The sequence below is a fragment of the Planctomycetia bacterium genome (assembly GCA_021413845.1).
GTDB lineage: Bacteria > Planctomycetota > Planctomycetia > Pirellulales > PNKZ01 > PNKZ01.
In genome coordinates this window covers 1-98613 of the sequence record JAIOPP010000029.1, presented here as the reverse complement: position 1 = coordinate 98613, position 98613 = coordinate 1, and the positions used below count along the sequence as shown (strand labels likewise).

General features: G+C 60.3%; 88 protein-coding genes, 1 tRNA gene and 1 pseudogene. 60 read left to right on the top strand and 30 right to left on the bottom strand.

Features of this window, described 5'->3' with window-relative positions; all coding sequences use genetic code 11:
- From K8U03_06905 to K8U03_06890, 4 genes are all read left to right on the top strand, one after another.
- A partial coding sequence (locus K8U03_06905) for a hypothetical protein (GenBank protein MCE9604620.1) occupies positions 1-484 on the top strand: 484 nt, incomplete at its 5' end.
- Positions 481-1857, top strand: a complete 1377-nt coding sequence (dnaB, locus tag K8U03_06900; GenBank protein ID MCE9604619.1) for a replicative DNA helicase — start codon at positions 481-483, stop codon at positions 1855-1857. The genes K8U03_06905 and dnaB, both read left to right, overlap by 4 nt.
- A 29-nt stretch (positions 1858-1886) precedes the next feature.
- Entirely contained in the window at positions 1887-2441 is a 555-nt protein-coding gene (locus K8U03_06895) for a hypothetical protein (GenBank protein MCE9604618.1), read from the top strand.
- Positions 2442-2496: 55 nt separating this feature from the next.
- Positions 2497-4476 (top strand): hypothetical protein, encoded by a 1980-nt coding sequence (locus K8U03_06890; GenBank protein ID MCE9604617.1) that lies wholly within the window; start codon positions 2497-2499, stop codon positions 4474-4476.
- Positions 4477-4485: 9 nt separating this feature from the next.
- Here the strand turns inward: K8U03_06890 and K8U03_06885 are convergent, their stop codons facing one another.
- The 7 genes from K8U03_06885 to K8U03_06855 form a co-directional block, all read right to left on the bottom strand.
- Entirely contained in the window at positions 4486-4896 is a 411-nt protein-coding gene (locus tag K8U03_06885; GenBank protein MCE9604616.1) for a hypothetical protein, read from the bottom strand.
- Positions 4897-5000: 104 nt separating this feature from the next.
- Complete coding sequence (locus K8U03_06880) at positions 5001-6881, bottom strand: tyrosine-type recombinase/integrase (GenBank protein MCE9604615.1); 1881 nt, start codon at positions 6879-6881, stop codon at positions 5001-5003.
- A gap of 55 nt (positions 6882-6936) precedes the next feature.
- On the bottom strand, positions 6937-7371 hold the full coding sequence (locus K8U03_06875; GenBank protein MCE9604614.1) for a site-specific integrase: 435 nt from the start codon (positions 7369-7371) through the stop codon (positions 6937-6939).
- A gap of 37 nt (positions 7372-7408) precedes the next feature.
- The gene (locus K8U03_06870; protein MCE9604613.1) at positions 7409-7702 is read right to left on the bottom strand and encodes a hypothetical protein; all 294 of its coding nucleotides are present in this window, start codon (positions 7700-7702) and stop codon (positions 7409-7411) included.
- A 32-nt stretch (positions 7703-7734) separates the two neighbouring features.
- Positions 7735-8055 (bottom strand): hypothetical protein, encoded by a 321-nt coding sequence (locus K8U03_06865; GenBank protein ID MCE9604612.1) that lies wholly within the window; start codon positions 8053-8055, stop codon positions 7735-7737.
- Between the two features lie 180 nt (positions 8056-8235).
- Complete coding sequence (locus K8U03_06860) at positions 8236-9492, bottom strand: site-specific integrase (protein MCE9604611.1); 1257 nt, start codon at positions 9490-9492, stop codon at positions 8236-8238.
- Between the two features lie 121 nt (positions 9493-9613).
- Positions 9614-9685 (bottom strand) — tRNA-Gly (locus K8U03_06855).
- Between the two features lie 336 nt (positions 9686-10021).
- Here K8U03_06855 and K8U03_06850 point away from each other — a divergent pair.
- The 5 genes from K8U03_06850 to K8U03_06830 all read left to right on the top strand — a co-directional run bounded on the left by K8U03_06850 (position 10022) and on the right by K8U03_06830 (position 17439).
- On the top strand, positions 10022-12820 hold the full coding sequence (locus K8U03_06850; GenBank protein ID MCE9604610.1) for a PQQ-dependent sugar dehydrogenase: 2799 nt from the start codon (positions 10022-10024) through the stop codon (positions 12818-12820).
- Positions 12821-13016: 196 nt separating this feature from the next.
- Entirely contained in the window at positions 13017-14036 is a 1020-nt protein-coding gene (locus K8U03_06845) for an NAD(P)-dependent alcohol dehydrogenase (protein ID MCE9604609.1), read from the top strand.
- A gap of 155 nt (positions 14037-14191) precedes the next feature.
- Entirely contained in the window at positions 14192-15055 is an 864-nt protein-coding gene (locus K8U03_06840; GenBank protein ID MCE9604608.1) for an alpha/beta hydrolase, read from the top strand.
- A gap of 59 nt (positions 15056-15114) precedes the next feature.
- Positions 15115-16014, top strand: coding sequence for a hypothetical protein (locus K8U03_06835; protein ID MCE9604607.1), 900 nt, complete (start codon positions 15115-15117; stop codon positions 16012-16014).
- 72 nt (positions 16015-16086) lie between these two features.
- Entirely contained in the window at positions 16087-17439 is a 1353-nt protein-coding gene (locus K8U03_06830) for a Gfo/Idh/MocA family oxidoreductase (GenBank protein ID MCE9604606.1), read from the top strand.
- Between the two features lie 125 nt (positions 17440-17564).
- Here K8U03_06830 and K8U03_06825 read toward each other — a convergent pair whose 3' ends face one another.
- Together K8U03_06825 and K8U03_06820 are read right to left on the bottom strand one after the other, a co-directional pair.
- Positions 17565-17771: a helix-turn-helix domain-containing protein gene (locus K8U03_06825; GenBank protein ID MCE9604605.1), complete on the bottom strand. Its 207-nt coding sequence runs from the start codon at positions 17769-17771 to the stop codon at positions 17565-17567.
- Positions 17772-17932: 161 nt separating this feature from the next.
- Positions 17933-18163 carry a BrnT family toxin gene (locus tag K8U03_06820; GenBank protein ID MCE9604604.1) on the bottom strand — a complete coding sequence of 77 codons (231 nt, stop codon included), beginning with the start codon at positions 18161-18163 and terminating at the stop codon, positions 17933-17935.
- A 362-nt stretch (positions 18164-18525) separates the two neighbouring features.
- On the opposite strand from K8U03_06820, the gene K8U03_06815 reads away from it, so the two are divergent.
- Positions 18526-19974, top strand: a complete 1449-nt coding sequence (locus K8U03_06815; protein MCE9604603.1) for a DUF1501 domain-containing protein — start codon at positions 18526-18528, stop codon at positions 19972-19974.
- 33 nt (positions 19975-20007) lie between these two features.
- Here K8U03_06815 and K8U03_06810 read toward each other — a convergent pair whose 3' ends face one another.
- Positions 20008-21003 (bottom strand): glycoside hydrolase, encoded by a 996-nt coding sequence (locus tag K8U03_06810; protein MCE9604602.1) that lies wholly within the window; start codon positions 21001-21003, stop codon positions 20008-20010.
- Between the two features lie 217 nt (positions 21004-21220).
- On the opposite strand from K8U03_06810, the gene K8U03_06805 reads away from it, so the two are divergent.
- Positions 21221-22063 (top strand): hypothetical protein, encoded by an 843-nt coding sequence (locus tag K8U03_06805; GenBank protein MCE9604601.1) that lies wholly within the window; start codon positions 21221-21223, stop codon positions 22061-22063.
- Here K8U03_06805 and K8U03_06800 read toward each other — a convergent pair.
- From K8U03_06800 to K8U03_06780, 5 genes are all read right to left on the bottom strand, one after another.
- Complete coding sequence (locus K8U03_06800) at positions 22053-22904, bottom strand: metallophosphoesterase (protein ID MCE9604600.1); 852 nt, start codon at positions 22902-22904, stop codon at positions 22053-22055. The genes K8U03_06805 and K8U03_06800 overlap by 11 nt on opposite strands.
- Before the next feature lies 1 nt (position 22905).
- On the bottom strand, positions 22906-23826 hold the full coding sequence (locus tag K8U03_06795) for a diacylglycerol kinase family lipid kinase (GenBank protein ID MCE9604599.1): 921 nt from the start codon (positions 23824-23826) through the stop codon (positions 22906-22908).
- Positions 23823-24416, bottom strand: coding sequence for a DUF1990 domain-containing protein (locus K8U03_06790; GenBank protein MCE9604598.1), 594 nt, complete (start codon positions 24414-24416; stop codon positions 23823-23825). The genes K8U03_06795 and K8U03_06790 overlap by 4 nt, the downstream gene beginning before the upstream one ends.
- 67 nt (positions 24417-24483) lie before the next feature.
- Complete coding sequence (locus K8U03_06785) at positions 24484-24939, bottom strand: alpha/beta hydrolase (protein MCE9604597.1); 456 nt, start codon at positions 24937-24939, stop codon at positions 24484-24486.
- Positions 24936-25418 carry a hypothetical protein gene (locus K8U03_06780; protein MCE9604596.1) on the bottom strand — a complete coding sequence of 161 codons (483 nt, stop codon included), beginning with the start codon at positions 25416-25418 and terminating at the stop codon, positions 24936-24938. Before K8U03_06780 ends, K8U03_06785 begins: the two co-directional genes overlap by 4 nt.
- A gap of 170 nt (positions 25419-25588) precedes the next feature.
- Here K8U03_06780 and K8U03_06775 point away from each other — a divergent pair, with 170 nt between their 5' ends.
- The 4 genes from K8U03_06775 (at position 25589) to K8U03_06760 (ending at position 30714) form a co-directional block, all read left to right on the top strand.
- Positions 25589-26827, top strand: coding sequence for a tetratricopeptide repeat protein (locus K8U03_06775; GenBank protein MCE9604595.1), 1239 nt, complete (start codon positions 25589-25591; stop codon positions 26825-26827).
- 239 nt (positions 26828-27066) lie between these two features.
- Positions 27067-28446, top strand: coding sequence for a hypothetical protein (locus K8U03_06770; GenBank protein MCE9604594.1), 1380 nt, complete (start codon positions 27067-27069; stop codon positions 28444-28446).
- 148 nt (positions 28447-28594) lie between these two features.
- Positions 28595-29605, top strand: a complete 1011-nt coding sequence (locus tag K8U03_06765; protein ID MCE9604593.1) for an acyltransferase — start codon at positions 28595-28597, stop codon at positions 29603-29605.
- Positions 29606-30018: 413 nt separating this feature from the next.
- On the top strand, positions 30019-30714 hold the full coding sequence (locus tag K8U03_06760) for a hypothetical protein (protein ID MCE9604592.1): 696 nt from the start codon (positions 30019-30021) through the stop codon (positions 30712-30714).
- A 61-nt stretch (positions 30715-30775) separates the two neighbouring features.
- Here the strand turns inward: K8U03_06760 and K8U03_06755 are convergent, their stop codons facing one another.
- On the bottom strand, positions 30776-31063 hold the full coding sequence (locus K8U03_06755; protein MCE9604591.1) for a hypothetical protein: 288 nt from the start codon (positions 31061-31063) through the stop codon (positions 30776-30778).
- Between the two features lie 268 nt (positions 31064-31331).
- Positions 31332-32558: a HEAT repeat domain-containing protein gene (locus K8U03_06750; GenBank protein ID MCE9604590.1), complete on the bottom strand. Its 1227-nt coding sequence runs from the start codon at positions 32556-32558 to the stop codon at positions 31332-31334.
- Between the two features lie 205 nt (positions 32559-32763).
- On the opposite strand from K8U03_06750, the gene K8U03_06745 reads away from it, so the two are divergent.
- From K8U03_06745 to K8U03_06615, 27 genes are all read left to right on the top strand, one after another.
- Entirely contained in the window at positions 32764-33273 is a 510-nt protein-coding gene (locus K8U03_06745; GenBank protein ID MCE9604589.1) for a MogA/MoaB family molybdenum cofactor biosynthesis protein, read from the top strand.
- 197 nt (positions 33274-33470) lie between these two features.
- Positions 33471-34436: an endonuclease/exonuclease/phosphatase family protein gene (locus tag K8U03_06740; GenBank protein MCE9604588.1), complete on the top strand. Its 966-nt coding sequence runs from the start codon at positions 33471-33473 to the stop codon at positions 34434-34436.
- Positions 34437-34690: 254 nt separating this feature from the next.
- Positions 34691-34951, top strand: a complete 261-nt coding sequence (locus K8U03_06735) for a hypothetical protein (GenBank protein ID MCE9604587.1) — start codon at positions 34691-34693, stop codon at positions 34949-34951.
- A 59-nt stretch (positions 34952-35010) separates the two neighbouring features.
- Positions 35011-35400, top strand: a complete 390-nt coding sequence (locus K8U03_06730) for a hypothetical protein (protein MCE9604586.1) — start codon at positions 35011-35013, stop codon at positions 35398-35400.
- The gene (locus K8U03_06725) at positions 35397-36464 is read left to right on the top strand and encodes a S8 family peptidase (protein ID MCE9604585.1); all 1068 of its coding nucleotides are present in this window, start codon (positions 35397-35399) and stop codon (positions 36462-36464) included. Before K8U03_06730 ends, K8U03_06725 begins: the two co-directional genes overlap by 4 nt.
- A gap of 72 nt (positions 36465-36536) precedes the next feature.
- Positions 36537-37934, top strand: a complete 1398-nt coding sequence (locus tag K8U03_06720; GenBank protein MCE9604584.1) for a hypothetical protein — start codon at positions 36537-36539, stop codon at positions 37932-37934.
- Positions 37935-37984: 50 nt separating this feature from the next.
- Positions 37985-38503, top strand: coding sequence for a hypothetical protein (locus K8U03_06715; protein MCE9604583.1), 519 nt, complete (start codon positions 37985-37987; stop codon positions 38501-38503).
- A 50-nt stretch (positions 38504-38553) separates the two neighbouring features.
- The gene (locus tag K8U03_06710) at positions 38554-38889 is read left to right on the top strand and encodes a hypothetical protein (protein ID MCE9604582.1); all 336 of its coding nucleotides are present in this window, start codon (positions 38554-38556) and stop codon (positions 38887-38889) included.
- Between the two features lie 103 nt (positions 38890-38992).
- The gene (locus tag K8U03_06705; protein ID MCE9604581.1) at positions 38993-39583 is read left to right on the top strand and encodes a hypothetical protein; all 591 of its coding nucleotides are present in this window, start codon (positions 38993-38995) and stop codon (positions 39581-39583) included.
- Between the two features lie 57 nt (positions 39584-39640).
- Positions 39641-40771: an ABC transporter ATP-binding protein gene (locus tag K8U03_06700; protein MCE9604580.1), complete on the top strand. Its 1131-nt coding sequence runs from the start codon at positions 39641-39643 to the stop codon at positions 40769-40771.
- 155 nt (positions 40772-40926) lie between these two features.
- Entirely contained in the window at positions 40927-41277 is a 351-nt protein-coding gene (locus K8U03_06695) for a hypothetical protein (protein MCE9604579.1), read from the top strand.
- Entirely contained in the window at positions 41274-42884 is a 1611-nt protein-coding gene (locus K8U03_06690; GenBank protein MCE9604578.1) for a hypothetical protein, read from the top strand. Before K8U03_06695 ends, K8U03_06690 begins: the two co-directional genes overlap by 4 nt.
- A gap of 81 nt (positions 42885-42965) precedes the next feature.
- Entirely contained in the window at positions 42966-44378 is a 1413-nt protein-coding gene (locus tag K8U03_06685) for a phage portal protein (protein MCE9604577.1), read from the top strand.
- 69 nt (positions 44379-44447) lie between these two features.
- A complete protein-coding gene (locus tag K8U03_06680) occupies positions 44448-44630 on the top strand; it encodes a hypothetical protein (GenBank protein MCE9604576.1) in 183 nt (60 codons plus the stop codon).
- Between the two features lie 172 nt (positions 44631-44802).
- Positions 44803-45588 (top strand): hypothetical protein, encoded by a 786-nt coding sequence (locus K8U03_06675; protein MCE9604575.1) that lies wholly within the window; start codon positions 44803-44805, stop codon positions 45586-45588.
- A gap of 69 nt (positions 45589-45657) precedes the next feature.
- Positions 45658-46137: a hypothetical protein gene (locus K8U03_06670; GenBank protein ID MCE9604574.1), complete on the top strand. Its 480-nt coding sequence runs from the start codon at positions 45658-45660 to the stop codon at positions 46135-46137.
- A 57-nt stretch (positions 46138-46194) separates the two neighbouring features.
- Positions 46195-47349, top strand: coding sequence for a hypothetical protein (locus K8U03_06665; protein MCE9604573.1), 1155 nt, complete (start codon positions 46195-46197; stop codon positions 47347-47349).
- Between the two features lie 139 nt (positions 47350-47488).
- A complete protein-coding gene (locus K8U03_06660) occupies positions 47489-47704 on the top strand; it encodes a hypothetical protein (protein MCE9604572.1) in 216 nt (71 codons plus the stop codon).
- Positions 47705-47706: 2 nt separating this feature from the next.
- Positions 47707-48345, top strand: coding sequence for a head-tail adaptor protein (locus tag K8U03_06655; protein MCE9604571.1), 639 nt, complete (start codon positions 47707-47709; stop codon positions 48343-48345).
- A complete protein-coding gene (locus tag K8U03_06650; GenBank protein MCE9604570.1) occupies positions 48342-48734 on the top strand; it encodes a DUF3168 domain-containing protein in 393 nt (130 codons plus the stop codon). The genes K8U03_06655 and K8U03_06650 overlap by 4 nt, the downstream gene beginning before the upstream one ends.
- A gap of 10 nt (positions 48735-48744) precedes the next feature.
- Positions 48745-49260 carry a hypothetical protein gene (locus K8U03_06645; GenBank protein ID MCE9604569.1) on the top strand — a complete coding sequence of 172 codons (516 nt, stop codon included), beginning with the start codon at positions 48745-48747 and terminating at the stop codon, positions 49258-49260.
- Between the two features lie 56 nt (positions 49261-49316).
- Entirely contained in the window at positions 49317-49703 is a 387-nt protein-coding gene (locus K8U03_06640) for a hypothetical protein (protein ID MCE9604568.1), read from the top strand.
- Positions 49704-49788: 85 nt separating this feature from the next.
- A complete protein-coding gene (locus K8U03_06635) occupies positions 49789-50337 on the top strand; it encodes a hypothetical protein (protein ID MCE9604567.1) in 549 nt (182 codons plus the stop codon).
- 490 nt (positions 50338-50827) lie between these two features.
- A complete protein-coding gene (locus K8U03_06630) occupies positions 50828-51688 on the top strand; it encodes a hypothetical protein (protein MCE9604566.1) in 861 nt (286 codons plus the stop codon).
- A 3-nt stretch (positions 51689-51691) separates the two neighbouring features.
- The gene (locus tag K8U03_06625; protein MCE9604565.1) at positions 51692-52315 is read left to right on the top strand and encodes a hypothetical protein; all 624 of its coding nucleotides are present in this window, start codon (positions 51692-51694) and stop codon (positions 52313-52315) included.
- A 153-nt stretch (positions 52316-52468) separates the two neighbouring features.
- Positions 52469-53215 carry a hypothetical protein gene (locus K8U03_06620; GenBank protein ID MCE9604564.1) on the top strand — a complete coding sequence of 249 codons (747 nt, stop codon included), beginning with the start codon at positions 52469-52471 and terminating at the stop codon, positions 53213-53215.
- The gene (locus tag K8U03_06615) at positions 53212-53565 is read left to right on the top strand and encodes a hypothetical protein (protein MCE9604563.1); all 354 of its coding nucleotides are present in this window, start codon (positions 53212-53214) and stop codon (positions 53563-53565) included. Before K8U03_06620 ends, K8U03_06615 begins: the two co-directional genes overlap by 4 nt.
- Here the strand turns inward: K8U03_06615 and K8U03_06610 are convergent.
- From K8U03_06610 to K8U03_06600, 3 genes are all read right to left on the bottom strand, one after another.
- Complete coding sequence (locus K8U03_06610) at positions 53543-54079, bottom strand: helix-turn-helix domain-containing protein (protein ID MCE9604562.1); 537 nt, start codon at positions 54077-54079, stop codon at positions 53543-53545. The two genes, K8U03_06615 and K8U03_06610, sit on opposite strands and share 23 nt — an antisense overlap.
- Before the next feature lie 112 nt (positions 54080-54191).
- Entirely contained in the window at positions 54192-55013 is an 822-nt protein-coding gene (locus K8U03_06605) for a 3'-5' exonuclease (protein ID MCE9604561.1), read from the bottom strand.
- A 62-nt stretch (positions 55014-55075) separates the two neighbouring features.
- Positions 55076-55735, bottom strand: a complete 660-nt coding sequence (locus K8U03_06600; protein ID MCE9604560.1) for a TetR/AcrR family transcriptional regulator — start codon at positions 55733-55735, stop codon at positions 55076-55078.
- Between the two features lie 293 nt (positions 55736-56028).
- Here K8U03_06600 and K8U03_06595 point away from each other — a divergent pair, with 293 nt between their 5' ends.
- The 3 genes and pseudogenes from K8U03_06595 (at position 56029) to K8U03_06585 (ending at position 63977) form a co-directional block, all read left to right on the top strand.
- Positions 56029-57249: an efflux RND transporter periplasmic adaptor subunit gene (locus K8U03_06595; GenBank protein MCE9604559.1), complete on the top strand. Its 1221-nt coding sequence runs from the start codon at positions 56029-56031 to the stop codon at positions 57247-57249.
- A 51-nt stretch (positions 57250-57300) separates the two neighbouring features.
- Positions 57301-60545 (top strand): annotated as a pseudogene (locus K8U03_06590) (efflux RND transporter permease subunit).
- Positions 60546-60557: 12 nt separating this feature from the next.
- Positions 60558-63977 carry a multidrug efflux RND transporter permease subunit gene (locus tag K8U03_06585; GenBank protein ID MCE9604558.1) on the top strand — a complete coding sequence of 1140 codons (3420 nt, stop codon included), beginning with the start codon at positions 60558-60560 and terminating at the stop codon, positions 63975-63977.
- A 106-nt stretch (positions 63978-64083) separates the two neighbouring features.
- Here K8U03_06585 and K8U03_06580 read toward each other — a convergent pair whose 3' ends face one another.
- A complete protein-coding gene (locus tag K8U03_06580; protein MCE9604557.1) occupies positions 64084-65823 on the bottom strand; it encodes an SMP-30/gluconolactonase/LRE family protein in 1740 nt (579 codons plus the stop codon).
- 154 nt (positions 65824-65977) lie between these two features.
- Here K8U03_06580 and K8U03_06575 point away from each other — a divergent pair, with 154 nt between their 5' ends.
- Together K8U03_06575 and tadA are read left to right on the top strand one after the other, a co-directional pair.
- Positions 65978-67195, top strand: a complete 1218-nt coding sequence (locus tag K8U03_06575; protein ID MCE9604556.1) for a hypothetical protein — start codon at positions 65978-65980, stop codon at positions 67193-67195.
- Between the two features lie 51 nt (positions 67196-67246).
- The gene (gene tadA / locus K8U03_06570; protein ID MCE9604555.1) at positions 67247-67726 is read left to right on the top strand and encodes a tRNA adenosine(34) deaminase TadA; all 480 of its coding nucleotides are present in this window, start codon (positions 67247-67249) and stop codon (positions 67724-67726) included.
- 12 nt (positions 67727-67738) lie between these two features.
- On the opposite strand, the gene K8U03_06565 is transcribed toward tadA, so the two are convergent.
- Together K8U03_06565 and K8U03_06560 are read right to left on the bottom strand one after the other, a co-directional pair.
- Positions 67739-68590 (bottom strand): ThuA domain-containing protein, encoded by an 852-nt coding sequence (locus K8U03_06565; GenBank protein ID MCE9604554.1) that lies wholly within the window; start codon positions 68588-68590, stop codon positions 67739-67741.
- A 43-nt stretch (positions 68591-68633) separates the two neighbouring features.
- On the bottom strand, positions 68634-69140 hold the full coding sequence (locus K8U03_06560; GenBank protein MCE9604553.1) for a hypothetical protein: 507 nt from the start codon (positions 69138-69140) through the stop codon (positions 68634-68636).
- Positions 69141-69368: 228 nt separating this feature from the next.
- Here K8U03_06560 and K8U03_06555 point away from each other — a divergent pair, with 228 nt between their 5' ends.
- On the top strand, positions 69369-69962 hold the full coding sequence (locus K8U03_06555) for an HAD-IA family hydrolase (protein MCE9604552.1): 594 nt from the start codon (positions 69369-69371) through the stop codon (positions 69960-69962).
- Positions 69963-70139: 177 nt separating this feature from the next.
- On the top strand, positions 70140-72833 hold the full coding sequence (gene glnD / locus K8U03_06550) for a [protein-PII] uridylyltransferase (protein ID MCE9604551.1): 2694 nt from the start codon (positions 70140-70142) through the stop codon (positions 72831-72833).
- 24 nt (positions 72834-72857) lie between these two features.
- On the opposite strand, the gene K8U03_06545 is transcribed toward glnD, so the two are convergent.
- The 3 genes from K8U03_06545 to K8U03_06535 form a co-directional block, all read right to left on the bottom strand.
- Entirely contained in the window at positions 72858-74114 is a 1257-nt protein-coding gene (locus K8U03_06545) for a hypothetical protein (protein ID MCE9604550.1), read from the bottom strand.
- 58 nt (positions 74115-74172) lie between these two features.
- Positions 74173-74562 (bottom strand): PilZ domain-containing protein, encoded by a 390-nt coding sequence (locus tag K8U03_06540; protein MCE9604549.1) that lies wholly within the window; start codon positions 74560-74562, stop codon positions 74173-74175.
- 116 nt (positions 74563-74678) lie between these two features.
- A complete protein-coding gene (locus tag K8U03_06535) occupies positions 74679-76091 on the bottom strand; it encodes a hypothetical protein (GenBank protein MCE9604548.1) in 1413 nt (470 codons plus the stop codon).
- Positions 76092-76213: 122 nt separating this feature from the next.
- Here K8U03_06535 and K8U03_06530 point away from each other — a divergent pair, with 122 nt between their 5' ends.
- Complete coding sequence (locus tag K8U03_06530) at positions 76214-78613, top strand: hypothetical protein (protein MCE9604547.1); 2400 nt, start codon at positions 76214-76216, stop codon at positions 78611-78613.
- A gap of 131 nt (positions 78614-78744) precedes the next feature.
- Here K8U03_06530 and K8U03_06525 read toward each other — a convergent pair whose 3' ends face one another.
- Entirely contained in the window at positions 78745-79164 is a 420-nt protein-coding gene (locus K8U03_06525; protein MCE9604546.1) for a very short patch repair endonuclease, read from the bottom strand.
- 8 nt (positions 79165-79172) lie between these two features.
- Entirely contained in the window at positions 79173-80159 is a 987-nt protein-coding gene (locus K8U03_06520; protein MCE9604545.1) for a HEAT repeat domain-containing protein, read from the bottom strand.
- 346 nt (positions 80160-80505) lie between these two features.
- On the opposite strand from K8U03_06520, the gene K8U03_06515 reads away from it, so the two are divergent.
- The 7 genes from K8U03_06515 (at position 80506) to K8U03_06485 (ending at position 89832) form a co-directional block, all read left to right on the top strand.
- The gene (locus tag K8U03_06515) at positions 80506-81258 is read left to right on the top strand and encodes a lipoate--protein ligase family protein (protein ID MCE9604544.1); all 753 of its coding nucleotides are present in this window, start codon (positions 80506-80508) and stop codon (positions 81256-81258) included.
- A gap of 281 nt (positions 81259-81539) precedes the next feature.
- A complete protein-coding gene (locus K8U03_06510) occupies positions 81540-81953 on the top strand; it encodes a hypothetical protein (protein MCE9604543.1) in 414 nt (137 codons plus the stop codon).
- 90 nt (positions 81954-82043) lie between these two features.
- Complete coding sequence (gene fhcD / locus K8U03_06505; protein MCE9604542.1) at positions 82044-82934, top strand: formylmethanofuran--tetrahydromethanopterin N-formyltransferase; 891 nt, start codon at positions 82044-82046, stop codon at positions 82932-82934.
- A gap of 2389 nt (positions 82935-85323) precedes the next feature.
- Positions 85324-86448 carry a sigma-54 dependent transcriptional regulator gene (locus tag K8U03_06500; GenBank protein ID MCE9604541.1) on the top strand — a complete coding sequence of 375 codons (1125 nt, stop codon included), beginning with the start codon at positions 85324-85326 and terminating at the stop codon, positions 86446-86448.
- Positions 86449-86470: 22 nt separating this feature from the next.
- Positions 86471-87607: a hypothetical protein gene (locus K8U03_06495; GenBank protein MCE9604540.1), complete on the top strand. Its 1137-nt coding sequence runs from the start codon at positions 86471-86473 to the stop codon at positions 87605-87607.
- Positions 87608-87617: 10 nt separating this feature from the next.
- Positions 87618-88553, top strand: coding sequence for a metallophosphoesterase (locus tag K8U03_06490; protein ID MCE9604539.1), 936 nt, complete (start codon positions 87618-87620; stop codon positions 88551-88553).
- A 202-nt stretch (positions 88554-88755) separates the two neighbouring features.
- Positions 88756-89832, top strand: a complete 1077-nt coding sequence (locus tag K8U03_06485; protein ID MCE9604538.1) for a transglutaminase-like domain-containing protein — start codon at positions 88756-88758, stop codon at positions 89830-89832.
- Positions 89833-89863: 31 nt separating this feature from the next.
- Here the strand turns inward: K8U03_06485 and K8U03_06480 are convergent, their stop codons facing one another.
- Positions 89864-91144, bottom strand: a complete 1281-nt coding sequence (locus tag K8U03_06480; GenBank protein MCE9604537.1) for a DUF1570 domain-containing protein — start codon at positions 91142-91144, stop codon at positions 89864-89866.
- A gap of 151 nt (positions 91145-91295) precedes the next feature.
- On the opposite strand from K8U03_06480, the gene K8U03_06475 reads away from it, so the two are divergent.
- On the top strand, positions 91296-91877 hold the full coding sequence (locus K8U03_06475) for an HdeD family acid-resistance protein (GenBank protein ID MCE9604536.1): 582 nt from the start codon (positions 91296-91298) through the stop codon (positions 91875-91877).
- Between the two features lie 56 nt (positions 91878-91933).
- Here the strand turns inward: K8U03_06475 and K8U03_06470 are convergent, their stop codons facing one another.
- Complete coding sequence (locus tag K8U03_06470) at positions 91934-97237, bottom strand: hypothetical protein (protein MCE9604535.1); 5304 nt, start codon at positions 97235-97237, stop codon at positions 91934-91936.
- Positions 97238-97468: 231 nt separating this feature from the next.
- Between K8U03_06470 and K8U03_06465 the strand changes: the two genes are divergently transcribed.
- Together K8U03_06465 and K8U03_06460 are read left to right on the top strand one after the other, a co-directional pair.
- The gene (locus tag K8U03_06465) at positions 97469-98083 is read left to right on the top strand and encodes a sigma-70 family RNA polymerase sigma factor (GenBank protein ID MCE9604534.1); all 615 of its coding nucleotides are present in this window, start codon (positions 97469-97471) and stop codon (positions 98081-98083) included.
- 210 nt (positions 98084-98293) lie between these two features.
- The coding region (locus tag K8U03_06460) for a zf-HC2 domain-containing protein (protein MCE9604533.1) at positions 98294-98613 on the top strand (320 nt) is incomplete at its 3' end.

Genomic DNA, 98613 nt, shown 5'->3' with positions numbered 1-98613 from the left:
GCCTCATATCAACCGCTCCTTGCGACTGGTGAGCCATGATCTGCTTCAAGTGTTCGAGTGTCTTGCCGGCGGCACCGCTCGCTGGCCGTTGTTCTTGTGGGGTGGCGCCGGTGGCGGCAAAACCTGCGCGGCGCTCGCGCTCTGCGACATCGCGGCGACGGCCGCCTTCTGGGAACTCGATCGGCTGGCGAGCTTCGTCGTGCAGCGTAGCGACGAGGTCGATTCGGAATTGCGACGGCTCGCCGAAAAGGAGCTCATCGTGATCGACGAAATCGGCACGCGATTGAAGAGCGGCGACCTGCACTATGCGACGCTCAAGATGGCCTGCGACGTCAGGGAGCAGCACGCGAATCGAGCGATGATCGCAATCTCGAACGTCGCCCCGCACGACATCGAGGGAATCTACGACGATCGGATCGCGAGCCGGCTCTTGGCCGGAACCGTGTTCGAACTTCGCGACGACGATCGACGGGAGGCCCGATGAGCACTTCCACCTCAACGACCAAGGATCGAGTGTTGCCTCGCTCGCTCGAAGCCGAGAAGGGGCTGCTCGGCTCGATGATGCTCGATCCGCGTGTGATCGACGACGTCGTGCTGACGGTCAAGGCCGAGCACTTTTACCCGCCGTCGCACAAGATAATCTTCGCTGCGATCAAAGGCCTCAACGACCGGAATAAGTTCATCGACATCACGTTGCTGGTCGAGAACCTGAAATCATCAAGAGACCTCGAAGCGATCGGCGGCGTGTCGTACCTGATGGAGATCGCCGAGAGCCAACCGACGGCCGCCAATGCCGTGTGGTACGCCGAGATCGTTCGCGAGAAGGCTATCGCGCGGCGCGTGATCGAAATCACGAGCGATGTGCAGAGAGCCGCTTACGACGAAGACGGCGACAGTCGCGAATTGCTGGCTCGTGCGCAGGATGCTCTCGCCGAAGTTGCCGAAGGACGTTCGGCATCCGAACTCGTCACGACGTCGGAAGCCGTAACCGCAGCGGTCGAAGCGTTCGCCGAGCGAAGCGACAACGGCGTGCCGACGGGTCTCGATTCCGGCTGGCCGATGGTCGATCGGTATCTCGGCGGCTTGCGAGCCGGCGAGTTGATCATCGTCGCCGCTCGGCCCGGTGTCGGTAAGACTTCTTGGGCTCTGAATCTCGCCGACCATGTGGCAAGCGAAGGGGCGCACGTGCTCTTCGTCTCGCTCGAAATGACACGACGCGAGCTCGGGGAACGGCTGCTGTCGTCACGTTCGGGCGTGCCCCTCGGCGTGATTCGTCGCGGCTCCAAGAACGTCGACAATCGCCGCGCTATCATCGAAGCGCAAGCGGACTTGGCGCCGCTGCCGATCACGTTCGACGACGCGCCCCAACGTTCGATGGCCGACATCGCTGCGGCAGCGCGACGCGTCAAGCGGCAAGGGAAACTTGCGCTCATCGTGATCGACTACTTGCAGATGATCGAGCCCGCAGACCGCCGGTCGCCGCGGCACGAACAGGTCGCGACGATCTCCCGCCGGTTGAAGACGCTGCCCCGCGAACTACGCGTGCCGATCGTGTGCCTCGCGCAATTGAACCGCGACGTCGAAAAGGCCGCCGACCATCGGCCACGGCTGTCGCATCTACGGGAGTCGGCGCAGATCGAAGCGGATGCCGACGTCGTGCTCTTCGTCCACCGCGAAGAGTTGTTTCGTCCGGACGATCCGGACCTGCGCGGCCGTGCCGAACTCGTCATCGCCAAGCAGCGCAACGGCGAAACCGGAAGCGTGCCGCTCCGATGGAACGGCGTAACGACTACGTTCCTCTCGATCGACGAGAGCGAAGATCAAGACAGCGAATCTCAAGGATTTATTTTCACGTGATCGATTTTTATAGACCAAGGAGATTTACGATGCCGCCTATCGACGACCAGACCGTGCCCGAGGATGTGACCCTGACCGAATCCGATCGACTTGAGACCGCGCCTGACTTCGATCGCTCGGCCGAACTTGCCTTCGTGTCGGCGATGTTGCGAGGCCCACAACACGCGCGACACTTCGTCGGGATTCTTCTGCCGTCCGACTTCGCCTGCGAGGATTGCCGCCGGTTATTCGAGATCGAGCTGACGGTGTTCCGCACGACGGGCGGTGTCGATCCGGATGCGATCGCCGCGAGTTGGACTATCGACCCGTTGTCGCGCGTCCATCCGTCGACCTGGAAGACGGTGATTTCATGCGTGACGACGACGAGTAATTTCTTGCCGGCGGCTAGAACGATCATCGAACACGCTCAGCGTCGCGAGTTGTTCGAGGCCGGAATCGAAATGCAGATGGATGCGCAAGGCAGCGATCTCGGCGTCGCGGTCTTCGACGCCGTGCAAGCGATCAGCGTTCTTTCGCAGCGCTGGTTCCACGTGACGCAGACGCTCGATCGCTTGGAGCGCGAAGCGGCTTGCGAAACCGCGTGACTTTTTTCCATTGTTCGTGTTATCATCCCAAGGTTGCTGCAAAAGGATTCTTTCAATGGCCTTCCGAAACTCACGGCGCGACCGCGCCGAACTTCTGTACGGTACGCTGCACGGCCCGCAACTCGACGGTGACGCCCGCCAAGCGGTCGTCGACCAGAACGACCCGGTGCAACTCACGCTCGACGCCCGGGGCAACCTCCGCGGCAACATGGCCGAGCTCTTCGATCACGATGAGCAACGACTGGCCGCGGTAGATTCCCCATTCCGATCGTCCGGTCGGGACACGGCCGGCGGCGCTCCAACATCGGATCGGCACGCGACGATCGAGCTGATGCGTTCGACGGGGATGCCGGTTCCGAAAATGGAATGGAACTACGAGACGAACCGGGCCACGCCCGTCGCGCCGCGCAACGATGCCGGGCAACGACCGCTGACGACGCTCGAACTGATGCGCAGCACCGGCATGCCGATTCCCGCAGCGACGCTTACCGGCAACCATGCCATCCTCGACGGCATGCTCGGCGACCAAGCCCGTCGCGAACGCGAGGCCGCGAACTACAAGCACGCGTTGCCGCAGTTCATGGGCGGGAATACCGCGGCACCGCTCGACGCCGAAACGGAACAACGCTTGGCCGACATGCGGCAACCGATCTCGAACAGCGGGCCCGACTTCGACCCGAACGGCGCGCGGATGACGAACTTGCGTGCCTCGCAACGTCCGCCGACGGCTCCTTCGACGCCGCTGCCGGCGAGCGCCGACTTGCTCGACGAGATTCGCCGGAAGCGGGAAGCCGATGCCGCGGCGACGCTCGAACGCCGGTTGAACATGCCGACCGAACAGCGCGATCGGATCCAACAGCAAGAGGCCGACATCAAGGCCCGCGGCCGAGCGGTGAACGACCAAGGGCGGCAGATGCAGGAACAGAACGCCCGGGCCGACGCGAACGTGACGAATCAGGCGATGGCGGAACGGTTGGTGCGGGCTCACGCGGCGGTCGGCCAACGGCTCTCGCCGACGCAAGCCCGATTGATGATCGAGTCGGGAATGGTCGGTCCTGCGATGCGTGACCCTTCGGCACCGACGCGACAGGCATCGGTCGATCCTATGTCGACTCCCGGTTTCGCGGCGAACTTCCCGGGGCAGTACGCGACGCATGCAGCCGCGACGACGCAGCGTGACATCGCGAAGCAGAACAACGCGCTGGCGACGGCGAACGCCGATTTCGAGCGACGCAAGGCGATTGCCGACCTACATGGCGGATGGGCTGCTCGCGAAATACTTCACCTGAAAGAAGAGAAGGCGACTGCGCTGCCGGCGCGACAAGCGGAGATCGATCGGAAGATTCGCGAAATCGAACAACAAGCGATTGTTCGAGCGATCGAAACCATGAACGGCGGGACCATGAGCCCGGGGCAACCTTCAACGGGCCTGCCTCTCACGCCGGCCAGCTTATCGCTACCGAGTCAGCAATCCAGCGGCACCGGCCCTACCATCGATCCGGGGAAAATCAGTCGTTTCCCGGTCGCCAAGAACGCCGCCGAGAACGCCGCCGAGATCGCCGCTGCCGCCGGCAACTTTCAACCGAGCTTTCCCGACTTGGCGCCGGCGTCGGGATGGGACGATTCCCGTCTTCTCGAAGTGACCGCGCAAGATCACAAGCCGCGCGTGCCGTGGAACGACAAGAACAAAGACGGCGTTCCGCAAACCGATGAAGTCGCCAACGAAAACGATCTGCGCTATTACCTTGGGCAGGTTCACACGAAGCCGATTCTCGACAAGATGTTGAAAGACGCGAAGAACGCGAACACCGTGACCGGGCCCGAACTCCCCGGCACGATGTATCGCTACTTGAAGAACAAGTTCGGCAACCAATACGGCGAGGATGCCGTGCGCTGGGTCATGGCGCAGCATTATGGTCGTCCCGAATGGATCACCGATTACGGCACGTATCGCGACGCGTTCCTCGCGCCGAAGAAGCCGGCGGGGAACGAACCGCGTATGGTCCTCGGAATGCCCGGGTCGTTCGTCCCCTAACGATCAGCGTTAAATAGAGCGGTCGCTCGGCTTGGTCGTGAGAAGCGTACCGTGCGGAGCGGCCGCCGGCTTGGGAACGAGCGCCGCGCGATATTGCTTCAGTTGTTCGCGCAGCCTTTCCAGATCCAGCTTGGAACGTTCCCGCATTTCGAGGTTCAGGGCTGCGTCGTCGCGATCGCGGGCGGTTTGAAAGCGGGCGTCGTAATGCATCACGTGCGTCTCGGCTTGAAGGATATGGAATTCCAACGCCGAGATCGTTTGTTCTTCCTGCGACGGCGGTTGCCACGGCTTCCAGTTCATCGGCTTCGGCCCTCCGCTTGTCGAGCTCCAGCCGTCGGCATCGACGGTGACGCCGGGGGAACGTGGTTCGGTACAACCGACGAGGAACAGGGCGGCGACGGTGCCGATGAGGCTTCGCATGATTCGAATCTCCAAAGGTTGTGCTAACTAAGTTCAACTTCAACTCGTCCGACCCTCGGCCGTTTTCCACCGCGGCCGAGGGTCTTGCGTTTCATGGACCGGCGCTACGCTACGTCCGGGCTCGATTCGCCCGACGGTGCATAGGTGATCGCCAACGGACGCGACGCTAAGCCGAGCTCGCGCCAGACGATGGCCGAAGCGGCTTCCTTTCCGGCCAGCGTGATCGAAGTATCGAGATAGCTTTCCCTCGTCACGCTGCGGTCACTGTGCCCGAGCGCTTCGGTCGCATCCCCGCCGCCGGCTTCCAAGAAACTCGCGAAGGTTCGCCGCAGACATTGCGGCTTGAAGCGACGCGAGTCGGGCAGCCCCGCGCGTTTCAACAGCGCCGTGTAATGGCCGTAGAACGACGAGGTAATATCCTTCCACGGCACGGCGAAGATTTTCCCTTCTCGCTCGGTATAACGCCGCAGTTCTTCCAGTTGTTCCACGACGTTCGGCGGCAAGCGATATCGTGCCGCCTTGCGTTTCCCTTTCCGAACTTGCGCGGGAACCGAGAGGGTCAACCCTTGCAGCCACTCCCAGCGCAGGGACAACATCGCTTCCGTGCGCTCGCCGGTGACGATGCAGAGAGCGTGGAACGCACCCCACCAAACGCTCCGCGGTGCGGCGCCGAACGTCCCGGTTGCTTCACGACACGCCCTGAAAAGCTGACTCACTTGCTCACGTTGCCAGCAAGTCGGCAGCGTCTCGGCCGGATTGATCTGCGGAATGTCGAGGAATTCGGGGATATGCCGCTTCCGTGCCGCATAGTTCGACAGCGCTACGATCTTGTCGCTCTCTTTGTCGACGGTCTGATGCGCTAGTCCGCTCGCCAACCTCGCTTCGAGAAAGCCGCAGATCGCTTCTTCGTTCAGATCGGCAATCGTCGGCGTCCGTTGCAGGTAGTCGCCGAACCGATCGAACGACATGAGATACATGACCGAAGTCCTCGGCGACTTCCCCAAGAGCTTTCTGGGACGATAAACCTTCGCGAAGTATTCGTAGAGGCTTTGCGGGCTCCCCGGTTCCGTAGCGAGAGAACGCCACTTCCCCGTCTCGGACGAGCGAGCTTTTCTGATCTTGAGAACCGGCTTGGGTGTTTCCTGCCGTTCGGCCGCCGGGCTCGAATGCACGGCATGCGATTCCGGTAGTACATCATGCAGCGGTTCCGGCGAGGCCTTCTCGATCATCCCTGGGGTTTGGCGTAAATACTCTCCCGTTCCGGTGAGACCCGCCGCTTCGATGAGTTGCTTGAAGATCTTATAGAAGTGGCGGCGTTCGAGGACGCGAAACACGAACGGGCGCGTGCTTGGATTCGTGGCGAGGATCGCCTTACGCGTTACCTCCGAGATCGTGACCGAGTACGTTTTCCCCCGCTGATTACGAACGATGAGCGGGCCGTCCGCTGCGATGTCTTCCGCTCGGAGCTGGAAGAGCGTTCCCGATCGTAGGCCCGTATCGTAGGCCGTCAGAATATACGCACGCCAAAAGTCGGCCCGCCGGAGCCGCTTGCCGCGGAACTTCCCGGTCTCTCTCTCGGCCTCTTGGAGAAGCCGCTGGATCTGCTCGCGGCCCCAGCAGCGCGTGGCCCGTTGGAGCGCTCGTTGTCGTTCCAGCTTGAGAATCCCTCGCGGGTCGAGGATCGCAGGCTCGAAGTCGATGGCATGCCGCCAGAGAGTTAGGAGCGTCGCCTTAGCCCCGCGAGCGGTGTCGGGACTCTTGTCGTCGCAGACGAAGCGTAGGAACGCATTCACAGGTTCCTGAGTTAGATCGGCGATCGTCGACGGACGTTCGAGCCAACGGTCGAAGCGACGGATGTGAATGCGATAGCCTTTGGCCGTGCTTTGCTGAATCGATCGATCACGTAGATAGCATTGCTCGAAGAAGTCGGCGAGCGTCGCCGACATGGTGAAAGGGAAAGGTTCGAGGTCGGTATCGGTGGACATAGATTTCTCTCGAAAATAAGACGATGGAAGTTGCGAAGTCGGTGGCGCAATCGATTCAGTCGCGACCCATCGACAACACGTCATGAAGCCTCGTCGAGCGGATCCGAGCGAAATAACCGCTGAGCCCGGCCGACTTCACCAGCGCCCGAAACCAGCCGCAGAAGTTGCTCCGGTCGAGCACGCCGCCGAAGATCAGCACGGCGCCGGGACGTCGAAGCGTGTCGATCGCCGCGAGGGTTTCAGGACTGAGAACGATCGTCCGTTCCTTAGACGTCTTTCGCTCGGTCCAAGTGATCGATCCGTCGGGGGCGATGTCTTCGAAGCGCCAATGCGCCACGTCGCCGAGCCGCACGGCGGTTTCGTAAGCGGTTCTTACCAGCGCGCGGGCATAGGCGGATTTCGTCAGGCCGTCTCGGAATCGTCCGGTGAGCGAATCGCAAGCGGTGTACAAACGGGCGAGTTCTTCGGTGGTCCAAATGTGAGATCGCATCGGTTTCTTCTTTCTTGAGTCAGTGGGTAACGGATAGTTAAGGCATGTGCCGGAGCTTCGAACGGGAACAGCTACGGACAGGGGCCATCAGCGGCGCGCGATGCCAGTTCGGCTTCAGACGATTGACGGCGAGATCGACCATCCCGAGGGAAAAGCAGGTCTCTTGAATCTCGATCAAGTGCTCGACGAACAGCGCGAGCGTGCGGGGATCGGCGTCGTCGCACGTCGCCGGCCGGCCGAGGAACTCGTCGAACAACCGCGCAATGCGCAGCAGTTGCGACGCCGAGGAAAGAACCTCGAAAACGTAAATTTGCGACCCGTAGCAATTCATGGCGAACCTCATTTCAGGTAGGGGAAAAGAGGTTACTTGCCGACGGGCTTCACGATGTGCAATCTCTTGGCGTCGATCGATAGCGGATCGGTCGCGGACATGACGCCGTCCGGAATGAGCATGAGCATTTGGTGCCACGGCTCGATGTCGAGGATTTCTCGCGCGTGCAATTTCGCCTGATAGGGAATATCGATGCGGAGCGGCACAGCGGAGTCGAACATCAGCCGCCCGCTGCGCAGGCACTTAGCGAACGTGCCGACGATCGTCCCATGCGTTTGCGAGGTGAAGACGTAGCGCAGGCCGGGGACTAATTCGACGACGGGGACACTTGGTAATTGCTGATCAAGATTCATCGGTGGTTCCGTTCAGGGAGAAGTTGCGCAGAAGGTTGGAAAGAGAGAGAGCCACGCGCGAACGAACGGCGCGCTGCCGCTCGACGCGTAGGAAGCGAGGCCGCCTGCCAAGCCGGCCGTCGACGATCGAGCACCGCGCGCAGCGATGCCGAGGGATGTCACGAACGAGAGCGCGGGAAACTATCCGACTTCGGACATGACCCGTTTCGCCAAGCCGCTGTCGCGCTCGGCGTAGATCTGCGTCACGTCGGCCTTGGAGTGGCCGAGAATGACCTGCGCAGCTTCCAGCCCGTAGGCCTTACGAACGTCGGTGCCGGTACTGTGGCGCAGCTGGTAAGGGAACCAGTGCGGCACGTAACGCACGTCCGGCGGCATCTCCTCATTCCGAGCCGCTGCCTCGTTACGCGCCGTCTCACGGGCCGCGGCGTCGGCCTTGTCGCAAGCCCGACCGATTGCGACATTCAGCGCCCCGCGGCCGTAGCGCTCGCCCGGCTTCCAATCCGGATGTCGCTTTCGATTCGAGCCCGGCTTATTGCCGCACGACATCGGCGTAATACGCTTCTCGTGCAACAGCGCACGGCGCCGAGCGTCCCCTTCGGCCGGACTGAAACAGTAGTCGACGGCGCCACGCAGTAGATAGGGAGCGAGGATCGCCTGCGCCTTCGGCCCTACGAAGATGGTGCGCTGGTGCCCCTTAAGATCGGATTTATGGCGTAGAGGGTGATAGGTCCAGACGTCCCCCGTTCGATCGATCTCGCGAGGCCGCATGTTGCGCAGCTCACCGGGCCGGCAGCCAAGCAGCCGTAGCAATCGGATCATGTCGTCGATCACCGGCGGCAAGAACGGCAGCGTAGCTTCGACGACGTCATCGGCGACCGGTTGAACTGCGGCATGGTCCTTGGCCGCCGTCCGCCCCCGCTTAAGCCCTGAGACGGTCTGTAGCGCGTGATAGACCGCAGGCGGGAGCATTTCTTCGGACACGGCCCACTTGAAGCAGCGGCGAATGATATCGATCTGGTCGTTCACGTAGCGACGGCTGCTGCCGGCGCCGATCAGTTGATGCTGCAAAGCCTTGAGAGCAAGGGGCCCGAATTCACACGCGGGCGTCTTACCGTAGGGCGAACTCCCGAGAAACCGCATGACCATCACGACTTTGTCGTAGGTCACGGTCGATTGCCCTTCGCGAGCGTAATAACGCTTGGCGTAACGCTTGTAGGCTGCCGTGAGCTCGACGATCGTTAGATCGCCTGAATTCGGCGTAGGCGGTGCGCCATCGCTGGCGATCCATTCGAGCATCAGCCGTTTATAGGCCTGCTTGCTCTCGGGTGAGCCGTGCTTGCCGAGATAGATATCGCGGCCGTGGATGGTTACCACTGCTAAGCCGCGGCCCTTATGAAGACGATACGAGGGCTGCCGAGGGGACCTGTTGTTAGACACGAGGCGACCTCCGAAAAAAGCGAATTCCGGTACTGTACCGGCGCACTCGATTTCAAACGGGCCGCGCTGCCGAACATCGGCAGGTTACTTAAGTCGTCGTATCGGCTGAACTTCCAACTAGAGCGGGTGATGGGGATCGAACCCACGACAGCAGCGTTGGGAACGCTGTACTCTACCACTGAGTTACACCCGCACTTATCACTTCCAGTATAACTCGGCGGCGAACGGTCGCAACCGGCGGTTGCTTGACACGTCATTTCCGGCGACTGACACTATCGCTGTCGCAAAGCCGAGGTCGTCGAGATCGTTCGTCGCTCGCGATTTGCGGACCTGCCGAAGTTCTCTCGCCTCGCTCTTGATTGTTCCGTCTTGCAACGCGCGGCGGCCCTGCCTGCGCTCTTCGTTTCGTCGTTCTGCACACATTCGTCGGGGCGTCCCGTACCGCTACCGAATTCTCGTTCATTCGCTTCCTGCTCCGAGGAGACCGTCGTCGATGTCTTTCCATCTGCTTTCTTACCGAGGCCGGCTTATGTCCGGCGTTTTCGCCGCTGCCGCTCTCGGCTTCTGCGGCGTCGGAGATGTTTCGGCCGCCGAACTCGGCAAGGCGAGCCTCGTCGTCGAAGGGGTCGTGAATCCTGAGTCGGCCGTCGTCGGCGCGGATGGGCGCACGTATGTTTCTTGCATCGGCGAACGAGATAAAGACGGCGATGGGATCGTCGCGGTCGTGGTCGACGGCAAGCCGGTTCCCTTTGCGACCGGCTTCGACGACCCCAAGGGTATCACCGCGATCCGGGAGCGCCTGTTCGTCACAGATAGGACCCGCGTCTGGGCCATCGATCGCGACGGCAAAGCGACGGTCTTCGCGGCGAAAGAATCGTTTCCCGTCGAGCCGCTCTTCCTCAACGACATCGCGGCCGACGAAGGAGGTACGCTCTACGTCTCCGATTCCGGCTTGAAAGAGGGGGGAAAAGGAAAGGTCTTCGCCATCTCGAGCGACGGCAAATCGACGCTCGTCGTCGATGAGACGAAGATCGCGGGCTTGAAACGTCCCAACGGCGTGCTCATCGGCCGCGACAAGAAGCTGCTGCTTGCCGACGTGTTGAGCGGCATTCTCTATCGCATTAAGTTTCCGAGCGGTGAAGTTGAAACGGTTGCCGAAGGGCTTGGTGGGCCCGATGGGATCGTGGAAGACGGAGCCGGGAATTTGTTTATCGGCGATGTGCGCGGCGGCAAAGTGTTTCGCATTCTGCCCGGCAACTCGAAGCCGGTCTTGATCGCCGAAGGATTCACCTCGGCAGCCGATATCACGCTGGCTTTGGATGGCAAATCGCTGCTGGTGCCCGATACGAAAGCCGGCAAGGTGTTCCGGCAGCCGATCGGACCGGAGACGGTCGTGGTGCCGACGGTGCGCGACTTGAAGAATCCGGAATCGGCCGCTTGGTCGGCCGCCGACAACACGCTCTACGTCACCGTGATCGGCGAGTTCGACAAAGACGGCGACGGCCTCGTGATGGCGTATCCGCCGGGCAAGCCGGGGAAGGTGTTCGCCCAGGGGCTCAACGATCCGAAGGGAATCGTGATCTACAAAGACGAGTTGTACGTCACCGATAAGACGCGCATCGTGAAGATCGACAAAGCCGGCGTCGTCTCGGTGGCGCTCGAGGAAAAGGAATTCGATCCGAAGCCGACCTTCTTGAACGACATCACGTTCGACGAGGAAGGAAGTTTCGTCGTCTCCGATTCCGGCGACGAAAAAGGCAAGGGGGCCGCGGTGTACGGAGTGATCCTCGAGGCGGGCTTCCTGAAAGGAGCTGCGCCGATCTTCGACCCGACGATCTCGCCGCTCGTGAAACGCCCGAACGGCGTCCTCTTCGACACGAAGGGGAAAGTCCTGTGGGTCGTCGATTTCGAAACCGGCGACTTGCTCCGCGCGGCGATGAACGTCGAAGCGCCGAAGCTCGAAAAGATCGCCTCCGGCTTTCCCGGCGGCGATGGGCTCGTGCTCGATGCCGAAGGAAATCTTTATATCAGTTCGTGGAAGACCGGCGAACTCTGGGTCCTGCCGAAAGATGCAAAAGAAGCGCGCCTCATCTCGAATCAATTCGTCTCGGCCGCCGATATTTGTCTCGACGTCAAGAACGGCCGGATCATCGTGCCTGACATGAAGGCCGGCACGATCACGGGTATTCCGCTGCCGACGAAATGCACGGCCGAGAGCGTCGACTCGACGCCGGCTGCGGTCCGTATCGAGAATGCCTTCCCGGAGTTGACCTTGGAACGGCCGATTGCGCTGACGAATGCCGGCGACGGTACGAACCGGCTCTTCGTTATCGGCCAGCGCGGGAAAGTCTTCGTATTTCCGAACGAGAAAAGCGTCAGTGAACCGACCGTGTTTCTCGATCTTGTCGCCCAAACCGCGCCATTCGAGAAAGCAGCCGAAGAAGGACTGCTCGGGCTCGCCTTCCATCCTAAGTATAAAACCAACGGCGAGTTCTTCGTCTTCTACACTCCGCTCGAACAACCGCGCCGTTCGCGCATCTCGCGCTTCAAAGTCGATCCAAAGAACCCTAACGCCGCTGATCCGAAATCGGAAGAAGTAGTGATCGAAATCGCACAGCCGTTCGCAAACCACAACGGCGGCACGATCGTCTTCGGGCCCGACGGCATGCTCTACATCGGCATGGGGGATGGCGGCGGCGCGGGAGGCGATCCGCTCGTCAACGGGCAGAATCTCGGCACGCATCTCTCGAAGATCTTGCGCATCGACGTCGATCACAAGCATGCCGGCCTCGCCTACGCTGTGCCGAAAGATAACCCGTTCGTCGGCCGCGAAGGGGCGAAGCCCGAGATTTGGACCTACGGCATGCGCAACCCTTGGCGCATGGCGTTCGACCCCGCAACCGGCGACTTCTGGGCCGCCGACGTTGGGCAAGGGGTGTGGGAAGAGATCAACCTCATCACTCGCGGCGGCAACTATGGTTGGAGCCTGGTCGAAGGGTTGCATCCGTTCAAGCCGGTCGCCGAACCGAAAGACCCGTTGGTCGCGCCGATTTGGGAGTACCACCACGAGCTCGGAAAATCGATCACCGGCGGGAGCGTATATCGCGGCAAGCTCGTGCCGGAACTCGTCGGACATTATCTCTATGCCGACTACGTGAGCGGCCGCGTCTGGGCCTTGAAGTACGATCGCGATACGAAGAAGGTTGTCGCGAATCGACCGATCTTCGGCAACGTCGCTCCGATTACGTCGTTCGGCGAAGATGAGAACGGCGAAGTTTATTTCGTCACGATCAACGGGGGCATCTTCAAGTTCGCGAGCAGTAAATAGGAAATGCAAAAGTGAGAAGGCAAAATGCAAAACTCACATTCGTAACCCATCGCCGCTGCTTTGAATAAAGCCGCTCCCATGGTTCGCTTGCGATTTCGCGGGCGCTCATAGCCGCGCAATACGGCGTCGTTATAATGCGGCGCGTTCGACGCGCCCGCACGTTGACGTACTCATCGCCTCCAAAGGAGTTCGCCTCATGTCGATCCAAGGTTGGGCCACCGTCGGTCCGAAGAAGCCGCTCGAACTGTTCGAGTTCGATCCCGGTCCGCTCGGGCCGGACGATGTCGAGGTCGCCGTCGAATACTGCGGCCTCTGTCATTCCGATCTTTCCACCGCGAACAACGATTGGGGCATGACGACCTACCCGACGATTCTCGGTCACGAAGCGGTCGGTCGTGTCGTCGCCGTCGGTTCCGATGCCAAGGGGCCGAAGGTCGGCGATCGGGTCGGGGTGGGGTGGACCGCGAGCAGTTGTATGCATTGCCGCGAGTGTTTGGGGGGCGATCAAAATCTTTGCTCGAACGCGATCCCGACGATCTACAAACATCAAGGCGGCTTTGCGAATCGCGTTCGCGCCCATTGGGCCTGGACGATTCCGCTGCCGGAGAAGCTCGACGTCACGTCTGCCGGCCCGTTGCTCTGCGGCGGCGTCACGGTCTTCGCCCCGCTGGCCACGTACGGCATCCAAGGCCCGCACCGCGTCGGCGTCGTCGGCATCGGCGGGCTCGGTCACATGGCGTTGAAGTTTGCGAGCGCTTGGGGTTGCGAAGTGACGGCGTTCACCTCCAGCGACTCGAAGGCCGATGAGGCCCGCAGCTTCGGCGCGCACAACGTCGTCAACAGCCGGAACGTCGACTCGATGAAGTCGATCACCGGCAAGCTCGACCTACTGCTCGTTACCGTGAACGCGACGCTCGATTGGCCGGCTCTCCTGACGACGCTGAGACCTAAAGGACGAATGCATGTCGTGGGGGCGGTGCCCGAGCCGATGGGAATTCCGGCGTTCTCGTTGATCTTCGGCCAGAAGAGCGTCTCGGGCTCGCCGACCGGCAGCCCGACGATGATCGCCGACATGCTGGAGTTCTGCGCGCGGCATCAAATCGGCCCGCAAGTCGAGCACTTTAAGATGAGCGACGTCAACGCGGCGATGGAACGATTGGAGTCGGGCAAGGCCCGCTATCGCATCGTGCTCGATGCGGATTTCTCGAAGAGTTGATCACTGCATCCGAGCGGCATCATCAGCCGGAGGGCGTTAGCCCCCGGTTCGAGAGCGATGTCGATTACGCCTCACAGTGAAGTAGTAACAGTGAAGTAGTAACCGGACGCTAACGCGTACCGGCTAATTAGTTCTCTCACTTTGATCGAGCAACCATGAGACGTCTCACCATCCCGGTCGTCGTACTAAGTCTTCTTTGTGCCGGAAGTGCCGGTGCCGACGATGCGAAATTGAATACCGCGAAGCCGGTCGCGGCAGGGCTTCACAGCGATATCGAATTCGCCAAGGTCGGCGACGTGTCGCTCACATTGGATGCGTTCGTGCCCGAGGGAGAGGGGCCGTTTGCGACCGTCATCTTCGTTCACGGCGGCGGCTTTACTCAAGGGGATAAGCAAACCTATATCAAGCCGTTGTTCGAGCCGATCGGCAAAGCCGGCTTCACATGGTTTACGATCAACTACCGGCTCGCGCCGCAACACCGTTGGCCGGCCTGCGCCGACGACGTCGCCACGGCAATCCGCTGGGTGAAGGCCCATGCGAAGGAATATCGGGTCGATCCGAAGCGGATCGCACTCGTCGGCGAATCGGCAGGGGGGCATCTCGTCTCTTGGACCGGTACGAGCGACGACGAAAGCTTGCGCGTCGCAGCGGTCGTGCCGATCTACGCGCCGCACGACCTCGAATGGCGCGTGAAGCATAAACAGGAACTCGGCGGCCCGATGAAGGCCCTCTTGGATCTTACGGAAATGAACGACGAAGCCTTTCGCAAACTGCACGACGCTTCGCCGAGCAGTCGCGTGCGTTCCGGCCTTCCTCCTTATCTCTTGATCCACGGCGACAACGACGCGCAGGTCCCATACGAGCAGTCGCCGATGTTCCAAAAACAAATGCAGGCCGCGGGCAACACGTGCGATCTCATCACCGTGGCCGGCGGCGAGCACGGGATGGGAAAATGGAAAGCGCTCGGCTCGGATTATCAAGAGCAACTCATCGCTTGGCTTCGCAAGACGTTGAAGTAATCGCCGCTGCGTCGCGGCCGTTTTCTCTTACGACACCCCTCTTATCGATCAGCTTTATTATGTTGCGCATCTCGTTGGTCATCGGCTTGCTCTGTTCGTTTCTGGTTGCCGACTCGCGCGCCGACGATGCCGCCGTCGCAACGCAACTTGAAGCCCTCGGCGGCAAGGTTACCGTGAAAGAGGGTTCCGTTCGCGAGATCTTCTTTCGCGATTCCTCGAAGCTCGGCGATGCGGAGTTTCGCGCGATCGGCAAGCTCGCGCACTTGAAAACGCTGACCCTCTACGGCAACGTCAAAGGGCTCGACGATACGACCCTTCCGCATCTCGCCGGCCTGCAAGAACTCGAACAAATCGGCCTCGACGGCGCACGCCTTTCCGACGACGGGCTGAAACATTTCGCGGCCCTCAAGGGCCTGCGCTTCTTATCGTTTTTCCATCTCTCGTTTCGGCTCGAAGGGTTTACGGGCGTCGGCCTTGCCGCCTTGAAGGAGTGTCCGAAGTTAGAGCGGTTGACCGTCGCCGGCATGTCGATGGGAGACGCCGGCTTCGCAGCCATTGCGACGATCACGCAGCTCCGCGAACTCTCGACTTGGCACACTTATCAAAGCGAGGCGGCCAATCAGGAAATCGCGAAGTTGACGAACCTGCGAGCGCTCAAGATGGGCCAGCGCCTCCCTTGGGGCGGTGGCAAAGCGGTGTCGCTCAGCGATGCCTCGCTGCCGACATTCGCGACGATCAAGACGCTCGAAACGCTGAGCATCGGCGAGGCACATTTCACCGTCGCCGGCCTGGCGGCGTTGAAATCGCTTCCGGCGCTGAAGAAGCTCGAACTTTGGCAAACGGATATGTCTGCCGAAGAGGTCGAAGTCGTCAAGAAAGAGTTTCCCGACGTGAAGGTCGATTGGAAGCCTTTGACCGACGAACAGCGAAAGTCGCTCGAAAATTACTTGAAGCAATAGCCGCACGTTCCGATTAGAATTGCCGAATCCCCGCCCCCCATTCCCGCCCTCTGCATTCGTGAGTGACTCGCCATGGCCTACGCGTTCGATCGTCGCGATTTTCTTAAAACCGGTGCCGCGTTCGCTTCATGGACGTTGCTTTCCAACGGCGCGGTCGGCGCTCGAGCCGTGTCGCCGAACGGAAAGCTCCGCACCGCACACGTCGGTGTCGGCGGCATGGGTGGTGCCGACTTAAGCTCCATCGCGAGTCACAAGCAAGTGGAAGTCGCGGCGCTGTGCGATGTCGACGCGAAAAATCTCGCGGCGGCCCTGGCGAAGCATCCCGGCGCGAAGACGTTTCGCGATTATCGCGAGATGATCACGACGCTCGGCGACACGATCGATGCAGTCGTCGTTTCGACCCCCGACCATACGCATGCGCCGGCTGCGATGACGGCCTTGAACCACGGCAAGCCGGTCTATTGCCAGAAGCCGTTGACGCATGAAGTGTTCGAGGCGCGGCAACTCCGCCTAGTGGCCGAGAAGAAAAAACTCGTCACGCAGATGGGCATTCAAGTTCATTCCAGCGCCGTCTATCGTCGCGCCGTCGAGATGATTCAAAGCGGCGTGATCGGCAAGGTGAGCCAAGTGCATGCTTGGTCGAACAAGAACTGGGGCTACGACGGCGGAGCGTTCCAAGCAACCCAGCCGGTGCCCGAGTCGCTCGATTGGAATCTCTGGCTCGGCACCGCGGCGGAGCGGCCGTATGCGGCGGGTGCGTATCATCCCGGCAACTGGCGCAAGCTCGTCGACTTCGGCACCGGCACGCTCGGCGACATGGGCGTACACATCTTCGACACGCCGTATGCCGCGCTCGCGCTCACCTTTCCGAAGTGGGCCAAGACCACCTGCCGCACGCCGACTAATATCGGCCACCCGGAAAAGAACATCGTCGAATACGAATTCCCCACGACGAAGTTCACCACCGAATCGCTCTCGTGGAAGTGGTACGACGGCGGCTTCGCTCCGCCGAAGCTCGAAGACTTGCATCTGCCGGCCTCGGCGAAGGTGCCGGCCGGCTTCCAACTGCCGGGCCAAGCCGCGCTCTTCGTCGGCGAAGGGGGCGTGATGCTCTTGCCCCACGTTTCCGAACCGCTGCTGTTTCCTCAAGAGAAATTCGCCGACTACAAACGGCCTGAGGTCGGATCTCAAAGCCATTATCATCAATGGGTCGACGCCTGCCTCGGCACCGGCAAGACCAGCGCCGACTTCGCCTACGCCGGTCCCCTTACCGAAGCGCTGTTGCTCGGCGTAGTCGCCAATCGCTTCCCGGATACGAAGCTCGAATGGGACGCCGCGAAGCTCGAAGTCACGAACCTCCCCGACGCGAACAAGCTCTTGCGCCGCGAGTATCGCAAGGGATTTGAAGTCGAGTCGTTGGCGTAAGCGGAAATGGAGCGCAATGTGACTTGATGAAGTTCTCGACTCGTGTGGCGTCCATAGTGTTTCGGCGTGTTAGCTAGAGTGGAAGATCCGAGAATTCTGCGCTACTACCCCGGACTACGGCCGACCTAATTTTCGTCTACCTCGACCACGAATCGCACGCGCGCACCTAAGGCATGCGCGAAGTTTTCGAGTGTTGCCACGGTCGGATTAGTCACTTGACCATTCTCTAGTCGGCTCAAAGCGGCTCGATCGATACCCGACTTCTCGAAGACTTGGCTCAAGCTTAGGCCTCGCTTTTGACGTAGCTCACGGAGCGTTCCGAACAACTGCATCAATTGCAAGTAGTCGCCATGCGAGGTCGGCTCATCCGCTTGAGCGCTTTCGACGAGACTTTGCAGCGACGGTTTGGTTGCTTGATACTTGGCGCGAATTTTCGCGTCGCGCGCTGCTTGTTCGTTCGTTATCGGCGCGGATCGTCGTTTCTTGTCGATGCTCATCGGTATCGCCTTCCCATACTCTCGGGTGCTTCAAAGGCCGTGATCGGCCGCATCGTTATTGGATCGTCCATGATGTGTTCCCAGACGACGCAGATGTGCTGTCCGTGCGCATAGCCGAAAGTCAGCATTTCGCCGCTCGAGTTACTGATCGTGGTTTTGCTTTTTGGATCGAATAAAACCGTTTCGACATCGTCCTTGGTGAAGCCGTGCTCCTCGATGTGTTGCACATTTCCTCGCGGGTCGTCATCCAAATCCCAAACGACATGAACGTCTATGCATACATACCCATTGGATCGGACGATGACCGATTCGCTGTTGATTTATTATACAACACCCATGGCCGTTTCAACGTAAATGTGAGCTTCCCGTCGCTCTCTGCCTTGCTCGCCGGAGTATTAAACCTAATCAGTAAAAGGATATGCAACGATTTATCGGGTATTTTGACATCCTTCTTCGAGGCGTTTGCCGCCGCAAGCTCTGGTGACGTTCGACGATGGGCGGGTTATATTTAATATCCCGCCATAAGATATCGGTTCGTCCCTGCCTCGCCTCATACTCTCTCTCTTCAGCCCGCCTTGAGGTCTTGCCTATGTCCGCCCGCCGCTTTGCGTCGTCGTTGGAAGCGGCTGCTTGGACTCGGCGCCGGTGGCTCCAGGCCGGAGCGTTTGGCTTGCTCGGCGTTTCTTCGCCGCGATGGATGTCGCACCTTGCCGCCGCGGCCGAACCGGCGGCTTCCGGTAGTCGTCCCGATGCGAAGGCGAAAAACGTCCTCGTCATCCTCGAGCAAGGGGGAATGTCGCATCTCGACACTTGGGATCCGAAGCCCGAGATGGTCGCCGAGCATCGGAGTCCCTACAAGCCGATCGATACGAACGTGCCCGGCATGCGCTTCACCGAGCTCTTGCCGAAGACCGCGCGCCTGGCCGACAAGCTCGCCGTCGTCCGTTCGTTTCATCATAAGAAGGCGGGTGCCGACGCGCATCCCAACGGCACGCAATACGTTCTCTCGGGCGCACATCCCGGCAACCCGATCTTGATGCCGGACATCGGCAGCGTCGTATCGAAGATCGTCGGGACCAAGAATGCCGCGTTGCCGCCGTATGTGATGGTGCCCGGCAACAATGAGCAGAATGCCGTGACCGCGACCGGATACTTATCGCAAGGCTATCGTGTGTTCAAGACCGGCGGCTCGGACCTCTCCGACCCACGCTGGAAGGTCGGCGATCTGTTGCCGCGCGAAGACAACACCGAAGCCCGGATGAAAACTCGCCGCTCGTTGTTGCACGAATTGAATCGCTCGTTCGTCACCACCGACCCGACGCCCCGTCCGCTCGCCGGGATGGATCGCTTCTACGATCAAGCGTTCGATACCCTCACCAGCCCCGACGTAACGCGAGCCTTCGACGTGCAAGGGGAGTCGGCGGAAGTGCGCGAGCGTTACGGGGCAGGACACCGCGGCGCTTGTTATCTGATGGGGCGCAAGCTCATCGAGTCGGGAGTGCGCTTCGTCACGGTCGATACGCGCTGGCCGCGCAAGCCCGAGATGCAGGGGGGCGGCAACCTCAACTGGGATCATCACGACTTCATCTATGCGAAAGAAACGTGCGAGCTGCCCGGCGCCAGCGGAGCCGGTGCCGGTCGCTTCGGCATTGCGCATTGGGTGATGATGGGGAGCGTCGATCAAGCTTACTCCGCGCTGATCGAAGACTTGGATCGGAGCGGTTTGCTCGCCGAAACGCTCGTCTGCTTCGTCACCGAGTTCGGGCGCACGCCGAAGATCAATAAGTTTCAAGGACGCGACCATTGGCCGCACGCCTATTCGATGGTCTTCGCCGGAGCCGGAGTGCGCGGCGGGCAGATCATCGGCCGAACCGACGACGAAGGGGGCTACCCGGTCGGCGCAGGCTATACGCCCGAAGACTACGCGGCGACGATCTACGAAAAGCTCGGGATCGATCGTGATCGTCCGCTCTATACGGAAGCGAATCGCCCGATCTATTTCGGCCACATGGGGGAGCCGATTCCGGGCTTGCTGTAGCAGCGCGAGGTCGGCGGGATGCACTACCCTCGCTCAGCCCGCGAGCTTCGCGATCGGAATGCGCAGAAAGAACAAGGCCGGGCCTCCTGTTTGCTTCGGGTCGATGTCGTAGAACACGACGCCGATCGTCTCCTTGTCGAGTTGCACCGTGCGTGGGCACGCGCGGCCGCCGATCGCTCGCCCGGGATCATAGTAGGTGTAGTGCGAGCCCCACGTCAGGCCATCGTCGCGCGAGATACGGTAGCGAATGCTTTCGCCGCCGACTCCCGGCCCGAGAATCTCGGAAGCGAGTAGCCAACCGTTCGCCAGGCAGACGAGTTCGTGCCGCCAGCCTTGGTCCTTGAGATCGGGAAACTTTTCGATGGGGGTCCAGTTCTTTCCGTCGTCGGTCGAGCGAAGGCCGGCGCCGCTGACGAACGTGCCGCGCGGCGTGCGCACGATCGGCACCAGCCCATGCACGCGACCGTCGCCGAAGGGAACGCTTGTCGTGGTTTTCGGATCGAAGAGTATCGTCTTATCCATCAGCGAAACGAGCCAACGATCGCCCGCGAGTTCGACGACCGGATGACGAATAATGCTCGGGACCGTCGCCTCGCGCGGCATGGCTTCGGCTTCGCTCCAGGTAACACCGTCGTCGCCGGAGAAGGAATAGAGCACCGACCGCGGTTCCTTTTCCGTCGTGTCGGTGTCCCATCGATTCCAGCAATGCAGCAATCTGCCGTCGCTCAATGTCGTGAGCGAACCGGGATAGTACGACTTATCGACCGTCGGCCGAAAGGGTTCGGAAACGGTCCACGATCGTCCGCCGTCGGTAGAACGCGAGACGCGTAGGTCGCGATGATTGACATGGCCGTAGATGACGACGAGCGTCCCCTTCGACGAGAGACACACCGAGGGATGAATGTGCCCATGCAAAGGCTTCGCGATACGCACAGGCGTTAGCTCGGCGGAAATCGTGGCTGTCGCTGAAGGCGCTTGCGGCGCTTGAGCGACCAGCAAGAGACCGAGCATCGTGAGCGAAAGCGACATAGATACGGCTCCCAATCGCGAGAGGTGGGGGGCGGGCTTACGAAGGCGGGATGATTCGCGAACGGCAGGCATCGGTTACACTTCACGAATCAGCGGCGCATTCTAGTCCTCGGTGGCGGTGCTTGCAGCAGAGTGCGTCGAGATTTCATTTGAAACGGAACGACATCCGATGACGAATCTGTTTTCGATCGCCTATAGCCGAACATGGGCGATCACCATGTTTTTAAGCTTCTGGAGCACGGCGTCGGCCGTTGCGCAAACGAACATCCATGAGTTGCCGTCCGATCTCACGGTGCCTGCCGTTGTCGAGGGAGTGCCCGAGGCCGGCAAGCGTGTGCAACAGCGCAACGTCGGATTCGAAGACGGTGGTATCTATCACGCGCTCTACTTGCCGCCGGATTGGAAAGCGGGCGAGAAGTATCCGGTGATCGTCGAGTATCCCGGCAACGGCGGCTACTCGAATGCGCTGGGAGATCGAAGCGTGGGACGGGTCGAAGATTGCAAGCTCGGCTACGGAATTTCCGGCGGCCGGCGCATGATTTGGGTGAGTCTGCCGTTCGTCGATCTGAAACAGCGCAAGCACGCGCTGAATTGGTGGGGCGACGCAGACGCCACGGCCGCGTATTGTCGCACGACCGTCGAGCGCATCTGTGCCGACTACGGCGGCGACCGAGACGCAGTGATCCTTACCGGCTTTTCGCGCGGCGCGATCGCTTGCGGATATATCGGCCTGCGCGACGACGCCACCGCGAAACTCTGGCGCGCGATCATCGCACATAGCCATTACGATGGTGTCCGCCGTTGGGGATTTTCCGACGACGACGAGGCCTCGGCCGCGAAAAGGCTCGTGCGCTTTCACGGCAAGCCGCAATTCATCTCGCACGAAAAATCGATCGATGACACGGCTGCCTATCTCAAACGTCATGACGGTCTCACGAGCACGACATTGCTGGCGATTCCCTATCCGAATCACAGCGACGAATGGGTGCTCAAGGATATTCCCGAGCGAAAGCAACTGAGAACGTGGTTAGATAAGGTACTCGCCCCGACTACTCGATAACGACGTCTCGCCCTTCCGGTTGCCTGCTTTCGCGGCGAGTCCAACCTTGCTCGGTGCGATGAAATTGCTCCGTCAGGAACGACGCGAAGATTCCTTCCGCCGGGCGCCAGGTGTAGCGATCGATCGTGATTTCCGCAGGTTCGATGCGGAGTAGGTTGAAGGAGTTGGGTTCTTCGCGCACGCGCGAGGAGGTCGTCGTCGCGGCTTGCACCACTAGGGCCGAGAAATTCTCAATCGGATAGCGAGCCCGCGTGTCGCCGGTATGAGCAATGTGGTAGTGCCCGGCCAAGAGCAAGTCGACGCCGCACTCGGCGAGCGCTTCCATCGCCGGTCGCGCTCGGCCGACGATGTCGTCGTCGTCGAAACGACGCGGAAGATCCAACGGATGATGCGTGACGAGAATCTTGGTCGTGGTCGATGGAGCGCCGCAAAACGAGCGTCGCATGAGGTCGATCTGCCGCTCGTTGATCCGGCCGTTTTTCCAAGTTAAGGAACGGGCCGTATTGATCCCTTGAATGATGAGCTCCGAGTCTTCGTAACGGGCCTCGAGCTCGGTATCGATGTATTTGCGATAGTTGGCAAGAGGCGTAAGAAAACGTGCGGCGATGTTGTAGAACGGCACGTCGTGGTTGCCCGGCACGATGAGTTGCGGCTTCGGCAACGCGTCGAGAAAGCGACGAGCTTCGCGAAACTCCGACGCATGCGCGCGCTGCGTGAGATCGCCTGAGACGACGATCACGTCGGGACGAACTTCATGCGCCGCGCGAATCAGCGGTTCGACGGTCGCTTGATCGACGCGGCCGAAATGGATATCGGAAATATGAATCAGCTTGCGAGTCATCTTATTTTTCTAACTTTTGCTTCTCTGCCGCTCGGGGAACGACGACCTGAAGCGCTCCCGGTCTGATGCGATATTCCAATGGTATGTCGAGCTTTTCGATTTCTCCATCGGCCGACACGCGAACTCGCCGGCCCGAGGTGATGATCCGCAGCGCCGTGGTTTCCAAGGCATCGAAATCTTTTTCGTCGCGCAGTTTCCCGAACAACGCTCGCAACGCAAACCAGATCAGCTTGACGCGCCCGATATCGCGCGTGAGGTAGACGGACAATACGCCGGCATCGAGGCGATCGCGCTGACCGACTCGAAGCCCTTCGATCAGGTAGCGATTGTTGCCGATGAAGACGAGCGGGGTCTTACGTGAGATCTGCTTTCCGTCGATCGTGATCGCGACCTTCACGAATGGGTAACGGCCGAGCACAGTCAGACTAGCGAGGGCGAAAGCCGACCATTTCGAACGACCTAGGCTCTGCCGTTGCTCGCGCTCGCGCACTAGCGTCGGATAGAGTCCGAGGCTGGAGTTGTTGACGAACACCCGACCGTTGACCTCGCCGACATCCACCGACCGTACGTCGCCGTCGACGATCGTCTTCACGGCCCGTTCGATATCGAGCGGGATGCCGAGATCTTTGGCGAAATGATTTAACGTGCCGAGCGGCAACACGCCGAGCGCGACCTCGGTATCGACGACCACGGACGCGATGGCGTTGATCGTTCCGTCTCCCCCGGCGGCGACGAGCGTCCGGCACCCCTCGGCGACGGCTTCCCGCGCGCGTGTGATCAGCGACGCGCCGTTTTCCACGAGTATGATCTTGGCTTGAGCACCGTACTTCGCAAAGTGCGCTTGCAGAGTCATTTCCAACTCCACGCGTTTCGACGTGCCCGACGAGGCATTGGAGATGACGGTGATCGGTAGTCGCGTCATGCTTCGTTCTCGCTCCGATCGGCGCGGCTTCGTACGGCGCGAACCATCGCATCGGCCGTTTCGCGACCGAAGCGTTTCTGCAGTCGACGGATGAAAGGGTAAGCGAGCTTAGCCAAGAGATGCCGTGGTCGCGAGAACGCGACGACATCGTACCATACGGAGCCGTCGGCGAGTTGTTCGACGAGAAAGCGTTCTTCCCCTTGTTCGGCATGGCCCGGGAGCGTTCCATAGGCGAAGCCGAAACGGTGCGGCTCGTCGATCACGTAGACGATGCGCGCCGTATGGGCCGACCAAAGGCCGAGCGCTCGCGCTACGACGACGGCGATGCGTCCTGTTTCGATCGGAAGGTCCGGTTGCCAAACGCTCAACCAACCTAGCTCGAAGTGGCGCCAAGCGCGAAGAGCCTGAATTGCCGAGCGATAATCATGGTCCCCCAGGCCGATGTTGCGCCGGGTCCGATCGACGTTGTAGCCTGCGTGAAGTACTACGGTCGCGGTCGCGCCGACGTCGGTATACGTGAAATCGAGCCCGACTTGCGTGTCGACGAAGCGGCGGAGAGCGGCATCGGTCGGTCGACGAAAGGTAAACACTGCATCCTCGTATACTTGGCTGGAGTGCCGCATTCTAAGCGAAGCGGGGATGTTCGCCGATCGCTTTCTATTTTTCACACGCCAGGAGCATGGCCGCCAACGGCTCAGGGTCGGCGAGCCGATGATCGGTGCCGACTTCATGCAGGGCCGAATCCGGTAGATTGCTCTTACGAATCAGTTCTTCGCTCTCCGCGAAAGGAATGACTTCGTCTTGGCGCGAATGCAGCACGACGCTGCCGGGCGGGATCGTCGTCGCGACGCCCCAGCGCTTCCAAGCCGGACACAGCAGTACGAGCCGCGCGCCGTCGCTACGGATGTTCATCGCCACGGCACCACCGCGCGACGAGCCGACCACGACGTCGGGCCGATGCCGATCGAATGCTTCTTGCGCGATCGTCAGCGCGGCGGCGAAGTCTTCGTCGGGGAGTTTCGGATTGATGACCTCATGGCCGTGTCGAGCCAGGTAGCTTGGTTTCACACCACCCACGACCGATTGCCAACCGTGAAGAAATAAGATTTTCATCCGTCCAGCCATTCTCGAACGATTTCTTCGACTTGTTCGTTTTCCAAAGTTTCGTGCGCGAGCAGATGATCGGCCAAGGCCGCGAGAGGCGACCAGAGATCGTCGTGCTTCAGTCGATGGTAGAGCTTCACGGATACGTCTTCGAGGTACGCCAGCCGACGGCGCTCGTCGGCATGGAGCGCTAGAGCGGCGGTCCACGCTTCGTTCCAATCGGCGGCCCACTCAGCGACATGGCCGGGATGATACGGCTCGCCGGTGTAAATCATTTCGGCGACCGGTCCGGCAAGGCTTACTTGAACGGCCTTCTTGGCGAACTCCTTGTCGCCGTCTCGCGAACGCCGCCACAAGACTTGCGTATCCCCTTGGCGCTCCGGCCCGTCGTCGCGGTCGGGCTCGATCGTGACAAGCCGAACTTCGCCGCCGAGCACGAATGCCATGAGCGCGTGGCCTGCTTCGTGGTAAGCGACGATCTCGGACATGCAGACGCTCAGGAATCAAAGGAATGGGGCGACGACTTAACGATAACCGATTCGGTTCTCGCCGTCGTCCGATTGCCGTGTGCCCGATTGACACCCTCTGCTCGGCTCGCAAGACTGACATACTTACTTATAACTTCCTTATAAACTTTGCAACGACAGGCCCGGTTCCCATGTCCGCCGATTCCGGTTCTTCCGCCGCAAAGCTCGACGTCGCCGGTCTACGAACCGTGATCGTCGGCAAGCTGGCGGGCATGACGAAATCGGCGGCGCGCAAGCTGCTTGTCGCGCGCGGGGCGGTCGTCGTCGACGAGTTGGATGCGGAAGTGCGGCTTATCGTCGTCGGCGAGCAAGATCTTCCGCCGTCCGATCTGGCGGAGCGCATCGAACAAACCTCGCCGCAACCGACGGCCGTGCGGGTCGTGAGCGAAACGGAATTGTGGGAAGCGCTCGGAGTCGTCGAACCGCGGCAACAAGTGCATCGACTCTACACGCCGGCGATGCTGGCCGAATTGCTCGGAGTACCGGCGACGGTGGTTCGTCGCTGGCATCGGCGAGGGCTGATCATACCGGCACGCGAAGTGCGCCAGTTGCCGTACTTTGATTTTTGCGAAGTGCAAACGGCAAGGCGACTCACGCAATTGCTCGCAGGCGGGGCCTCGCCGAAGACGATCGAAAAGCAATTGACCGCGCTCGGGAGATTGCTTCCAACAGTCGAGCGGCCGCTGGCGCAGCTTTCGATCATCGTCGAAGGAGAAGCGTTGCTTCTTCGTCAAGGAGATGGCTTGCTCGAAGCAGGGGGTCAGTATCGTTTCGATTTCGGCACGGCCGATGAACTGCATTCCACTTCGCCAAGCGAGTCGGTCTCTGATGTCGCTCCGGCGCCGTTGCCGGATTTGTCCGGCGATCTTGCGCCGCCTCGTTCCGCGAAGCGGCTTTGTCAAACGGCAGTCGAGCTGGAAGAGATGGGCCGCTTAGCGGAAGCCGCCGATCTTTATCGCGCGGCGCTCGCGACCGGCGGCCTCAACGCCGAAATTTGTTTCGCGTTGGCCGACGTCCTCTATCGGCTCGGCGATCTCGGCGGTGCGCGCGAGCGCTACTTCACGGCCGTGGAGTTGAACGAAGATTATGTCGAGGCCCGAGCGAATCTCGGCTGCCTGCTCGTCGAAGAAAAACGCTTCGACTTAGCGATCGCGGCCTTTCAAGGAGCGTTGCGCTATCACGACGATTACGCCGATGTGCATTATCATTTGGCTCGGGCGCTCGACGAGGTGGGCCTAAGTGCCGAGGCCGAAGTGCATTGGAGGGCTTTCCTCGCCCTCGTTCCGGAAAGCCCCTGGGCCGAAAATGCGCGACGACGCATCGGCATCGCTGCGGTTGCCGAGGCCGACTCCGAAAGCGGCGAGACTTAGCCGCTAGAGCGTCCGGTTACGACTATCGGAAGCGGCACGGTCGACCTCTGGCCTCAGGGTCGGCCCGGTCGGTAAAGTCGACTGCGAAAAACCATGGATTACGCGTAGAAAGAAGCTCGGGCGAGCAAACTTCATCTTGCAAAGATGCGTAATTCAAATAGGTTACAGTGTTACGAATGGAGTTCCTCTGCGCGCTTTGCGTCAACAGAGGTTCATGCCTGGGCCCTGTCGCACGCACGATGAATAAACTTTTATACGATTACGATCTGAATGCAACGACGTGGGTTTATCTCGCGTCGCTGCTTTCGATCGCCATCTTCTTTAAGTTCAATCGCTTTTGGAGCGTGCGCAATCTCGACCTCATCGGACTGATCTCATACGCGCCGGGCCTGCTGCTCATTGCGCGCAAGGAGCCGGAGCTTCAGCAACTCGGCTATGTTTGGCTGTTCGTCGTCGGCGGACTGTTTCTCATTCGCATCTTGCTCGATCCGACGATGGTGCGCCGCCCGTTGTTGGAAACGAATCTCTCGCCCGGCGGCATGACGTTTCTCGGCATCTCGCTGTTCGTATTTTTGATGGTGAACGTGCTCATCTACACGCCGACCGAGCGAGATCTTGCGGCCGCGCGACAAGTCGACCGTGCGCTGGCACTGAACGACGACGAACCGGCCGACCCTTCGCAAGCGGCTGCCAGCGAAGCCGCCGATGTAACGGTGCGCAACCGACCCGGCTTCTTCTTAATGATGTGGCTGCCGAGCGTATCGACGTCAGCCATTATGGATGCCAACGCCACGACCGCAAGCGATGTGAACTCGACGCCGAAAGTGAGTCGCCAGACGAAGCAGATCGCGGCTTCGCGCACCACGGCGATCTTGTCGCACATGGCGGTCGTCGTCGGCTTAGTCTTGATCGGCGTGCGGCACTTCGACAACGTACGAACCGGCATCTCGGCCGCAACGCTCTATCTACTACTCCCATACACGGCACAACTGACGGGCCATGTCGACCATGTGCTGCCGGCGGCGTTGCTGGTGTGGGCGATCTTGGCGTATCACGATCCGTTGATCGCAGGCGTCTTGATCGGCTTAGCGTCGGGCGTGATTTACTATCCGCTTTTCTTGCTCCCGCTGTGGTGCGGCTTTTATTGGCGCAAAGGAATGTTTCGCTTTCTCGGCGGCTTCACGATCAGTTGGGCCGTGTTGATCGGCATCATGGCGTTTCTGCTCCAGGATACGCATGCGTTTCTGGATAGCCTCAAAGAGCTCTTCGGCTGGACGAACTTGATCGGTGCGAAAACCGAAACGGGCTTTTGGTCGTTCAGCGATGCCTCGGCGCCGTATCGCATTCCGGTGATGTTCGCCTTCTTAGTGCTCAGCGCCGGCTTTGCGTTGTGGCCTGCCCAGAAGAACCTGGGAACGCTCATCAGTTGCTCGGCCGCGGTCATGCTTGCCACGCAGTTCTGGCATCTCGACGGCGGCGGCGCTTACATGGCGTGGTATCTGCCGTTGCTGCTGCTCACGGTCTTTCGCCCGAACCTGGAAGACCGCGTAGCGACGAGCGCCTTGAATGAAGGCTGGTTCTCGAAGCGCCGCTGGCAATTGCGAACCCGCGCAGCGTAGCGGCTCGATCACTTTCCATGCCGCAACGCATGAGCCGATGCACGTCATGATCGACGCTCAAGAAAAGCCTTGCCGATCGATCGCTACTTGGCGCACGGACGAAAGCTTTCGACGGAACCTGTTCGTCCCTATTCGGCTGCTTTTAGCGTTGGCCGTCATTCTCAGCCATTCGTTTCTTTTGGTCGACGGCGATGAGGCCGACGAACCACTATGGAAGTTGACGGGTACCACGATCGGGACCGTGGTAGTCGATTTGTTTCTCATCATCAGCGGCTTCTTGGTGAGCCATAGCCTGGTGAAGAGTAAAACGATCAAAGAGTTCATCCTCAAGAGGGTTCTGCGAGTCTATCCCGCATTCTTAATTTTGTCGGCTATTCAAGCTTTCGTCCTAGCACCCCTGGCAAGCGAGATGCCGTTCACGGGCTATAGCGCGCGGCAGTGGGGAATCATCGCTTTTAACATGATCGATCTCGTCGGATATGGATTTCCTTACGGCGGGCTGCTTTCGACGTTTGAAAACAATCCTTATCCGGGAGTGATGAATGGTTCGCTTTGGACCATTCGTTATGAATTCGTTTGCTATGTGTTTTTGGCGATGGCGGCTAAGTCGCTGCGGAAGATCTCCGTTTGCATCGCGGTTTTCACTCTCTTATGGCTGTGGTATTTCAGCGGATTTCGTCTTTCCTCTCATTGGATCGTCACGGCGATCATCGGCGATGTTTTCTACTTGCCGAGGTTCTTCACGTTTTTCATGGCTGGAGTCTTATTCCATCGCCTCCGCAACCGCATTCCTTATAGCAACATCTTGGCTGCGGTTGGAGCGGCCACGATCGTGGGCGTCGCCGTGGTTCGTCCTGATATTTTGGAACCGGTGCTTTCGATTGCAGGGACGTATTTGCTATTGTGGATCGCCTATCAGCCCGAGCTTGTTCGATTGTTAGGAGATGTAAAGGCTGACTATTCCTACGGCGTCTATCTGTATGGATTTCCAGTCCAACAATCGCTTCTGCTTTGGGCGTCGCCCTATGTGGCGTTCGGACCTTACGGCTTGACGGTGTGTGCGTCGGCGATCGCCTTGGTGTTAGGTGCCGCAAGTTGGCATGGCGTCGAGAAGTGGTTTGTTGCAATGAAGCAGCGAAATAGTTCAGCGAGCCATTGATCTAGGTGAGCTGTCGGGTGCGCTAAACCGCTTTTGCTGCTTTGCCGGCGTTGCCGCGATGTGGAGGGATGGGAGTTCCGGACGTTGAGCCGGATGTGGACCGACTCGCTCCCCAAGCCACTTCGCATCTCCATTGCCGCTGTGCCGTAGATTCCCTATGCTCCGCCGCGATACCGGTCGGGAGAGCCGAATCCGTTTGATCGGTGTTTACGTCGCGGCGTTTTGCTGAGGCCGTTCGGTCGCGTGCGCCGATGTTATTCCTGTTTGGGCGGAAAATGACCTAGGCTGCGTCATGCGAAGCAGACGATCCGTGGCTTCCGCTAGACACCATGAGGTCGGTCCCGGTGCAAACATCGGCAATTAACTACGGCATGATCGAACGGCTCCGTTCTTCTCTTGTAGGATTTTCGTCAATGAATCGTCGCTGGTTACTTACTTGCCTCATCGCGTGTTGCGCCGTCGGTCTGCAGACGGCCGAATCGCAAGCACAAGTTCATGTCGATTTCCTTTTCGGCAACGGTTACGGGCATGGCTACCATCATCATCACCATCGTCCGTATTATGGCTATTGGGGGGACTATTACTGGTATGCTCCCCCCGTGCGCTACGTTCCTGTGGCACCGCAACCGGTCGTCTACGTGCCGACTCCGGTAAGTGCGAGCGTTCCCGTCGCCGTTCCGACCGCGGCTGCTCCGGCACCCACGCAGGCCCCGAGCTTGCAGACCGCGGCGGCACCGAACCTTCGTTCCAACGCGGTGCCCGCTGCATCCTCGATTCGCGAGACGTCTACTCGGGAGTCGGCTCGGGAAACCGTGAAGGTCGTCAACCCGTCGAGCTCGGGCGGGCAGGTCTCGTTTATCGTCGATAATTCTCGAGAAGTGACGTTGGCGCCGGGAGAGAGCAAGTCGTTGAACGATGGAGACGGCACTACCGTCGAGTTCGATCGAGGCGAAACCTACGGCACCACGCGCGTCGTGCTGACGGAAGGAACGTACGAGTTCGTCGTCACATCGTCGGGCTGGGATCTGCAACGGCAATCGTCCGTCGCGGCCAACAGTTCGCTCAAGCCCGTGGTCCGACGCAACACGTTGCCGACGACGCAACGCTGATCACCGATTGTGCGATCGTCTTCCAACGTCCGACGATGCGATTTCTCGTCACCGCGACGACCTAGTCCGTATAAGGGACGTTGTCGGATTCGTAGACTCGATTCTTAACGCTCTTCGGCGCCGGCTTCGGCGTGCAAAAGTCCGATACCTTTTGCATCCAACTACGTGAGGTCGGCTGAGCCTGAGGAGTTGGAACGACCTCGCCGCCGGGGCCGACTTCTCGTTCGATCGGCGGCAGCGGAACGAACGCCGACGGCGGAGTCGCCACCGCGGTCGGTGCGCTGGCCTTACAACCGAGGAATGCAACACAAACGCAGCCGAGAGCGGCGAAACGCAAGGTTGTCTTCATCAGAGGCAACTCCTTAACGATGGAAACCAATCGCTCGAATAGCGTCCGTGCGGCAAATCGGCCGCGACAACGACGCTTCTCAGAGCGCGCGACGAACCGACGCGTTCCTCGCTACGGTAACCGTCGTCACGGTCGAAGCCGAGGATTTAAAGATTCCGCCTAAAACATCCGACAGGGGCGGAATAACGGCAGATAGTCAGGATGCAACGCTAGCATTTTCGTGCTGCGGCAGTCATTGAATCTCAACGTCGACGGAGCGAAGCGCGAGTCAACTTCTCCGCACGTCCAACAGCCGCATCTTCTTTTGCCCGGCGTACCATTGCTTCCAGGCTTGGACGTCGAAACGATAGTTCACCTTATTGCCGACGACCGAAACGAGCGACTCCAGCACTCCCTGGTTTTGCTTTTCGTCAGTCACAACGCGCGTGCTCGAGCCTGTGCTGAGCCCGGCCCCGCCGCTCCCTTGACCGGCGCTCAGACCTCCGCCGGGATTACCCGTAGTGATCGAGTATTTGTGCTTCGTCACCAAGGCATCGATGAGCGGCGCGATGCTGCGTGGATCTTTGAAGCGCGACAAAGCAACTCCCGCACGATTGACGATTTCGTTGTCGGCGCTATGCAATTGCTGAATGTAATAATCGACGAAGCTTTTCTGCGGCGATGCGGCCAGCAAGTCGAGCGCGGTCAGGCGGATCTCTTCGGAGTCGTCGTTCAACGATCGTTCGGCCAGGATCATCTCCGCCGCACCGGTGCCGATCTTCGCCAACGCGCGCACGTAGAGCTTACGCGTCACGGCGTCGTCTTCCTTATCCATAAATTGCTTCAACGCGGGCACGGCCGCAGGGTCGACGATGTTGACGATGCCGTCGACGGCAGCTTGCGAACCGGTGCCGCCGAGCTTGTCGCGCAAGCGTTTCAAATTGCCGAACCAGGCTTGCTTGGCCTGTTCGTTCTTTTGCTTGCTTTCGATGATCTCGATCTCTTGCGGATAACGCCACTGACCTTTGTATTGCACTTTGCCGAGCGACGAGAGGTGCTCCGCGCGCGTTCGCCACTGTCCTTGCAAGCGGTTGTATCCGAGCGCCGCCCGAGCGTTCTCGTGATTGGGCTCGAGCTCGATGACGCGCTCGAGATGGCTCTTGCGCAAGTCGGTGAGCTTTTTCTCCTTACACCACTCGGCCAGCGCCCATTGGCCGGCGGAAGTGTCGGGATACTGATGCCGCACGATTTCATACTCCGTTTCAGCCGGAGAGCGACGTACGACATCTTGCACTTGCTCGCGATCGAAGGTGACGACACCCCCTCCGCTGAAGAGCTTCACTTCGTAAGTCAATCGGGGCGATTGGTCGGCGTTGAGAAATTCGCCGCTGATCCGACCACCGCTCGCGAGCACGAACTCATCTGCCGAAGCAACCGTTGCGAACGAGCAGAACGGCGCAGCTGCCGCGAAGAGCGCCGCGAGAGAAATGTTGGCGATGTGAGATCGGGTAATCATGCGTGAAGACCGCTGAACGAGGCTTCTCGGTAATGTCGGCCGCCGCTAGTTTGTTTCTTGCGTCGTTATCAATAGTATACTTGTCGTTTCCGAGTAGGAGCAACGGAGGTCGCCGTACGATCACGATTTCGGCGAGTTCGAGCGTTTTTCGCCGCCGAAACGACCGAGATCGATCGCTAAAAACCCTTCACATAGGATCGAAGTCATGAGCTTATCGTCGGACAAGCATCACGCCGATGCGCCCCGTTCCGTCGCGTGCGCCGTGATTACGGTCAGCGATACGCGGACCCTTGCCGATGATACCGGCGGCCAAACCGTGATCGATTTTCTGACCGCCGACGGACACCAAGTCGCGGCGCGCGAGATCGTGCCAGACGAGCCGGAGCGGATACGTGCGCTGTTGGCGGCGTTCGTCGATCGGTCCGACATCGATGCCGTGCTGCTTACCGGAGGGACCGGCATCAGCAGTCGCGATCGAACTTTCGAAACGGTCGCCGCCTTACTGACCAAGCCGCTGCCGGGCTACGGCGAGATCTTCCGCATGCTGAGCTATCAAGAGATCGGCGCTGCCGGAATGCTGAGCCGTGCGATCGGCGGCGTGATCGAGCGAACCATCGTGCTCACGATGCCCGGCTCACCGGCAGGCGTGCGCCTGGCGATGGAGAAGCTTATCGTGCCTGAGCTGGGGCACTTGGTGCGCGAAGCAACGCGATAACGGTCCCGCTTGCTTCGCTGCCGGCTGTGCAAGCCTATGCGACTCGCTTGCGCATATCTTCGCGCGGTTTGCGTGATTCTTCGCTGCCGGAATATTCGATAACTCTTCTATATTCGGAGCGGCTCTGCGCGCCGACGTGGAGAGTCGCGAAGCATCGTGCCGACGGAGCGAGCCTTATGAAGCGTCAGATCATCGTCATGCTGCCGGTCTTCGCGGTGATCGGCGGTTGGCTGCTGCTTCAGAAATACGAGATAGACGGCCTCAACGGCTTGCGGCTCAAGCCGCGCGGCGCCGATACGGCAGTCGCGACGAAAGGGACGCTTCCGCCGGTGCGCCCCGGCGATACCGTACGCATTGCGTCGTTCAACATCCAAGTGTTCGGCGAACACAAGCTTGCCGACGCGCGCACGACCGACGCCCTCGTACGCATTATTCGCAAGTTCGACGTCATCGCGATCCAAGAAATTCGCGCGAAAGATCCAAATTTCATGGCCCGCTTCATGCAACTCGTGAACGCCGGCGGCTTTCAATACGACTGCGTGATCGGGCCGCGACTCGGACGGACGGACAGCAAGGAACAGTACGCTTATCTGTTCGATCTGACGCGCATCGAGATCGATCGCACCTCGATTTACACGATCAGCGATCCCGACGATTTATTGCATCGTGAGCCGCTGGTTGCCGGGTTTCGTGCGCGAGGCGCGCCGCAACAAGAAGCGTTTACATTCGCATTGGTCGATATTCATACCGATCCCGACGAGACGGACGGCGAACTCAACGCGCTCGACGATGTGTTTCGCGCCGTGCGCAACGACGGCCGCGGCGAAGACGACGTGATCTTGCTCGGCGACCTTAACGTCGATGAATCGCATCTCGGTCAACTCGGTGCGTTGCCGTATATCAACTACGTCGTGTCGGGCGTGCCGACGAACACGCGTGGGGATCACACTTACGACAACATCGTGTTCGATCGACGAGCGACGACGGAATACACCGGCTCGGCAGGCGTGCTGGATGTGATGCGCGAATTCAACCTTACGCTGGATCAAGCGCTGCTCGTGTCGGATCATCTGCCCGTGTGGGCCGAATTCTCGGTTTACGAAGGAGGCCGGCCCGGCAACGTCGCGGTGAATCCGCAAGCGCCGGTGGAAGTGGGCCGGTAGGAGGCTCGCTTCAAAAGGTCTGACGTTTGCGAGTCGTCGCTTCGGTCCGCGCTTGTCGCATCGCGCATTTCCAGACGGTATTCGTTGGAAAATGAGCCGCCGTTTCCGCTAAGATCCCTTTCGCAACGCAGCGGTATTCGCAGAGCCTGATCGCCAGGTATCTCTTGAAGCCCTCGTCGAGATTCATTCTCGCCGAGGGCTTTTTCGTTGCGCCTTGAAGTGGTCGCAAGTCTCGACAAGCAAAGGAATCGGCCATGCCGGAAGTACCCGCGATTCACGAATTCAGTTCCTTAACCGCGACTGCGGTTCTCGGTTGGTACGCGTGGCACACGGCTTGTCATACGATTCCCAACCTCGTCAGCGCGTTTCGCGACGAGATGGCCGCGATGCGTGCCGAGTGCGGCTTCGAGCGCGAGTTGCTCTACGCGGAGCTGGCCGCCGAGCGACGTCAGCAGCATGCCGATCACGGCCTCGTCATCGAGGCGCTGGGCGAACTTTCGCGCCGTATTCCCTGATATCCAGCGACCAAATCACGACTTTGAAATCATTTATAGCTCCGAAAGGAACGACTCCGATGTCTCTTCCGCTTGTCGTACGCGGCCTCGCTTGGGAACGACTCGGCCGACTGCGCGACGTCTTAGAACTTCTTGCGGCGGTGCGCGATCTCGATGCGCCGCTCGACTCGCCGGAGCAATTTCGCAAGCTGATCGCACTCGTCGTTCGGCTCGGCGGATTGTTCGGCATCGACGACGCTTGGGTCGAACGCTTGAACACCATCTTGACCGACGACGATCTCGTGCAAGTCGTGTTGGCGATCGTGCATTACGTGCTTCATCGGACGAGCCGAGATGCAGGCGACCGTGCGATTCTCACGCAATCGATCGATCGGCAAAGCTACATCGATTGGTTGCCGATCGTCGTCGAACTCATTCGTATCGTGCGACAGATTCGAGGTGCGCTATGAGCGTGCGCCGTCGCGATCGAGGACTCGAACGACCGATTCGTTACCGATTGCCCCCGTTTCGCGTAACGGCGGCCTATACGCAGCTGTCGGAGACGATCGACTGGGGATTGGCGATGTACCATGTGCCCGACCATTGGCGCGAAACGGCCGGTCGCGATGTCCGTGTGGCCGTGCTCGATACAGGCCTCGAACTAACCCATCCGGATTTGCGCGGCGCGGTCGATGAAGTGCGCGATTTTACCGGCAGCCGTTTCGGGGCGGAAGATCGAGTCGGCCATGGTACGCACACGGCCGGCACGATCGGAGCGCGGCGCAACGATGTTGGAGTGATCGGTGTCGCTCCGGAATGTCGTCTGCTGATCGGCAAAGTTCTCGGCGACGACGGTAGCGGCAGCGACGACGTCGTCGCCGCGGGCATCGATTGGGCGGCTCAAGCGGGAGCCGATGTGATCTCGATGAGCCTCGGTTCACCCGTGGCGAGTTCCGCGATCGAAGACGCCGTACGCCGCGCCGTCGCAGCGGGCAAATTCATCGTCTGTGCCGCGGGCAACGACGGTCGCCTGAATTCGGTGAACTACCCGGCAAAGTTCGACGACACCGTGGCCGTCGGGGCCGTCGACCGCGACGGACGCATTTGCGATTTTTCCAGCCGAGGCGACGAGGTCGATCTCTGCGCACCGGGCCAAGACGTGCTGTCGACTTACTTGCGCGGCGGTTACGCCAAGCTTTCGGGCACAAGCATGGCGACGCCCTTCGTGAGCGGCGTCGTCGCATTGCTGTTGGCGAAGCATCGCGCATACGGCGGTACGACTCCCGTCGAAACTCCGGCGCAATTGATCGAGCATCTCCAGCGAACGGCGATCGATGCCGGTCCGCAAGGGCGTGATCCTGCTTACGGGTTCGGGCTGATCGATCCCGATGCCGTTTTGCAAGACACGCCGACGACGATCGCGCCGATGCCGAGCCCGGTGGTCGATGGACCGAATAACGAGCGTTTCGAGCTAGGGCCTCTCTCGATCAACGGTCGCCTCGGCACGCTTGTGTTCGTACCTCGCGATGCGTAATCAAGCTTGCAAACGAATCCCTCAAACGGCGAATAAATGATGCGCAAAAAGGAACGACCAGTGAGTGGATGGATGCTGATGATCGCCGCAGCGCTACCGTCGTTTTCAGGACCGGCAAGCGAATTGGAAGCGGCCGTGCATGATCTTGAAACGCGTGTCGTTGATGAGCAACGACCGTATGTTCGCTATCTATCATTTTACAACTTTCCGATCGAGGAGCGATCGGAAGCGGCGAACGTCGCGTCGTTCGTGCTCAATAGCGTGAGCCGTGTCGATGTTCTCGTGCGGCCCGTGGCGGTGCCGGATACGGAGCATCGCCTGTGGCGCATCTCGCTTGCCGACTATGGATTGCCCGCCGAGGTTTGGGAATTCCTCGCTTCGCACGATCCCTATTGGCATTTGCGCAGCCAAGTCGTTCCACCGATATCGATCGAAACCACCTCGACCGTACGAAAAGCAAACGAGGCGAAGTCGATCGCACCGGTCGTTAAGACCGTGTTTACCGACGGCGGTTGGATCGATCTTCATTCGGCTGCGCGTCTGCGCGAGCTATCGCAAAGCGGCGGTGCCGTTTTGCGAGGCGACTATTTTCTCGTTAAGGCAACCACGACGCTCGACGATGGCGTCTATTACGAGTTGGCCGGCATCGCCGACGACGAAGCGACGTTCTTCAAGTCCCTCGGTCTCGATATCGAACAGATCGATCGTCTGAAAGCCGACGAAGGGGCCAACGTCATTCGCTCGCTCGTCACCTTCAAGCCGCGGCGAATCGTGCGTCGTCAAGGTCCGCTCGGCGGTGCGTGGCATACTTACGACACTGCCGCAGCGACGCCGGAAAGAGATCCGATTCGCAATCCTTTTTCATTCGTTTACGATGCCGGAGAACATATCGTTGCCAAGCGAAACGGATTGCATCTCTATGCATTGTTCGATGCGCAAGGCAAGCGCCAAGCGGCGGTGCCCGACGTCATTGCGAAAGACTCGAGCGACGGACACGGCTCGGGAATCGTCGTGCCGATGATTTCATGCGTTCGCTGTCATATCGAAGGAGGCCTACGCCCCATCGTGAACGATCAGCGGCGGCTACTCGATGCCGGCGTCGAACTATTCGTCGAACGCCCGAAAGACGCACAGCGCCTGGCATCGTTCTATCTCAGCGATTTGGAAAAGAAGTTGACGCGCGATCGTGAAGACTTGGCGACGGCGACCGCTGCGGCGACCGGCGGAATGACGCCGATCGCCGTGTCGGCCGGACTCGCCAGGATCGTACGTGCGTTTCAAGACGAGTTGCTCGACGCATCGAGCGCGGCGCTGGAATTGGGAGTTTCCAAGGATACCGTCGTGGCTGCGTTTCGTGTCTCGCACGATCCTATTTTGCTCGCGATTGCGGCCGGTATCGGCGTCTCGCGAAAACAATGGGAAGCGAGTTTCGGCGAGGGTGCGTTACTGGTGAAAGAAACGCGACGTTAACAAAGAAAACCGCCTCAAGACCGAACGCTCTATCGGAAGGAATTTCAACGATGATTCGAAAACAACCGCTTGTGAAAATCGCGCTGGTCGCCATCGCCGCGATATTCGTTCGGCACATCGCAACGGCTTCGGAAACGAACGCGAATTCTTCGACTGGGCTCGTGATTGCGCCGTTTGCGATTCCCGTAGCTGTGCCGGTCGCCGTCGTACAACGACCGACCCTCTTTTACGGCATGGGAACGTACGCACCGCAAACGGCATCTGCGGCCAGCCCATCGAGCGCACGACCGGCGATCACCGAAGATACACTTCGATCGGAAGTCACCACCATCCTTCGGCAACATTGCATCGAATGCCATCGAGGTTCGTTAGCCCAAGGTGATTTGTCGTTGTTCGATGTCGATAGTCGCTTGCTCGAAAAACTTCCACGCCATCTCGTTCTCGAGCAAACGACGAGCGCCGAAGGAAAGCTTCCCGCAATGCCTCCGGGCGCGCGCGTGCGATTGACGAGCGAAGAGCAAGAGTTGATCCGCCGCTGGGCCAAGTTGCCGAAGCGGCTGAGTTATTGAAACGATTCCAAGGTGTCGATCGAGAAGTCTACTTCAGGAGGTGTTCGATCATGCGGTTCATTCGGCTTTGTTCGCTGCTGTGTTGTGCGTTGGGTGTTTTTGCGATCTCCGGGAATGAGTTGCGGGCTTGCAATCCGCAACTGGTCGTGTCGCAAGCTTCGGTCGGATTCGCCGCCGTACCGACAGCCGTGGTTTCGCCGTTCGTCGTGACGGCGCAGCCCCAGTTCGTCGCCGTGCAGTCGGTAGTTGCGCAACCGATCGCCGTGCAAACATTTGCGGTTCAGGCATTCGCCACTCCGGTGATCGTGCAACAACAGGTGGTGCGTCAGCGAGTTCAAGTGCTTCGCTCGTCGCGAGTCGTCGTTCGGAACGTGCATTGCCGTTAGCCGACGCGCAGACGGCAACGAGCAATCGGCAAGTTGGGCCGAGTCGATTCTCGGCCCAACTTGGTTTTTAACGAACTAGAAACATTTATTGCGAGGCGTATGCATGCCACCGATCCGAGACCGAGTGCGTGAATTGCGGCGAGTCCGCGCGAGCGAACTACGCTCGAACCCGCGCAACTGGCGCAAGCATCCCGACGCACAACAAGCGGCCTTGCGCGGCGTGCTCGACGAGATCGGATTCGCGGGAGCTCTCATAGCACGCGAGTGCGAAGACGGGCGACTGGAGTTGATCGACGGCCATTTGCGCGTCTCGACGCTCCCTGATACCGAAGTACCTGTGCTCGTCGTCGATCTTTCCGCGGCCGAGGCGGAACTTTTGCTCGCGGTTCATGATCCCTTGGCGGCGATGGCCGAGACCGATGCTGACGTGCTGCGCGACATTCTCTCGACGATCGAGATCCGAAACGAAGCCGTCTCCGACATGCTCGACGAAGTTCTTAGGGAATCTCAATCGCTACGCTTGGAACTCGATTCCCCCGATCGTAACGCGACGACCGAGGTTACGGCACGGACGTCGCTCGAGCTGCGTGATTCATTCCAGGTGTTGGTCGAATGCGCAGATGAGACGGAACAACGCTTGGTTTACGAACGACTTTCACAAGAAGGTCGTAAGTGCCGTGTCCTGACGTTGTAATTCGTTCGCGAAGCTTCGTGTCGGCCGGATGGATTTAGATCATTAAGGAGACGCGTCATGGTGCGAGTTGCCGTAGATGTCAGTTGCCCGATACGCCGGTCGTTTCGCGTCGAGCAAGTCGCCGGGATGTTCGACGTGCCGCTCGCAGAAAAGCTTTCGGAACGCTTCGACGTCGAACTACCAGATGAAGGCGAGGAGTGGGACATCGGTCTCATCGTAGGACCGTCGGGCTCCGGCAAGAGCACGATCGCGCGCCATCGATTCCCAGCCGAACTCTATAAAAACGGCGATTGGCCCCGCGACCGAGCGGTGATCGACTTTTTCGATGCATTGCCGATCAAGCAAGCCACCGGCCTGTTGACCGCCGTCGGATTCGGATCGCCTCCCTCTTGGATCAAGCCGTACGACGTCCTCAGCGGCGGCGAGAAGTTTCGTTGCGACTTGGCACGCGCTTTGGCCGTGGGTCGTCATTCCTCCACAGACTCGAACATCTCCGAAGATTCGAAGAGTCGCCCGCTGGTAGTGTTCGACGAATTCACGAGCCTGGTCGATCGCAATGCGGCCCAATTCGGCTCGGCCGCCATCGTCAAAGCGATTCGATCGAGTCAGGTCGCTTGTCGATTCATTGCCGTGACGTGTCACTACGACGTCGAGCCTTGGCTCGAACCGGATTGGACGCTCGACATGGCAACGGGCACGCTCCATCGGAGGCGTCTTCGGCGACCGGCGATCCGTCTCGAAGTCCGACGCTGTCCCTTGGAAGCTTGGCGATTGTTTGCGCGTCATCACTATTTGAACGGCCGACTGAGTTGGGGTGCTCGATGCTACGCGGCTTTTTGGAACGGAGTGCCGACGGCGTTGTGTGCCGTGCTGCCGATGTTTGCGACGCGCGGTCGTTGGCGAATCACTCGACTGGTAACCCTGCCCGACTATCAAGGCCTGGGGATCGGCACTCGGCTTGCCGAAGCGGTCGGCGATCTCTATTTGGCCGACGGCAAACGATTCGGCATCACGACGGCCCATCCCTCACTCTTGACGCATTGCCGCCGGTCGCCGCGCTGGCGCTTGAATCGGATCGTGCGCTGCGGAACTCGCAGAAACGATCGTGCGACGAGCAACTATCGTGGTGCCGCCGGTCGCGCCGTAGCGTCGTTTGAGTTGCTGTCGGAAGAAAGGACCATGCTATGAACACTCGCTCCGACGACGACACGCCGCTTCCGGTTCCCACGAAACGGGCAAGCAGGATCTCGCCCAAATTAGATGCCCGAAAGAAGGAGGAGATTTGCGCGATCGTCAGGATCGGGTGTATGCGGAGTCGCGCGGCCGCTTATGTCGGCTGTTCGATGAACGCGATCGCTACCACTGCGCGGCGCGATCCCGCGTTTGCCGATGCATTACGAAAAGCCGAAGCGGAACGAGAGCTCACGTTAGTTCGAAAGATTCAGGAAGCGGCGGGCGAAAAGAACGGCTGGAAGGCGGCTGCTTGGTTGCTGGAACGGCGTTATCCAGATCGCTACGCGGCACGCCGCGCCGCAACGATGACCCGCGAGCAGGTCGGAATCGTGTTGAATCAGTTTGCCGAAATACTGTGCCGCGGCATCAGTAATCGAAACGATCGACTAAAGGTCGGCGCGCACTTGCTACGGCTGACGGAGTCGCTGAGCGGCGATGCCGCCGGAGAACAAGGTCGATGACCAGGCGGCGTCATTTAGAAAGCACGACGCTCGATCTAGCCGGACTCGAGTTGGCCGGCGCATCGAAGTTGCTCGGCGTCATTGCTTGCGCCGTCGATCTGTTGAAGCCCGACGATATGGCCGTCGAAGATTCGACGACGCTCGATCTCTTGGCTTGGGGACGTCGCTACTTGCCGCACTACTTCACACGCGAGCCGTCGATCATGCATCGAACCTTGACGACACGCTTGGCGGAAGCCGAGCGGACGCGCGGCGTGAAGTTGAATGTGATCGGCCCCCGCGGCGGAGCGAAATCAACGGTCGGCACGCTGGCGTGGGTGTTGCGTTCGATCGTCACGGAGCGCGAGCCTTATGTTTGGATCGTCTCCGACACTCGAAACCAAGCGGCTAATCATTTGGAGAACGTCAAAAAAGAACTGACCGACAATTCGAAACTCGCCTCGGACTACTCCCAAGCTTGCGGACGTGGCCCGATATGGCGTTCTAATTTCATCGAGCTACGCAACGGCACGGTCGTCGAAGCGTTCGGCACGGGCGTGCGTATGCGAGGGCGACGGCGCGGCGAACATCGCCCGACGCTCATTATCTGCGACGATCTTCAGAACGACTCGCACATCGAGTCGGCACGACAGAGAGAACTGTCGACTCGTTGGTTTCACGGCACATTACTCAAGGCCGGCACTCGCAGAACCAACGTGCTGAATCTCGCGACCGCTCTGCATCGCGATGCGTTGGCAATGCAGCTGCATCGCACGCCGGGCTGGATCTCGCAAATCTTCCCGGCGGTGTTGCGCTGGCCCGATGCGATGGACCTATGGGATCGCTGGGAAAAACTTTATTCCGAGATCGGCGATGCCGACGCTCGCGGCAAGGCCCAATGTTTTTACGAAGCACACCGCACGGCAATGGATGCCGGGGCCGAGTTGCTGTGGGCGGAGGAAGAAGATCTCTACGCGCTGATGTGCATGCGCATCGAAAGCGGCAAGACGGCGTTTGAGCGTGAAAAGCAGGGGTCGCCGATCAATCCTGAACTTTGCGAGTGGCCGGAAGATTATTTCCTCCACGACGATTTCTGGTTCGACGATTGGCCCGAGAACCTTATCGTCAGGACGATGGCGCTCGACCCCAGCAAAGGGGCCGACGCCCGCCATGGCGATTACTCCGCGATCGTCATGCTAGGCATCGATCCGATGGGCCGCGTCTTCGTCGAGGCCGATCTCGCCCGCCGCCCGATACCACAGATGGTCGCCGATAGTTGCACGTGGCATGCGCAGTTCGGGCCCGACGCATTCGGAGTCGAAGCGAATCATTTTCAGGAATTGTTGGGAGACGAATTGGTGCGCGAGGCGCAACGACAAGGACGATACGACTTCGCACCTTGGAGCATTTCGAATACCGCGCCGAAAAGGGTACGGATTCGTCGCTTATCTCCCTTGCTCGCACAACGACGTCTCGCATTTCGCAGTAACTCCTCAGGCACACGATTGCTCGTCGATCAGCTTCGCGATTTTCCTTGTGGTGACCACGACGATGGGCCCGACGCGCTGGAGATGGCCTTGCGGCTGGCGCAAGAATCGTTGGTAGATCACGAATCGAAACCGGCATGACGATGCGAGCCGGAAGCAATCGACGGATGAAATGATGAGCGAGCTTCATTTTCGACAACCAACGGCAACGGAGACTTAAGCATGACGACTTCCAACAAAGCTTCCTATTCGGCAGGATTCGAGCAGCGACTCGCCGAGGCATTCGATGATCTTTGGTCGGGCGTCGTCGATCGCAACGAGCCGCTATTCGACGACGGCGACGGTGCTGCCTGGATGATGCTCGGTGCGAAGGGGGGGCCTGCGGGTAGCGTAATGCCGGGCTTCGCCGACGAACATCAACTGGCGGCGATACGCAACGAGTGTCGCGCGCTGGCGCTGTCGAACGAGTTCGCGGTCAACGGGCATGAAAACCGCGTAAGTTACATCGTCGGCAGCGGGCACACTTACCGTGCGACCGGAAAAAAGCATCGCAGCACGCCGCCCGAGTTGGTAGCCGACGTGCAGAGTTTGCTGGACGAGTTCGTGCGCGTCAATCGATGGCATCGACGACAGCAAGAAATCGTGTTGCGAAACGATCGCGACGGCGAATCATTCTTGCGCTATTTCGTCGGCTCCGGAGGGATGACCTTCGTGCGCTTCGTGGAGCCCGGCCAAGTCTATGCCCCGGCGGAAGCGGTTCGCGATCCGTCCCTTTCCTACGGCATCGCCACGGATCATGACGATGTCGAAACGGTCCACGCCTACTATATCGACGGCGTGCCGGTCGATGCCGATGAGATTCAGCATCGCAAGTCGAACGTCGATGCAAACGTCAAGCGAGGGTTGCCGCTCTATTATCCCGTGCGAAAGAATTTGCGACGAGCCGAGAAGCTGTTGCGCAACATGAGCACCGTGGCGGAGATTCAATCCGCGATCGCCTTGATTCGGAAACATCGGACGGCTACCCGAACTGCGGTGCAGCAATATGTGGCGGCTCAGCCGGATTCGGTGACTGCTTCCGGCAGCGCTCGTCCTACGACGATGCGCCGCTTCGCGCCCGGCACGATTCTCGACACCTATGGGAATGTCGATTACGACTTTCCGGCATCGGCGCTCGATGCTTCGAGCTATGTCGCGATCTTGCAAGCAGAGTTGCGGGCCATCGCGGCTAGGTTGGTGATGCCGGAGTTCATGTTGTCGTCCGATGCCTCGAATGCGAACTACGCTTCGACGTTCGTCGCCGAATCTCCTGCATTACGGATGTTCGAGCGATTACAGGCGGAACAAATTGGCGACGATCGAGAAGTATTGCGCCGCGTCGTGCGGAATGCGATCGGCGCAGGACGGCTTCCTTCCGAGACATTGAACCTAGTCGAGATTCAGATTGAGCCCCCTTCGCTCGCCATGCGCGACGTCAAAAGTGAGGCCGATGTGCGAGCCGTCGAATACAAGCACGGTATTCTATCTCCGCAAACGTGGTGTTTGCTCAGCGGGCTCGACTACGATCAGGAACAGACGAATTTGCGCGACCACACACGGCGACAATCGGCAGCGCCGAATGACGCGGATGTGTAAATATTTTATTTCACGAGCGTCCTACAAACCGATGTTGAGTTACTTTTTCTATCCTCTAAAATACGAACCATGTTAACCGCCTCCCATTCAACCGCGAATTCAGTAAAGCTGACGCGATCGACGGCTGCGTTGGAGGAGCTCTTAAAACAGGCCCTACAACGAGGCTTCCACGGTACTGTGCGGCTGGAGATCAGCGTGCAAGACGGCACAATCCAACACATTCGCAAAGGAATCGAACAACTCGAAAAGTAAACGTCCGAGCAGTCCATGTCGTATTTAACAACACGACGCGCTGCACCCTAAACGTTAACTCTTGTTAACGGGTATCTTACTGAGCCTTTACCGGTATCACGCGAGCCCGTCGTCGACCGCATCGTTCGGTCGACGACGGGCTTTTTTCGTTTGTCGACGAAAGGAAATCGAAATGGAAGAGACTTTGTTGGAGTATGCGGATAGTCGAGGTGCGGCACTGTCCGTCGATCGCGAAGCAGGCGTTATTCGCGGGGTGAAAATCCTCGGGTCTGAGTCGCGTAACGGGCGGTCGTATCCTCACGATACGTTGGTTCGAGCTCGCGAGCTGTACGAAGGGGCTAAGGTGAATGTGAATCACCCGAAAGGAAGCCCGCTCGGCCCACGCGACTATCAAGACCGGATCGGATTGATCCGCAACGTGAGCGTAGTCGGTGACTCCGGCTTATATGGCGACTTACATTTCAACCCGCGACACGGCATGGCCGGGCAGTTGGAATGGGACGCTCGGCATGCTCCGGAGAACGTCGGGCTCTCGCACAACGTCATGGCCCGTACGTCGCGACGTGACGAACAAGTGGTCGTCGAAGCGATCACACGTGTCGTCAGCGTCGACCTCGTGGCCGATCCCGCCTCGACGCATGGTCTCTACGAGCAAGTTGCGGAGATCGATGCGGTTCAGGCTCGTGAAGCCGACTGGACTCGCGTAACGCTCGAACAACTCCGGGCAGCGCGACCGGATTTGCTTGAGCAAAACGTTGCCGAGGAGCGAGCGGAGATTCTGCGGCTTAAAGCGGAGATCGCCAATCTGCGTACGTCGCCGGTTCGCGAAGAAGCCGACGCTGCTCAACCGAGGATTCGCGCTCGCGATCAACATTCCGTCGATCAAAGCACTCACGGACGACATCGACCGATCGAAGACGCCGACTCGTTCGTGAAGGCGATTTCGCACAAGACTTAACCGGCGAAGAATGCCGAAAGAATCTCGAACTCATTCCTACGATTCAATCATTTATTTTGGAGCAGCACGATGGCAGATGTCATGCGATGGCGGTACGGCGAAACGAATCCCGTGGTTCTTCCGGTCGACTCGGCGACCGTGATCGAGATCGGCGACTTGGTGTATCTCGACACCGACGATGCGAAGCCGGCCGCATCGCAGGCCGACCAAAGTACCGAAAGCGCGAACCAAGCGTTGTTTCACACGAAGTTCGCCGGCGTGGCGATGCAACGGTCGCGATCGGGCGACACCGATCCGATTCGCGTAGCGACGACCGGCGTCTTCGAATTCGTCACTCCGTCCGGCACACGCGAAGTGGGGGCGTTGCTCGGCGTCGACGAAGCCGCTTCCGGAACCGTTTTGGAAAATCAACGTATCGACGGCGTAGCGGGAGCCCATTTGGCGATCGGGCGTTGTGCGCGACGCGTCAATCCGGCCGACGTAAAAGTGCTGGTGGATATCGTCAGCACCGTGATGTACGGCGGCGTGCAATCGGCGATCACGTCGTAGTCGGCGTTCGTATCGATACATCATTCTTCCAACTTATCCCTGAGAAAGTAAAGACACATGATCAAATACCGTGAATTGAAGCGGCGCTACGAACTCGATGGAGCGCAAAAGACGGTCGAGCATCTATCCGAAGCGTTGCGCGAGAAGAAACTGCGGCCCGAGGATTTTAGTCTTCGCGACTTGGCCGAAGGACTGGTGCCCGACGGTCATGAATGGGTTCGGTTGCTCGACCCTCGCGCCTCGGGCGGAGTGAACATTCTTGAATCGGGCCAAGGAGTCGACGTTACCGCCTTTCTCAATATCGCAGGGCAAGTCGTCTACTCGAAGATCATGGAGGCCTATACGCAAGAAGCCTTCGTCGTCTCGAAGCTCGTCGATACGATTCCGACGCGCCTCGATGGGGAGAAGATTCCCGGCGTGACGGTTCCGGCCGATGGCGCCGATGCGATTCGTCCGGGCATGCCTTATCCGAACGTCGGCTTCGGCGAAGACTATATCGAAACTCCCTCGACGACGAAGCACGGCCTGATCGTGCCGGTGACGCGCGAAGCGATCTTCTTCGATCGGACGAACTTGGTGTTGAGTCGTGCGGCGGAAGTCGGCGAGATTCTCGGGTTGAACAAGGAGAAGCGGCTCATCGATATCTTGATCGGTGCAACGAACAACTACAAATGGCGCGGCACGAACTATTCGACCTATCTCACCTCCGGATCTTGGGTGAACGTCAAATCGGCGAACGAGCTCGTCGATTGGCGCAACGTCGATGCCGCCGAAAACCTCTTTGCGGACATTCTCGATCCACATACGGGCGAACCGGTCCTCGTAACCGCCGACACGGTGCTCGTGATGCCGGCATATCGGCATGCGGCACATCGCGTATTTAACGCAGCCGAGATCGATTACAGCACCGAGGCCACGACCACGCGCGTCGCCAATCCGCTGAGCAAGTACCGCGTCGCCGATAGCCGCTTGGCGTATCGCCGGATTATTGCGGCGGGCACCGCGGCGGAAGATGCCAAGAAGTGGTGGTTCCTCGGCGATTTCAAGAAGGCCTTCGCCTACATGGAGAACTGGCCGATCACCGTCACGCAATCGGCTCCGAACAGCGATGCGGAATTCAACAACGACATCGTCGTTCGATTCAAAGCCAGCGAACGTGGTGCGGCTGCGGTGCTGAACCCACGCTGCGTCGTGAAGAGCTTCGACGAATAACGGTGTCGTTACCGGCTGAGTGAGTCGCAGCGCGCGTGTCGACGGGCTCGAACCCGATCGTACTTCGTAAATGTTCCGTGCCGGGCACGCGCGCTGGGCGGCTTAGCAAGTTCTCTTTCATTTCGTTTCCGGAGGTTCTATGTCCGACGATCTGACGACGCTCCGTTTGATTCGCGACCAAACGCGACAACTGTTGCTCGATGTGACGCTGAGCCCAAAGCCGAGCTATTCGATCGACGGACAGAGCGTGTCGTGGGAAGCATATTTGGCGCGAATTCAAACGACGTTGGATTGGTGCGACGCCAAATTAAACGATGCGGAACCGTTCGAGTTTGCGACGCGAGGAGGAACTTAGTCATGAGTTCGAGCTTGGACTTAAGCAACGATTTCGCCGTGTTTGACGGGGCGGAGAGCGTCGTGATCCGTGAGCCGAGGCCTAGATCGGGAGAGCAAACAACGGCCGGACTCCATCGAGCCGTGACTTTGCGAGAGATCGAGGCCTCGCGCGGAAAATACTTAGCAGGGGATGTTCGCTGGCACTTCCCGACTTCCGAGGTGCCCGCTTGTCCGGTGTTGGGATCGACGATCACGGACGGGGAAGGTCGAACGTGGACGATCCTCGAAGCGAATCACGAAACGCTCGGTTCACGCTGGCGATGTACCGCGCGAGCGTGGGAGGTAGCCGCCGAGCTCAATGATCGCGTCTCGATTCTACGAGCAAGCTGGACGAAGACCGCGTCGGGCGTGCCGGTTGCGAATTGGATCGAAGTCCGTCGTGGACTTGCCGCACGAATCCAACCGGCGGCACAACGCCGAGACGATCAAGCCGCACCTCCGACGATGCGAACGACGCATCGCTGTTTTCTTGCCGATGCGATCGAGTTCGTCGCCGACATGCGGATTCGTCACGACGATGCGCTGTACGAGATTCGCGGAGTCGACGATGCGGAGCGTTTGGATCGTGGAACGATCTTACTTTTGGAGCTGGTGCCATGACGCTCGAAGAGGCGATTCAACAACGCTGGGAAAGCGATGTCGCGCTGACGACATCGGTGCCGCTCGAGCGCGTGTATACGAGCTTCGTGCCCGCCGATACGAAGCGGCCATACGTGGTCGTCGAGCGGCGTAAGAATAAACCGCTGCTACGTGCGTCGAGCGGCTTGTCCGCGGACGTCGTAGAAATCGTATTCGTAGCGGAAATGTCGAGTTACGGCTCTGCAACCACGATCGCCGCGGCGATCGCCGATCGATTCGACTCGGCCGACTTCGATGCCGGCGAGGGGCGAGTGGTCGCGATGCGCCGCGGCGAAGAGGTGTGGAAATCGGATTCAAAAGGGACTGTTCGCCGGGAACTTCATTACGACGTTACGCTTTGTCGATCTTAGGAGAATTACGATGGCTTCGGCCCTTTCGACCGATCTGAGAGCCTCGCTCACATGGCTTTTGCAAGACGCGCTTGAACTTTCGACGATCACGGACGTCTCGAAGTTGGAATATACCGCCGGCTTGGCAAACGGCGTCGGCAGCGGCCAGGCAGATCGAATCTGGCACGACGAGCGGACGCTGGCTGCCGGTGCTGCGGACGATCTTGTTTTGTCGGCGCTTGCTAGTTCGGTGTTCGGCAACTCCGTGCAAGTCGCGCTTGCCAAAGTCAAAGCGCTGTTGATCGTCTGCAAGACGACGGACGCAGGGGCAGAGCTGACGGTCGGCAACGCCGCCTCGCACACTTGGCTCGGCCCTTTCAACACGGCGACGGCTCGAGCGACGTTGGCTGCCGATTCTTCGCTCTTGTTGATCAATAAACAAGCGGGCTGGAGCGTCGGCGTGGGGACGACGGATGTATTGCGGATCTTAAACTCCGGCTCCGGCTCCGCCACTTATCGCATCGTCATCGTGGGGACATCGTCGTAACGGTTGCAACCGGCACGTCGCCTTGATCGATCGAGATATTCCAAGAGGAGAACGCTATGTCGGTAATGAGCGGTAAAGACGGCAAGGTGATGATCGGCGTGGCGACGATCGCCGACGTAACCAAATGGACTTTGCGTACGACTTCCAACAATGTCGCCTACGCCAGTTCTTCGACGGCCGGCTTTCGACGTCGCGTGGCGGGAGTGAAAGACGGCAGCGGAACGATTGCCTTCAAGCTCGACGTCGACGATCCGATTACAAATCGGCTTAACGAGGGCCAGGCCGTGACTCTGCTGCTGTATCTCGATGACGTGCGACATTACAGCGTGCCGGCCGTGATCGACGCGCTGCAATGGGAGGTCGATATCGACCGAGGGGACATTTTGGGAGGGATCGCCGAGTTCTCCATCGACGGCGCTTGGACGAAGCCGACCTATAGCTGAGCTCTTCGCATAGGCGCTCTCGAAACAACGATGAGGAGCTGCGACGACGAGCTGCGACAAGGGGAACTGTGATAAGGGAACTGCGATGAACCGTTCGACACGAATCACGATGACGATGACGATCGAGATCGACGGCCACGAGCATCGTTGTTCGCGCTTCAGCTTGCGCGACTACATCGAGCTGGAGCGGCGTTTCGCGGCGATGAAGCCCTATCCGCTGGTCGTAGCTCGAGCTCACCTTGACGGCTTGCCGGAAACATTACAACGCCATCTCCTCGAACTTGCGTTCGAAAAAGCATCGCAAGCCGTCGCACCGACTGTCGAAGAGTTGCGCCGTTGGTTGTTGGGAAACGAAGGACTAAGCGTTGCGCTGGAGTTGAGTCTACGCGGTGAACATTCGCTGATTGCGGCGGAACGATGCCGGCGCAAAGTTTACGAAGCCGAGGGATCGGAGCGCTGCGAACTCTTACGCATGATCGAAGCGGCGACGGGGATGCGGTTGCGAGAGGGACTCGACTTGGGAAACGTTCAGGGCCGAAGCGCGATGCCATGTGCTTCGGCCCACGACCGCGAAAGCCGGCCACAGGTTCCGGTGGAGCCCGAATGGATTGGGGAGCCTTATGCCACCGATTGAGCAGCGATTACGGCTGGACACCTGCGGAGATTTTCGAGCTCACGATCGACGAGGTACTCACGTTCTTAGAGTTTCGGAATCGTCGGCCGTCGAGCATTGTCGCTTCGCCGGAGATTGCAATACAGATCGCCGGTGCGGCGCGAGACCGCCGTAATGCTGAAGTGGATCGAGAACTCAAAATGAGTAGCAGCGCAATAAGTTGCCGAGACGAGCCGAATGATTGGGAAAGATTGGTCGCGATCGTGGCGACGAAGCCGAGCGACCGACTGCGTGAACAGCCAACCAGCATCGATAGAGAACACGCTGCCGAAAGCTCGATGATTCCGGGATCCGATTGGCTTAAGAAAATTCATGAAGAATTGCGAATGCTTCGACAATCGATGGCAACGTCTGCGAGCCGCGTTTCATTGAGCGAGTAGAGCGCAGGCCGAATCGGTGAAAGCACGAGATCGAAGTCCTTGTCACTTTTAATCGAAATAGGAAACGGTCGATGACGGTTGTCTATGAAGAACTCGCCGGCTCGCCGCACATCGCGATCACGCAACAAGGCGCTACTGCCGTTCGCTCGTTTCGAGTCGACTGGTCCGATTGGCAGGCATTTGCACAAATGCTGCTGGGAACTTACGGCGAAATCGGCGGCACATCGCGGTTCGTGCAACCGATCCCTTTTCCCGGCTTCAAGAATCTCCTCGTCGCGGAGATCACGGTCGATCCCTTCGATCCCGATTCTCCCGACACGCAAACGGCGTTCTCTTTGCAAACCGATACGAACGCTTACCGCAGCGGCGCGAAGGTTACGGCCGTTTACAAGACACAGTTCGATGGCGAAGGCTACAGCCTGCAGAACCTTCCGCGCGTACCCAATGGCACCTATCTCGTCTATCGAAGCGAGCTAGGAGCCGAATACCAGCATGTGCCGGGCCGTGTGTGGCGATGGTCGAGCGAAGACGATCCACCGGTACCCGATGATGTGAATCCCGGAGTCTTGATTCCGACGGGGAGCGTGCAACTTTCTTGGCTGCGAGTTCCTGCGCCGCCGTGGTCGGCGATTCGCGCTCTGCGCGGCAAGGTGAATGCGAGCCCCTTTCTCGGCTCACCGGTAGGCACCGTGCTGTTCATGGGAGTCAAAGCCGTCCGTGAATTTCAAATGCTCAAAGAAGGAGGCGTCTGGCGGCTTGACTACTACTTCTCCGAGCAAACCAAAGAACGCTCAGGCGGCGACAAGGTGGGCTGGAACTATTTTTATAAAGAACAAGCGGCCGAGGGGGAACACTGGGTTGCGATTCAAGATGCGGATGGGGGAGCGCCGTACGGAGCAGCGGATTTTCAAGATCTTTTTCAATTCGAGTAGCCCATGCTTTCCGATATTCGACGCCTGCAGCCCGGCGAGCGGGTCACGACGGAGTCGTTCAACGCGCTGGTCGAGACCGTGCAGATGTTGCGACGCATCGCTACGAGTTTCCCGTTGGAAGCGCACCGCTCGCCGGCAGGCATCCAGATCTCGCTCGCGACACAGCCCCGCTGGGAGCTGATGGAACTGGATGAAAACATCGAATCGTTCGACAAAGACAAAAGCGCCAAACATCTGCGATACAAGCCTGAAGAGGAAGAAGACAAGTGGAGCTTGTTGGAAAGCGGCACCAAGTCGCTCAGCGATGCGCAGGCCTGTACCTACCTCGCAGGAGAACGACGGCTCTGCTTCTTTCATCCCGGAGCAGGACGCTATGTTCCCATCGACGCGTTCCAATGGCACATCGGGCTGCTTGACGAAGACATCGAATCCAACAGCAGCGCGACGGTGAGTGTCTGGCAGATGAGCGAGACCGGATCGTTTAGCGATACCGATCTCGACATCGTCGCTTACGACTGGTTGTTGCCTACGGGCAAGAAACTGAAATCCGGAACGCGCGTCGTCGTGCAATTTCTGATTCACGCGCGCAAGTGGCTGATCACGCAAGCCGGCGACTGCGCCGAATGATCGCCGATGTCGCGATGAGGGTGCGTCGTCGTGATACGGATTTTCCAAGGAACAACGATCATGCCGTTTCCGTTCTCGTTGCGCTGTAAGTGTTGCGAAGCCGACTGTCGAGGGTGTCCTTGCAAAACGGATCGGACGGCGTCGAGTTTGCAAATGGCTTTCGACGCCTGGGCTTCTTCGCCCGACGGTTATTGTCACAGCTGCGAAGAGCTCAACGCGACCATCGAGATTCCATCCGTCGAAGAGTTTCATACCGGCGTCGATATCGGGGATGCCTACAGTCTGACGTCGCCGAAATTTCCCTGTTTCCTCTATGAAGATCCGCCGGGCACCGGTTGCCGTTATGAACTCCATGAAACCTTCGACTGCGTGCCGCAATCGTGCCTGGATGTTTGCGTGGGAAGTTGTCCCGACGGTTGCACCGACGACGAGGGTTGCTCGCCTGAACGATGCAGCGCCTATGTGTGCGGCACCGACGAGGGTTGCTACTTCTACGGCGGCGGGATGTGCGGCGCCCACTGCGTTCAGTCGATGGCTTGCGTTTTCGACGAAGAACATGATCCCGATCACACCTCGGGAAGTTGCGCGCCGGCCGGCGATTGCGTTGCGTCGGTAGAGCCGAACACTTGCAGTCCGATTCAGCTGCGAATACGCGCGACTTTTTACATGACGGTCGACCGAAAGGCCGCCGTGAGCATTGTGGTTATTTTGTTCAGCCGAACCATTACCGGTATCGCAGTCGCCACGATTCTCTACGGCTTTCATGAGTTCGAAGACGACGAATTGGATTGCGACGAATTCGATTACGACTTACCGCTGTTTCCGATCGCTGGTTACACGCAACCGCCGACGCCTGCCTGCGGCGCGCCGACGAGCGTGAGAATTACGGGGTTACCATGAGATGTGATTTTCGTCCGACCGGCGAGTCCAATGCGCGCGGGCTACCGAAGTTGCGTTGCTCGCGCGCGGGCTGCTCGAACGTTTGCTTCTCGCATCACCCGCCGCAAGCGATTCGATTTCAATGCAAACATCCCGCCCTCTTCGAGCTCGGCGAGTTCACGGCCAAGGCCATTAAAACGGCAACGCTCGGACGCGTTCGCGAAAAGCCCGGCTGCGGTTGCGAGCGTCGTCGCAAGTCGTTGAACCGCTGGCTGTCGATCGCCATGCCGAATCGCTGGTATCGCTGGTATGAGTCCGTGCGAACTTGGCTTGCGAATCACATGACGTTCAAAAAACCGACGCGGAGTTAAGCTCGTACGCTTGCTCGATCGTGCGTACGATTCCTTCCGCATGATCGGTCTCGAGCAACAAGGCGAGCTTTGCGCAAAGCTCGCGGCGGCGGTTCATCGCTCGGGCACAAGCCAGTACCCCGACGTAAGTCAACTCGCCGCCGGTCCCGAAGCGGCTATACAACTCGTCGTAATCGGCCGGCGCCCAATCGTCGAACAGGCGCGGATGCGCCGCGATCACTTCCGCCACGATCGGGTTGGTGCGTCGGTCGAACGAGCGTCGCGATGCCGGAACCGCCGTCGACAGCAAAGTATCGCGATCGACTTTCAGGCCTCGCGCCAAACGATCGAGAACCCCGAGCAAGGGGCGCGGAATCTCCCCTCGTAGAACATCGCAAACGATCGTTTCCTCAAGACCGGTCCGCTCCGCAACCTCACGCGGCGAGAGCTTGGCATTCTCCATCCAGCGGCTCAAATTCTCCGACAAAACACCGCGTCTTTCGACCACGATCGGCACGTTTCGTTCGCTCGGCACAGGCACCTCCCTAGTGTGGATAGTGTACAAATATACACATACCCAAGAGCGATGCAATCATTTCCTGAAAACGAAGTATTTCTCGATCAATTCGCCGAAAAGCGCGCTACTTTTACGACGCCCGCCAAGGATTCTTCCAATCTCCCCAGCGCTTCGTGTAGTCCTCGTAGATCGGGTAGTCCGACGTCTTTTTGAGGAGCCACGTTTTCGTTTCGGCGACGAGTCCTTGCTCTTCGTCGAGGGTCAATTGGCCGACCAAGACGCGCGAGCGCAAGAAGACGAAATAAGTATCGAGAACGTCGCAACGGCAGTAGTCGTTGATCTCTTTCAAGCGGCCCGCTTCGAACATGTCTTGCACCATGTCTCCTTGCACGTCCATCTTGCCGGGCTTTCCGAGCAAGTTGGAAGCGAGGTTCAAGCCGCCGGTGAAGCGCGACGTGCCGAAATTGGTCAGCAATTCTTGCAGATCGATATGCGCTTCGATATTGAATCGATTGCGCGGTTGATCGAAGCTTTTCGACTGGAGCGCAAACCAAGTCGGGATAGGCAGCCCGAAACGAAACGCGGCTAGTTCCATCAACGGCACATCGAACGTCCGACCATTGAAGCTCACGAGAGTCGGTCGGCCGTATTTCTCCCAACCGCGCCAAAAATGTTCGGTGAGGACGTGAGGGCGATAGTGGGGCTCGTCGAGCGCGACTAAGTCGATCAGGCGAAAATCCGCCGCCACTTTCGCAACCGCTACCGCCGTCGGCATTTGAAACGTGTACGGAATGAAGTCGCTATCGTGCTTCGCCATCAGCTCTTCACGATAGCGATCGACCGCTTGTTTCGGCGTCAATCCTTCGCCGGGAAAACGAAGCTTCGATACCAGCGCGCCATCGGCGACGCTTTCCGTATCGAACACGAAGTAGCGCACGCTCGGGGGCACGATTGACTCCTCAATACGCAACGCAACCGTTCGCTGCGGAGCACACGACTCGACGATCGCACCGCTTAGCGACCTGCCGGAGAGATTCCGCGCAAAGTCACGGCGAGGATCGCTTGATGTTGCTCTTCGAGCGTAATGGTTCGGCCGATGAAGTGGTTGGTAAACATCGTACCGTAGAGCAAACTTCCGACCGTGTCGAGGATCCGCTCGATCGCGATATCGGTTCGCAGACGTCCGGCAGCCGCAAGTTCGACATACAATTGCCGCCAAGGGCCGCGGTTGGCATCTCGATATTCGAAGTAGGTCGGCCGAACCCGATCGCGGAAGATGGCCCGTTCTTGAATCAGCAGTTCGACATGCTCCGGATGTTCGTCGAAGAATTTAAGATAGGCCCGGATGGCTTCGTCGATCTTTTGAAACGGCTCGCTAACCGTTTCCGCCGCCGCCCGCACGGCGGCCTGCATCTGCTTCATTCCCAAGTCGACGCAGGCGAAGAAAAGCTCCTGCTTGCCCGGAAAATAAAGATAGAGGGTCCCCTTACCGATCCCGGCCTTCACGGCCACGCATTCCATGTCGCAGTCGTTGTAGCCGTGGGCCGCGAATTGCTTCGCCGCTGCTTCGACGATCGCCAGCCTTCGCTCGGCACGCCGGCTCGATTCCTCGGGCACGGCGGCAATCGTCGTCGGCTCCGAAACTTTCAGCGGATTGATGCCGGAACTACTCAAAGCTTCCTCAGCCTTTGGAAAATGAAAGCGAACTCGATGTCGAACCCTTCGAGATGCTGTCTGTCATTCTAGTAGGGAACGGGAAATGCAGCCTGGGTAACCGGCTAACCCCTTCTGGTTACAAGACTTCAGCTTACGATTTTGCCAGACAACGAGTAATCGAGATTGATAGCGCTACGGTGGGTGCCTAGAATGAAAGTCGTCATGACTGACCAGTCAGTCACCTGCCTCCATTCTACGAGACTGCCGCCCGTTTGTCCACGCACTCCGACTTCACTTTGGATCGTCCTGTCATGCGAACCTCGATCTGGATCTTCGGCGCGTTGCTGCTGGCAACATCAATGACGACAGGCTGCAAGAAAGCGGCCCCACCGGCGGCAGCAACGAAAGCGCCCGAGGTCCTGGTCGAGCGGCCGATTCAAAAAGTGGTGACGGAGTATGAAGAGTTCACAGGTCGGGCCGCTGCCGTACAAACGGTCGAGATCCGTGCCCGTGTCAGTGGGTTTCTGGAAAAAGTGTTCTTCACCGACGGCAAAGACGTCGTGGCCGGCGCGCCTTTGTTCCAGATCGACGACCGTCCTTATCGCGCGGAAGTCGATCGTACGGCAGCCGCCATCGAACAAGCTCAAGCGAAGCTCGACAGATTGAAGCTGCAAGAAGATCGCGCCAAGAAACTCGTCGACAGCGTCGCGATTCCCGAAGAGACGTTCGAGCAGATCAAGTTCGATCGGGCCGAAGCAGCCGGCGCACTCGCGGCCGCGCAAGCGAACAACCGTTTGGCGGCTTTGAATCTCGGCTTCACGCAAATCACCTCGCCGATCTCCGGTCGCATCAGCCGCCGGATGGTCGATCCCGGCAACTTGGTACGGGCCGATGAGACGGCGATGACGACGATCGTCTCCGTCAATCCGATGTACGTGTACTTCGACTTCGACGAGCGAACGGTTCTCCGTCTGCGCCGCTTGATTACGTCGGGCCAATTGCAATCGACGCAAGAGTCGCAACTGCCGGTCGAGATCGCGCTGGCCGATGAAGACAAGTTTTCGCTCAGCGGCAAAATCAACTTCATCGACAACCAAGTCGATCCGAATACGGGAACGCTCCGCGTGCGGGCCGTCGTCGATAACTCGAGTCAAATGCTTTCGGCCGGCCTCTTCTTACGGCTGCGGGTGCCGATCGGCAATCCGCAACCGGCGCTGTTGATCTCCGAAGAATCGCTCGGCACCGACCAAGGCGAGCGTTTCGTTTACGTGGTGAATGAGAAAGATGAAGCCGTCTACCGTCGCGTGCATGTCGGGTGGCTTACCGAAGGTCGTCGGGTCGTCGAAGACGGCCTCGAGCCGACCGACCGCGTCGTCGTCAACGGCCTGCAACGGATCAAGGCCGGCGCGAAAGTCGTGCCGCAGTTCGCGAAGCCGGCTGCAAGCACTACGGCGCAAACCGGCGCCGCCGATAACGGAGCGAAGCTGCGAGTCGCCGTGGGAAAAACGAATGCGACTCCCGCAGGCGAATAAACCGACGACGGTCGCGCGATCGGCCGACCATGTCGACGATAGGCGAATGGCATGATCTCTCGTTTCTTTATCGATCGACCGATCTTCGCCTCGGTAATCTCGATCGTCATCACGATCGCCGGCTCGATCGCGGTCTGGACCCTCTCCATCGCCCAGTATCCTTCGATTGCGCCGCCGACGGTGCAAGTCGACTGCAACTATCCGGGAGCCAGCGCGCAAACGGTTGCGGAAACGGTCGGTTCGCCGCTCGAGCAGCAAGTGAACGGCGTCGAAGGGATGCTGTACATGTCGTCGCAAAGTACGAACGACGGCTCGTACACGCTGACCGTGACGTTCAACACCGGCGTCGATTTGAATCTCGCGCAAGTGCTCGTGCAGAACCGCGTGAACTTGGCGCTCCCTGCGCTGCCCGACGTCGTGCGGCAGACCGGCGTCGTGACGAAGAAGCGCGCTCCCGACATCCTGCTGACCGTGAGCCTCAACTCCCCCAACGGCCAGTACGACCAGCTTTATCTCAGCAACTACGCGGTGTTGCACATTAAAGACGAGTTGGCCCGACTGTCGGGCATCAGCGAGGTGCTGGTGTTCGGTCAGCGCGACTACAGCATGCGGATCTGGGTCGATCCGGAGAAGCTCGCCAGCCGCGGCATGACCGTGTCCGACGTGATCGGCGCTTTGCGCGAACAGAACGCGCAGCTTGCCGCCGGCCAGATCGGTCAGCCGCCGGTGGATGGCACTTCGAGCATTCAAGTTCCGATCGAAGTGCAAGGACGCCTCAGCACGATCGAAGACTTCGAGGCCGTGATCGTGCGCGCTACGCACGATGGCCGGCTCGTCCGAATCCGCGACATCGGCAAAGTCGAACTCAAGGCGCGCAGCGAGGATATCAACAATCGTTTCGACGGCAAACCGACGGTCGGTCTCGCGATCTTTCAGCTGCCGAACGCCAATGCTCTGGCAACCGCCGACAGCATCAAAGCGAAGATGCTCGAACTTAAGCACGACTTCCCGCCGGGGGTCGACTACACGGTCGGCTACGATACGACGCCGTTCATTCGCGAGTCGGTCAATGAAGTCTTCAATGCCCTGCGCGATGCGATCATCCTCGTCGCGCTCGTCGTGCTCGTATTTCTTCAAGGTTGGCGTCCGGCGATCATTCCGCTCATCGCCGTGCCGGTCGCGATCGTCGGCACCTTCGCCGCGATGGCCGTCGCCGGCTTCAGCTTAAACAATCTCACGCTGTTCGGACTCGTCCTGGCGATCGGCATCGTCGTCGACGACGCGATCGTCGTGGTCGAAGCGGTCGAGCATCATATCGAACGCGGCCTGAAGCCCCGAGCCGCCGCGATTAAAGCGATGGAGGAAGTCTCCGGTCCGGTGCTTGCCGTCGGGCTGGTGCTGAGCGCGGTATTCATTCCTTGCGCGTTCGTGTCGGGCATCGTCGGGCAGTTCTTTCGGCAATTCGCGCTGACGATCGCCGTCTCGACGATCATCTCCACTATCAATTCACTCACCCTGAGCCCGGCTCTCGCCGCGCTATTGCTCCGGCCGCGCGGCGCGAAACGGGATCCGCTCACTTGGTTGACCGATGTGACGATCGGCTGGTTCTTCCGACTCTTCAACAAGGGTTTTCAATTCGGAACGAACATCTACGTGCGCATGGTTCGTACCTCCTCGCGAGCGTGCAACTCCCGGATTCTTCCGCCTCGGTGCGCACGCGCGATGTGATCGCGAACATCGAACGGATCGCTCTGGAAACGCCCGGCGTGAAGAACGTGAATTCCGTGGCGGGCAATTCGTTCTTGTTGAGCGCGTACGGTTCCAATTTCGGCTCGATGTTCATCATCTTGAAAGACTTTGCGGACCGCCGCACTCCGGAGCTCTCGGGCGATTCGATTCTCGCCACGCTTCGCAAACGCTACGCCGCGGAAGTCCCCGGCGCTACGGTGAACGTCTTCCCTCCGCCGGCCGTTTCCGGTCTCGGTCGGGCCGGTGGGTTCAAGCTGATGGTCGAAGATCGGGGCGATAACGGCCTCGCGCGGCTTCAAGCGGCGACGGATAAGTTGATCGCTACGGGAAACAAAACACCGGGCCTCACCGGTTTGTTCACCGTCTTCAATGCAAATTCGCCGCAATTGTTCGTCGACGTCGATCGACAAAAATGCTTGAGCGAAGGAGTCAACCTCGCCGATCTGTTCGGTTCGCTGCAAGGCTATCTCGGTTCCCGTTACGTGAACGACTTCAATCTCTTCGGGCGCACGTGGCAAGTGATCGTGCAGGCCGATACGAAGTATCGCAACGAAGTGGAAGACGTGCGGAGGCTCAAGGTGCGCAACTCGCACGGTCAGATGGTTCCGATCGGCACCTTGGCCGATGTGCGCCTCATCAGCGGTCCGCTCGTGCTGACGCGCTACAACATGTATCCCGCCGCCGCGATCAACGGCAACGTCGCCACGGGGTTCAGCACCGGCCAAGCGATCGCCTCGCTGGAAGAATTGGCCGGCCGCGATCTGCCGGGCTCGATCGCTTCGGAATGGACCGAGATCACGTTTATCGAACGGATGGCCGAGAACACCGGCATGCAAGTGTTCGGCGCTTCTGTCGTGTTCGTGTTCCTCGTGCTGGCCGCTTTGTATGAAAGCTGGGCTTTGCCGCTCGCCGTCATCTTAGTGGTGCCGATGTGCGTGCTGAGTTCGATCGGCGGCGTGGCGTGGGCCAAGCTCGACATCAATATCTTCACGCAAATCGGCTTCGTCGTGCTCATCGGCTTAGCCTGCAAAAACGCGATCTTGATCGTCGAGTTCGCAAAGGCGAAGCATTATGCCGGCGCCGATCTTTACGAGTCGGCTCTCGACGCTTGCCGCCTTCGTTTGCGCCCGATCATCATGACTTCGTTCGCGTTCATCCTCGGGGTGATTCCGTTGGTCGCCGCGCATGGTGCCGGCGCCGAGATGCGGCGTGCGCTCGGAGTCGCGGTGCTGAGCGGGATGCTCGGCGTGACGTTCTTCGGCATCTTCCTCACTCCCGTTTTCTTCGTGCTCGTCGAAAAGATCGCCGAACATCGCTGGTTTCGCGGCTCTCGAACCGCGCGCGTCGGCCGATTTCTGCTCGATCTCGTACGGCTCCGCTTTCTCGTCGCCGGAGCAAGCGGCATAGCGAGCTACTTCAAGAAGCCGCGCAGCGCAGCGGCGCGCAAGCCGGAACCGAAACACGAAAGCGAATCTCGCGAGTTGGTCGCCGTCGCATCGCACGACTCTGCGCAAGATCCGCACTCCGATACTCACACATCGCCGTAGGAACGCCGCCGCATGTTCTCTCGCTTCTTCATCGACCGGCCGATCTTCGCGTCGGTGCTTTCGATCGTCATCACGCTCTCGGGCGGGATCGCGATGTTCGCGCTCCCGGTGACGCAGTATCCCGAAATCACGCCGCCGACCGTCGAGGTTTCGGCCGTGTATCCGGGGGCCAACTCGAAGGTGGTTTCCGATACGGTCGCCGCGCCGATCGAGCAGCAGGTCAACGGCGTCGAAGACATGATGTACATGTCGTCGCAATGCACGAACGACGGCAACTATTCGTTGACCGTAACGTTCCGGCCCGGCACCGATTTGAATCTTGCACAGGTGTTGGTGCAGAATCGCGTGAACTTGGCGCAGGCCATCTTGCCCGACTTGGTGAAGCGGCGCGGCGTAATGGTGAAAAAGAAATCGCCGAGCACGTTGATGATCGTCAACTTGTACTCGCCGGGTAACTCGCGCGACAGTTTGTATCTAAGCAACTACGCGACGATTCAACTCCGCGACGAGCTTTCGCGCTTGCCCGGCGTCGGCGATATCACGTTCCTCGGCCGGCGCGATTACAGCATGCGCATCTGGCTCGATCCGAACAAGCTCGCCTCGCGCAACCTCACGGCCGGCGACGTCGCCCACACGATCGAACAACAGAACCTGCAAGTCGCGGCAGGGCAGATCGGCCAACCTCCCGCCCCGAACGGGCAAGTGTTTCAATACACGATGACCACGACCGGTCGACTGCAAGAGGAAGTGCAATTCGAAGAGATGGTCATCCGGTCCGACGATCAGGGCCGGCTCATTCGGCTGCGCGATGTGGCTCGCGCGGAGCTCGGCGCGCTCGCGTACGATCAGGCCTGCACGCTCGATGGTCAGCCTTCGGTAGCGCTTTCGGTCTACCAGCTGCCCGGCTCGAACGCGCTCGAAACCGCGAAGCTCGTGAAGCAAAAGATGGAAGAGTTGCGCAGCCGATTTCCCGAGGGGGTCGATTATAAGATCGTTTACGACACGACGCCGTTCATCGAAGAATCGATCACCGAAGTGTTCCACTCGCTGCGCGACGCCGTGATTCTCGTCGCCGTCGTCGTGTTGATCTTCCTGCAAGGTTGGCGCCCGGCGATCATCCCGCTCGTCGCCGTACCGGTCGCCGTCGTCGGTACGTTCGCGGTCATGATCGCCGCCGGCTTCAGCTTGAACACGCTCACCCTCTTCGGCTTGGTACTGGCGATCGGCATCGTCGTCGACGATGCGATCGTTGTCGTCGAGGCGGTCGAGCATCACATCGAAGAAGGCATGTCGCCCCGCGATGCCGCGATCCGCGCGATGGACGAAGTTTCCGGGCCGGTCATCGCCGTCGGTCTCGTGCTCAGCGCCGTGTTCTTGCCCTGCGCGTTCATCTCCGGCATCGTCGGCCAATTCTTTCGACAGTTTGCGCTGACGATCGCGATCTCGACGGTCATTTCGGCGTTTAACTCGCTGACGTTGAGCCCTGCGCTTTCCGTACTGCTGCTCCGTCCGCGCAGTGCGGGCTTGCATGAAGCATTGCCCCGGCCGGTGTTTTGGATCGTCGGCGCCTGGCTCGGCTACGAATATCTTCCGGCCTTGCTGGCCGCGTATGTTCCGGCGCGAGAGCTTCCCGCACCTCTAACGTTCGACATGGCGCTCCGCGCCGGCTCGGCACTCGTCGGAGCATTTGCCGGATTCCTCGTAGCCGGAATCTTGAATCGCATCCTCGGCTGGACCTTCTCGGCGTTCAACATCGCGTTCAATTGGTTTACGCGCGGCTATGTGCGCGCCGTCGGCCTCAGCTTGCGCGTGTCGCTCATCTTGCTCGCCGTCTACGGCTTTCTCGTTTGGGAAACGTATCATTCGTTTCAAACGACGCCGACCGGCTTCATTCCCGCGCAAGACAAAGGCTATCTGCTCGTCAATCTGCGGCTGCCCGACTCGAAGCCGCTGGGGAGAACGATCGACGTCATTAAGCAGATCGAAGAGAAGGCGCGCCAAGTTCCGGGAGTGAACCACACCGTCGCGATCGCCGGGCAATCGATCTTACTCAACGCCAACGCACCGAATTTCGGAACCATCTACGTGATGCTCGCCGACTTTCACGAACGGTCGAAAGACGGCCTGTCGGGCGAGGTCGTCGCCGATAAGCTGCGCGAAGCGTTCGCGTCGATTCAGGATGGAGACACGAGCGTGTTTCACGCGCCGGCGATCGAAGGGCTCGGCACCGCCGGCGGATTCAAATTGGTCGTCGAAGATCGCAGCGATCTCGGGCTCGCCACGCTGCAACAAGTCAGCGAGAACATGGTGAAGGAAGGCGCGGCGACGCCGGAGCTGCAAGGACTTTTCACCAGCTTCCGCGCCGATACCAAATGGCAGTTTCTCGATATCGATCGGGTCGCGGCGAAGTCGCGCGGGGTTTCGGTGTCGGATGTGTTCGAAACGCTGCAGATCTATTTCGGCTCGCTCTACGTGAACGACTTCAATCGTTTCGGCCGGACTTGGCAAGTGAATCTGCAAGCCGATGCGAAGTTCCGAGGCTCGATCGAAGACTTGAAACTGCTGAAGGTCCGCAACTCGGAAGGACACATGGTCCCGCTCGGCACCTTGGCCCACACGCGCGAAACGCAGGGGCCGTTGTTGCTCTATCGGTACAATCTTTATCCGGCCGCCGCGATCAATCTGGATGCGGCACCGGGGACGAGTTCCGGCGAAGCGATCGAGAAGATGCAAGAAGTCGCCGATCGGACGCTCGCCCCTTCGATGCGCCGCGAATGGACCGAACTGGCGCTGCTGCAACTCGGCGCCTCCGATACCGCGATGTACGCGTTCGGGCTGGCCGTCGTGCTGGTGTTCTTAGTGCTCGCGGCGCAATATGAAAGCTGGGCGTTGCCGCTCGCCGTGATTCTCGTCGTGCCGATGTGCTTGCTCTGTTCGATCTTCGGCGTGCGCATGGCGAAGATGGACGTCAACATCTTCACGCAAATCGGCTTCGTCGTGCTCGTCGGCCTCGCCTGTAAGAACGCGATTCTCATCGTCGAGTTCGCACGGGCTAAGCACGACGCCGGCATGGGCCTCCGCGAAGCGACGCTCGAAGCCTGCCGGTTGCGCTTGCGACCGATCGTCATGACGTCGTTCGCTTTCATTCTCGGCGTGGTGCCGCTGGTGATCGGCGAAGGGGCCGGGGCCGAAATGCGTCGCACGCTCGGCACCGCCGTGTTCTCGGGCATGCTCGGCGTCACGATCTTCGGCATCGTGCTGACGCCGGTTTTCTTTTACGTCATTCAATATCTCGTCGACCTCCGCGGTCCAAGAACGAAACCGGAAGACGAGGCCGACGTAAGCCCAACGGAGCACGCCCCTGCGACGGCGCTGGTCGTCGCCCCGAAGTTGCTACCGTCGCCTGAAGCTGAGCCTCACGACGAAAAGTAGCAGGCACGTTCCACGTGCCGTAGCCACGTGCGTAGTTCCTGAAAGAGTCGGATTCGGTTGCTTCCAAGCGCGCATGGCGGACGGCACGTGGACCGTGCCTGCTACTTTACAGTCGCGGAGCCGCGGGCTTCACCGGCGCGGCCCAACTGGGCGATCCCTGCGTCTTCACTTTCCGTTTGAAGACCTTATCGCCGCAGGTCGCGTAGAGGACGTCGAACTTCGGGCCGCCAAACGTTACGTTCGAGACTTTGCTGATCGTGCCTGGTCCATTGGGGACCGGGATAATGCAGTTCACGCGGCCGGCCTGATCGCAGACTTGGATGCCGAGCTTCGTCGCCACATACAGCCGACCGTCGCGATCGACTTCGACTCCGTCGGCACCCGCTTCGTCGGCCGTGTCGGGCACATGCAGGTGATAATACTTCTGCTTGTAGGCGAGCGTTCCATCCGTCGCGATCTGGTAGCTATAGACCCAATGCGTGCGGCTATCGGCGATGTAAAGGAGCGATTGATCCGGGGAGAGGGTGAGGCCGTTGGAGAACTTGAGACCGGTATCGACGACTTTCTTTTCCCCTTTCGGATCGATGTACCAAATCTTGCTCGGCGACTTGCCGTCCCAGCCCGGCTCGGTGACATAGATCGAGCCGTCGTGGCGCACGACGAGATCGTTGCCGCGAAACCCTTCGGCGACGACGGTCCCTTTCCCCGCCGCATCGTAGGCGATGATCTGTTCCGCTCCCCCGGCGACGCTATACAGTCGACCATCGGGCCCGAATGCTTGGCCGTCGCCTCGGTTGGTGTTCTCCAAGAACTTCACGGCTTTTCCTTCGCCGTCGATCTTATAGGTGGTGCTGCTCGGCACTTCGTTGAAGAAGACTTCGCCGGCCGCATTCACGGCCGGGCCTTCCGTAAATTTGTACCCTTCGGCGACCAGTTGCCACGGCTCGTTCGGCAACAGAATCTCTTGCAACTGCGGCGACCCGAGGCCGGGCTTCACGCGCTCCGGCCAACCTTTCCAAAGCGTGCGCATGGCATCGGGAAAGATTTCCGTGGCGTGCTTGCCGTTATGACCGCCGTCTCCCCAAACGTGTTCGACTTGATAGCCCGCGAACTTGAGCGACCGCTCGATCTCTTGGTTCGCCATCCACCAATCGCCGCCGTAGATGTTTTGATCGGCCGAGCCGTCTTGCAGGAAGACCCGGATCGGCCTCGGCTCGTACTTGCGAATGAGGGTCGAGTATTCGTTGCCGCCGCGCAGCCCGACGTACGTGCCGATGCCGCTGAACACGCGTGAGAAAGCATCCGGCCGTTCCCAAGCGGCGGTGAAGGCGCAGATCGCGCCGCTCGAATTGCCCGCGATGCAGCGGTCGTTGCCGTCGGCCGAGAGGCGAATCGCACGACCGTCGGCCGTCGACTTCGTTTCGACCTCGGGCAAGAGTTCTTCGAGCAGAAACCGCGCATAGGCGTCGCCGAGGCCGTCGTACTCGTAGCTCCGATTGAAACGATCCAGGGCTTGATCGCTCGTCGCCTTCACCCGGCCATGCATGATGAACACGCCGATCGTCACCGGGATGTCGCCGGCAGCAATCAGTTTGTCGAACGCCTCGGGTGCTTTGTATTGGATGCCGTCTTGGCAAACGAACGTACAGGCAGGCTTGGCCGGATCGTATTGCTTGGGAACGTAAATCCAATAATCGCGCACCGTGCCGGGAAAAATCTTGCTCTTATCGAACGAGTATTTCACGACCTCCCCTTTCGGCACTTCCTCGGCGGCCGAAGCAAGGGAAGGGAAACAAATCGGCCCGAGCAAAACGCAGCCGAGCAACAGCCAAGCGAACTTCTTCATCGTAGTTTTCTCGTAAGGAGCTTTTCGCATCGTTCAGTCGAACCGAGATGCCGAGCCGATCGTGCTCGTGATTCTGCGTTGATCATGCTCGCCGTGCGGGACATAATGCAAGCCGGTTGCCGAAAATTTCTCGCCTTCGATGCGCGGTGTCTCTATGTCACGAACGTTACGCCGAGCCGCGCAGTGTGCCTGCCTGTTGCTGCTCGCATCCGGTTGGTCGACGCTTCAGGGGCAAACCGTATCGCAAGGCGCCGATGATCCCGTCGCCGCGTGGCGGGGGGCGGAAGTGCGACTCGTTTCGTCGGTTGCCGGTCGCCATACGATTCACAGCTATTACGTCAATAATCCGGAAAGCCCCGACGGCAGCCGTGTGCTCTTCTATGCGTCGAAAGAGCCGAGCGGCTACGTCGGCGATATCGTGATGCTCGATCGTGCGACCGGTGCGGAAACCGTGTTGGCTCGCGATGTCCATGTCGAAGATGCGCATCGCGCGGCTTGTCAACAATGGATCTCCGGGGGCAAACGCGTCGCCTTTCATGAAGTGCGCGATAAGCGTTGGCGCGTCGTCGTCGTCGATGTCGCGACGCTCCAACAAACGATCGTCGCCGAAGATCGGCAACTAGGATTCGGTTGGCCGACGGGAGACGCGCTGCCGATCTACGGCTGCCATTGGAATCCCGGGCCGTATCGCGATTTCGAGATCGTCGATGCCGCGACGGGTAAGATCCGCACGGCAGGGAAAGTGTCCGACGTCGAAACGGCGTACGCTCCGTGGTTGAAGAAACAATTCGGCGACAAGCGGATTTCGCTCTTCTTCCCGGTGATCAGCTCCGATGGGAAGCGAGCCTTCGTGAAGATCGCGGCGGGCAACGGCGGCGACGATTTCATGTCGAAGGGAGCGAGCGTGCGGCAAGGGCTCATCGTCTTCGATCTCGAAAGCGGCAAGATCATTTCCATGCGCGAGAAGTGGGGCCACCCGGCTTGGCACCCGGACTCGCGCACGATCATCGAAATGGGCAACATCCTGATCGATACCAACGACATGGCCGTGACCCGTATTCCGGATCTTCCGAACCTGCGCGGCACGCATCCTTGCATCAGTCCCGATGGGAAGCTGATGGCGACGGACGGCGTTGCCGATTCCATCGGCGGAAAGTCCGGCGAGTGGGGCGTGATGGCCGGCGATCTTCGCGGCGGACGCTACGCATTGTTGCACCACTTCGATAATTCGCACGGAGCCCGTTCGTGGCGCCGCAACGACCCGCATCCGGTCTTCAGCGCGGATAGCAAGCGAATCTATTTCAACGTCTCGGCCGGCGACTTCACGCAACTTTACGTCGCCGCAGCGAAATCGACCGGCAACGCACCTTAACACCGAAAAAGCGACACGATCTTGGAATCCAGCAACGAGTTTAAGAACGGCATGGAACGCTTCGAGCGCGAGTCGCACGAACACTTCATGCGCATGGCGCTCCGCGAAGCGGAACGGGCCTACGCCGAGGACGAAGTGCCGGTCGGAGCCGTGATCGTGCATGGCGAAGATGTGATCGCGTCGGCTCATAACCAGCGCGAGCAGCTGAACGACCCGACCGCGCATGCCGAGATGATCGCGATCACGCAAGCGGCTCAAAGTCTCGGCAGTTGGCGGCTCGATGGTTGCTTGCTCTACGTCACGCTCGAGCCTTGCCCGATGTGCGCCGGTGCGATCGTGCAGGCGCGGATGCCGTGGGTCGTTTACGGCGCGGCCGACCCTAAAGCCGGCGCGGTCGATTCGCTCTTTCAGCTGTTGCGCGATCCGCGCTTGAACCACCGCTGCCTGACCGCCTCCGACGTCCTAGGGCGCGAATGCGGTGAGATTCTTTCGCGATTTTTTCAAGAGAAGCGGAAGCTCGGGAAGAAGTGACGTTCGGCGAGACTACTTCAGGAACTCTTCCGAAACGTTGACGTCGAGTCCCGTCTTCGGCAGCGGCAGCTTCATCGTCCAGAGCACACCTTGCGCGAGGAGCCGGCGATATTCTTCGCGCTTCCAGTTCTCATGATAGTGCAGGCCGGTGAAGCCGAACGAGCGGCCACGGTCGGGCCGATCGTATGCCCAGCCGACCATTTGCTCCTCGGGTTGCTGATCGGCGGCGGCGATCCGAATCGTCGCGATCGGAAGTAATCTCGCGCTCCCGTCGGTGGGGCGCTTCAGCGCGAAGTAGAACTCTTCGTGAATCCGGAACGGCTTGAGCCCCGCGCAAATCGGATGCTCGGCGACAGGGAGCGCGACTTCCGTCTCGACGACTTGATACTTCCGATCCGGCCCGCCGTGGCACGCACCGAACAACTTCACGAACGGCTCGATGTTCGCGGCGTCCTTCGTGCCGATCCCCCAATGAATGCCGGTTAGGCCGGCGCCGCGTTGGGCTGCTTTCACGAAAGCTTCATAACGGCGCGCATCGGCCGAGATCCACTTCGCCCCTTCCGACACGAACAGCACGACCCCATCGACCTTGCCGAGCAGCTCCGGCCCCTCGGTCCAATCTCCGTCGGCTTGCACGACCTCGACTTTCAACCCGGGCACACGCTCCAGCACCTGCTGGAGGATCCGCTGGCCCCGCATGTATTCATGCGTGCCGGGAGGATGACCGTCGGGCTTTTGCCCGAGCAACAGCAACCGCTTCGGAGCAGCGTCATCGCCGCATGCCGCGGTTCCCTGAGCCAGACCGACGAGCATCGCCAACCCTACGACAACGAGAAACTGCGGCGAGCGGTGAACGTTCTTCATCATGGGCTCCGTAGTAAACATGCGCCGTTCTCTTCGTTCGTATCTACACGATCAGGCCCGACTGCGGATCGACGCCGATTCCATCGACCAGTTTCGTCAGCGCATTCACCACGATCAAGAGCATGCTCGGATCGAAACCTTCGCCTAGCTCTTCGTCGTCCTCGTCTCCCATGTTCGATTCGTCGACGCGCTCGAATTGCATCACCTCGAAACGAGCGTTGCACATCGCCAGCCGATGCAAGCGTTTCGGATCGGAATCGCCGGCCGATTTCATTTCTTCCGCCGATGTTTCGGCTTGCTCGTGAATATCGTCGCCGGCGAGATAAGAAATCTCCAGCGCGGCGCGGTCCATCGTCGAGAGCACCGTGATCGACTCGATGTTTCCCATCTCATCCGCTTCCGGGTGTTCCAACGCATAATGGTCGGGCAGGGCGGCGAGCGTCGTTTGCAGTTGCTTGAGCGTCGGCCGGCGCGCGGCCATGAACCAAACGAAGTAGGTGTCGCGCCAGGCGAATTGCTCGCTTTCCGAATGGGCATCCGAATCCGACATCGATAAGCCTCCGTGAATGAACCGAATCCGCGGCTTTGCGCCGAAAATGTTATAGCAGACGTTTCGCTCCGCCGGCGGGCCGGCCCCCTGCGACGATCGACGATAGAATGCCCCTTAAACTCGCCGGCCGTCTGCTGCTCTTTCGGGGGTGTCGCGGCAGGCCGTCGTCGCTTCTCGTCGACGGCGCAACGATTTACGGACACCACGAACTCGATTTGTGAGAGCATGATGGAACTGCGCGGATTGATTTTCGATTGCGACGGAACGTTGGTCGACACGATGCCCGCCCACCTCGAGGCTTGGCTCGAAACGCTCGCCGATTTCAACCTCACGCTGGATGAAGATCGCTTCTACGCGATGGGGGGCTGGCCGACGAAGACCGTCGCCAAAGCGCTATTCGACGAAGCGGGCATCCCGATCGATGTCGATGAAATCGCACTGCATAAAGAAACGCTCTATCTCAAACGGCTCGCCGACGTCACGCTGATCGAGCCGATCGTGAGCATTGCCCGAGAGTATCGCGGCAAACTGCCGATGGCCGTAGCGACGGGGGCTTCGCGCAGCGTTTGCGAACGAACGTTGAACATCGTCGGCATTCGTGATTGGTTCGATGTGCTGGTCACGAGCGACGATGTCACGCGGCATAAACCCGAGCCCGATATTTTTCTGGAGTCGGCCCGCAAGATCGGCGTGCAGCCGGCGAACTGTCGCGTCTACGAAGATGCCGATCCGGGCATCGAAGCGGCCCGGCGAGCCGGAATGGAGTTCGTCGACGTCCGCACGATTTACCGTCCGCGTCGGGTAACGCCGCTCCCGCGATAAAAGTAGCAGGCACGTTCCACGTGCCGTAGCCACATGCGTCGTTCGGCGAGGGAGTCGGATTCGGTAGCCCTCGGGTCATTTGCGGCGGACGGCACGTGGAACGTGCCTGCTACAGAGAGGTGCCGTAGCCGGCCGGACGGCATTTGCGATAATAGGCCCCTTTCCGAACCTCGCCCCATGCCCGATCTCGCTATGACTCCTTCTCCCGGCTTGCGTCCGCTCGTCGTCGATTCGAAGCGTCGCTTAGCGGAAGGTCGCGAGCGCATTCGGCAGCGACACGAAAAAGGTTCGCCCGGCATTCAAGTCTGTCGGGCGATGACCGAGCTTTACGACTCGATCGTGCTGGAGCTCTATCGTGCGGCGCTGGAAGACCTCGGCGAGGCGGGGCCGGACGGCTTGGAGAAGCTCTGTTGCGTGGTTGCGCACGGCGGCACCGGTCGACAAGATCTCGCTCCCTACAGCGACGTCGATCTCATGCTGCTGCACGCCGAGGGCGCCGATGCGCAGCGACGAACGGCGCGTCTCGCGGAGCGCATGATGCGCGATGTCTTCGACGTCGGTCTACAGCTCGGACAATCGGTGCGCACGATCGCGCAAGCCTGCAACTCCGCGCGCGACGACGCCACGATCTGCACGTCGCTCATCGAATCGCGTCGACTATGCGGCAGCCCGGAGTTGTTCGATTCTTTTAAGAATCGCTATAAGAAAGCGACGATGCGGCGCGCGGATGCGCTGCTCGCGATCGTCGAAGCGGCCCGCGGCGAGGAACGAAATCAGTACGGCGAAACCGTTTATCTCCTGGAACCGAACCTCAAGCGTTCGCGCGGCGGATTGCGCGACATCCAGTTCGTTCGTTGGGTCGGCTTCTTGAAGTACGGCATGGCCGAGCCCGACGGCTTACGGTTGCAGGGCGACTTGAGCCGGGAAGACTTCGACGCTCTGCAGGAGGCGTGGGAATTTCTGTTGCAACTGCGCAACGACATGCACTTTCACGCCGGCAAGAGCAGCGACGTACTCGACAAGGCGGAGCAAATGCGATTGGCCGCGGTGCGCGGCTTTCGCGGCAATGCAGGGCAACTCCCGGTCGAGGAGTTCATGCAGCAATACTTTCGACTGACGAGTCGCGTGAGCGGAATCGCAACACGGTTCATCGATCGAACCCGTGAAACGCCGCTCTGGTCGAAGATGATGAGCCCGCTGGTGTCGCACCGCTTCGAGCGCGACTTCGTGGTCGGGCCGCAGCAGATCGGGCTGCGTCGTTCGGCGCATGCGCAATTATCCACCGGCCTCGACGAAATTTTGCGGCTCTGCGTGCTCGCGAATCTTTACGATAAGCCAATCGATCGCGACACGATCGAAGCGATTCGCGAGGCGGTGCCGAAGCTCCCTGCGACTCCGACCCCGAAAACGGCCGAGAAGTTTTTGGTATTGCTCGACCACTCGGCACGGCTTCCCGAGTTGTTGCGAATGCTGCACGAAGTCGGCGCGCTGGAAAAGATTCTTCCCGAGTTCGCGCATGCGCGCTGCTTGCTGCAGTTCAACGAGTATCACAAGTACACGGTCGACGAACATACGTTTCGCGCCGTCGAATACGCCACGGCGCTCGTCGGCGATACGGGCGTGCTCGGGCAAGCCTACGAAGGGTTGAAGCGAAAACGCATTCTTCACCTCGCGTTGTTGTTGCACGACTTGGGCAAGGGCTACGCCGAAGATCATAGCGAAGTCGGCTTGCGCATCGCCGCGGAAACAGTCGTGCGCCTCGGCATCGAAGAAGCCGACGGCGAAGCGCTCAAGTTTCTGGTTCACAAACATCTCGTGATGTCGCATCTGGCTTTTCGCCGCGATACGAGCGACGAGCGCGTGTTGCTCAAGTTCGCGGTCGATGTCGGGTCGCCCGAGTGGTTGCAGATGCTCTTCGTGCTGACGTGTTGCGACACCGCGGCCGTCGGGCCCGGTACGCTCAATGCTTGGAAGACGGAGGTGTTGGCGGATCTTTATCGCCGGACGCGCCGCAAGCTGACGAGCGACGCAGCGGACGACGACGGGACCGCGGCGCTCGACGAACGACGCGGCCTGGTGCGTAGCGCGCTTGCCGCCGTATCGAAACAGGCATCAGCTCAAGATACGGCTTGGTACGAAAAACGGATCGCAGGCTTGCCGCCGAGTTATCTTCGTGGAGTAGCCCCGGAGCGGATCGCCGAAGACTTGGGCAAGCTTCGCACGCTCGATCGAAGTCAAGCGATCGCGCAGGCGCGATACCTTCCCGAAAGCAACACGACCGAGTATTGGATCGGCACCTATGAAGACATTGCGCCAGGCGTGTTTCATCGTCTGACGGGAGCGCTCGCCGCGCAAGGATTGCAAATTCTCTCCGCCGAAATCAACACGCTTGATGAGGGGTTGATCGTCGATCGGTTTTGGGTACAGGATCCCGACTATGCCGCGGAACCTTCCTCGACGCGCACCGACGAGGTTTGTCGAGCGCTCGTGAAATCGCTCGATCCTCGGCACAATCGCCGACCGGTGTTTCGTCGCGTTTGGGGAAGCGCAGCGGTGCGCAATGCCGCGCTGCCGGCGCTGCCGACGCGCGTGCAGACCGACAACAACACCTCGGATCGTTACACCGTCGTCGACATCTTCGCCGCCGATCGACGAGGCTTGCTCTATACGATTACGCGGACCCTGTTCGATATGAAACTATCCGTCGGGGTCGCCAAAATCGGCACATACGTCGATCAGGTCGTCGATGTGTTTTACGTCGTCGATCAGAAAGGGAAGAAGATCGATTCGACCGCCAAGCTCAACGAACTGCGCACGCGTTTGCTCGTCGAAATCGAGGCTTGGGAACGAAGCGATGCTTCGAAGCAATGACGTCGCTCCGGAGTCTTGAGAGCGTCAGCGCGTGAGCTTGGCGAGATACGCGCGCCATTCCGTTTCGAATTCCGCCGGCGACTTCTTCACGAAGCTCGCGAAGCGGGTCGTGGGATCGGCATTGCGGTTCTCGACATAACGGTCGAGCGACTCGCGCGGCGTGAGTCGTTTCGTTTCCGCTAGAAGCTGAACCAGGGCCCAGGCGAACACGTAGCGCCGGCGCACATCGTCGGTGCCTTGCGCGACTCCTGCGAGGTAATGCTTCCCTTCCAGCGAGAGCAGCGAACCGACGCTCGGAATCTCTCCGTTCTTCGCTTCGTCGCGCAGTCGCTTCACCAACTCGGGGGCCGGAGCGTCGACGATCGGTAGCTCGTTGCGCCAGCGCGCGTTTTCGACGAATTGCGCCAAACCTTCATCCAGCCAAGCTGGTAAGCCTCCATGCTCGCGCGGGTACACTTCTCTCTCGACGTAGGCGTGAAACAACTCATGAGCCGCGAGCGCGAGCAGGCGAGCGGTGGCCTCGTCGTAGAGCTTTTCGTTTTTCTCGTCCGCTTCTTTTCGTTCTCGCTTCGCTGCGGCTTTCGACCGTTGAAACTCTTGATTCTGTCGTTGCAATAGGTCGTGCCGCTCTTTGTCCGGCACGTTTTCGCGTCTGAAGCGGAGTTCCTGCTCTTTCTGCGAAGCGGCAAAGCGAAGCGCCGTGTCGACGCGCGCCTCTTCGATCTTTTTCGAGCGCTCCTGGGCCGCGCTCAAGATATCGTCGAATTTCGCGCCGTCGAAGCCGAGCAGAATCAGATGGTCTACGGCGATGTAACAAGCCGGATTGCCGACGCGCAGCCCCCGCTTAGCGACTTCGGCCCGATAGGCTTCGAGCGTGCCGAAGAGCCGGATCCGAAGTTCGCGGCGCTCAAGGCTCGACGACGCCGAGACCTCGCGCGTGGGACTCGCGAGTAGCGGTTCGAGGCGCGGCGGCAAGAACGCTCGATAGCGCACCAGCTGCCGACGGACATGCTCGGCCACGCGCTTCGTGACGGCCTCGGAGGCGGTGCTCGTCAGGTCGATGCCGTCGGCTGGGATCGACGTCGGCTCGACGGCGAACGCACGGCCTTGCCCGAGGTTCGGTGCGGCAAGAATCGAACAAGAGATCAGACACGCCAGGGCGTGAGAACGACGATCCATGAAGCGGCGCCGACTGCGCGAGGGGCGAACGAACGTGATCGAAAGCATGTGAAACGCATTCGTCACGATCACGCGCCGCGACACGACTGTCAAGTCCGCCACGTCGCTCGGCCGAAGAGCCGGCCGGCTGAAATCTTGCCGCGATAGCTAGAAGCAGAAATCAGATCGGACTACGGCCGATGAATTTGCAGCCCATCAGGTAGCCGTCTCCCTCGCCCAGCGCGGTGCTCTCGCAACGGATGACTTCCGCCGTGAGGTAAATCCAGGCGCCGGTCTTGCCGAGCCGTACGGAAAGCACGTTCGATTCCGGTACTTCGGCATTGATATAAGAGAAGCCGGCAGTGGAGATATCGCGGCATCCCACCTCGATGAACTCCGCATCGCCGGGGACCGCGCTGCCGAGCATCGGAGCGATCCATTGCTTGCAATGAAACGGAATCCGCGATCGCTCGCGACGGCATGAATTGGCTTGCGAAGTCGCGTCGGCGGTCCGCTTCATCTCATGGACCATCGAATAAAACTCGACGTCGCTTTGCAGAGTGCAGGGCATGCTCAGGCCTCGAAAAGAGGTTAAATCACGGCACTACGATCAGTTCCGCCTACATGCGCGGTGTTCAATCGAAAACGTATGTCGAAAACCTTCGAGAGGCAAATTCCGGAGGCAAATTACAGGTTTTCGGCCAATAATTCCCCTAATCGGTCGATCGTGGCCATGGTCGCGGCGTCGGCCCGCTCGACGAGGGCGAAGTCGCGGGCCCGTCCGCGCAGGGCATCTCCCGGCTCCAAGGCGTTAAGGTGCTTAACGAATTCCGCTTGATGCGCCGGGGCCAGCGTTCCATACAACGCGACGAACGAAGCGAGCGCTTCTCCCTTCAACGCCACGCTGCCGAAATGCGCGACTTGAAACTTCTCATTCGGCACCGACCACGAAGCCATGCAGAGCATCGGCAACCCCAAGCTCGGGGAGTTCAACGCTCCGCGCCAACGGACGACCGATTCATCGACGTCGAACGCGCCGTTCGTCAGGTAAGGCCGCGCTGGAATGCGGAGTTGCAATCGCAAGTCGTCTCCCGTTTCCAAGAAGCCCGGTCCGGCGATCGTCGGAGTCATGAGTTCTTCCAAAACTTGAAACGGCTCCGGTTTTTCCTCGTCGGGCTTTTTCAGCTTCTTCCAAGCATTCAACAGACGGGCATATTCGGGCGTCGTTTTTAGCAGCGTGCGCCACGACTCGGCGAACTCGTCCGTCGGTGCGAGAAACGCAAACTCCTTGTCCGCCTCGGTCGCGTCGAGCTTGCAGTTCTTGCCGAGCAGGCGACGTACGAGCCGCAGGATTTCCATTTCGCGGTTCGAATCTTGCGCGATGAGCGCCGTCAACTCGCCGGAGGTGAAATATCCCTGCTCGATGCAATACTGTCCCACGCGCAGCAACGGATGATCGTGCGGAACGAGTTTCGTCTCGGAACCGGTTCGTTCGTTTTCGTTCGTCGCCTCGGGCTCGTGCCGCGCCGGCGCCATCGAAAAAAAGATCGAGATGTTGCGCAGATCTTGACGGAATTCTTGATGCAAGAGGCGGTGGACGGGCTCGCGGTGCTGGGAATCCTTCAAGCGTTCGTCGAACCAAGCGACCGTCAGGTCGGTCACGCGATCGGCGGCGGTGCGGCGATCGTAGAGTTGCCCGTCGAGATCGTCGTTGCCTCGAAAACGCTCCAAGTACCAATGGGCCGAGCCGAGCGGGGAGTCGAGCATTTCGTAAGTGCCCGAGCCGCCGAAATCGACCGGCATCTTCTTCGTGAACGTCCCGCGAAACGTCTGCCGAATATCGGCATCGCCGGTTACTCGCTCGGGATACAACTCGCCGAGCCGTTTCAACTGCTCGGGCTTATGCGGCTTATTCGGTTTCACGTTTTCCGGCGCCGTCGAAGCCGCCGGCGCTTCGCTTTCACGCCACACGGTTAGCGTGCGCACCAGCCCTTTGTCGGCCGGTTCCAAGCGCAGGTCGTAGACATCGCGCTCGCAACCCACGGCCGACAAGATCAGCACCGACATGAGAATCCGTTGCCTCAGGTCGCAACATTGCATGGATCGCTCCTAGCCGAATGGTTGTGTCGGGCTGAAAAGTTGTGCCGCGCCGCGGCGCGGTGTATCGTGGGCGAGTTCGATCCCGCCATGCTATGCCCTCGCCCGCCACGGAGCAACTTTTCATGCTCGCTCTCCGATCGCGTCTCTCAGTCGTTCGCACGATCGCACTGGGGGTCGGTTATGCGTTGTTGTATGCGTCGTTCACGGCGACGACGTTCGGCCAAGCTGCTGCGCCGCTTCCCGGCACGCAACCGCTGGTGTGGCAAGGAGACATCTCGCTGCGCATGGTCGACGATCTCCACAGCTTTGCCGATCGCGAAACGGCGGCGAGCGTCGAACGCCGCGCTCGTCATTGGCAGCGCGACTTCTCCAGCCCCACGGCCTATGTGAAAAGCATGGAGTCGAATCGTGCGCGATTAGCGAAGTATCTCGGGTTCGGCGACCCGGCGAAAAAAGAACTGCGCGATAAGAACGAAGTCTCGGTAGAGCAAGGTGAGAACTATGGTCCGGGATTTAAGCTGGTTCACAGCGTCGTCGCAGTCGCCACGGGCTTTGAAGCGGACGTGTATGAACTGTATCCCGACAAACCGCTTCGCAACTCCCCGACGATCATCTTGCTTCCCGACGCCGATCAAACGCCCGAGTCGTTCATAGGCTTCGATGAAAATGCACCGGACGAGCGCGCGGTCGCACGACGGTTCGTCGCGGCGGGATTTCATGTGGTCGTTCCTCGGTTGATCGATCGGAATCACGAGCACTCGACATTGGTGAACGGCGCAAGGAAAACACCGCAGCCGCATCGCGAGTTCATTTATCGTCAAGCGTTCGAAATGGGACGCCATGTGATCGGATACGAGCTCGATCTGATTCGCATCCTGACGGAACTACACGGCGATAAAGCGGTCGACGGGAGAATTACGAGCGTTGCGATCGCGGGATACGGCGAAGGAGGCCTCCTCGCACTTTATGCGGCCGCGCTCGATCCGCGCATCCAAGTCGTCGGCGTCAGCGGCTACTTCGGGCCGCGCGAGCAGTTGTGGCAAGAGCCGATCTACCGGAACGTCTGGGGCTTGCTCGACGAATTCGGCGACGCCGAGTTGGCCGCGATGATCGCGCCGAATCAATTGATCGTCGAAGCCTCGCGAGCGCCGAAGATCAAGATTCCCAGCGACGGCAAAGTAGACGTGACTCGAATCACGCCCGGCACTTTGACGACGCCGGCGATCGGCGATGTGAAAGCCGAGATCGCCAGGGCCTTAAAGCTTACGGAAGGTCATCCGGCATTTGCGAACCAAGTGAAGCTCGTCGCCGGCGATGCGGCCGACCAAGCCCCCTGGAGCGACGCATTCATCGCCGAGCTCGTCGCGGCCTACGGCGACGACAAGATCCCGAACCCACCGCCGAGGCCGAGCGAGTCTGCGTTCGGAAGTCGGCACAAGCCCGAGCATTGGCAAGGGCGTTACGTCCATCAACTCGTCGAGCAGACGCAGGCCTTCGTTCGCGAAAGCGAGTACGTTCGCAAAGACTACTGGAAGAATGCCGACCACGCCGCGCGCGATCCGGAGAAGTGGAAAGCTTCGCTCGGGCCGTATCGGAAACATTTATACGAAGAGGTACTCGGCAAGATCGAACTGCCGCTCTTGCCGCCGAACGCGCGCACGCGACAAATCTACGACACGCCGAAATACGTGGGCTACGAAGTCGTGCTCGATGTATTCGACAACGATCCGGAGAAACCTGAGGCGAACGTGTTTGCATACGGCGTGCTGCTGGTGCCTAAAGGTTTGAAATCGGGCGAACGCCGGCCCGTCGTCGTATGTCAGCATGGGCTCGAAGGTCGGCCGCGCGATACGATCGATGCCGGCGGCAGCGGCGAGCGCTACTACCATCGCTTCGCGCATCACTTGGCCGAGCGAGGCTTCGTTGCGTTCTCGCCGCAGAATCCGTACTTGGGGAAGCACCACTTTCGCCAACTCGTGCGGAAGCTTTATCCGCTGAAGCAGACGCTCTGGTCGGTGATCGTTCCGCAGCATGAGCAGATCACGAACTGGCTCGCGTCGCTAGGGTTCGTCGATGCCGAGCGGATCGGCTTCTACGGCCTGTCGTACGGCGGCAAGACGGCGATGCGCGTGCCGGCGCTGGTCGAGCGCTATTGTTTGTCGATCTGCTCGGGCGACTTCAACGAGTGGATTCGGAAATGTACGAGCGTGCGTGATCCGTTCAGTTATATGGGGACCACCGAATACGAAATGTTCGAATTCGATCTGGGTCACACGTTCAACTACGCCGAGATGGCGTACTTGATTGCGCCTCGGCCGTTTATGGTCGAGCGCGGCCATCGCGACGGCGTCGGTATCGACGAATGGGTCGGCTACGAATACGGCAAAATCCGACTACTCTACGCCGATCTCAAGATTCCCGAGCAAACCGAGATCGAATACTTCGACGGCCCTCATGAAATCCACGCGGTCGGCACGTTTGATTTTCTGCACAGACATTTGCAATGGCCCGCGCCGAAATGACGACGGTCGCGATCCGCGTATAGTAGCAGGCACGTTCCACGTGCCGTCCGCCACGGATGGCTGCGAGCTACGATCACGGCTGTGTCCCCAGATATGCATCTAGGGCTATTGAAAAACCCGAGACTGCTTTCTCATTTTGCCGTCAAAAATGCTTTCAACCTCTCGGCGGTTTGCGCGATGTTCTTCGGAGTGAGCTTGCATTCCCACACGATGAGCACTTGCCACCCTGCGCGGCGAAGTTGCTTACGAACGGCGGCGTCGCGCTCGACATTGCGAGTGAACTTCTCCGTCCAAAACGGAATGCGCGTCGCGGGCATCGAGCGGCCTCGGCGACAGCGATGCCGGTGCCAGAAGCAGCCGTGGACGAACACGGCTTTCCGCAAACCGGGGAACACCAAGTCGGGCCGACCGGGCAGCTTTTTCGAGTGGAGTCGATAGCGAAAGCCGAACGAGGTTGCGAGTCGCCGCACGGCCAACTCCGGCGAGGTATCGCGCCCGCGCACGGCGCTCATCAGCCGGCTTCGTTCTTCGGTCGTGAGCCTGTCGACCATACGTTGCTCTACGGGGCAGGCGCGGCGGCGGCGGCCGTAGCGAGCAACTTCCGCCGCACGTCTTCGGCTTCGAGCTTCAGGTTCGTTTGCGGGTTCGTGGCGAGCAACTTGTCGATGCCTGCGATCAAAGGCTTCACGTCGGCCGTCGGGTTCTTCACGTGAAATTGCAGCGCGGCGGCGAGCCCGTTGGCGATCATGGTGAACTGTTTTCCTTCGCGAGCCTTTTCGTTTTGCTCGGCGAGCATGCCGGCCGTTTCGCTCGGGTCGAGAATCTTCGCTAGCTCCGGAACGCACGCGGCAACACCATGCCGCGCCAGTCCGACGGCGGCGTTCATGCGCACATCGACGTTGGCATCGCCCAGAAGAACTTCCAACTGGCGCAACGCATCGACGCCCCCCAACACACCGAGCGTGTAGGCCGCATGATATCGGACGACGGAATCTTGGTCTTTCGCTGCCTGTGCCAAAACATCGTTAAGTGCCGGATCGGCTTGCGGCTTCGCTTGCGGAATGTGGGGGACTAAGCGCGCGATCGCTTGCAGTGCGGCGAGGCGCACATCGCGCTCCCGATCGTCACGATTCGTCTTGGCCGCTTTGATGAGCGGCGGCAACGACTCGGGCAAGTGGAACTCGCCGACGGCCCGAGCCAAGTAAACCCGAAAGCTGACCGGCTTATCGTCCATGCCGCCGGCGTCGATCTCGGTGTCGAACAAATCGGCTAGGTCTTTGAGCAGCTTCGGGTCTTTGCGCAGCTCTTCGTTGCCGGCCCGATTCAATTCGTTCGCCAGATTCACCGCTTCTTGCCAGCGACCTTCATTGTTGCGCTTCATCGCCTCGACATAGTTGCGCGGATCGCTTCCCATATGGGCGAGCCAGTTGAACGTGGCCCAGACGGCGATGATGATCGCCACGATCGCCGCGGGAATGACGAACAACTGGACGATGAAGCCGGCGCTCGGCGGCTCGACCGGCGGGAGCACGTCGTTCGGGGCCAAGGGACGGGGAGTTTCAGATCGCTCGGACGACATGCGTGGCGCAGCTCGACAAAGGGAAAGACGCGGCGAATTCCGACACGCGAAACGAAGGTGTTTCACGCTCGATGCATAACGCATTTTAGTCGAAACGAGGTCCGACGACGAGGAGCCCGCTGCGGCTCAGGAAGCGTTCACGATGCGAAACAGTACGGTTTTATCCCGTTTTTTCGAAGAAAGCGCTGATGCTGCGAGCCGACCGGTCGGTGTTCGCCAGGGGGCTTTGCCGCATCGCGAGCGTCGATGAAGATAGACTTTGCCTTGCTCAAGCGAGAGTCGAATCGCCTTCCCTTACCTAAGCTTGCTCACGATGTATCTATTCGCGCACACCTGCCCGACCCCGGCCGAAGACCTGGCGCTCGATGAGGCGTTGCTGGATCGAGCGGAGCGACTGGCCGAGCAGGGCGAATCGCCGTCGGAGCTTGAAGTGCTACGGCTTTGGGAACCGCGCCAAACGACGGTCGTGATCGGTCGCTCGTCGTCGCTGTCGTCGGAAGTCGACGTGCAGGAATGTGCGCGGCAAGGAGTGCCGATCTTGCGACGCACCAGCGGGGGCGCGGCGGTCGTGATGGGGACCGGTTGTCTGATGTACTCGGTAGTGTTGAGCTACGTTTCTCGGCCCGAGCTACGCGCCATCGATGTGGCTCATCGCTTCGTGCTCGAAGGGGTGTTGCGCGCCGTTCGTCGCCATGTGCCGCAGGCGGAACGGCGCGGCACGAGCGACCTCGCGCTCGCCGAGCGTAAATTCTCCGGCAATAGTTTGCGTTGTCGTCGCAACCACATGCTCTACCACGGAACGCTCCTCTATGATTTTCCGCTCGCAACCCTGGCGACTCTGCTCGCTTATGCGCCTCGACAACCGGAGTATCGTGCGGCGCGCAACCACTTGGAGTTCGTCGGCAACCTGCCGATCGGGCGCGAGATGCTGATCGCGGGGCTCGTCGAAGAGTTCGGTGCCGCGAACGAATATGCGCCGCATCTATGTGTCGAGCTTCTCGCCGAGGCGCGTACTCTCGCCGCGCAGAAATATTCCGACCCCGAATGGAACGCGCGCATTCCTTAGCGCCGGCGAATGCCGAAGAGCCCGATACGAGCCGCGGCCGCGGCCTATTCTTCGCAAGTAAAATCGGCGTGTTTCGAGAGAATCGTCGAGGATTTTTGCGGCGATGCAGGTTGCGTTTCGGGTCTCTCGCTACACCACATCTTGTGCGTTTCCACAGTTAGATATTGGGCCGAGCGTGGCCTATATTCATGCCGTAGACGTGATCATTTGTACACGTCTTCCCATCGAGTTTCTTCGCTGAAACCGGTGCCATGACGGCCTTAGCTGCGAGGACTCACGCCATGCTCTCCAACATCGTGGTCGAAGAAATTCGTCGTCTGCTGGCGGAAGGAAAACTATCGCAACGGGCCATCTCGAAGCAAACCGGAATCAGCCGCGGAACGATCACGGCGATCTCGATGAATCGCCGCAACGAGCGTGTGCCGCGGCGCGAAGAACCGCTCGACGCCGATCTCGGCCCTCCGGCCCGCTGCCCGACCTGCGGCGGAACCGTCTATATGCCCTGTCGGCTTTGTCGCGTGCGCGATGCGAAGTTCGGACCCGGACGCGATCGCCGGCCGAGTTCGTCGCACGAAGGTCCGCTCGATCGAAGCCGAATGTTCGACCGCGGTGGGCCGAACGAACGCCGGCCGAACACCGACTCTTCCTCGGAGCGCCCTGCCGAGGCGCGCTCGATGCGCCTGCCCGGGCGATGATCCTCTGGATTTTACTCCTCGCGTGAGTCAGGATGACGACGCCTCGGAATCGGATTCGCAAGCGCGAACGCATGTGGGGAGTCGGTGCGGGTGAGAATCGGAACGACGGAAATCATCGATACGTTCGCCGAAGCGTTTCGGATGCGCTACACGCGGCTGATCGTTACGGCACACGACGACTATTGGCTCGACGCGGCGGTGCGCGCCTTTAGCGGCTACGCCAGCAGCGTGATCGCGTGCGATGCCGAGATCGGCGTCGAACGACATCTCGCAACGACCGCCACGCCCGACGGCCGGCCGGGCGTGTCGCTGCTGGCATTTGGTTTCTCCACGGAAGCGCTGGCGAAAGCGATTCCCAACCGCACCGGCCAATGCCTGATGACCTGCCCGACGACGGCCGTCTACGATGGTTTGCCGGCGGGCGAAGAAAAACTTGCGCTCGGGAAGCATCTCCGCTTCTTCGGCGACGGGTTCCAAAAAAGCAAGCGTTTGAACGGCCGTCGTTATTGGCGCATCCCGGTCATGGACGGCGAGTTTCTCGTCGAAGAGCGGCTCGGCGTGAATAAGGGGATCGCAGGGGGCAATCTCATTTTTCACGGCCGAACCTTCGCAGGAGCGCTGGCCGCGGCCCGCCGTGCCGCCGAAGCCCTCGCCGAGATGCCTGGCGTCATCACGCCGTTTCCCGGCGGCATCGCCCGGAGCGGGAGCAAAGTCGGCTCCGTGTATAAAGGCCTAGCCGCCTCGACGGCCGACGTTTATTGCCCGACGCTGCGCGGCAACGTCGGCACGACGCTTCTGCATCCCGAGGCCCATTACGCCTACGAGATCGTGATCGACGGAGAAGACGAAGCGGCGGTTCGTCGCGCCATGCAGTCGGCCATGCAGGCTGCGGCCGGCGACGAAGTCGCCGCGATCGGTGCTGGAAACTACGGCGGGAAGCTCGGAAAATTCCATTTCCGCCTCCACGACCTCGCGACCTAGCTCCGGCGATCAGGCTTACGATCCGCAGCGCTTGCGACCTCGTTCCCGGCAGCGCAATAAAAAACCCCGCGCATAAAAAACCCACAGTTGGCTAGGCGGGTGCCGGCACGGCTCGGGAGAAGCGACACAGCCGGCTTGGGTAGAGCCGGTGCGTCCGATATGGGAACTGTTGAGCCGAAACCGCCGAGCCAAGTTGCCTGTGGGCGTTGGGTAGCGAAGGGTTTCGATCCAGATTAGAAGCAAAGCTTATGCCGTTCGCTATTTCGCTCGAACTAAAATAATTCGGGCGCTGTAACTCTCTTTCAGAATTACCTTTTTGTCGATTCGGGTAGTTCGACGATTTTCGTTCGGCGCTTGCAATTCGGCGACCAAACGGCTTCAATGCTACTGTCGAGCGCCGATAATTCGACGTTTCGGCGCTGTGAATCTAGCCGCATTGTTGAGATTGCGTGAGATGAATACGCTTCGTAAAGTCTTGCTCTACGTCACGACTCCGCTCGTGATTCTCTACTGCTTGAGCGTGCTCTACCACGTTCAGACCGGCTGGGACCTCGGCCTGCGCGGGCTCTTCTCCAACGCCTCGGCGCCCGTTGCCGACGAGAAAAGCACGCTCGTGGGCTGGTCGGAGCAGGCTCTGTCGGCCGTCGGCCTCGGGCCTCGAAACGGCGACCTCTTATATCGCGTGGCCGGCCGCGAGGTTCCCAGCGCGCTCCATCTGCAAGACTTGTTCGATCAAGCCTCTCCGAGTGCGATCCATGAAAACGTCCCGCACTTGAATTCGGTCGAAGCGCTGGCAAGCTTGCCGACGGATGCCGTCGTCGCCGATATCGGCGATCAACGCTGGGTGCGGGTCGACTATTTCAGCGCCGCCGAAAAAACACAGAAGACCGACTGGCTTCTGCTCCTTCCGAGCTCCACGGCGGCGGTCGGAATTTCGTTCGGCTGGTTCCTCTTGGAGATGGGAATCTTCGTGATCGGGGCGACGGTCGTATGGAAGCGTCCCGGCGATGGCTCGGCCGTGCTCTTCTTCCTCCTATGCACGGTCAACGCCGTGACGTTCATGGGAGCGTTTCATTGGCCGAACTTGATCGGCTCGAAAGCCTTGGCTTATCCGTTCGTCTTTTGCGCGATGCTGCTCGCGCCGATGACGTTGCACTTCTTCGCGATGTTTCCCCGGCCGCTCGGGATCATTCGTGCTCGTCCGCGCATCTCGACGATCGTCATTTACGCCGTGCCCGGCGTATGGATGTTGTTTCTCTTTTATCAGATCTGGCTCATCGATCGTCTCTACTACGATCCTTCATCGGCCGTAGAACTGGCGGGCCTGTTAGGTAAACTCGCGGGCACCATCTACGGCTATCTCGCAGCCTCGGTCGGGATGTATCTCGTCGGTTTCGGGGTGCTGATCTATCGCTTTTTGCGCGGTCGGACGACGCAGGAGCGGCAACAAGTGCAAGGGCTGTTGGCCGCGGTGATGCTCACGATGGGCCCCGTCGGCTATCTGCTTCGCACCGCACTCAACGACCGTGCCGAGTTCGCCTTCGGCCCGATGCCGAAGTTGATGGTCTACATCACGAGCCTGCTGTTCACGACGGCGTACGGCCTGAGCATCACGCGCTATAAGCTGATGCAGGTCGGTCGCGTAGTGAACCGCGGCATCTTGTACGTCGGCATCAGCTCCGTAGCGACGTTCCTGTTCTGCGCGACGGTCGGCCTCGCGACGGCCCTAGTCGGCGAGTTCTACTTTCGCTGGGAGAATGCGCTAGCCGCCGGCCTCACGGCGATGGTCATCGTCGTGTTCCTCGGCTGGATTCGCGATCGGTTTCAAAAGTCGCTCGATCGGAATTTCTTTCGCGAGAAATATCGCCTCGACAAAGCCGTTCGCCAACTTGGCGCGGCCGTCGATCGACTGGTCGAGCCGGCGCAACTGGCGCGGCAGTTATTGCAAGGTGCTCGCGACACCATCGGCGCGGAACGAGGGATCGTTTATCTACGCAACCTCGATGACGACGGCTTCTCCGTCGCCGATCACGTCGGCTGGCCCTCCGCGCCGAAGTATCTCAAGCCGGAGCATCCGTTGATCGCCGAGTTGGCGATCTCCGGCACCTTGAAGCGCGCGGCGGTCAGCGTCGGCGCGCGCGAGCTGCATGCCTTCGGTGCCGAGTTAGGGTTCCTCTTGGAACTCGAAGGGGCTCTCATCGGGGCGGCGTTCTTCGGCCCCCGCCTCGACGGCGATCCTTACACGCCGGAAGACCAAAACTTCGTCAGCACGCTCGCGCGTACGACGACGCTCGCGCTCAGCACGGCCCAGGGCCATCGCACGATTCTCACGCTCAAAGAAGAGCTGCAATCGAAAGTCGATAAGATCTCGGAGCAGCAGCGACGGATCATGTTTCTCCAAGGGGAGCTGCTCAGCCGCGGCGAAGGGGATCGGGCCGTCGACATACACCGCGAACCGAAGCCGCGCGGCGAGCGCGAGCCGGAGCCTTGGCGCAGCGAGATTCTCGGTGCGAGCCCGGTGGTGCGCGAATTGCTCGAAAAGGCGGCGAAAGTAGCGCTCAGTCCGGCGTCGGTTCTCGTGCGCGGCGAAAGCGGAACCGGGAAGGAATTGCTGGCGCGCGCGATTCATCGCAACAGCCCGCGCGCGAACAAGCCGTTCATCGTCGTGCATTGTGCGGCCCTCTCGAGCGGGCTTTTGGAAAGCGAACTATTCGGTCACGTCAAAGGGGCGTTCACCGGAGCCGATCGCGACAAGGCAGGCCGCTTCGAGCTCGCCGACGGCGGCACGCTGTTCCTCGACGAAATCGGCGACATCAGCCTCGAGACTCAAACGAAACTCCTCCGCGTCTTGCAAGAGCGGACGTTCGAGCGCGTCGGCGGCGTGCAAACGCAAGCGGTCGACGTGCGGCTCATCGCCGCGACGCATCAAAACCTCGAAGAGTTCATTCGGGTCGGCAAATTCCGCGAAGATTTATTCTACCGGTTGAACGTCATCAGCCTCCGTTGCCCGTCGCTAAGGGAACGTCGCGACGATATTTTCGAGCTCGCTCTGCACTTCTTGCGCGGTTACGCCAAGCAAGCCGGCAAGCCGCCGGCAAGCATCGAAGAGCAAGCGCTCGAAGTGCTGACGAACTACGCTTGGCCCGGCAACATCCGGCAATTGGAAAACGCCATCGAACGAGCCGTCGTCCTCTCGGAGAGCGACGAGATCGGTGTCGCCGACTTGCCTCCTGAAATTCTCGATGCCGTGCGGAAAGCACACGCCGAGCCGAAGAATCGCCTTCCCGTTCGTCGCGACGTCGTCGCCTCGGGCCGGATCGCGCGCACCGTCGTGGTCGAGAGCGCCGTCGCTTCCGCGCCGACGGCGCTCGGTGACGACCTCGACCATTTCGAGCGCGAACGACTTTCCGAAGCGCTGGTTCGCGCACGGGGCAACAAAGCCGAAGCGGCGCGGATGCTGGGAATTCCCCGCAGCACGTTCTTCAGTAAACTCAGGAAGTACGGCCTCGATTAACGGTCTCGGATCGGAAGCGTTCATGTCCGATAGTTCCACCCCCTCGCCAAACGATGCGCCGTTCGCAAGCTTGCCGCGCTACGATGCTCGGCAATCTTACGAGTGGAATTACGAGCACGCACCGGAGGAATTCGTCGCGGCCCCGCATTCGTCGGCTGCGCAGCTCGGCGACACGCGCGATCCTTTCGACGTTCCTTCGATCCCAGGCTCTTGGGAGTTTTGCAGCCTGCCGGTTTCTTCGCCGCTCGGGATCGCGGCCGGGCCCTTGCTCAACGGTCGTTGGTTGCGTTATTACGCGCGCCTCGGCTTCGATGTGCTGACTTATAAGACCGTGCGGAGCGTCGAACGGGCTTGTTTTCCGCTGCCGAATCTCGTTCCCGTCCGCTGCGAGACGATGACCGGCGACGAGCCGCACGTCGCCGCTTCGCCGACGATGCTCGGCACTTGGGCCGTTTCGTTCGGCATGCCGTCGAAGCCGCCGAGCGTGTGGCGGGCCGATGTCGAAGAGACGCGCAAGCGCCTGCCGCGTGAGAAAGTGCTGGTCGTTTCCGTCGTAGCCAGCGAGCAACCGGGCTGGACGATCGAGGACTTGGCCGACGATTATGCGCGGTGTGCCCGTTGGGCGGTGGAGAGCGGAGCGGACGTCGTCGAAACGAATTTTTCTTGCCCGAACGTCTGCACGACCGATGGTCAGCTCTATCAAACTCCCGGCGACGCTGCTCTCTGCGCCGAGCGCGTGCGCGAGGCGATCGGCAAGACGCCGTTCGTCGTGAAGATCGGCCACATCCGCGACTCGGCGGAAGCGGAATCGCTGGTCGCCGCACTCGGCTCCACCATCGACGGCCTCGCGATGACCAACAGCGTCGCGGCGCCGGTCGTCGACGCCGAAGGACGCTCGCTGTTCGACGGCAAGCCGCGCGGAATCTGCGGCGCCGCGGTGCTTGAGCCTTCGCTCCGGCAGACGCGGATGCTGCGCCAAGTCGTGACGCAGCGTTATTTGCATCAAGGGATCAAGCCGCCGTTTTTGATCGGCGTCGGCGGCACGTTCTCGGCCGAAGATGCCCGGCGCTATCTCGTTGCCGGCGCGCAAGCGATTCACATGGCGACGGCCGTGATGGTCGATCCGGCCGTCGCACTCGGCATTCGGGCGGGTTGGTAACGCCAACCGCATGTACGACCTCATCGGCGATATCCACGGTCATGCGGACGAGCTTGTGCGGCTCTTAGAAACGCTTGGCTATCGCCCCGTGCGCGGAGTTTATCGCCATCCCGAACGGAAGGCGATCTTCCTCGGCGACTTCATCGATCGTGGACCGAAGATTCGCGAGACCCTCGATATCGCACGGCCGATGGTGGAAGCGGGAGCGGCCTTGGCCGTGCTCGGCAATCATGAACTCAACGCGATCGCTTATGCGACGGAAGATCGCGCGCGGCCGGGGGAATTCTTGCGCCGCCGCAACGCAAAGAACACGAAGCAACATGCAGCCACGCTCGCGCAGTTGAAGCCGCAGGAGCTCGCCGACTATCTGCAATGGTTTCGGACCTTGCCTCTCTGGCTCGAGCTCGCAGGGTTGCGCGTCGTGCATGCCTGCTGGGACGAACGGGCGATAGCCTCGATCGGGCTCGCACATGAACAAGGAAAGCCGCTCTCGGACGATTTCCTACAGGCCGCGTTTCCCTTCGAGGGGCCGTTGTATGGCCCGGTCGAGACCGTGCTCAAAGGGAAATACTTCGCGTTGCCGGGCGGGATGACGTTTCAAGACGATCAGGGGATCGTGCGAAAGCAGACGCGCATCCGCTGGTATCTTTCGCCGCGCGGCCACACGTATCGCAGCTATGCCTTGACGAATGAAATCGATTGCGATCTGCCGCTCGATGCATCGCTCGCGGCGGAAGCACAGCCGTATGCGCCGACGGCGAAGCCGGTCTTCATCGGCCACTACGCGCTGAAGGGCCGGCCCACGATCTTAGCGCCGAACGTCGCTTGCTTAGACTACGGCATGGCGAAAGGAGGCACGCTGTGCGCCTACCGTTGGGACGGCGAGCAGCAACTCGAAAACGAGCGTTTCGTCGTTCCGACGGACGCCGGCCTGACGGGGAAGTAACGCCGCGTAGTCGCTGCCGGCAGGTCGAACTCGTAAATTCGCGGCTCCGTACGGCCGATAAGTCTTCTGATCGCCAGCACTTGCTGCGGCGATCCGTTTCTCATGCCTACGCTCTGGAAAGCGTGAGTTACACTGGTACTGAGGAAGGACTTTCGCTGTCTTCGGCATTTAGGAAGCCGACATTCTCTCGGGAGATCGGCTCGTGACTATTTTCCGCTTCGGTTTCGTCGGGCTCTTGTTCCTCGCCGGCGGCGCTAGCGCTGGTGTGGCGTTCGAGAGTCCGGCTCGCGCGCAGGGGTTCGGCGTCAATAGCGCGCCGCAAGCCGCAACCGGCGGCACTGCGGCTCCGTCGCAGTTCGGCGTGGCACCGAGCACTCAGTTCGGGCCCGCTCCCGACGGCAAAGGACCGCAGCTCGCAAAAGAGTTGACGCAGCGTTATCAGATCGGCATGACGGTCACGGCGCAGGGGGGCGCTTGCCAAGGCATCTACGCCACGGCACCGGTGCCGATCAACTGGCCGGAGCAGAGCGTGCAGATCGTCAGCGAAGAGATGTCGCCGGCGGTGCAGAAGACGGAGTATCGTACGCTCGGGGGCACGGTGAAGCAGATGCTCGTCTCGATGCCCTACATCGCGCCGGGAGACGAAGCGAAAGCGCTCGTCACGCTGGAGATTCGCCGCTTCTCGTTGACGCCGCCGACCGACACGAGCATCTACGTGCTCCCGAACGATAAGAAAATGCCGAAGGAGCTGCGTCTCTTTCTGACGCCGAGCCCTTCGATCGAAAGCAACCACTCGAAGATTCGCGCGATCGCGAAGGAACTTACCGCGACGCACAAAAGCGACAACGCTTGGAAGCACGTCGAAGGAATTTACGATTGGGTGCGCGAGAAGGTGGAATACAAGAAGGGGCCGCTCAAGGGAGCGCTCCGCTCGTTGCAAGACGGCAACGGCGATTGCGAAGAATTGAGCTCGCTCTTCATCGCGGTCTGCCGATCTTCGGGCATTCCGGCCCGCATCGTCTGGGTGCCGGATCATTGCTATCCGGAGTTTTACTTAGAAGACGAAAGCGGCAAGGGCTATTGGTTTCCTTGCCAAGCGGCCGGCACGCGCGAGTTCGGCGGCATCACCGAACACCGCCCGATCTTGCAAAAGGGGGACAATTTCCAGATCCCCGAAAAGCCGCGCGATCGACAGCGCTACGTCGCCGAGTATCTCACCGGCAAGGGTGGCAATCCGAAGGTGAAGTTCGTGCGCGAGCAACTGGGCGCGGTCCCCTAACGCCTGCGCACGGCGCTCATCGGACGCGGCATTATTTAATCGCGATCTTCACGGCCACGGCGCCGGTGTTGTCGCCGATGCTCGACCACTCGCTCTTGCAACGCAGGTGAAGCTGGCCGTCGCTCGGAGGCGTGAACGTCCCATCGGCGCCGATGTCGAACTCTTCGGAGAGCGAGAAGTCGTTGAAGATGATGCCGACGAGTTTCCCCTCACCGCTTTCGTTGCCGTCGGCCGTAACCCCCTTCGTCGCAGCTTTCTCGAGCTTCCATGTGCCCGTGGCTTTCGCCGTGTATTCGGCTTCCTTGCGGACGAGGATTCCGCTCGGCTGCCAGCCTCGCCCCGCTTGCACGGTCACGTTGCGTCCCGGACCGTTTGCGAGCCCGCTGAACTTCCGCTTCCAATCCCAATAGCAAAGATCCATCCGGTAGCCGTTGCAGAGATGTTGGAGGAAGAAGAGATACTCGAACGAGATTTCGTTCGCCATCGAGCCGTAGGTCTGCTCGAACGAGACCGGCTTCTGCTGCAAGATTCCCAAGCCGAGCGGACGGAAGTCGGCCGCGTAGTTCGGATTCGTCGCCAGGAGATGACACAGCGCCCAGCGCCAGGCATAGTTCTGCCATGAGTCGCCGGTCGTCTCGTTGCCGTTGACGATCGAATTCAGGGTCTTCGGTTCGCTCTTGCGAATGTAGTCGACCACGACGTCGTGGACCTTGACGCTGTTGTCTCCTTTGCGCCAATACTGACCCATCTCGGCCATCCCTTCGCTATACCACGTCGGGCCGGTCGTGCCGAAGTTGGTGGCGCAATAAGCGTGGACCGCTTCGTGCTGCGGCGTGCCGTGATCGGCGCCGGCGTAAACGGTCGACTTGCCGGAGTTGCCGAGCACGAGCGACAGCGTGACGCCGCCCCCCGAGGCGATCGATTGTCGGCCCCGCTCATCGGGCAACGAACCATCGGGCCAGTTCTTCAAGTCTTTCACGACATAACATTCGATGAGCCCCTGCGGTTGCTTATCCCAATAAATGGAAATGATCCCCAGCATATACTCCAAACGATCGATCAATTCCTGCGCCTCGGCAGGGGCGAGATCGGTATGCAGAATGAAGTGCTGCGAGCGCGAATGAAGCCGCTGTCCGTCGCTCGTTGCCGGCGCGGCGGGCTTACGAACGCCAGCGGTGCCCGAAGCCGTCGGGCCGGTCTTGGTTTGCGCGTCGCATCGTTCGCCCATGCCGAGCGCGAGGAGCAAGACAACGCCTAGCGAGGCCAGAGGCGCAAAAGACGCGTGCGCACGAGCGAGCGAAGAGCGGGGCATGCGAATTCTCCGAAAAAGGGGACGGCGACCTCTCACTATAATGAAGCTTTTCAGTAACCGCCGGCGATTATTTTTTCGGCCCCGAGGCGGCGCTCGTCGGGAAGCCCTACAATTCCGGCATCTCATCTCTGTCGAACACCGGAGCCTAAAAATGTCGTCTCCTCAACCATCTCCGCTCGCGGATCTTCATCTCGTCGGCCTCCAGGAAGTCGGGAAGAAGTGGAGTTGGATTCTCGGCCTGGGCGTCCTCCTGGTCGTGCTCGGCATGGTCGCCATCGGGGCCTCGATGGCCGCGACGCTCGCCACGATGATCTTCTTCGGCACGCTGATGCTCATCGGCGGCGCGCTGCAAACGCTCCACGCGATCGCGCTGCGCGGCTGGAGCGGCTTCTATCTCGACCTGATCGCCGGCGTGCTTTCGATGGTCGTTGGATTTATGATCGTCGCCCATCCCGGCGCTACGGCGATCGGGCTGACGCTGTTGATCGCCGTGTTTTTGATCTTAGGCGGAATCTTTCGCATCGCGATCGGCCTGAGCGTGCGCTATCAAAACCGGCTCTGGCTCATTCTGCACGGCGTCATCAACCTGATGCTCGGCTTCGTCATCTGGAAAGATTGGCCGCTGTCGGGCCTGTGGGTCATCGGGCTGTTCATCGGGCTCGACATGCTCTTCAACGGCTGGTCGCTCATCGTCATGGCGCTAGCCGTGAAGAAGCTCACCGCGTCGAAATAAACGCCGAGTTCGATCGATCGGCGTGCGCCGATTCTCAGCGCCGATTCTTAGTGCGATTACTTCCGTTTGCCGTCGAGCAGATCTTCGAGGCCCTTCGGGGCCGTCGGTTTGTCGATCGAGTCGAGCCGGTCTTCGGCCGTGCGGCGCTGGTCGTGAAACAAGACATGCCCCCACAGGTTCGGATGCAGACGGGCCTCGCTCGGAGCATCGGCCACGATGTTCGTCGCTTGGTTCGACCAATACACGCGGCGAATCACTTCGCTTCCGTTCGGGCCGGAGACGAGCAAACCCCAATCGAGCTTGAGTCGCAAGCCGGCCGCCGGTTTGAGGCCCAGCGCGGCCAACGGCACGGCCGCTTCCAACGTGTAGTGCTCGTCCGTTCCGCTGCGCGCGAGTTGCACTTCGGGGAGTCGGTCGACCCGATCGATCGCAACTTCTCCGACCGGCGAGACGACCCGATAGACTTTATCTTCGGGAGTGCCGGGCACGGTCGGGCGATAGAGCACGGCCGTCGGTTCTTGATCGGCGAACGTCAGCAACAAGCGCGAGTCGCCGACGGCGGGCTCGCTACGATCGGCGGCGCTCGCCGGATCGACGCCGAGCTGCAAGTCGACGCTGGCGCCGGTCTTGAAGAGCCGCGCGAATTCGCCTCCCGCATTGCGCAGCGGGCCGTAACCGCGCACGTCGTACGCTAGGTACAGATTTCGCTCGTCGAAGCTCATGCGGAACTGCGCGTAGCGATCACGGCCTTCCTTCACTTCGGCCGCGAAGGGTTCAGTCCATTCGCCTAGGTCGCCGTCGATCTTCGGCGCTACCTTCGCGCGATAGCAATCGATCACCGGCGAGCGCGCGTAGACTTCCTGCTTCTCTTTGGCGCGAGCCCAAACTTGCGTGTTGCGCAAGTCGTCGGCCGTGACTTCGATTTCCCCTTCGAGCCGGGTCGCGCGCTCCAAGCCCGCGACTTCGAGCACCGTGACGTGGTTGTGCCCGGCGACGATGCGCGTCTTGCCGTCTTCGGAAACGCAGGCGTAGCCGTGGAAGTGTTCTTGTCCGGGCGTAACGTCGGCGAGCGTTTGTCCGCGCGCGTGTTCGCGCATGCTCCAGGGTTGTGCCTTGCCGTCGCGTTGGTCGTGGAAGATCGGGCCGATCAATAGTCCGTCGGCGGTCCACACGTTCCAACCTCCGGCGTTGCCGTGCAGCACGATCATTTCCCCGATCGGATGCTTCAAACGTCCGACGACGCCGAACTCGGCGACGACTTGGCTTGGTCGCCACGGCGTGGCGCTATAAAGCGAGTGGACGCCGTTCCCTTCCGATTCGTGGCTCCAGAGAGTCGAGCCGTCGGCAGCCAACAGGGCTTCCGGCAGCGCACCGGTTCCGAGACGAAAGAAGTTGCCGTCGGCAAGACGATAGAGCGAGTCGCCGGTGAGGGCGGGGAATCGTTCTTCCGCGTAAACAGGAACGCCGCTGGGGAGATATTCCTTCACGACATACCGCAGCGTGCCGGCTTGCAGGCCGAGGTCATGGTCGAAGTTCGTGACGACTGCCGGCTTCGGATCCGCCGTTAAGACGACTTCTTCCGCTTGCACTTCGCCGTCGCCGTTCAGGTCGCTCCAGTGGAAATGGCGCTCGGTCAACGGTTGGCCTGCGATCTTCGCCATGACCGCTTCGCTCTTCAACGGCTCGAACGCCGCGGCTTGTCCGGCCGCCGCCGCGAGCTTGAGACGACCGTCTTCATAGAGGTAAACGATGCCGCACTTCATGCTGTTGAAGATCGGCCGCGTGACCAGATAGAGCCGCTCGCCGACACGGATCGGCACTTCGCCGGCCGGCGTCGAGCCCGTCCAGGTCAGGTTCTTCAACCGCGACGTTCCTTTATCCCAATCGAGCGCGAACTCCAACGGCCCGCACACCAGTCGGGTCTTATCTTGCGAATCGAGGACGCCGCCGCCGCCGTATTCGGTGTTGCCGAGATGTTCGCGCACGAACCGGCCCTCGCGCGTCCAAACGGTGACGCGCTTCGGCCAGTATTGCGACTCCACCGCCCAGACTTGCCCGCGGGCATCGACTTCAAGCGCCGAGACCTCGCCGAGGCGCGTCGGATCCCAAGCACCGGCGCGGAAGCCGCCGGCGGTGCCGATCGCGCGGAGAAACTTACCGGTCGAGTCGTAGACCCGAATTTGTTTGCGCTCCGCACCCCGATCGAAGACGTAGAGGTTCCCTTCGGCGTCGAACGCGAGATCCGACGGCTTCTCCAAGTCGGTCACGAACGGCTGGTGGCTGCTCCCCTGCATGTCGACCCGTACGACTTGCGTGCCGCTCACGGCATACAACTCGCCTTGCGGGTGATACGCGATCGAGCCGGGATGCGCAAGGGGAACCTCGAGCAACGGCTTGCCGTCGGCCGCAGCAAAGATGTCGATCCGCTCGCTCAAGCCGTCTTCGAGAGGTGCTTCGCCGCCGATATACGACAACGGCAACACGCCGTAGACGCGGCAGCGCGAGGGCTCGATCTTCTTTCCACCTTGATCGTCGCGAACGCCCATGGTGCCGCGCTCGCCGTTGTCGGACCATTGCTCGACGACGCGCAAACGCACGGCCCGCGTGCGCACTTCGCCGCCGAAATCGACATAGCCGTCGAGGTAGCGCGCGTTCGTGTTCTGCACGGAGCTCGGGTTGTAATAGTCGCGGCGCGGTTGTTCGTATTGCGCAATCTCGCGCCAGCCGGACTCGGCCCCGATGTCGATCGGACTCGCGGCGTCTCCTTCATAGACGTCGACCTTGGTCAGCCGTCCGTCGATCTCGCGAATCGCGAGCCCATGCAGCGCTTGCGGCTCTTTCCATTCGAGCGCGTAGATACCGGGATTCGCCCCGGTCAGCGGCTCGCTTCGTTCGGCATCCCAAACTTGTCCGTACATCCGTCCGGAGTTGAATCGCACCGCGGCTTGCGGCAACCGACTCTCGAACCGGCGGCGCAACAGTTTGAGCCCTTCGAGCCGACCTTGCCATTGATCGCCCGTGTTGCCGAGCGAGCCGGCGCCGCGTGCCGAGGTCGGCTTCTTCGCGCGATCGATCGCCAGCGGATCGGCCGGCACGTCGCGCTTCGCGCTGTTTTGTTCCAAGAGCTTACCGAGCGGATCGTCGCCGTCGGCCGCAGCCGAACCGCGCGCGAAGGTAATGCGCAAGGCGCGGGTCTGCGTGCCCGGGGGCGCGGCGATGACGTCCCAATGCGCGGTCGTCGGCGTCGGCAGCGGCGACCATTGTCGGCCGTCGTGAACATCGGGCGGATACGGAGCATCGGTCTTCAGCACGCTGAACTTGACCGCCGTCCCTTTCAATGCCGGAGAAGCTAGAACGAGGCTGCCGAGCGGTATCGCGCGCTTGAACCCGACCAGCAAGTGTTGTTGATCGTCGCTGCTCGGCTCGGCCTGGAGCGTTACCAACGAGCCATCGGCACACGTGCCCGGCGGCGTGCCGATCAACCGCAGCAGACGCAAGAAGTCGCCCCGCTTGTCGGCGGCGATTCCTTTCGTCACTTTGCGTTGTGGAGCATACGTCGGAATGCAATTCGGGAGATCGACGTCGTCGCCGCTAGCGGCTGTGGCGAGCCAAGAAGGATCGCCGTGAACGCTCATCGCGAGCTTGCCGTCGCGCACCGCGATCCCTTGCATGCCGCGCTTGCGGAGCGCCGTCGGGGCCAGATTCAAAATTTGCTTGATCGCGCGGGTCTCGGTATCGACGCTCCACACGACATCCGTCGTGTCGTTCAACATCCGTGCCGCGGCGAACAAAGTCCGACCATCTCCCGCGAGAAAGCGCGGACCGGTCCAAGCGGCGAACGAATGATGTCCCCATGTTTTGCGGCCGTCGAGATCGCACTCGAGCAGCGAGACGCCGCTCTCGGCGGTCATCGCGCCGACATACATCCGGTCTCCTAAGGCACAGCCCGAGATCGGCGGCGTGTGATCGGCGAGCCAACCGTCGGGCCCCTGCGCGGTCGTGAGCCAAGGAGCGTTGTCGGGGGCGAACGGCGCCGTGTTCGGGTAAGCGGTTTGTTCGTATTTCAATTCCAACGGCGGATGGGCCACCGCTTTCCAGCGATACTTACCCGGCGCCACGTAGCGCCCGCTTTCATCCTGCAAGTTCCAGCCGACCGGCTGCGCGCCCGACGCCAACGATTCACGATCGAGGACGTTCTTAACACGTCGACCATCGGGCCCGTCGACGACCACGGTAAGCTGCCCCTCGAAGGGCATCGCGACCGAGATTTGTTTCGGGGCCACGGCCGTGTCGGCGGTGCCCGACTTCGGCGCCGCGAGTTCCGTGGGGATCGGGGCATCGCCCAAGGCCACGAGTGCATGCATACCGCGAATCTCGGCGACTTGCGGTTCCGACGACTTCGTGATGCGCAGGCGGAAGCCGCGCGTCGCGACCGGCTCGAACTGGAGCCAAGTCCCATGCTTGTCGAAGCGCTTGACGGTAGTAAGTTTGCGCCATTCGGCATCGGTGCCGGTGCGCGGGTTCACTCCGGTCGGGCCGTCGAACGTGTCGAGTTCGTATTGCAGCAAACTACCGTCGATCCAGAGGCCGTCGAACTTCTGCGCCGAGTCCCAAGTGAGCATGAACCACGAAGGAGCGATGTCGGAAATCGGCGGCGTGGTGATGCGGCCCTCGGTTCCTTTGCCGGAACTTTGCCATGGGCCGCCGCCGGTCGTGACGAGCGACGCATGGTAGGTGAACGGCGAAGAGAAGTTGGCCGGTGGTCGATAGTATTCCGTCGCGGCATAAGCCAGGGCCGACGGCACGGCGTTGAAGCGGCGCTCGGTCCAGATGCGAAGCGCTTCCAGCCGCGACCGGCCTTGCGCAGTGCGATCGGTGACGAGCACGGCGCGCGTCGCGAGCGGCTGGTCGAGCGTCGTCGTCCGGCCCCCGGTTTGCCGCTCGGCATACGACAGCGATTGCCAGTGCTCGGGCTTCTCCGGATCGCCGGGATACGGGGCATCGGCCTTGAGCAGAGCGACGTCGCGCGGGTCGCCGAACGTGAGCAGCGAACCGATCGTGATCGGCCGCACGAAGGCAACTCGATAATGCACGGCCGGCAGCGACGGATCCCGATTCGCTTGGCGACCTTGCCAGCTTTTATCGACCGCGCTTTCATGCAACCCCAGCACGGAGACCAGCGTCGGCAGATCGACCGGTGCCGCTTGTCCGGCGACGAACGAACTGCAAGCCGCGGCATCGAGATCATCGGTGCGCAGGGCCGGGGCAAGAGGAACATCGGCCGACGCGACGTTCGCGCCGACGAAGACCACGGCCAGGGTTAGTACGCAGCGCAGCAGCAAAGCAACTCGCAAGACCATGAGTGGAGTACTCTTGAAGCAAAAAGTCGGGCAAAAGGGACCGGCAGCCATCTTAATCAACGCGAGACGATCGGACTCTAGCTCAAGAGAAAAAGTCGATATTCGATGCCGATCCCGCGATCCATCGACATTTACGCATCCGTTGCGTTCGATTCCGTTCGCTTGGGAATCGGGCGGGAAGTAAAATCAACGGCACGCCGGGTTTGCATCCATGTTTGGGGGAGCGTTCGCTTGGACGACCTTGAAGTAGAGCACACTTCCCTAAGCATGACCTCGCCGAGCCTGCTGCTGCGCGCGATGCACCACGATCCGGCGGCTTGGTCGCGCTTGTCGAAGATCTACGGGCCGCTCGTTTATCATTGGTCGCGGCGCTGCCGACTTTCGACGGAAGACTCGGCCGATATCGTGCAAGAAACGTTCGGCATCCTGGCTCGGAAGATCGACACGTTTCGCCGCGACAAACAGGGAGACTCGTTCCGGGGCTGGCTCTGGACGATCGCCCGCAATCGCGTGCGCGACCACATCCGTCGCTCGGCGGATCGTGCGCTGGCTACCGGCGGCACGACCGCTCACTTGCTGCTGCAGGAATTGGCCGCCGACGCACCGGAGCCCGTCGACGATGCCCAGGAACGAACCGTTACCGAGCAAGGTGTGGTAGCACGGACGTTAGGCTTGATCCAAGCCGAGTTTGAAACGACGACCTGGCAAGCGTTCTGGAGTGCCACGGTCGAAAAGCAAACGGCCGCCGAAATCGGTGCCGCACTCGGCATCAGCAAACATGCCGTTCACCAAGCCAAGTATCGAGTCTTGCGGCGGTTGCGCGAAGAGATGGACGGGCTAGGTTAAGCCTAAGCGCAGGAAAGTTTCGGCGCAGGAAAACAGTCGCTTGCGATCGCGTAAACTCAGCGAAACACCGGGGTTTATGCGGTTATTCGCAGTTGAAAAAATAACTGTGAACCCCCGGCGTTATTTATCAATAGGGTGACTTGAACTGCCCCGCACTTCAGGTCTCACGCCGTCGCAATCGTCTCTTTTCCTTCGCTAGGATTCGTCAGCATGTCGCAGCGCCAATGCCCCAGCCGCGAGCAACTATCGGGCTATGCCTTAGGAACTCTGCCGGTTCCGCAAGCCGAGGAAGTTACCGAACACATCGCGGCCTGCACCGATTGCGAAGACACGCTGCACAACCTAGGCCTCACTTCCGACGGCTTGATCGCCAGAATCCAATCTCCATCCGCAGCGGAACCCTTTGTGGGTGAGGCGGCTTGCCTTAAAGTAGTTCGTGAGCTGGAGGTTCCGAGGTCTGCGGGCGAAGCGGCGGTTGCGCGCGCCGGCGACGCCGACGTTCGGCCTCCTTCCGGCAGTTCCCAACCCGA

Excerpts from the sequence above, each read along its gene's own strand:
- dnaB (MCE9604619.1), top strand. The coding sequence starts at position 481 with ATGAGCACTTCCACCTCAACGACCAAGGATCGAGTGTTGCCTCGCTCG.
- K8U03_06895 (MCE9604618.1), top strand. The coding sequence starts at position 1,887 with ATGCCGCCTATCGACGACCAGACCGTGCCCGAGGATGTGACCCTGACC.
- K8U03_06890 (MCE9604617.1), top strand. The coding sequence starts at position 2,497 with ATGGCCTTCCGAAACTCACGGCGCGACCGCGCCGAACTTCTGTACGGT.
- K8U03_06885 (MCE9604616.1), bottom strand. The coding sequence starts at position 4,896 with ATGCGAAGCCTCATCGGCACCGTCGCCGCCCTGTTCCTCGTCGGTTGT.
- K8U03_06880 (MCE9604615.1), bottom strand. The coding sequence starts at position 6,881 with ATGTCCACCGATACCGACCTCGAACCTTTCCCTTTCACCATGTCGGCG.
- K8U03_06875 (MCE9604614.1), bottom strand. The coding sequence starts at position 7,371 with ATGCGATCTCACATTTGGACCACCGAAGAACTCGCCCGTTTGTACACC.
- K8U03_06870 (MCE9604613.1), bottom strand. The coding sequence starts at position 7,702 with ATGAATTGCTACGGGTCGCAAATTTACGTTTTCGAGGTTCTTTCCTCG.
- K8U03_06865 (MCE9604612.1), bottom strand. The coding sequence starts at position 8,055 with ATGAATCTTGATCAGCAATTACCAAGTGTCCCCGTCGTCGAATTAGTC.
- K8U03_06850 (MCE9604610.1), top strand. The coding sequence starts at position 10,022 with ATGTCCGGCGTTTTCGCCGCTGCCGCTCTCGGCTTCTGCGGCGTCGGA.
- K8U03_06845 (MCE9604609.1), top strand. The coding sequence starts at position 13,017 with ATGTCGATCCAAGGTTGGGCCACCGTCGGTCCGAAGAAGCCGCTCGAA.
- K8U03_06840 (MCE9604608.1), top strand. The coding sequence starts at position 14,192 with ATGAGACGTCTCACCATCCCGGTCGTCGTACTAAGTCTTCTTTGTGCC.
- K8U03_06835 (MCE9604607.1), top strand. The coding sequence starts at position 15,115 with ATGTTGCGCATCTCGTTGGTCATCGGCTTGCTCTGTTCGTTTCTGGTT.
- K8U03_06830 (MCE9604606.1), top strand. The coding sequence starts at position 16,087 with ATGGCCTACGCGTTCGATCGTCGCGATTTTCTTAAAACCGGTGCCGCG.
- K8U03_06825 (MCE9604605.1), bottom strand. The coding sequence starts at position 17,771 with ATGCAGTTGTTCGGAACGCTCCGTGAGCTACGTCAAAAGCGAGGCCTA.
- K8U03_06815 (MCE9604603.1), top strand. The coding sequence starts at position 18,526 with ATGTCCGCCCGCCGCTTTGCGTCGTCGTTGGAAGCGGCTGCTTGGACT.
- K8U03_06810 (MCE9604602.1), bottom strand. The coding sequence starts at position 21,003 with ATGTCGCTTTCGCTCACGATGCTCGGTCTCTTGCTGGTCGCTCAAGCG.
- K8U03_06805 (MCE9604601.1), top strand. The coding sequence starts at position 21,221 with ATGTTTTTAAGCTTCTGGAGCACGGCGTCGGCCGTTGCGCAAACGAAC.
- K8U03_06800 (MCE9604600.1), bottom strand. The coding sequence starts at position 22,904 with ATGACTCGCAAGCTGATTCATATTTCCGATATCCATTTCGGCCGCGTC.
- K8U03_06795 (MCE9604599.1), bottom strand. The coding sequence starts at position 23,826 with ATGACGCGACTACCGATCACCGTCATCTCCAATGCCTCGTCGGGCACG.
- K8U03_06785 (MCE9604597.1), bottom strand. The coding sequence starts at position 24,939 with ATGAAAATCTTATTTCTTCACGGTTGGCAATCGGTCGTGGGTGGTGTG.
- K8U03_06780 (MCE9604596.1), bottom strand. The coding sequence starts at position 25,418 with ATGTCCGAGATCGTCGCTTACCACGAAGCAGGCCACGCGCTCATGGCA.
- K8U03_06775 (MCE9604595.1), top strand. The coding sequence starts at position 25,589 with ATGTCCGCCGATTCCGGTTCTTCCGCCGCAAAGCTCGACGTCGCCGGT.
- K8U03_06770 (MCE9604594.1), top strand. The coding sequence starts at position 27,067 with ATGAATAAACTTTTATACGATTACGATCTGAATGCAACGACGTGGGTT.
- K8U03_06760 (MCE9604592.1), top strand. The coding sequence starts at position 30,019 with ATGAATCGTCGCTGGTTACTTACTTGCCTCATCGCGTGTTGCGCCGTC.
- K8U03_06755 (MCE9604591.1), bottom strand. The coding sequence starts at position 31,063 with ATGAAGACAACCTTGCGTTTCGCCGCTCTCGGCTGCGTTTGTGTTGCA.
- K8U03_06750 (MCE9604590.1), bottom strand. The coding sequence starts at position 32,558 with ATGATTACCCGATCTCACATCGCCAACATTTCTCTCGCGGCGCTCTTC.
- K8U03_06745 (MCE9604589.1), top strand. The coding sequence starts at position 32,764 with ATGAGCTTATCGTCGGACAAGCATCACGCCGATGCGCCCCGTTCCGTC.
- K8U03_06740 (MCE9604588.1), top strand. The coding sequence starts at position 33,471 with ATGCTGCCGGTCTTCGCGGTGATCGGCGGTTGGCTGCTGCTTCAGAAA.
- K8U03_06735 (MCE9604587.1), top strand. The coding sequence starts at position 34,691 with ATGCCGGAAGTACCCGCGATTCACGAATTCAGTTCCTTAACCGCGACT.
- K8U03_06730 (MCE9604586.1), top strand. The coding sequence starts at position 35,011 with ATGTCTCTTCCGCTTGTCGTACGCGGCCTCGCTTGGGAACGACTCGGC.
- K8U03_06725 (MCE9604585.1), top strand. The coding sequence starts at position 35,397 with ATGAGCGTGCGCCGTCGCGATCGAGGACTCGAACGACCGATTCGTTAC.
- K8U03_06720 (MCE9604584.1), top strand. The coding sequence starts at position 36,537 with ATGCTGATGATCGCCGCAGCGCTACCGTCGTTTTCAGGACCGGCAAGC.
- K8U03_06715 (MCE9604583.1), top strand. The coding sequence starts at position 37,985 with ATGATTCGAAAACAACCGCTTGTGAAAATCGCGCTGGTCGCCATCGCC.
- K8U03_06710 (MCE9604582.1), top strand. The coding sequence starts at position 38,554 with ATGCGGTTCATTCGGCTTTGTTCGCTGCTGTGTTGTGCGTTGGGTGTT.
- K8U03_06705 (MCE9604581.1), top strand. The coding sequence starts at position 38,993 with ATGCCACCGATCCGAGACCGAGTGCGTGAATTGCGGCGAGTCCGCGCG.
- K8U03_06700 (MCE9604580.1), top strand. The coding sequence starts at position 39,641 with ATGGTGCGAGTTGCCGTAGATGTCAGTTGCCCGATACGCCGGTCGTTT.
- K8U03_06695 (MCE9604579.1), top strand. The coding sequence starts at position 40,927 with ATGAACGCGATCGCTACCACTGCGCGGCGCGATCCCGCGTTTGCCGAT.
- K8U03_06690 (MCE9604578.1), top strand. The coding sequence starts at position 41,274 with ATGACCAGGCGGCGTCATTTAGAAAGCACGACGCTCGATCTAGCCGGA.
- K8U03_06685 (MCE9604577.1), top strand. The coding sequence starts at position 42,966 with ATGACGACTTCCAACAAAGCTTCCTATTCGGCAGGATTCGAGCAGCGA.
- K8U03_06680 (MCE9604576.1), top strand. The coding sequence starts at position 44,448 with ATGTTAACCGCCTCCCATTCAACCGCGAATTCAGTAAAGCTGACGCGA.
- K8U03_06675 (MCE9604575.1), top strand. The coding sequence starts at position 44,803 with ATGGAAGAGACTTTGTTGGAGTATGCGGATAGTCGAGGTGCGGCACTG.
- K8U03_06670 (MCE9604574.1), top strand. The coding sequence starts at position 45,658 with ATGGCAGATGTCATGCGATGGCGGTACGGCGAAACGAATCCCGTGGTT.
- K8U03_06665 (MCE9604573.1), top strand. The coding sequence starts at position 46,195 with ATGATCAAATACCGTGAATTGAAGCGGCGCTACGAACTCGATGGAGCG.
- K8U03_06660 (MCE9604572.1), top strand. The coding sequence starts at position 47,489 with ATGTCCGACGATCTGACGACGCTCCGTTTGATTCGCGACCAAACGCGA.
- K8U03_06655 (MCE9604571.1), top strand. The coding sequence starts at position 47,707 with ATGAGTTCGAGCTTGGACTTAAGCAACGATTTCGCCGTGTTTGACGGG.
- K8U03_06650 (MCE9604570.1), top strand. The coding sequence starts at position 48,342 with ATGACGCTCGAAGAGGCGATTCAACAACGCTGGGAAAGCGATGTCGCG.
- K8U03_06645 (MCE9604569.1), top strand. The coding sequence starts at position 48,745 with ATGGCTTCGGCCCTTTCGACCGATCTGAGAGCCTCGCTCACATGGCTT.
- K8U03_06640 (MCE9604568.1), top strand. The coding sequence starts at position 49,317 with ATGTCGGTAATGAGCGGTAAAGACGGCAAGGTGATGATCGGCGTGGCG.
- K8U03_06635 (MCE9604567.1), top strand. The coding sequence starts at position 49,789 with ATGAACCGTTCGACACGAATCACGATGACGATGACGATCGAGATCGAC.
- K8U03_06630 (MCE9604566.1), top strand. The coding sequence starts at position 50,828 with ATGACGGTTGTCTATGAAGAACTCGCCGGCTCGCCGCACATCGCGATC.
- K8U03_06625 (MCE9604565.1), top strand. The coding sequence starts at position 51,692 with ATGCTTTCCGATATTCGACGCCTGCAGCCCGGCGAGCGGGTCACGACG.
- K8U03_06620 (MCE9604564.1), top strand. The coding sequence starts at position 52,469 with ATGGCTTTCGACGCCTGGGCTTCTTCGCCCGACGGTTATTGTCACAGC.
- K8U03_06615 (MCE9604563.1), top strand. The coding sequence starts at position 53,212 with ATGAGATGTGATTTTCGTCCGACCGGCGAGTCCAATGCGCGCGGGCTA.
- K8U03_06595 (MCE9604559.1), top strand. The coding sequence starts at position 56,029 with ATGCGAACCTCGATCTGGATCTTCGGCGCGTTGCTGCTGGCAACATCA.
- K8U03_06585 (MCE9604558.1), top strand. The coding sequence starts at position 60,558 with ATGTTCTCTCGCTTCTTCATCGACCGGCCGATCTTCGCGTCGGTGCTT.
- K8U03_06580 (MCE9604557.1), bottom strand. The coding sequence starts at position 65,823 with ATGAAGAAGTTCGCTTGGCTGTTGCTCGGCTGCGTTTTGCTCGGGCCG.
- K8U03_06575 (MCE9604556.1), top strand. The coding sequence starts at position 65,978 with ATGTCACGAACGTTACGCCGAGCCGCGCAGTGTGCCTGCCTGTTGCTG.
- tadA (MCE9604555.1), top strand. The coding sequence starts at position 67,247 with ATGGAACGCTTCGAGCGCGAGTCGCACGAACACTTCATGCGCATGGCG.
- K8U03_06565 (MCE9604554.1), bottom strand. The coding sequence starts at position 68,590 with ATGAAGAACGTTCACCGCTCGCCGCAGTTTCTCGTTGTCGTAGGGTTG.
- K8U03_06560 (MCE9604553.1), bottom strand. The coding sequence starts at position 69,140 with ATGTCGGATTCGGATGCCCATTCGGAAAGCGAGCAATTCGCCTGGCGC.
- K8U03_06555 (MCE9604552.1), top strand. The coding sequence starts at position 69,369 with ATGGAACTGCGCGGATTGATTTTCGATTGCGACGGAACGTTGGTCGAC.
- glnD (MCE9604551.1), top strand. The coding sequence starts at position 70,140 with ATGCCCGATCTCGCTATGACTCCTTCTCCCGGCTTGCGTCCGCTCGTC.
- K8U03_06540 (MCE9604549.1), bottom strand. The coding sequence starts at position 74,562 with ATGCCCTGCACTCTGCAAAGCGACGTCGAGTTTTATTCGATGGTCCAT.
- K8U03_06535 (MCE9604548.1), bottom strand. The coding sequence starts at position 76,091 with ATGCAATGTTGCGACCTGAGGCAACGGATTCTCATGTCGGTGCTGATC.
- K8U03_06530 (MCE9604547.1), top strand. The coding sequence starts at position 76,214 with ATGCTCGCTCTCCGATCGCGTCTCTCAGTCGTTCGCACGATCGCACTG.
- K8U03_06525 (MCE9604546.1), bottom strand. The coding sequence starts at position 79,164 with ATGGTCGACAGGCTCACGACCGAAGAACGAAGCCGGCTGATGAGCGCC.
- K8U03_06515 (MCE9604544.1), top strand. The coding sequence starts at position 80,506 with ATGTATCTATTCGCGCACACCTGCCCGACCCCGGCCGAAGACCTGGCG.
- K8U03_06510 (MCE9604543.1), top strand. The coding sequence starts at position 81,540 with ATGCTCTCCAACATCGTGGTCGAAGAAATTCGTCGTCTGCTGGCGGAA.
- K8U03_06500 (MCE9604541.1), top strand. The coding sequence starts at position 85,324 with ATGTTTCTCCAAGGGGAGCTGCTCAGCCGCGGCGAAGGGGATCGGGCC.
- K8U03_06495 (MCE9604540.1), top strand. The coding sequence starts at position 86,471 with ATGTCCGATAGTTCCACCCCCTCGCCAAACGATGCGCCGTTCGCAAGC.
- K8U03_06490 (MCE9604539.1), top strand. The coding sequence starts at position 87,618 with ATGTACGACCTCATCGGCGATATCCACGGTCATGCGGACGAGCTTGTG.
- K8U03_06480 (MCE9604537.1), bottom strand. The coding sequence starts at position 91,144 with ATGCCCCGCTCTTCGCTCGCTCGTGCGCACGCGTCTTTTGCGCCTCTG.
- K8U03_06475 (MCE9604536.1), top strand. The coding sequence starts at position 91,296 with ATGTCGTCTCCTCAACCATCTCCGCTCGCGGATCTTCATCTCGTCGGC.
- K8U03_06470 (MCE9604535.1), bottom strand. The coding sequence starts at position 97,237 with ATGGTCTTGCGAGTTGCTTTGCTGCTGCGCTGCGTACTAACCCTGGCC.